We start from the raw sequence: 113,963 nt of genomic DNA on the forward strand, positions 1-113,963 counted from the left end.
GATGTAGGGGCGGTGCAGATCCACCTCGCCCTCGGGATTCCGCGGCAGCGTGCCGAAGTCGCGCTCCAGCTCCTCCAGCGAGCCGTAGGCGTCGACGCGCGGGTACTCCGGGTCGTCGCTCTTCCAGATCGGGATGGGCGAGCCCCAGTAGCGGTTGCGGCTGATCGACCAGTCGCGGGCGCCCTCGAGCCACTTGCCGAACTGTCCCTCCTTCACGTTCTCCGGCACCCAGGTGATCTGCTCGTTGTTCGCGAGGAGGTCGTCCTTGATGTCGGTGACCCGGATGAACCAGCTCGACACGGCCTTGTAGATCAGGGGGTTCCGGCAGCGCCAGCAGTGCGGGTAGGAGTGCTCGTAGCTCTGCAGCCGGACCAGGCGACCGTTGTCGCGGATGATCCGCACGAGCGGGGTGTTCGCGTCCATCCACAACTCGCCCGCCACATCCGTCACGTTCGGGAGGAAGCGGCCGCCGTCGTCGAGGGACAGGATCGTCGGGATGCCCGCGGCGCCGGCGACGCGCTGGTCGTCCTCACCGTAGGCCGGTGCCTGGTGGACGATGCCGGTGCCGTCGGTGGTGGTCACATAGTCGTCGACGAGGATGCGCCAGGCGTTCCCCGTGCCGTAGGTCTCCTCGTCCGCGTAGTAGTCGAACAGGCGGTCGTAGGTGACGTCGGCCAGCTCCGCACCGCGCAGCGTGGCGTCGACCGCAGCGAGCGCGTCCTCCGGGCTCTCGTAACCGAGATCCTTGGCGTACCCGCCGAGCAGATCCTTCGCGAGCAGGTAGCGGTGCGCGGAGGCCTCGACCGCGAGCTGGTCGGCCGAGGGAGCGGCGCGCCCCTGGTGCACGTCGGAGGCGCCGGCGGGACCGGCGGGCAGCACGACATACTCGATGTCCGGCCCCACGGCGAGGGCGAGGTTGGTCGGCAGGGTCCACGGGGTCGTCGTCCAGGCGAGGGCGCGCACGCCGGTGAGCCCGAGCGCCTCGGCCTTCGCGCCGGTGAGCGGGAAGGTGACGGTGACCGACGGGTCCTGTCGCATCTGGTAGACGTCGTCGTCCATGCGCAGCTCGTGGGCGGACAGCGGCGTCTCATCGCGCCAGCAGTACGGGAGGACGCGGTAGCCCTCGTAAGCGAGCCCCTTGTCGTACAGGGTCTTGAAGGCCCAGAGCACGCTCTCCATGTAGCCGAGGTCGAGCGTCTTGTAGCCGCGCTCGAAGTCCACCCACCGGGCCTGGCGGGTGACGTAGTCCTCCCACTCCCGCGTGTACTTCAGGACCGAAGAGCGCGCCTTCTCGTTGAAGACGTCGATCCCCATCTCCTCGATCTCGCTCTTCTCGGTGATCCCGAGCTGCTTCATCGCCTCGAGCTCGGCCGGGAGCCCGTGGGTGTCCCATCCGAAGACGCGGTCGACCTTGTGCCCGATCATGGTCTGGAAGCGCGGGAACACGTCCTTGGCGTAGCCCGTGAGCAGGTGGCCGTAGTGCGGCAGACCGTTCGCGAAGGGAGGGCCGTCGTAGAACACCCACTCGGGGGCACCCTCGCGCTGCTCGATGGAGGCGCGGAAGGTGTCGTCGGTCTTCCAGAAGTCGAGCACCTCCTCCTCGATCTGCGGGAAGCGGGGGCTCGGCGCCACAGTGGCGGCCTGGTCGGCAGCGGGGCCGAAGGAGGAGCGCGGGTAGGTCATGGTCTCTCGCAGTGGTCGTCGTGGCGGATGCTGCTGCGAGGACGATCCTCGCGGACCGCGGTACCACCTCGCGTGCCCCTGCGTCCCTTCGACAAGCTCAGAGACCCACGGACCACTCTCACTGCGGCTGTGACGGGCCTGCCCCGCTCGGTTCTACTGAGTCCGTCGCCGGACCGTTCTTCCGAGAGCTCCCCGGTGATGGCCGGATCGATGCTCGTGTGCCCATTGTACGCGTGCTCCTCCTCCCGCGGATTCTCTTCCACGTCGCAGGTTCTGGAGACATCCCTGCGACGCGGGGCGGAATCTGCGACATCACGCCGTGCGAGCACGATGCAGTCCCTGGGCGACGGCGCGCATGACGAGGTCCTGCACCGCGGGCCACTCGTCCATCACCTGGTGATAGCCCAGACGGATGACGTGGTAGCCGCGCAGCTTCAGCTCCGCATCGTGACGGTTGTCCTGGTCGCGCTGGGCTCCGACATGGGTGCCGCCGTCGATCTGCAGCACGAGCCGCTCGCCGATCAGGGCGTCCACCCGATGCCCGGCGATCCACGTCTGGAAGCGCAGCGGCAGCCGGAGCCAGCGCAGTCGCACGCGCAGGTAGGTCTCGAGCCCCGCATCGGCGAACGGCAGCGCCTCGGCCAGGAGCCGCCGCCCGCGCGGTCCCCAGCGGAGTCGGAGCAGCCTCTCTCGATCGACGAGACCCTTGTTCAATGCCGACTCCCAGGTCGCGAGCGCCTGTTCGTACGGCTCGCACGTGGACACCAGGCTCAGCACATTCTCGATCGGGTCCTCCAGCGCATCGGGGTGTCGCGGGACCAGAGGCCGAGCCCAGTGCACGCGGGCCTCCGGCGGCTTCCCGCCCCGGCTGCCCGGGCTGGCGGCGAGGTGAAGGCGCGGTCTCTCGTCGTGCACCCAGATGCCCAGCCGCCGCGCCTGCGTCACACACGTCAGCAGAACACCGTGCTGCGCCGCGGTCACCCGACGCGGATCGGCACCGGGCAGCGCCACCCACCCGACTCGCACCCGCTGGATCACCCGCTCCGCGACCGCCGTCTCGAGGTCGTACCGGCTGACCCCGCGATCCCGGAGCCTCTCGACCCGTGCGACTCCGTCGACCTCGCGCATCGCCTGCAGCAGCCGTGCCCGCCTCATCCCGTTCATGCTCTCGATGCTGCTCCCCACCCCCTCCCTCGTTACCTGTCTCGGCCAACTCCTCCCACCCTCTGTGCACAACTCCCCCACTCCCTCTCCTGTGCAGCCCGAGTCCTTCTCTTCCGTACCCCACCCGATGTCGCAGATTCACGCGCACGTCGGAGGAACCTGGCGGGGGCCTGCGACGCGGCGCAGATCAGCGAGCTCCCGCAGGCAAGAGTCCCGGAGCCACGGAGCCGGGGTGGGCCGGGGTGAGGACGCAGATCGGGACTCCTGTCGCAGGGACTGCGAGGGAGAGTGCGAGTCAGTGAGGATCTGCGAGCTGGGAGCCGGAGCAGGGAGGAGCGAGGGTGTCGGAGGGAGGACATAGCCTCGGAGGATGCCGAACTCCCCGACCGCGCCCCGTGTGTCCGCGCCCGACCTGCCGCCCGTGCTGGAGCCGCGTGAAGCCGCGCGCCGGGCTGACCTCCTCGCCGCCGCGCTGGAGCTCACCGGCACCGTCGACCTCGCGTACGCCACGCTCGAGCAGTGCGCGGTGCAGGCCGACGCCGACAGCATCGACCTCACCGGGGCCACGCTCCTCGACGTCGACCTGCCCGAGCCGCGCATCGCGTCGCTCCGGCTGCGGAACGCGAGCATCCGTCGACTCCGGATCACGGGCGGCCGCATCGGGACCCTCGACCTCGGCGACGCCCGCGTGGCCGAGCTCGAGCTGCGGGACGTGCGCATCGACTACCTGAACCTGGGCGCCGCCCGCGCCGAAGACGTCGACGTCGTGGGATGCGCCGTCCGCACGATCGACATCCCGCAGGCCGAACTGATGCGTGTCCGGTTCCAGGCCACGCGCAGCGACGAGGTCGACCCCCGGGGCCTGCGCGCGAAGGACGTGGACCTCCGCGGCCTCGACGCGCTCTCCTACCTCGACGTCCAGAGCCTGCGGGGCACCACCCTCTCGTCGGTGCAGGTGCAGCAACTCGCGCCCGTGATGGCGGCCGGGCTCGGGATCACCGTCACGGACTGACGGGGCCGCTCGCCGCGAGCAGCTCCCGGGTGAACGGATGCTGCGGCGCCGCGAACACCGCCGCCGTGGGCCCCTGCTCGACGATCCGGCCGTCCTGCATGACCAGGACGTCGTCCGCGACGGCGCCGACGACGTCGAGGTCGTGGGAGACGAACACCATCGTGAGCCGCCGCTCCTCCTGCACCCGCGCGAGGAGCCGGAGCACCCGCTCCCGTACCGACGGGTCGAGAGCGGAGACGGGCTCGTCCAGCACCAGCACGTCCGGGTCCGCCGCGAGAGCCCGCGCCAGGGCCGCCCGCTGCCGCTGCCCGCCTGACAGCGCCGCCGGACGTCGTTCCACGACGCTCTCGTCGAGCCCGACCTCCGCGAGCAGCGCCGCGACCCGCATCCGACGCGCGCCGCGCGGCACCCCTCCCGCCTCCAGAGCCTCCTCCAGGGACCGCCCGACCGTCCACCGCGGGTCGAAGGCGCCGAGCGGGTTCTGGTGCACGAGCTGCACCCGTGGTGCCCCGGTCCACCGCAGCACTCCGGTGTCCGGCCTCTCGACGCCCACCAGCATCCGGGCGAGGGTCGTCTTGCCCGATCCGGATTCGCCGACGATGCCGAGCGTCCGCCCGGCGGGCACCGTGAACGACGCATCGACGACCGCGGGCACCCCGCCGAACGTCTTGGACACGTCGTCGGCGACCACCACGGCCTCCGAGGACGCCGCACGCTCCTCCCGCGGCTCGTGCATCGTCGCCGCGAGGAGCTGCCGGGTGTACGGGTGGCGAGGGGCGGCCAGCACCTCCGCGACCGGGCCGGACTCCACGATCCGGCCGTCCTTCATCACCAGCACCCGATCCGCCACTCGCCGCACCGCCGCGAAGTCGTGACTGATGAAGACCACGGCGGTGCCATCATCGGCGATCTCCCGCAGGAGCACGAGGATCCGGGCCTGCACGGTCGCGTCCAGGGCCGTGGTGGGCTCATCCGCGACGAGCACCGCGGGGTTCCCGGCCAGCGCCGAGGCGATGAGCGCGCGCTGCCGCAACCCTCCGGAGAGCTCCTGCGGACGCTGCCGTGCACGGCGGTCGGGGTCGGGCATCCACACCCGTCCGAGAAGCTCCCGCACCCGCACAGCGAGGGCCGCGCGCCCGCGCACGAGGCGGTGCAGCCACAGCGGCTCGGCGATCTCGTCCGCGATCCGTCGCAACGGGTCCAGGGATACGAGGGCGTCCTGCGACACGAGGCCGATCCCGGTTCCCCGGAGCCGCCGCCAGCCGCGCTCGGTCAGCGCGGCGGCATCCACCCCGTCAATGCGGAGCCGGTCGACGGCGACGTCGGCCGTCGACGGCGTGAGGCCGAGCAGAGCGCGAGCTGAGAGCGACTTCCCCGCCCCCGACTCCCCCACGATCGCCAGGCACTCGCCGGCATCCACCGCGAACGAGACGTCCTCCACGACGGGAGTCCCCGCGAAGGCGATCCGCAGCCCCTCGACCTCCAGCGCCGCACTCATGCGTCCCTCCCCTCCGCCCGAGCCCGGAGGATCCGACCGATCACCGTCGCGCACACCACCGTCAGCGTGATCGCGAGACCGGGGAAGACCGACACCCACCACGCCTGCCCGAGCACGTTGCGACCGCCGGCGAGCATGAGGCCCCACTCCGGAGTCGGCTCGGACGGCCCCAGGCCCAGGAAGCTCAGTCCGGCGGCGGCGAGGATGCTCGACCCGATGCCGATGGTCGCCAGCACGCTCAGCGATCCCAGCACTCCCGGGATCACGTGCCGGCGGAACGCCCGCAGCGGCGGCACGCCGAGGATGCGGGCGGCCTCGACGTGCTCCGCCACGCGGAGCGTCCGGGTCTGCACGCGGGCGAGCCGCACGTACACGGGTGCGGCCGCCAGCGTCACCGCGATGGCGATGTTCACCGGGCCCGGTCCCAGCACGGCCACCACGACGAGCGCCACCAGGAACTCCGGGAACGCCATGAGCACGTCGTTGACGCGCATGAGCGTGATGTCCACGCCCCGCGGCGACATGCCGGCGAGCGCCCCCACCAGCAGGCCGGCGGCGAGGGCGATGGCGGTGGCGAGAAGTCCGATCCCGACCGAGCGCCCCGCGCCGAACACCACGCGGGAGTACACGTCGCGGCCGCTCTGATCGGTGCCGAAGGGGTGCTCGGCACTCGGCGGCAGCAGAGCGGCCCGCACCTCGGTCTGCAGCGGATCGTGCGTGGCGAGCAGCCCCGGCCAGAGGGCGGCGACGGCGACCACGACCAGCACGACCGCGGCGGAGCCCAGCAGGAACCGCTGCCCCCGACTCATCGGACGACTCCCGGTCGGGAGGAGGCGGCGACGCGGGGGTCGATCAGCGGATGCACGAGCTCCACCACCACGTTGATGACGACGAAGACGAGAGCGCTCAGCAGGATGATCCCGGTGAGGACGGGGAGATCCCGGTCGTTGATGGCGGCGAGAGTGACCCGCCCCAGGCCGGGCCGGGCGAACACGGTCTCGACGAGAACCGCGCCCCCGAGGACCGAGCCGGTGAGATAGGCCGCGAGGGTGACCGCCGACGCGGCGCCGTGCCGCACCCCGTGCCGCAGCGTGAACCAGGTCGGCCCGGCGCCCCGCGCGCGGACCGTCTCCGCGAACGGCATCCGCTCCGCCTGCATCAACCCGTCGCGCAGCACCTGGCTGAGCAGCGCCGCGACCGGGAGGGCGAGCGTGATCGCCGGCAGGACGATGGTCGCCGGATTGCGGGTGCCCGAGACGGGGAACCACCCCAGTCCGAACGCGAAGACGCTGAGCAGCAGCAGCCCGATCCAGAACACCGGCGAGGAGAGCACCACGAGCTCGACGCCGGCGGCGACGGTACGCCCGACACGGCCCCGCACGAAGACCGCGACCGCGAGGGCGAGGACGACGGCGATCCCCAGCGCCAGGGCCGAGAGCTGCACGGTCGCGCCGAGCTGCCGTCCGATGACCTCGGTCACCGGCAGCCGCAGCTGGTACGACTCGCCGAGGTCGCCGCGGGCGAGCTGCCCGATGAAGCCGACGTACTGCTCCAGCGGCGGACGGTCGAGCCCGAGATCGGCGCGGATGCCGTCCTTGACGACCTCGCTCACCTGCGCCTGCGGCCCCAGCATCACCGAGACCGGGTCGCCGGGGATCACCCGGAAGGCCAGGAACGCGACCGTCGCGGCGCCCCACAGCACGATGACCACCGAGGCGACGAGCCCGAGGGCACGGCCGAGCACCGCCTTCACGGTTCGATCACTCCGCCCGCTCCCTCGAAACGACGGCCGCCGGATGTCAGCCGAGGCTCACATCGTAGAAGAGCGGCCGCCCGTAGAGGTCGTAGTCCAGACCCTGCACACGTTCGCCGACCGCCGTGATCGCCGAGGGGCTGTAGAGCGGGACGATGGCCGTGTACTCCGCGTTCCACTGCTGCAGCTGCGTGTAGAGCTCGTTGCGGGCGTCCTGATCACTCGACGCGACGGCCTCTTCCAGGAGCGCGTCGATCTCCGGATCGCTCACCTGCGAGGCGTTCTGGAAGCCGTCGGTGTGCAGGTGCGCACGGAGGAAGTCGGCGTCCACGCCGGAGAAGCCCCAGTCGGTGAGGTCGAACGTCTTCGGCTCGTACTGGGCGTTGTAGGCGCCGGGCTCCAGCTCCTCGCGCTGCACCTCGAAGCCGATGGCCTTGAGGTCCGACTGGATCGCGTTGGCCAGCGCCGCGCGGTCGTCCGGGACCGGGGTCCAGGCGATCCACCGCACGGACAGGCGCTCGCCGTCCTTCATGCGGATGCCGTCGGCGTCGCGCTCCGTCCACCCGGCCTCGTCGAGCAGGGCGTTCGCGGCGTCCTGATCGAACGGCCAGGAGTCCTCCAGCGACGCGTCGTAGCCCGGGGTCGTGCTGCCGAGGATGCTCCATGCCCGCGGGAACTGCCCGAAGTAGATCTCCTCGACCGCCGCGTCGACGTCGATGCCGCGGGCGAACGCCTGCCGCACCTTCTCGTCGGCGAAGACGCCGTACTTCTCGTTCAGGTAGAGCGAGTAGGGCAGTCCGGGGTACTCCACCGAGTCGACCGTAACGTCGGCGTCGTCCAGACCGGCGACCTGGTTCGGCGGGATGTTGCTGGCGAGGTCGGCCTCCCCGCTCTCGATCACTCCGGTACGCACCGACGCCTCCGGCTGGATCTGCACGCGCAGCGTCTCGAACGCCGGCGCCTTCGCCTCGTGCGGACCCCAGGCGTAGTCGTCGTTGCGCGTGTAGACGATCTCCTGGTCTGCGGTGTACTCGGTGAGCACGAAGGGTCCGGTGCCGACCGTGACGTCGGGGCCGCCCGCCTTGAGCTTGTCGGCCGACTCGGCCAGCACTGCCGGCGAGTAGAAGCCGAGCTGCGGGGTGCTGGCCGCCTGCAGGAACGGCGCATACGGCTGCGTGAACGAGACCTTCACCGTGTGGTCGTCGACGACCTCGGTGCCGTCGTAGAAGTCCGCACCGAGCATGTTCGCCGCCTGAGCCGAGGCGGTCTCCGGGTCGACGATCCGGTCGAAGTTCGCCTTGACGGCCTCCGCGTCGAACGGCTCGCCGTCGGTGAAGGTCACATCGTCGCGCAGCGTGAACGTGTACTCCGTGCTGTCCGGCGAGACGTCCCAGCTCTTCGCGAGCCACGGGCTGAACGTGCCGTCGTCCTCCTGGAAGACCAGGGAGTCGAGCACCGCCCGCTGCACCATGCCGGAGACGTCGAGCTGGCTCACCTGCGGGTCCATGTGCCCGGCGGACAGGTTCGCGCCCTCGATCGACCACACGAGCTCACCGCCGTCGCTCTCCGTGGACGGGCCGGCGCACGCGCTCAGCACCAGGGCGGTGGCGGCGGCGAGCGCGGCGAAGGGCAGGAGGCGACGCACAGGGGTGGCGGGCATGAGGATTCCTCAGAATGGACGGGTCGGGATGTCTCCATCCTAGGGCGGTTTTTTGGACCCGGTCGATCTGTGCCGTCCCGGGATCAGGGGGACGGCAGGATGATCCGGTGTCGCTCTGCGGCCCCGGCCCCTTCCCCCGCGACACGTGTCCGCCCTGGCGCGACGACCGCCGCGCTCACCCCCTGCACGCGAGGCTCCGGCAGCCCGACCAGCCGCACGTCGACGAGAAGGTCGCCGCGGTTCCCCGCGATCCGCCAGCGCAGCTCGGCCTCCGTCGCCGCGGCCACCACGCGATCCGGGAACGGGGCCTGCTCTGCGCGGAATCCGCCGATCTCCTGGACGTGTGCCGCCAGCCGGGCATCGCGGACGTCGGCCGGGATGTCGTCGAGCACATGGTCGGCGAGGAACGGGTACGTGGCGGCAGGCCCTCCGGAGCGGATCGCGGTATCGAGAGCCTGCGCGGCGGCGACCGTCTCCGCCCACGGGTGCAGGACCGCGGCGGGGGCGTCCGTCCGTTCGAGCAGCTGCTGGAGCGCGGCGCCTGCGATCCGCCGGGCGCCGAACTCGTCGGAGTTCCCGAAGGCCACGACGCCGACGCCGGTGGCGGCGTGCCAGCGCATGTGCGCCGAGAATCCGGGAAGACCGCCGGAGTGCTGCACGACCCGCCCGAACCGCCGGTCGTCTTCGACGAAGAGGCCGTAGCCGTAGCCGGCCCCCGCGAGATCGCGCCCGTCGAACATCGCCGACGGCACCGGGATGGGGGTGCGGGCCTGCTGCAGCTCCCGTCGCGACGCCGGAGCCAGCACGGCGGGCGCCAGCGGGTCGTCGGTGAAGGCCGAGCCGAGGAACCACATCCATCTCGCGATGTCGTCGACGGTGCTGAACATGCTGCCGATGCAGCCGAGCGCGCCGGAACCCACGAACGGCTCGGGGCGGAACGTGGTGCCGTCGTCGAACGTCCGGAACCCACCGGCCAGCGTCTCGGGCGCGTAGCCGTCCGCCCCGTGCGCCGTCCGGCGCAGTCCGAGGGGCTCGAGCAGGGTCTCCCGGATGACGTCCTCCACGGCCCGCCCCGTCACCGCTTCCACGACGCGGCCGAGCAGCGACTGGCCGAGGTTGGAGTACTGGTAGACGGTTCCCGGCGCGGCCGCGAGCCGCACCCCACCCGCGAAGAGCGCCGCGATCTCCGCGCGGGAGGCGCCGAGATGGCGGTCCACCCAGGCGTTGTCCTCCCCCAGACCGGACCGGTTGGAGAGCAGCAGGTCGCCGGTGACCTCGACGTCGGCGCCCCGATACTGCAGCCGGACCTCCGGCAGGTAGGTGCGGATCGGCGCGTGGAGGTCGAGCAGGCCGCGGTCGCGCAACGAGAGCACGGTGGCGGCCAGGAAGCTCTTGGACATCGACGCGATGCGGAAGACGGTGTCCCGCGTCGTCGGGGCCTCATCGGCGCGGGGATGGCCGTGGGTGAGCACTGCGCGGACGCTTCCCCGTTCGGCCACCGCGGCGATGGCGGCCGGGGCGGCACGACGCGCGCGCTCGTCCAGGCCGTGGCGGAGTGCCTCCGCGGCGGTCTCCTCCGTGACGAGGAGATCCGCATCCTTCCCGGTCATGCGGGGACCCCGGCGCGCACCTCGTCGGCGAAGGCCTCGATGAGCGCGCGGCTGGCCGCGGTGTTGTGATCGTGCACGCGCTCGGCGGCGGCGATGAGGGCGGGAAGCGAGCGTCCCTCTCCCCGCAGTGCCGCGTCGTCCCAACGCGCGAGGTCGGCCGCGGACGCCTCGGGATGGAACTGCACGCCCCGCACCCGAGCCCCCAGCCGGAAGGCCTGGTTCTCGACGGCGGCGCTCGTCGCCAGCAGCACCGCCGCGGATGGCAGCCGCGTGATCATGTCCTGGTGGTTCTCGATCATCGGAGCCTCATCGCCGAGGGCCGCGAACAGGGCGTCGGCACGTCCCGCCGCGGTGGGGCGGATGGGGGTCGCGCCACGTTCGATGGGTCCGGTCTTCTCGGCGACCTCGCCGCCGGCCACGTGGGCGAGCAGCTGACCGCCCAGGCAGATACCGAGGGTGGGGAGGTCACGGTCGATGGCCTCCGCGGCGAGCGCGCGCTCGGCGGCGAGCCACGGCGCGCGGTGATCGTCGTCCGGCATGAGCCCGCCGCCCAGCATGACGAGTCCGGCGTAGCCGTCCAGGGAGGTGGGCAGCGGCTGCTCGGCTCCCACGATCTCATCGACGTCGATTGCCTTCTCCCGCAGCCAGGTGCCGAGGCGGCGCGGGCCGGAGCTCGCGGAGTTCACGATCACGAGGACGCGCGGGGTCACAGCGCCCCCTCCCGGATCGTCGTGTCGACCGCGGGAGCGAGCGCGGCCGCGGCGGGCTCTCCTGCACTGCCCGCGAGAAAGGCCTCGTGGTCGGGGTCCGACGCCTCCAGCACCCGGAGGACGTTCTCGTGCGCCAGGGCCCGGAGGTCGTCCTCCGACCAGCCTCGACGCCGCAGCTCGGCGAACAGCGCCGGGTACCCCGAGACGTCGCCGAGACCGTCCGGCATCGCATCGGAGCCGTCGTAGTCGGCGCCGATCCCGACCGCCTGTGCGCCGGCCACGCGACGCACGTGGTCCAGGTGATCGGCGACGTCCGCGACGCCGACGCGCGGCGCCTCTCCTTCTCCGCCGGCTTCCCACCAGTCGCGGCGGCCCTGCGAGACGAACGTGGGGACGAAGGGCACCATCACGACGCCGCCCTGCGCGCCGATCGCGGCGAGCACGTCGTCCGGCACGTTGCGGGGGTGGTCGCACAGGGCGAAAGCGCCGGAGTGGCTGACCATCACCGGGCGGGTCGTGATCTCCAGAGCATGCCGCATGGTCGTCGGAGCGACGTGCGAGAGGTCGACGAGCACACCGATGCGGTTCATCTCACGCACCACCTCGCGTCCGAAGTCCGTCAGGCCGCCGTGGCGCGCCTCGTCGGTCGCGGAGTCCGCCCAGGCGATCGTCCGCGACCAGGTGAGCGTCAGGTACCGCGCGCCGAGACGCGCGAACTGCCGCAGCACGGCCAGCGATCCGCCGAGCTGGTCGCCGCCCTCGATGCCGATGAGCGAGGCGATCCGCCCCTCCGCCATCGCCGCACGCACGTCGGCCGCCGTCCGAGCGATCGCGAAGCGCTGCGGGTGGGCGTCGACGAGGCGGTGCACGAAGTCGATCTGCTCGAGCGTGGCCACCACCTGCTCCGCCCCCTCCAGCACGGGATCGACCCAGACCGACCAGAACTGGCCGGCGACCCCGCCCGCGGTCAGCCGCGGCAGATCGGTCTGCGTGGCCGTCACCGGGCCGGAGAGCTCCGCGACCCGGTAGCCGAGCAGCGTCCTGCTCGCCCAGGCGAGGTCGTTGTGGCCGTCGATCACCCGATCGATCGGCAGGTCCGCGTCGACCATCTCAGTCCTCTCGTCCATCCAGCACCGCGTTCATCCGCGCGGTGAGCACCGGGTCCACGGCGCGCGCGACACCGTCCAGCTCCCGCACGGGCACCGCACCGCGGGTGCTGGAGCAGAGCCAGAGGGCGTCCGCCCGCTCCAGATCGTCCCGCATCATCGGACCGACGCGGGAGGGCACCTCGGCGAGTCCCGCGAAGACGTCGGCCTGGGTCGTCCCGGGGAGCACCCCGTGCTCGGGCGGTGGCGTGACCAGCGTCCCGTCGAGCCGCGCGATCAGCGTCGACCGCGGCCCTTCGAGGACGAACCCGTCGGCGCTGACGAAGACGACATCGTCCGCACCTCGGCTCCGTGCCTCCCGCAGGGCCGCCTGGTTCACGGCGTACGCGAGGGACTTCGCTCCCTGCAGCAGCCAAGGCGCGGTCTCCATGACGTCGTGCCGGTACCCGCGGTCGAGCACCACCGCGGAGACGCCCCGCGCGCGGACGGCCTCCGGGTCCTCTGCCGCGAAGCCGAGCACCCACCCCGTCGGTCCGGCCGGGTCGATCTCGTCCCCGCGGGTCATCGCGAACTTGATCGAGGCGATCTCCCCGTCGCGGAGCACTCCGGGGCGGGAGACCTCGGCGGCCGCGCGGCGCACCGCCCGTGCCCACAGCTCTCGGCCTGGCGCGGGCAGCCCCAGGAGCTGCGCCGAACGCTCCAGCCGCGCGAGATGCGCCTCCAGCGCCTGCGGCCTGTCCCCGCGCACCACGGCGGTCTCGAACACGCCGTCGCCGCGGGTGACGCCGAGGTCGGTCGCCCGGATGATCGGCTCCCGTGGATCGACGGGGTGGATCTCGTCCTCCGCGGCTTCGACGGCGAGATCGAGCCGGTACAGCAGCAGTGCACGCATGGGATTCCGCTCTCGCAGGTTCGGGGTCGGTCAGCCCGCGGTCAGGACGGCCTCGGGGGCCTCGGCCGCGGAGGAGTCGAAGACGCGGGACGCGTCACGGGCGATGCGCTCGGCGAGCACCTCGTGTCCGATGCCCGGTCCGGTGGGGACCGTCACGCGACCGGCGACGGCGGTCACCGGAGGCGCGATGATGTCGGACTCGTAGTACTTGTCCGATCCCGACACATCCGACGGCAGCAGGAAGCCGGGCAGGGACGACAGCGCGACGTTCGCAGCCCGCCCGACGCCGAACTCGTGCATCCCGCCGCACCACACGGGGATGCCCGCGTCCTGCGCAACGTCGTGCGCGGCGCGGGCGACGGTGAGCCCGCCCATCCGCGACACCTTGATGTTGAGGACCCGCCCTGCACCCAACCGGATCATGGTCCGCAGGTCGCCGAGGTCGACGACCGACTCGTCCAGGCACACGTCCGTGTCGAGCCGCGCCTGCAGATCGGCGTGGGCCACGAGATCCCGCGGCGCGAAGGGCTGCTCGATCATGGTCAGCGCCTCGCGATCCAGGCGCGCGAACACCGCGGCCGCCCGCTCGTCATCGGCGTAGGCGCCGTTCGCGTCCACGTGGAGATCGAGGTCGGGGTAGGCGCCGCGCACCGCACGCACCGGCTCGACATCCCATCCCGGAGCGATCTTGAGCTTGACGCGGGGGTAGCCGGCGGCGCGCTGCACCTCCACCTGCGCGAGCAGCTCGTCGATCGACGGCTCGATGCCCAACGACACCCCCGCGACGACCTCGTCGCGCGTCCCGCCCAGGGCCGCGGCGAGCGCAACCCCCCGCCGCCGGGAGGCCAGGTCCCACACCGCGCCGGAGAACCCGGCCTTCGCGAACTCGTGCCCGCGGACCCGCGCCCACGACGCCTCCAGCTCCGCCGGCTCCTCCCCCTCGGCACGGAGCAGCGCGGGCACGAGGTACCGCGTGGCGATCTCCCACGCGGTGACCGTGGTCTCCGCACCGTAGAACGGATCGCTCGGGGACGCGATCTCCCCCCAGCCCGTCCGGCCGTCGGCATCGGTGACCTCGACGAGCACGTGCTCGATGCCGGATTTGCGGTGCGAGCTCGTCTCGAAGCTGTGACGCAGCGGCTGGCGCAGGGCGAACAGCCGGACGCGGACGACCCTCACGCGTCCTCCTCAGGGCGGGGCCGCGCGGTCTCGGGGCCGTAGAGACCCAGGCGGGCCACCAGCCGGTCGCGTTCGGCCAGCCGCCGACGCGCTCCCTTCGCGCTCGCCGTGGTGAGCGCGCTCAGCAGGTGGCACACCGCCGCGACCGGGGTCGGCGAATCGGCGTACGACGCCGATCCCGTGCGCACCCGGATGAGCGAGGTCGCGATGGATGCGAGCGGCGCGTCCTCGCTGTCGGTGATCACGACGAGCTGACCGCCCGCCTCGCGGAAGAGCCGCCCGAGCCGCACCGTCTCCTCGCGGTAGCGCCGCAGGGAGAACGCGATGAGCACGTCGCTGGCCCGGACGTCGGTGAGCACAGTGAGCGGCTGCAGCGCGTGCCCGTCGACGAGGAACACGTTCGACAGCGTCGCCGAGAGATCCGCGTTGAGCAGCTGCGCGTAGGCCGCCGCCTTGCCCTCGCCGGCGACGTACCGTCGCCGGGCACCGAGCAGCAGCGCCGCGGCCTGCGGCACCTGAGCCGAGCGGCTGAGCTCCTCGAAGGTCTGCGCGAGCGTGCGCTGCTCGGTCTCGATGATCCGCGCCTGGATGCTCTCGGCGGAGAGGTTGGTGCGGATGCGCTCGCCGTAGCGGTCTCGCGGAGAGACGAGGTCGCGATCCTCCTGGTCGTGGTCGTTCATGCCGTGCCCTCCCGAGGTGTCGCGCGGTAGACCGCCGTGTCGTCGTCGAGGCGCGTGGCCCCGACGAGGACGTCCCCGCGGCAGAATGCCGCGGTCATCGTCCGCTCCAGATCCCGCCGGAGCGCCGCGCGCTCCTCGACGTCGAGGTCGCCGGGACGGGTTGGGATCGCGATCCAGGTGCCGCCGTCCGCCGCCGCGGCCCGCCCCCAGTCGTCCGGCCCGAGCACGGGCGGGACGGGAAGGGACCGGCGGGAAGGCCGGTCGGCAGCGTCCAGGTCCCACGAGACCACCAGGCGGTCGGTGTCGGGGCGGGCGTAGTAGTCCCGCTCGTAGGCGATGCCGACGGCCCCGAGGGAACTCAGGTTGAAATGGGCATTGCGCGAGAGCAGCGGATCGAACGTCCACCGCATCGTCCGCTGCCCCCAGCGCAGGGCCACGGCACGCTGCGCGAGCTTGAGCGCCTGGCCGACGCCGCGTCCCTGGTGCGCGGCATCGACGGCGGCCGCCTGCGAGTAGTGGAAGGACGCGCCGGTGGTGTCACAGCCGGCGAACCCGTACGCGAACCCGATCAGCTCTCCGTCGTCGGCGAAGGCGCCGACCGCGGAACCGCCGTTGCGGGCGAGGGCGGTGAGCAGGTTGGCGTTGAGGGCGTACTCGTTCTCCGTGTATGCGAAGACGCGGGCGTACAGCGCGGCGGCCTCACGGAACTCGGTGTACCGGGTGAGTTCGCGGCAGCCGTGGGCGACACCGGCGGCCACCGAAGAATGAGGCACGATACGTTTCCTAAGATCGAAGAGTCCTGCTGCTTTGAGCGATGTTATCGGCGGGTTGCGGGGCGATCAAGGGGCAAGATACGGTTCGTAACCGTGACGACTCTCTCGGCAGTGCGCGACGGGGACCATCCTTCCGACGACATCATCGCACTCGTGCGCGAACTCGTGCTGATCGAGACGCCGAGCCGCGACACAGAGGCGAGCGCCCGCATCGCCGACCTGCTGTCCGCCTGGTTCGCCGGCGTCGGCGGCAGCGTCCAGCGGATCCCGCACGAGCTCGGGACGGATCTCGTCATCGACGTCCCCGGTACCGGAGACCCGGTTCTCCTCATCGGCCACACCGATACCGTGTGGCCGGTCGGCACCCTGGCGGACGACCTGCCGTGGACCGAGGACGGGGATGTCGTGCGCGGCCCCGGCGCCTACGACATGAAGGCCGGCATCGTGGTGATGCTCGGGGCCCTGCGGCACCTGCAGTCCGTGCCGCTCGAACAGCGGCGCGCCGTGCGGATCGTGCTCGTCGCGGACGAGGAGATCGGCTCCCCCGTCTCGGGCCCCCTGCTCGCGGAACGGGCCAGGGGCGCGTCCTGCGCCATCGGATTCGAGTCCCCGCATCCCGACGGCGCCCTCAAGGTCGGCCGCCGCGGCAGTGCCCGGGTGCGCATCGCCGTCACCGGCCGCGCGGCCCACGCCGCACTCGATCCCGAGCACGGCGTCTCGGCGATCGACGAGCTCGTGGACCAGCTCCTCCTGGCCCGCGCGATCGTGGCCGACCCGGAGCTTCCGAGTCCGGTGCTGTGCAACGTCGGCGTCATCGACGGCGGCGCGAGGACCAACGTGGTGCCGGCGCACGCGGCGGCCGAGATCGGCCTCCGCTTCCGAGACCCGGACAGCGAGCAGCGCGTCCTCACCGCCCTCCAGGAACTGGCGCCGGTGCGCCCCGGCGCCCGCCTCGAGGTCGCCGTGCTGAGCGCCCGGCCCGCCTGGCAGGCCTCGGCGGAGGACACCGACCTCCTCGCCCGGATCGCCGCGGCCGGCGCCGCACTCGGCCAGCACGTCGACGGCCGCCCCGCGGCCGGCGCGGGCGACACGAACCTCCTCGGCGGAAAGGGTCTGCCGACCGTCGACGGCTTCGGCCCCCGGGGCGGCGGTGCGCATGCGCTGGACGAGCACTTCCTGCGCTCCTCCCTGCACGAACGCATCGCGCTCCTGCGTGCCGTGCTCACCGTCCCGGCGGAGTGACGATACGATTCCGGTTCGCGCGCCCGACCCGAACCGGCCCGAGATACGTTCCGGATGTCCGCGTCGAGAAGTCATCCTTCGCTCCCGTCATCCCGATGCGCGAATCCTGGCATCCGCGTGTTTCCGCTGTGTTACACCCGCTCGACGGCCCGCGTTCTTTCGGATCCGCGCGATTTTTCTTGCGCGATACGCATCGAATGTCTTGACCACAGGGCCGTCTTCCGCTTGCATGGTCAGCACCGACCCGGCTTCACTGTGGATCCGGGCGGCGCCCGAAGGGACCTTCCATGCGTCTTGCCCCCCGCTCCAGAACCGTGCGAAGTCTGACCGCCGCCGCGATCGCCTCCGCGCTCCTCCTCGCCGCTCCGGTCGGTGCCGCTCAGGCGCAGTCCGTCAGCGCCGCCACCGAATCCCCGGCCTCCGACACGACGCTCCGGATCGCCACCTCCGGGTTCGTGGACACGTTCAACCCGTTCATCTCGATCTACCTGACGCCGACGAACATCATCCGGTACGTCTACGAGTCGCTCGTGCAGAACGACGCCGAGGACGGCTCCCCCACGAAGGGCCTCGCCGACAGCTGGGAGGCGACCGACGGTGGTCAGACGTGGACCTTCACCCTCCAGGACGACCTCGTCTGGTCGGACGGCGAGCCCATCACCTCCGCCGATGTGAAGTACACGTACGACCAGATGATGACGGTGCCCGCCCTCGGCACCGCCAACGGCAACCTCGTCTCCAACTTCGACACCGTCGAGACCCCCGACGACAAGACCGTCGTGATCACCCTGAAGACCCCGCAGGCCCCGAACCCCGGCTCGGAGATCCCGATCGTCCCGAAGCACATCTGGGAGGAGGTCGACGACCCGACGACCTTCACCAACGACGCCGACGTGGTCGGCTCCGGCCCGTTCGTCCTCGACAGCTACTCGGCCAACCAGTCCATCGTGCTGAAGGCGAACGAGAACTTCTGGCGGGGCGCCCCCAAGATCGACGCGATCCAGTACGTGTACTACACGAACTCGGACGCCCAGGTGCAGGCGCTCAAGGCGGGCGACGTCGACCTCGTCACGGGCCTCACCCCCACCCAGTTCTCGGCACTCGAGGGCGTCGACGGCATCACCACGCACTCCGGTGAGGGCCGCCGCTACCACTCGATCAGCATCAACGTCGGTCAGCAGACCCGCGACAACGTGCCCTACGGCACCGGCAACGCCGCGCTGAAGGAGCTCGAGGTGCGCCAGGCCATCCGTCTCGGCACCGACACGGCCACCCTCCTCGACAAGGTCCTGGACGGCGAGGGCACGCTCGCGACGAGCTTCATCCCGGCGTCCTTCCCGAAGTGGCACCTGTCGGACGACGACGACGTGATCGTGGGCTTCGACCCCGAGGCCGCGCAGGCGAAGCTCGACGAGGCGGGCTGGGTCCCCGGCGCGGACGGCATCCGCGAGAAGGACGGCCAGAGCCTGAGCCTGCGCCTGCTGACGGACGCGGACGACGCGAACGAGCAGTCCATCTCCGACTTCTTCGTCCCGTGGATGAAGGACATCGGCATCGAGATCACGGTCGAGTCCACCGACTCCGACACGATCAGCGCGAAGGCCACCTCCGGCGACTACGACCTGTACTTCAGCGGCTGGTCGGTCAACCCCGACCCCGACTACCAGCTGGGCATCAACACCTGCATGAACCTGCCGACCGCGACCGACGGCACCGGCGGCACCACGCAGGACGGGTACTGCAACCCGGAGTTCGACGAGATGTACGCCGCGCAGCGCTCCGAGATCGACGCGGAGAAGCGCCAGGAGATCGTGCACGACATGCTCGCGCTGAACTACACCGACACCGCGCAGGTCGCCACCTGGTACGCCAACTCGCTGGAGGCCTACCGCTCCGACCGCTTCACGGGCTTCACGCTGCAGCCGAAGGACGGCGGCATCATCGCCAACCAGGCCGGCTACTGGGGCTACCTCACCGTCGAGCCCGTCGAGGGCGCGACCGCCGGCGGCACCGGCACGAACACCGGACTCCTCATCGGAGGCATCGTCGTGGGGGTGGTCATCATCGGAGGGCTCATCTTCTTCCTGATCCGTCGCCGCAACATCGCCGACGTCGAATGAGTCCGGCGAGACGCCGCGGGTGGCGGGCCTCCGCCCCCGCGGCGTCTCCCGGTCCGCTGTAAGGAGACCCCCATGTCCAACGCGGTACCCCCGTCCACCTCCGCCATCGCGACGAGCGCCGCGGCCGAGGAGCAGCCGAAGGGCGTCGGCGCCCTCCGCTACTTCCTGGTCAAGCTCGGCGGCGCGGCCATCAGCCTGGCGATGGTGATCCTCCTCGGATTCTTCGCCTTCAAGATCCTGCCGGGCGATCCGGTCGCCTCGATCGCCCGCGAGCGCGGGATGAGCGCCGAGCAGGCAGACCAGCTGCGCGAGCAGCTCGGTCTGAACAAGCCCCTGTGGCAGCAGTTCATCGACTACCTCGGCAACGTCTTCACCCTGAACTTCGGCACGAGCTACGTCTACCGCACGTCGGTGTCCGACCTCATCGGCCAGTACTTCTGGAACACGATCCTCCTCACCGGCACGGCGGCGATCATCGCGATCGCCCTCGGCCTCTGGCTCGGGCAGAAGGCGGCCTGGAAGCACGGCTCCACCTTCGACCGCATCGTCTCCGGCACGTCGCTCGTGTTCTGGTCGGTGCCGACCTTCTGGCTGGCCCTGCTGCTCCTGATGGTCTTCGGCGGCACGCTGCACTGGTTCCCGACCGGAGGCATGGTCTCCCCCAACCCGTCTACCGATCCGGTCGGCGCGGTCCTGGACGTGATCTCGCACATGGTGCTCCCGGTGATCACGATGGTCGCGGTCGTGTACGCGCAGTACCTCATGGTGATGCGCAGCTCGCTCCTCGAGGAGATGGGCGCCGACTACCTCACCACCGCTCGGGCCAAGGGCCTCCGAGAGGACCTCGTCCGCCGTCGGCACGCCGTTCCCAACGCCCTGCTGCCGACCGTCACCCTCGTCTTCATGCACATCGGCGGTCTCATCGCCGGGGCCGTCACGGTGGAGACGGTGTTCTCCTGGCCCGGGCTCGGGAAGCTCACCTTCGAGGCCATCTCCGGCCCCGACCTCCCGCTCCTGCAGGGCACCTTCGTGGTGTTCTCCACGATCATCATCGCGATGAACCTCATCGCGGACCTCATCTACCGGCAGCTCGACCCGAGGGTGAGGCGCGCATGACCACGGCAACCCCGACTATCCGTTCCCCCCGCGCCCTGGCGTGGCACCGCCGCGGCACCGCCTTCGTCGACTTCTGCCGGCAGTTCGCCCAGCACCGGGCGGGCATGGTGGGCCTCGTCTTCCTCGTGATCGTGGCCCTCATCGCGATCTTCGCCCCCGTGATCGCCCCCGCCAGCATGCTCGACGTCACGAAGCTCGTCGACGTGCAGCGCTTCGCCCCGCCGTCCTGGGAGCATCCCCTCGGCACCGACCATCAGGGTCGCGAGATCTGGGTCCGCATGGTGTGGGGCGCCCGGGTGTCCCTGCTCGTCGGCCTCGCCGCCACGGCGATGTCGATGATCATCGGCACCCTCGTCGGCCTCTCGGCGGGCCACTTCACCGGCTTCTTCGGGGGGCTGATGATGCGCATCATCGACTTCTTCCTCGTGCTGCCGTCGCTGATCCTCGCGATCGTGCTCTCGTCGGTGCTGAGCCGTGGCGTCTGGACGATCATCATCGCGATCGGCCTGACCTCCTGGGCCGGCACCGCCCGCGTCGTCCGCGCGCAGACCCTGTCCGTCGAATCGCGCGACTACATCGAACGCTCACGGGCCCTCGGCGCCGGGCACTGGCACATCATCATGAAGCACCTCCTCCCCGGGGTGCTGCCGCTCGTGCTCGCCAACACGACGCTCACCGTCGGCTCGGCGATCATCTCCGAATCCACCCTGGCGTTCCTCGGCCTCGGCGACACCACCCTGCAGTCGTGGGGCTCGATCCTGAAGAACGCGATGGACGTCTCCGCGGCGACAAGCGGCTACTGGTGGTACGTGCTCGTGCCGGGCATCGCCATCGTCCTCGTCGTGCTGTCGTTCACCTTGATGGGCCGCGCCGTCGAGAACATCACCAACCCGACGCTGAGGAGCCGCTGAGATGCCCGACCTGATCTTCGACGACGTCTCCATCACGTACCGCACCTCGGGGCGGTCGGGTCGGGACGAGGTGGCGGCCGTACGCAACGTCTCGCTCACCCTTCCCGCCGGGCAGACCCTCGGCATCGCCGGCGAGTCCGGCTCCGGCAAGTCCACTCTCGCCATGAGCGTGCTCCGGCTCCTGCCGCGCAACGCCCGGCTCAGCGGCCGCGTGCTGCTCGGCGACGAGGACGTCGCCACGTTGTCCTTCGGGCAGCTGCGCGCCGTGCGCTGGGCGCAGACGTCCATCGTGTTCCAGGGCGCGATGCACTCGCTCAACCCGGTCCGCACGGTGGGCTGGCAACTCCTGGAGGCGCTGGAGCTGCACGCCTCCGATCGATGGAAGGGCGAGAAGGCGCGCAAGGAGCGGGTGCGGGAGCTGCTCGACATCGTCGACCTGCCGCAGCAGAAGAGCGAGTCGTATCCGCACGAGCTCTCCGGCGGCCAGAAGCAGCGCGTCATGATCGCGATGGCCCTCGCCTGCGATCCCGAGGTCATCATCGCGGACGAGCCGACCACCGCGCTCGACGTGATCGTGCAGAAGCAGATCCTCGACATGATCTCCCGTCTCGTGGCGGAGCGCGGCATCTCGATGCTCATGATCAGCCACGACCTCTCGGTGCTCGCCACGGCGTGCGACCGGATCGCCATCATGCGCGACGGGGAGCTCGTCGAGGTCGGCGAGAGCTACGCGGTCTGCACCACCCCGCAGGAGGCGTACACCCGCCAGCTCGCCGACGCCTTCCCCACGATCGGCGACCCGGCCTCCCGGATGGCCCCGGTGACCCGGCACGGCCGCGATGCGGACGACGTGCCGGAGATCACCCACGGCGACGAGGTGCTGCTGGAGGCCCGCGGAGTCAACGTCACCTACCGCTCCGGCGGGCGCCCCGTGCATGCGGTCCGCGACGTCGACCTCTCGGTGCGCAAAGGCGAGATCGTCGCGCTCGTCGGCCAGTCCGGCTCCGGCAAGTCGACCCTCGCCCGCGCACTCATGGGACTCCAGCCAGCCGACCCCGGGTCGCAGATCCTCTTCGACGGCGCACCGATCCCGTCGAAAGGACGCGACCTCGCGCGGTTCCGCTCGCAGGTGCAGCTCGTGCTGCAGGATCCGTGGGCGGCTTTGAACCCGAAGCACAGCGTGTACGAGTCCGTCGCCGAGGGGCTGCGTGTGCAGCGCTTCCCCGGCGACGAGCGCGAGCGGGTGACGCAGAGCCTCGCCGATGCGGAGCTCACCCCGCCGGAGCGCTATTTCGGCGCCATCCCGCAGGAGCTCAGCGGCGGGCAGCGGCAGCGCGTCGTGATCGCCGGAGCGCTCGCCGTGCAGCCGCAGCTGCTCATCGCCGACGAACCCGTCGCCTCGCTCGACGCGTCAGTGCGCGGAGAGATCCTCGGCCTCCTGCTGGAGCTGCGTCGCCGCCTCGGGCTCTCGGCCCTCGTCATCACGCATGACCTCGGCCTGGCCTGGAACATCGCCCACACGGTCGCGGTGATGTACCACGGGCAGATCGTCGAGCACGGACCCACCGAAGAGGTGCTGCTGAACCCGCAGCACGAGTACACCCGGCACCTGCTGTCCGCGGCGCCGCGCATCGAGGAGAAGACGGCATGAGCACCCTGACGGAGGCGGCGGTGTCGCCGTATCTCGACACGGCTCCCCTGCAGCCCGGCGACACGGTGGCGATCGTCTCGCCATCCGGTCCCGGCAACGAGGAGAACACGCAGCGCGCCGTCGGCTACTACGAGTCCTGGGGCCTGAAGGTCCGCGTGGGGGCGCACGTCCTCACGCCCCACCCGCGCGCGTCGTACCTCGCGGGGCCTGACGACCTCCGCCGCGCCGACCTCGTCGACGCCTGGCTCGATCCGGACGTGGACGCCGTCGTCACGGCACGCGGCGGCTACGGGGCCCTGCGCCTCCTCGACGGCATCGACTGGGCCGACATGCGCCGAGGGGCGCTGCGCAAGGACGGACGGCCGAAGCTGCTCACGGGCTCGTCCGACGTGACGGCGCTGCACGAGACGTGGCGTGCGCATCTCGACGTCGCGACGCTCTTCTGCCCGATGGCGGGCAACAACGTCTTCCGCGACTCGGAGCAGGTGCGCGACGACGTACAGCGCTGGCTCTTCGAACCCTGGCGCGGGCGGGAGCTCATCGGTCCGAAGACCGAGATCATGACGCCGGGTCGCGCCGAGGGACGCTTCACGGGCGGCAACCTCAGTCTGCTCGCCGCCGGACTCGGCGCCCCGGAGGCGGACGTCCCCGCCCCCGGCATCCTTTTCCTGGAGGACATCACGGAGGAGCCGTACCGCCTCGACAGCTTCGTCACGCAGCTCCGGCGCGCGGGCCGTCTCGCGCAGGCGACGGGCATCGTGCTCGGCTCCTGGCACGAGTGCGGCGACCTCGACCTCGTCCACGCGCTCATGCGGGACGAATTCCAGGACGCCGGCGTCCCCGTGCTGTGGGAGCAGGGCTTCGGCCACGACCCGCACGCCCTCACCATCCCGCTCGGTGTGGATGGGGTGCTGGACGCGACCGGCGACGAGCCCCGCCTCACGGTGGGACGGCCATGATCGCCCTTCCGCCCCTCGACCCCCGCGTCACCTGGTCGATCCGGCTCGTCGACGCCGGCAGCGGCGAGACCCTGGCCGAGCACGAGCCGCACACCCAGTGCGAGACCGCGAGCATCGGCAAGATCTTCCTGCTCCTCGAGGTCGCTCGGCGGCTGGAAACGGGCGCGCTCGCCGAGGACGACCGGATCGCGGTCCCGGACGAGCACCGCGTCGAGGACTCCGGGCTGCTGTACCGCATGCACGATCAGCGCATCACGGTCCACGACGCGGCGCTCCTCGTCGGTGCGGTGAGCGACAACCTCGCCACGAACGCGCTGATCCATCTCTGCGGCCTGGAGGAGGTGCGGGCCGTCGCCCCGGCCCTCGGGTACCGCGACACGGCGCTGCACGACTACATCCGCAACGAGCGCACCCCCGACCTGCCCTGGACCCCGTCGTTCGGCACGGCGGCCGAGCTGTCCGACGTGATGCGCCGGCTCGGCGCCGGCGAGGCGTTCTCCCCCGCGGTGAGCGCCCGGGTGCTGGACTGGCTCGCCGCCGACACCGACACGTCGATGACCGCCGACGCCTTCCTGCTCGACCCCCTCGCCCACGTCGAGGCCGAGTATCAGGGCATGGTGCTGCGTCACAAGACCGGCAGCGTGAGCTTCGCCCGCGTCGACGTCGGACTGCTGCGGGGCCCGAGGGCCGCCGTCGCGTATGCGGTGGCGGCGAACTGGAAGGACTCCGCGGCCGACCTCCGCGCGCCCGTGCTCGACGGCATGCGCGCCGTCGGCGAGCTCATCCGTGCGCATGTCACCGGACGCGCACGAGACGAGGAGGACGCATGAGCGCGATCGACCTGGAGCTCCCCGACGAGAACGGCACCGCCTGGTCTGTCCTCGTCCAGGACATCGACTCGGGCGAGGTGTTGCTGCGCCATGAACCTGAGACGGTGTTGGACACGGCGAGCGTCGGCAAGATCTTCCTCCTGCACCGCCTCCTCGCCGAGGTGGACGCCGGTACGCGGACTCTCGACGAGCGTGTGACCCGCCGGCCGGTCGAGGCCATCGAGGACTCCGGTCTCTGGTACCTGCTGCAGGCGTCCGAGCTGTCGCTGTACGACGTGGCCGCTCTCATCGGGGCCGTGAGCGACAACGCCGCGACCAACACGCTGGGTCGCGTCATCGGCATCCCGACCGTGCAGGAGCATACCCGCGCGCTCGGCTACACCGCCTCGGCCCTCGACGATATCGTGCGGTGGCCGATCCCGCCCGGCGCCCCGAAGACGTTGTCGCACGCGAACGCCGCGGAACTCGTGCTCTTCATGTCGCGGCTCGCCGATGGGACCGATCTCTCCCCCGCCTCGGCCGACACGCTGCGCCGCTGGCTGGGCGCGGGCATGGACCTGTCGATGGTCGCGTCGGCGTTCGACCTCGACCCGCTCGCGCACTGGGGCTTCGATCGCGGCGTCTGGCTGCTGAACAAGACCGGCACGATCTCCCGCGTCCGCGCCGACACCGGGATCGTCATGTCCCCCACCCGCCGGATCGCCTACGCCGTCCTGGCGAACTGGGACCGGGGCGCCGACGGACGCGGACCGGTGCTGGCCGCCATGCGCCTTATCGGCGAGGGCATCCACGCCGCGCTCGCCGACTGACCTCGGTTCACAACTCAGGACATCCGGCGGCGGTCGGTACGACGCGCCGCTCCCGCGGCGCCGCCGACCCGGTTTCTCCTGAGTTGTGAACGCGGGTCAGACGACCCCGGCGCGAGCCAGGCGTTCCCGCACCCGATCGATCGGTACCGCGTGCGCCGTCCGCCCCTCGGGGCCCACCGTCGTCTCCGCCGCAAGCACCGAGTTGACCAGGGCCTCCTCGACCGCGTCCATCGTCGCGGCGAAGAGCGGCGAGAGCTCGTCGTCCGCGGCCGGACCGCCGTCCGCCTGGTCGTGCACCGAGAAGGCGATCGCGTAGTCGCCGCTGCCCTGCGCATAGTCGGCGCCGACACCGCGCATCGCGAACACGGCCCGGTTGGCCACGCGGCCGAGCTGCCGCCCGTCGACGGGCGCGTCCGTCGCGACGACGATCATGCAGGAATTGCCGACGGGCTGTGCCGGAGCATCGGCGAGGAGCTCCTCCGCGGGCAGCGGGACGCCGGCGATCCGCAGCGTGCCGCTGAAGTTCGTCTGCACGAGGACGCCGACCGTGGCCGAGCGCCCCGCGACCTCGACCAGCCGCGATGCCGTGCCGATGCCGCCCTTGTACCCGAGGGCGACGGTACCGGCACCGGCGCCCACGCCTCCCTCCGCGACCGCTCCCGGAGCGGCCGCGGCCAGGGCCGCCGCCACCTGCTCCTCCCCCACGGCGCGCCGGCGGATGTCGGAGAGGAACCCATCGTTCGTCTCGCCCACCACCGGGTTCAGCGTGGTCGTCCGTGCGTGCGCCGGCGTCGCCAGCAGATGCCCGAGCAGCGCGTCCGCGACGCGGAACACGGACAGCGTCGAGGTCAGCAGGATCGGCGTCTCCAGCGCCCCGAGCTCCCGGAGCTGCGTGGCGCCGACGAGTTTGCCGTAGCCGTTGCCCACGGAGAGGTTCGCGGGAAGGCTGCGGCGCTCGGCGGTGAGGGCGTCGGGGACGATCGCCGTCACGCCCGTGTGCAGACCGTCGCCGTGCAGCGTGGCGTGCCCCACCCGCACACCGGAGACGTCGGTGATCGCGTTCTCCGCGCCGCGCGGGAAGGCTCCGGACGGCACGCCGAGGTCGGCGAGACGGGGACGGGAGGACGAGGACGACGGCGGTGTCATGCTCCGATCCTTCCAGCGTCGAGGGGGCCGGCCGCAGCGCCGCGCCGGACGCTCCCCCGGGTCGAGCGCCGCGCCCGTGCGCTCGGTAGACTGGGCGGCACCACCCACACTCAGGCACGCTCACACAGTGCCGCATACATCGCTCGAGGAGACCTCCATGTCCGCCATTCCCGACAAGCCCGCACTCGAAGGTCTCGAAGCGAAGTGGGACGCCGCCTGGGCGGAGCAGGGCACATACCTGTTCGACCGTCTGCGCGCCGCCGAGCTCGGTCGTGAGGGCGTCTACTCGATCGACACCCCGCCGCCCACCGCCTCCGGGAGCCTCCACATCGGTCACGTGTTCTCCTACACGCACACCGACGTCAAGGCCCGGTACGAGCGCATGCGCGGCAAGACCGTGTTCTACCCGATGGGCTGGGACGACAACGGTCTGCCCACCGAGCGCCGCGTGCAGAACTACTACGGCGTGCGCTGCGACCCCTCGCTCCCCTACGACGCCGACTTCACCCCGCCGTTCGAGGGCGGCGACAACAAGTCGAGCCGGGCGGCCGACCAGCAGCCGATCAGCCGTCGCAACTTCATCGAGCTGTGCGAGCGCCTCACGATCGAGGACGAGAAGCAGTTCGAGGCGCTGTTCCGTCAGCTCGGACTGAGCGTGGACTGGACGCAGACGTACCGCACCATCTCCGACGACACGATCCGGCAGAGCCAGCTCGCCTTCCTCCGCAACATCGAGCGCGGCGAGGCGTACCAGGCTCTCGCGCCGACGCTGTGGGACATCGACTTCCGTTCCGCGATCGCGCAGGCCGAGCTCGAGGACCGCGACCAGCAGGCCGCGTACCACACGATCGAGTTCCCCTTCGCGGACGGCTCCGGCTCCATCGCGATCGACACCACCCGCCCGGAGCTCCTCCCCGCGTGCATCGCGATCGTGACCCACCCCGAGGGGCCGCACAAGCACCTCATCGGCACCAAGGTCCGCACGCCCTACTTCGGCGCCGAGATCGAGATCCACGGTCACCACCTCGCCCAGCCCGACAAGGGCACGGGCGCGGCGATGGTCTGCACCTTCGGCGACGTGACGGACATCATCTGGTGGCGCGAGCTGCGCACCGCCGCCGGCGAATCCCTGCCGAACATGACGACGATCGGCCTCGACGGCCGTTTCCTCGCCGAGGCCCCTTCGATCGTGGCCGACGCCGACGCCCGCGCCTGGTACGCGGAGAACGTGGCGGGCAAGACCGTCTTCAGCGCCCGCAAGGCGATCGTGGAGAAGCTGCAGGAGACCGGCGACATGACCGCCGTCGGCAAGCCCTTCCAGCACGCCGTGAAGTTCTTCGAGAAGGGTGACCGCCCGCTCGAGATCGTCTCGACCCGGCAGTGGTACATCCGCAACGGCGCCCGCGACGGCGAGCTGCGCGATCAGCTCCTCGCGCATGGTACCGAGCTGGCGTGGCACCCCGACTTCATGCGGGTCCGCTACGAGAACTGGGTCGGCGGCCTCACCGGCGACTGGCTCGTGTCCCGGCAGCGGTTCTTCGGCGTGCCGATCCCGCTCTGGTATGCGCTGGACGAGAACGGCGAGCGCGACTACGACCGCGTGCTCACCCCGGACGCGGCCGCGCTGCCCATCGACCCGACCACGGATGTGCCGGCCGGCTACACCGAGGCCCAGCGCGGCGTGCCGGGCGGGTTCGACGCCGAGGCCGACATCCTCGACACGTGGGCGACCTCGTCGCTGACCCCGCAGCTCGCGGGCGGCTGGCAGCGGGACGAGGAGCTGTGGCAGCTCACCGCTCCGTTCGATCTGCGCCCGCAGGGACAGGACATCATCCGCACCTGGCTCTTCTCGACCATGCTGCGCTCCACGCTCGAAGACGGCCGCGCCCCGTGGAAGAACGCCGCCATCTCGGGCTTCATCGTCGACCCCGACCGCAAGAAGATGTCGAAGTCGAAGGGCAACGTGGTCACCCCGGCCGACGTGCTCGACGCCCACGGCTCGGACGCGGTGCGGTACTGGGCGGCGTCGAGCCGCCTCGGCATGGACGCGGCCTTCGACCCGCAGAACCCGACCCAGGTGAAGATCGGCCGGCGTCTCGCGATCAAGGTGCTCAACGCCGCCAAGTTCGTGCTGTCGTTCCCGGTGCCCGAGGGAGCCCAGGTGACGCACGCGCTCGACGCCTCGATGCTCACGGCACTCGACGGCGTGGTGGCCGAGGCGACCGCGGCCTTCGACCGGTATGACGCGGCGCGGGCGCTGGAGCTGACCGAGGCGTTCTTCTGGACGTTCTGCGACGACTACCTGGAGCTCGTGAAGGAGCGCGCCTACAACCAGAACGACGTGGGCCAGGCCTCGGCCGCCCTCGCGCTGCGTCTGGCGCTGTCCACGCTGCTCCGGCTGCTCGCACCGGTGCTCTCCTTCACCACCGAGGAGGCCTGGTCGTGGTTCGAGGAAGGCTCCGTGCACACCGCAGCGTGGCCCGAGAAGCTCGGCATCGAGGGCGACCCGGCCGTGCTGGCCGCCGCGAGCGAGGCGCTCATCGGCATCCGGCGCGCGAAGACCGAGGCGAAGGCATCGCAGAAGACCCCGGTCTCCCGTGCCGCCATCGCCGCTCCCGCCGCGAAGGTCGAGGCCCTGCGCGCCGCAGCGGACGACCTCCGCGCGGTCGGCCGCATCGCCGAGCTCGAGATCACCGAGGCGGAGGAGTTCGCGGTCACCGCGATCGAGCTCGCCCCGGTCGAGGCCTCCTGATGCAGCTCGGCACGCGCTGGGCCACGGGTGCACAGCCGCCCGCGTCGGTCCCCGAGGCGCTGCGTCCCGCCATCGCCGAGGTCGAGTCCCAGGGCCTCACCGGCCACTGGACCCTCACCTGGCTCGAGGGCCGCGCGATCGCGGAGCTCGACGCCGGCTGGGAGGTCCTCCAGACCCCCTCCGGCGAGGTCATCGCCCGTCCCTTCTGATCGCGAGACCCCGCTTCATCGTCGAGACCCCCTCCTTCCCGCGCGGGAAGGAGGGGGTCTCGCCGCGTACCCGGGGTCTCGGGTCAGCGGCGCGACGCTCCGAGCTGCGCGAGGAGATGATCCACGGCATGCGGGTCGTGGCGGCGGGCTTGCTGTTCGCGGACGAGGTCGAGGGCGAGGGTCCGACGCTGCGCGCGCCGCTCGATCCGCTGCTCGACCCCGGCGGTGACCCGGTCGGCGAGGCGCAGCAGGCCGCGCTCCGTCCGTGTGGGACTGACGAGGTGCAGGGTCGCGGCGGTCATGATGCCTCCGTCGTCTCGCCCGCACCGGCGAGGGCCTCCCGCGGCGACGTCGGCAGGTCGAACAGCTCGGCCCGCACGGAGACCCGTCGGACGTCGGGCCCGGTCTGACCCCGATAGCGTTCGATGGCCTGCTCGATGAGATCCTCGATCTCCTGCCGCAGCGCCATGGCCTGCGCCGGCGTGACGTCGAGGTGCGTCGTGATGGTGATGCCGACGTCGCGCCACCCCTCGGGAACGTCCGACTCCGGGCGGTTGAGGTACTGCATCAAGGTCTCGTGCCGGAGCCGGAAGAACTCCGACGTGACGATCTGCGCCGCGGCACGGTTGGCCGGCGACATCTGCTCGTCCGGGCCCGGCATATCGATGCGTCCCTTCGGACGCTCCCACCATCGCTCCCGTGCCGTACCCCGGCCTTCCACCTCGCGGATGAGGTCGTGGGCCGCGAGAGCGCGGAGGTGATAGCTGGTGGATCCCGAGGTCTCCCCCACGAGGGCTGCGAGAGAGCTGGCCGTCTGGGGACCACGAGAGGCGAGCAGATCGAAGATCTTGACCCGCAGCGGATGCGCGAGCGCTTTCAGCGCCCCTGCATCCAGCGTCCGTACCTGCGTCTCGTTCGTCATGATGCAAAGATACGCTTGCAAACAACTCTTTGCAAGTGTTTCTTTGCATCCAGTCAACCCACGGTATCCCGGGCCGCGACGAAGGCCGCCACGCAGCGCTCCACCTGGTCGGGCGTGTGCGCTGCGGAGAGCTGCACCCGGATACGCGCCTTGCCCCGCGGCACGACCGGGAAGCTGAACGCCGTCACGTAGACACCCTGATCCTGCATCGCCGCGGCGATCCGGGCGGTGAGGGCGGCGTCGCCGAACATGACCGGGACGATCGGATGCTCGCCCGGAAGCAGGTCGAAGCCCTCCTCCGCCATCCGAGCGCGGAACAGGGCCGCGTTGTCGCGGAGCCGCGCCCGGAGGTCGGCCGACCCCTCGACCAGGTCGAGCGCGGTCAGCGTTCCGGCCACGATGGCCGGAGCGAGGGTGTTCGAGAACAGGTACGGACGGGAGCGCTGACGCAACAGCGCGACGATCTCCGCGTGGGAGGCGACGTACCCGCCGGAGGCGCCGCCCAGTGCCTTGCCGAACGTGCCGGTGTAGATGTCCACGCGATCCGCGACGCCGCACAGCTCGGGGGTTCCGCGCCCGTTGTCGCCGACGAAGCCGACCGCGTGCGAGTCGTCAACGAAGACGAGCGCGTCGTAGCGTTCCGCCAGGTCGCAGATCTCGGCCAGCGGGGCGATGTAGCCGTCCATCGAGAAGACACCGTCGGTCACGATCACGCGGAACCGGGCATCGGCGGCCGCCCGCAGCTGCTCCTCCAGATCCGCCATGTCGCGATTGCGGTAGCGGAGCCGGCGCGCCTTGGACAGCCGGATCCCGTCGATGATGGACGCGTGGTTCAACTCGTCCGAGATGATCGCGTCCTCGGCGGAGAACAGCGTCTCGAAGACACCGCCGTTCGCGTCGAAGCAGGAGGAGTAGAGGATCGCGTCATCGGTGCCGAGGAAGTCCGCGAGCCGACGCTCCAGTTCGAGGTGCTGCTCCTGCGTGCCGCAGATGAAGCGGACGCTCGCGAGCCCGTACCCCCACTCGTCCAGGGCCGTCCGGGCCGCAGCGAGGATGCGCGGGTCGTCGGCCAGCCCCAGGTAGTTGTTGGCGCAGAAGTTGAGCACCTCGGCGCCGTCGGCCGTGATCTCCGCCCGCTGCGGTCCGTGGATGCCGCGCTCGTGCTTGGTGAGCCCCGCCTCCTCGATTCCCGCCAGCTCCTGCGCCACATGGTCCTTGAAGGTCGCGTACATCACAGCTCCGTCCAGTCGAGGATGATCTTGCCCGTGCCGGCGGACTCCGCCGCCGCGAATCCGCGCTCCCAGTCGCGCGCCGGTACGACCTCGGCGATCACCCGACCGATCGCTTCGCGCAACGTCGCACTGGTCTGCAGCATCGCCCCCATGGCGTTCCATGTCTCGAACATCTCCCGGCCGTAGATCCCGGTGATCGTGAGCATGTGCGTGACGAGCTTGCCCCAGTCGATGTCGAATCCGGTCGACGGCAGCCCGAGCATGGCGATGCGTCCTCCGTGGTTCATGTTGTCGATCATCGCCGGGAGCGCCGACGCCGCGCCGCTCATCTCGAAGCCGATGTCGAAACCCTCGCGCATGCCGAGCGCCCGCTGCGCGTCGCGGATCTCCTGGCGGGAGACGTCGACGACCTCGTCGGCTCCCATCCCGCGCGCCATCTCCAGGCGCGGCGCGCTCACATCGGTCCCGACGATGAAGCGGGCGCCCGCATGCCGGGCGACGGCGATCGCCATCAGGCCGATCGGACCGCACCCGGTGACGAGCACGTCCTCACCGACGAGCGGGAAGCGGAGGGCGGTGTGCACGGCGTTGCCGAGCGGGTCGAAGATCGCGCCGAGCTCCGGGGTGACCTCGGCGTGGTGGACCCACACGTTCGTCGCCGGCAGCGAGAGGTACTCGGCGAAGGCGCCGTCGCGCTGCAGCCCGAGTCCGATCGTGCGGATGCACATCTGCCGCCGTCCGGCACGGCAGTTCCGGCAGGTGCCGCAGACGATGTGTCCCTCGCCGGAGACCCGGTCGCCGACCGCGATGTCGTGGACGAGCGGCCCGACCTCGACGACTTCCCCGTAGAACTCGTGTCCCGGGATGAGGGGAGCGGCGATCGCGGAGGCCGCCCAGTCGTCCCAGCGCCGGATGTGCAGATCGGTTCCGCAGATGCCGGTGCGGAGGACGCGGATGACGACCTCGCCGGGGCCTGCCACCGGGTCGGGGCGTTCCACGAGCGCGAGGCCGGCGCCGGGTTCCTCCTTGAACAGAGCTCTCATGCTCTGATCTCATCGCATCCTTTGCTGTAGAACAATCGGCATCTTCTGCATCCACTCTGTAGCAAGAACTAAACTGTTGTCGTGGAACTCCACCAGCTCCAGATCCTCCGCGAACTCGGAGCGCTGGGAAGCGCGACCGCCGTCGCCGAAGCGCTCCGGGTCACCCCCTCCGCGGTCTCGCAGCAGCTCGCCGCGCTGCAGCGCTCCTTCCCGGCCCCGCTCACCCGTCGCCAGGGCCGCACGCTCGTGCTGACCGCCGCCGGCGAGGTGCTGGCAGCAGCCGGAGCCGAGGCCATCGACGCGATGGCGGCGGCGCGCCACGCCCTGGACGACTTCGAGGGCGCGGCGACGGGAGAGGTGAGCATCAGCGGCTTCCACAGCGTCGGCCAGGCGCTCTTCGGCCCACTCGTGCGGGAGCTGTCCGGGAAGGAGCACGCCCCGACCGTGCGTCTCACGGACGAGGACGTCGCGCAGAGCGAGTTCCCCGGACTCACCGCGCGGTACGACCTCGTCCTCGCCCATCGGATGGAGCATTCCGCGCCGTGGCCGACCGAGGGTGTCCGCGCCGTGGGTCTCGTCCGCGAGCCTCTGGACGTCGCCGTCTCCGCCGACCACCCTCTCGCCGATCGCCGCACCCTCTCGCCGGACGAGATCGCCGAAGAGCAGTGGGTGACGAGCCGTGTGGGGTACTCCCCCGACGACGTGCTCCGCGCCGTCGCCGCCGTCGCCCGCCGCCCGGTCGAAGTCCGGCACCGCATCAACGACTACGGTGCGGTGTCGGCGGTGGTCGCGGCCGGCGGCGTTCTGGGCATGCTCCCCCGGTTCACCTCGCGCAGCGTGGACGATCGCGCCATCGTGCGCATCCCGCTCCGAGGCGTGAGCACGCACCGCATGATCGACGTCCTCGCACGGCCGGAGAACCTGCGCCGCCGCTCGGTCCGCGTCGTCGTCGACGCCCTGCGGGAGGTGATGACCCGTCTGAGCGCGGAGCGTTCCGGAGACGGCGGTGGCTAGGCTCGGAGGATGAGCGACGCCACGAACCCGCTGCTGCAGCCGTCGACCCTCCCCTTCGGGCTCCCGGACTATCGGGCCATCCGTCCGGAACACTACCTCCCCGCCTTCCGCGCCGGGTTCGCGGAGCAGCTCGCCGAGGTCGCGAACATCACCCGCGTACGGTCGATGCCGACGTTCGAGAACACCCTCGAGGCGCTGGAGAGGTCCGGCGCGCTCCTCGACCGGGTGGCGCACGCGTTCTACACGGTGAGCTCCGCCGATGCCACGCCGGAGATCCAGGCGATCGACGAGGAGCTCGCGCCGCTCATGGCCGCCCACCAGGATGCGATCACGCTCGATGCGGCGCTCTACGCGCGCGTGGCCCACGTGTACGAGCAACGCGACACCCTCGACCTCGATCCTGAGCAGCGCTACCTCGTGGAGCGCTACCACCGCGAGATGACGCATGCCGGCGCCGGGCTCGACGACGAGGCGAAGGCGCAGCTCACGGCTCTGAACCAGAAGCTGTCCGTGCTCACGAACACCTTCGAGCGGAATCTGCTGAGCGATACGAACGACCTCGCCGTGGTCTTCGACTCCGCCGCCGAACTGGAGGGCCTCAGCGCCGGCGAGCTGTCCGCGGCCGCACGCGCCGCGGCCGACCGCGGGCTCAACGGCCGCTACCTCCTCACCCTGCCGCTGTTCACCGGCCATCCGGCCCTCGCACGGCTCGCGGTGCGGGAATCCCGTCGCCGGATCATGGCGGCGTCGCGCGCGCGGGGATCGCGGGACAACGGCAACGACAACCGTCCGGTGCTGCGCGAGATCGTGCGCCTCCGCGCCCAGCGCGCGCGCCTCCTCGGGTACCCGTCGCATGCCGCCTACGTCACCGCCGACGAGACGGCGGGCTCCCCCGAGGCCGTCGAGCGGATGCTGCGCCGATTGTCCGCGCCGTCCGCGCGTAACGCCCGCACCGAACGGGACGCGCTCCAGGCGATCGTCGACGAGACCGAACCGGACCCCTTCCCCGTGGAAGCCCACGACTGGGCGTTCTACACCGAGCGCGTGCGCACCGCCCGCTACGCCATCGACACCGCCGCCCTGCGCCCCTGGTTCGAGGCGGAGCGCGTGCTGCAGGACGGCGTGTTCTTCGCGGCGACCCGCCTGTACGGGGTGACCTTCCACGAACGGCACGACCTCGCTGCCTACCACCCGCAGGCCCGCGTCTTCGAGGTGCGCAACGCCGACGACTCCCCACTCGGGCTCTACGTGCTCGACCTCTACACCCGCGACTCCAAGCGCGGCGGCGCCTGGATGAACGCGATCGTCAGCCAGTCCCGTCTGCGCGGCAGCGCCCCGGTCGTGGTCAACAACCTCAACGTCCCGCAGCCCGGGGACGGCGAGCCCACGTTGCTGACGCTCGACGAGGTGACGACGCTGTTCCACGAGTTCGGGCACGCTCTGCACGGCCTGTTCGCCACGGTGACCTACCCGCACTTCGCCGGGACCAACGTGTTCCGCGACTTCGTCGAGTTCCCGAGCCAGGTGAACGAGATGTGGATCCTCTGGCCCGAGGTCCTCGACCACTACGCCCGGCACCATGAGACCGGCGAGCCGCTGGATCCCGCCATCGTGGCGCGGCTGCGGGACACCGCGACCTTCGACCAGGGCCACGCGACCAGCGAGTACCTCGCCGCGGCGTGGCTGGATCAGGCGTGGCACCGGCTCTCCGTCGACGACGCAGTGGACGATGTCGCCGACTTCGAGGCGGCCGCACTGGCGGACATCGGCCTCGACGATCCCGCCGTTCCGACCCGGTACTCCTCCACCTACTTCGCCCACGTCTTCTCCGGCGGCTACAGCGCCGGGTACTACTCGTACATCTGGAGTGAGGTGCTCGACGCCGACACCGTGGAGTGGTTCCGGGAGAACGGCGGCCTCACCCGGGCCAATGGGGACCGTTTCCGCGACCGGCTGCTCGGGGTCGGCGGTTCGAAGGACCCGCTGGCCGCCTACCGCGACTTCCGGGGACGGGACGCCGAGATCGAGCCGCTCCTGAAACGCCGTGGACTGGATTCCTGAGTCGTGAGACCCTGAGCGCATGGACGCATTCCCTGACGCTCCGTTCGGCCCCGCAGACAGCCTGGAGCTGGAGGCCGTTCCCCTGGCCGTCATCCGCCACGAGGGCATCCGGATCGCCGACCTCCGCGATGCCTTCGACTCCGGATACGCGGCGATCGGTGCCGCCTTCTCTGCGGGCACCCTTATTCCGGCCGGCCCGGCGCTCGCGATCTACCACGGCGATCCGATGGGCGTGTTCGACCTGGAGCTCGGCTTCCCGGTCCAGGCTCCACCCTCCGACCCGATCGCCACGGGCGACGGGGCCGTCATCATCGCCTCGGCCCTGCCGACGGGGAAGGCCGTCGCGACCACCGTCCTCGGTTCCTACGACGGCCTCGGCGCCGGATGGGCGGCGCTGGTCGCGCGTGCGGCGGAGGCGGGGCTGCACCCGCGCGGCGTCTGGATCGAGGTCTACGTCTCGGACCCCGGTGTCGATCCCGACGAGCTCCGCACGGACCTGCTCATGCCCGTGGCCTGAGCAGGCGTTCAGGTCCTATCGCCGGAGTCGGTCCATCGCCTTGTACCAGGTGAGCTGGTGGTAGCTCTGGGTGAGTTGCTCCCCCGCCAGGTCCAGCGGCAGGGACCGCACGACGACGGCCTCGTGCTCATCCAGGGACTGCTCAGTGACGCGTATGCAACCGAGAGCGAGGAAGTGATGGACCTTGTTCGTGTGCGTTCCGAAGTTCGCCCAGGTCGCGCCGAGGGCCACCAACTCGTCGGCGACGCACCCGGTCTCCTCCCGGAGTTCGCGCGTAGCCGCGTCTTCCGGACGCTCGCCGGGCTCCGCTCCCCCGCCGATCGTGCCCAACGCGAGGACTCCCGCTCCGTGGCGGTACTCCTCGACCACGATCGCAGCGCCATCGCGATCGACGGCGAGGACGGAGACCCAGTCACCGTACTCGAGGACGTAGTACGGCGCTATCCGGCGGGCGTGCTCGTCGAGACACTCATCCGCATGCACCCTGATCCACCGATCGGCGACGAGCGTCGTCCGCGCGACGGTCGTCCACGGAACGGGGTCAGCGCCCATGGCTCAGGCGCTCTTGCGCTTGCGCTCCATCACGATGGTGGGCGGGGCGCCCTCGTCGACGGCGGCACGGGTGATGATCACCTTCGCGACGTCTTCGGCAGAGGGGATCTCGAACATCACCGGACCAAGCACGTCCTCGAGGATGGCACGGAGTCCGCGGGCACCGGTCTTGCGCTCGACGGCGAGGTCGGCGATCGACCGCAGCGCGTCCTCCTCGAACTCCAGCTGGACGCCGTCGAGCTCGAACATGCGCTGGTACTGCTTGACGAGGGCGTTGCGCGGACCGGTGAGGATGTCGATGAGGGCGGCCTGGTCGAGCGGTGACACGTTCGTCACGACGGGCAGACGACCGATGAACTCCGGGATGAGACCGAACTTGTGGAGGTCTTCCGGGAGCACCTCGCTGAACAGGTCGAGGTCCTTGCCCTTGTCGTGCAGCGGAGCACCGAAGCCGACACCGTGCTTGCCGACGCGCGCCGAGACGATGTCCTCCAGACCGGCGAAGGCGCCGGCCACGATGAAGAGCACGTTCGAGGTGTCGATCTGCAGGAACTCCTGGTGCGGGTGCTTGCGACCACCCTGCGGCGGCACCGAGGCGACCGTGCCCTCGATGATCTTCAGCAGCGCCTGCTGCACGCCCTCGCCCGACACGTCGCGGGTGATCGACGGGTTCTCGGCCTTGCGGGCGATCTTGTCGACCTCGTCGATGTAGATGATGCCCTGCTCGGCGCGCTTCACGTCGTAGTCGGCGGCCTGGATGAGCTTGAGGAGGATGTTCTCGACGTCTTCGCCGACGTAGCCCGCCTCGGTCAGTGCCGTCGCGTCGGCGACGGCGAACGGCACGTTGAGGCGCTTGGCGAGCGTCTGCGCCAGGTAGGTCTTGCCGCAGCCTGTGGGCCCGATCAGCAGGATGTTGCTCTTGGCGATCTCGACCTCTTCGGCCTTCTGCTCAGCAGGCTGCAGGGTGCCGTGAGCGCGCACGCGCTTGTAGTGGTTGTAGACGGCGACGGACAGCGCACGCTTCGCGGGCTCCTGTCCGACGACGTATTCCTCGAGGAACGTGAAGATCTCGCGGGGCTTCGGCAGCTCGAACTCGGCGACCCCCTCGGCGGACGACTCCGCCATGCGCTCTTCGATGATCTCGTTGCAGAGCTCGACGCACTCGTCGCAGATGTACACGCCGGGTCCGGCGATGAGCTGCTGCACCTGCTTCTGGCTCTTTCCGCAGAAAGAGCACTTGAACAGGTCAGCGCTTTCACCGATGCGGGCCATGCGCGTCCTCCTCGGGGGGATCAGGATCGTTCTTCGAGCCTAACCGCTGCATGCGACACCGGGCCGCATTGGCGACGAGTCGTTCGGCGGGTCCGACGGACGACGGTGCCTCCACCGTCATTCCGCGGGGAGGCAGCCGCCGTCCATGATGTATCCCCCGACCTCGACGCGGACCTCGTCGGGACGCAGTTCCCCGAAGACGCAGCCGCCCTCCGGACCGTCGGCCCCGAACGCCACCGCGCGCGCATCTCCCCGGGCGACGTGATGGACGAGGCCGACCTCGCGCAAGGCGTCCTCGACGGCGATCACGGAGATCATGCCCTCCGTGCGCAGCGCTTCGAGACGCACGCGGAGGTCCGCCACCGGCTGCTCGGCGGCCGCCCCCGCCTCGGCCGACGTCTCCATCCGCTCACGATGCCGGTCGTTCTGCTCCATCGCGTGTTCCGGGTCGTACGGCGCACACTCCGGCGGAAGCTCGGCGCCGTCCACCTGCGGGCAGGCGGCGGTGGGCGTCACGGTCGGCGTCGGCTCTCCGGCGGCGACGCCGGCCGGCGCGGCAGCGCATCCGCCGAGCACGAGGATCGCCGCGAGCACGAGCGTCACACGCCCGGGGCGGGCGCGAACGCCGGAGGTCGCCATCATGCCGTCATGAAACCACAGCACCGGCGTCGCCCGCACGCTGGTCGCACGACGAGGGCCCCGCCGCGCGATGCGCGACGGGGCCCTCGGTCATCGTGACGTGTCGTCAGACCATGCTCTTGGTGTGCCAGACCGTCTTGACCTCGGTGAACGCGGCGATCCGCTCCGGCGAGGCGACCACGTCGCCGGGGGCGAGCACGCGCTTCAGCGTCTCCGCCGCGGCGATCTGCATGTCGACCCACTCCAGCGCACCGGCGCCGGCGAGGTCGAGGGCGTTCACATCCTGGTGCGAGGCGAGCCACGGCGCGATCTCCGCCGGCGAGCCGGTGAGCACGTTCACCACGCCGCCGGGGACGTCACTGGTCGCGAGCACTTCGGCGAGACTGATCGCGGAGAGCGGGAACTGCTCGCTCGCGACCACGACGACGGTGTTCCCGGCGACGAGGGCCGGGGCGACGACCGAGACCAGGCCGAGCAGCGCCGAGTCCTGCGGCGCCACGATGGCGACCACACCGGTGGGCTCGGGCACCGAGATGTTGAAGTACGGACCGGAGACGGGGTTCGCGTTGCCCGCCACCTGGGCGTACTTGTCGCACCAGCCGGCGTACCAGACCCAGAGATCGATCGCCTCGTCGACCTGCGCCGTGGCCGCCGAGGACGGGATGCCCTCCTGCGCCACGATCTCGTCGACGAACTGTGCCCGACGTCCCTCGAGCACCTCGGCGACCCGGTAGAGCACCTGGCCGCGGTTGTAGGCCGTCGCCCCCGACCAGCCCTTGGCGGCGGCGCGCGCGGCGACGACCGCGTCGCGAGCGTCCTTGCGGGAGGCCTTGGCGGCGTTGGCGAGGAAGGCGCCCTTGCGGGAGACGACCTCGTACGTGCGTCCGGACTCGCTCCGGGGGAAGGCCCCGCCGATCGCGAGCTTGTAGGTCTTCGGAACGGTCAGTCGCTTGCTCATGCTGCGGCTCCCTTGAGATAGGCGGTGAGCCCCTGGCGACCGCCCTCGCGGCCGAACCCGGACTCCTTGTAGCCGCCGAACGGGCTCGACGGGTCGAAACGGTTGAACGTGTTCGCCCACACGACGCCCGCACGCAGCCGATCCGCGACCGCGAGGATGCGCGAGCCCTTGTCGGACCAGATGCCGGCGGAGAGACCGTACGGGGTGTTGTTGGCCTTCGCGATCGCCTCGGCGGGTGTCCGGAAGGTGAGGACCGACAGCACCGGCCCGAATACCTCGTCTCGGGCGATGCGGTGCGAGGCCTCGACGCCGGTGAAGATCGTCGGAGCGAACCAGAAGCCCTGCTCCGGGATCGCGCAGTCGGCGGTCCAGCGCTCAGCGCCCTCGGCCTCGCCGACGTCGCTGAGCTCACGGATACGGGCGAGCTGCGCGGCGGAGTTGATCGCGCCGATGTCGGTGTTCTTGTCGAGCGGGTCGCCGAGACGCAGCGTCGACAGCCGGTTCTTCAGCCGGTCGACGACCTCGTCATGGATCGACTCCTGCACCAGCAGGCGGCTGCCCGCACAGCACACGTGGCCCTGGTTGAAGAAGATGCCGTTGACGATGCCCTCGACGGCCTGATCGATCGGCGCGTCGTCGAACACGATGTTCGCGGCCTTGCCGCCCAGCTCCAGCGTCAGCTTCTTGTTCGTCCCCGCCACGGCGCGGGCGATGTCGCGACCCACACCCGTCGAGCCGGTGAAGGCGACCTTGTCGACGTCCGGGTGACGCACCAGGGCGGCACCGGTCGCCCCGGCTCCGGTGACGATGTTCACGACACCGGCGGGGAGATCGGCCTGCTGCAGGATCTCGGCGAAGATCAGTGCCGTCAACGGCGTGGTCTCGGCCGGCTTGAGCACGACCGTGTTCCCGGCCGCCAGCGCGGGCGCCAGCTTCCACGCGAGCATCAACAGCGGGAAGTTCCACGGGATGACCTGCCCGGCGACGCCCAGCGCACGCGGGTTCGCACCCAGACCGGCGTAGTCGAGCTTGTCTGCCCAGCCCGCGTAGTAGAAGAACCAGGACGCGACGAGGGGCACGTCCACGTCGCGGCTCTCCTTGATCGGCTTGCCGTTGTCGAGGCTCTCGGCGACGGCGAGCTCGCGGGCGCGCTCCTGCACGAGGCGGGCGATGCGGAACAGGTACTTGCCCCGGTCGCGGCCGACCATGCGCGACCAGACCTTGTCGTAGGCGCGACGGGCCGCGGCGACGGCGCGGTCGATGTCCGCGTCGTCGGCGGAGGCGATCTCGGCGATCTCCTTCTCGGTCGCCGGGGAGATGGTGCGGAAGGGGGTGCCGGAGCCGTCGACGAACTCGCCGTCGATGAACAGCCCGTAGCTGTCCTTGAGGTTCAGCACCGCCGTGGACTCCGGAGCCGGAGCGTATTCCAGGAAGTTCATTTCAATCCCTTGGGTTGCTGCCCTTCGACCGGCTCAGGGACCGGCCGAAGAAGTCAGTCGATCGTGACGTAGTCGGGGCCGGAGTAGTGGCCTGTGGTGAGCTTCTGGCGCTGCAGGAGCACGTCGTTGAGCAGGCTCGAGGCGCCGAAGCGGAACAGGTGCGGCTGGAGCCACTCCTCCCCCACGGTCTCGGCGACGGTGACGAGGTACTTGACCGCGTCCTTGGACGAGCGGATGCCGCCGGCGGGCTTCACGCCGATGCGCTCCCCCGTCCCGCGATACCAGTCGCGCACCGTCTCCAGCATGAGCAGCGTGGTCGGCAGCGTCGCCGCCGGCTGCACCTTGCCCGTCGAGGTCTTGATGAAGTCGCCGCCGGCGAGGATGCCGAGCCAGGAGGCGCGCTTGATGTTGTCGTACGTGTTCAGCTCGCCGGTCTCGAGGATCACCTTGAGCGAGGCGTACGAACCGTCCTCACGGCGGCACGCCTCCTTGACCTGAGCGATCTGATCGAACACCAGTCCGTAGCGGCCGGACAGGAACGCACCGCGGTCGATGACCATGTCGATCTCGTCCGCACCCGCGGCGACCGCTTCCGCGGTGTCGGCGAGCTTGATCGCGAGGGAGGACCGGCCGCTCGGGAAGGCGGTGGCCACCGCGGCGACCGAGATGAGGCCGTCGTCGGGGTCGCCGTGCAGGCTGCCGAGAGCCTCGACCGCTCCGGCGACCATGTCGCCGTAGACGCACACGGCCGCCACCCGAGGCGTGGACGGATCCGCCGCATCCGGGTTCTTCGCCTTGGCGACGAGCGAACGGACCTTGCCAGGGGTGTCCGCACCCTCCAGGGTGGTCAGGTCGATCAGCTTGATGATCGTGTCCAGCGCCCACGCCTTCGACGTCGTCTTGATGGAGCGGGTGCCGAGGCCGGCAGCGCGCTGCTCCAGCCCGACGGCGTCCACGCCGGGGAGGCCGTGCAGGAAACGACGGAGGGTCGCGTCATCCGGCTCACCGCCGAGGACGTCCACCGCCGTCCTGCGGCTGAGTTCTGTCGTCGTCACTGTTCCTCCAACAATGCTCGTGCTGTGGTCTCATCGGTCACCAGGACCCCGCACAGGCCGCTGGTCACGACCGTGCGCGCGATGTCGTGCTTGGCGGGGCCCGCCGTCACGAAGATGGCCCGCGCGGCGCCGCGCAGGCGGTCGAGCGAGACGCCGACCGTGCGGGCGTCCAGCTGCGGGTCGACGATGTTGCCCTCGGCGTCGACGTAGCGCCCGAGGACGTCGCCGACGGCACCGCGGCGCGCCAGCTCCTCCACATCGGCGGCCGTGAGATAGCCGTTCTCGACGTGGGCGGAGGTCGCATCGCACGGTCCGGCGGTGAACAGGAACGCCTGAGCGTCCGCAGCCTCCTCCAGCACGGCCGCGACGGTGCGGTCGCCTTCGATGGCCTGCTTCGTCTCGACGTGCTCCAGGATCGCGGGGCTCGGCAGCAGCGAGACCTGGCCGGACGCTCGCTGGGCGATGGTCACCGCGAGTCCCGCGGCCCCTCCTGAGCGCCGATTGAGGCTGACACCGCCGTTGAGCTGCACGACGGTGACGCCGTTCGCCCAGCCGTCGGGCAGGGCCTCGGCCACGGCGCGGAGGGTCTTGCCCCAGCTCACCCCGAGCGTGCGCGGAACCGGACGAAGGGCGGTCAGGAAGTCGGCGGCTGCTTGAGCGACGCGCTCCAGCGTGCCCTCGTCGCCCTCCGGCGAGGGGACGACCACGGCGTCGGTGAGCCCGAACCGCTCCACGAGCTCGCGCTCGAGGCCGAGCCGACGGGCGCGCGGGTGGACGATCTCGATGCGGACGATGCCGCGCTGCCGCGCCTGCGTGAGGAGGCGCCCGACCTTCCACCGGGAGATCTTCAGGAGGCCACCGATCTCGTCCTGCGTCTTGTCCTCGTCGTAGTACAGCTCGGCGACCCGGACCATGAGCAGATCTTCTTCCACGGTGTCCTCCTTCCTCCTCCAGGGTAGGCCGGATTCAGCGTTCGCGCACCCATCTGCTCATATGCGCAGGCGCGCCGTCTTCCCGCGCACATCCGCCGGAGACGCGAAGAGGACGCCCGTCGATCGACGGGCGTCCTCTTCTACGGATGCGGACTACGCGCGCTTGCGCGACGTGAGCACCTGATCGACGATGCCGTACTCCAGCGCCTCGTTGGCCGAGAGGATCTTGTCGCGATCGATGTCGCGGTTGACCTGCTCGACCGGCTTGCCGGTGTGACGGGCCATGGTCTCCTCGAGCCAGGTACGCATGCGGAGGATCTCCGCCGCCTGGATCTCGATGTCGGAGGCCTGACCGTGTCCGGCCTCCCCCATCGCGGGCTGGTGCATCAGCACGCGGGCATTCGGCAGCGCGAGACGCTTCCCGGGGGCACCCGCCGCGAGCAGCACGGAGGCGGCCGAGGCCGCCTGGCCGAGCACGACGGTCTGGATCTGCGGCGCGACGTACTGCATCGTGTCGTAGATCGCCGTCATCGCGGTGAAGGAGCCACCGGGCGAATTGATGTACATGGTGATGTCGCGCTCGGAGTCCTGGCTCTCCAGGACGAGGAGCTGCGCCATGACGTCGTCGGCCGACGCGTCGTCGACCTGCACGCCGAGGAAGATCACGCGGTCTTCGAACAGCTTGTTGTACGGGTCCTGGCGCTTGAAGCCGTAGGCGGTGCGCTCCTCGAACTGCGGCAGCACATACCGGCTGGAGGGCAGGTTTCCGGCGGACTGGAACGTGGGTGTGTACATGGTGTCCTCTCGAATCCTTACTCGACGCCCGTGCCGCCGCCGCCGGTGACGTCGCTGGCGTGCTCGCGGATGTGGTCGACGAAGCCGTACTCGAGGGCTTCCTCCGCCGTGAACCAGCGGTCGCGGTCGCCGTCGGCGTTGATCTGCTCGACGGGCTTGCCGGTCTGCGACGCGGTGATCTCGGCGAGGCGCTTCTTCATCGACAGGATGAGCTGCGCCTGGGTCTGGATGTCGCTCGCGGTGCCGCCGAAGCCGCCGTGCGGCTGGTGCAGCAGCACGCGGGCGTTCGGCGTGATGTAGCGCTTGCCCTTGGTGCCGCTCGTCAGCAGCAGCTGGCCCATGGACGCGGCCATGCCGATGCCGACGGTGACGATGTCGTTCGGCACGAACTGCATCGTGTCGTAGATCGCCATGCCCGCGGTGATCGAGCCGCCCGGCGAGTTGATGTAGAGGTAGATGTCCTTCTCGGAGTCTTCGGCGGCGAGAAGGAGGATCTTCGCGCAGATCTCGTTGGCGTTGTCGTCTCGCACCTCCGAGCCGAGCCAGATGATGCGGTCCTTCAGCAACCTGTCGAAGACGCTTGTCGCGACGAGGGGTTCAGCCATGTCAGCTCCTGCTTCCGTGTTTCAGTGATTCGAATCTACCGGCGCGCGCACAGCCCCTAGGTCGTGTTCGCCGTCGGCATATCAGGTGTCGCTGCCGGCGATCTCGTGCGCGTACGCCGTCATCGACCGGTGGTAGCGCGGCAGGTGCGGGACGAGGGCGAGGATGGCCACCGACAGGCCCTGCGCGGGCCGGCCGGCACTCGCGAGGATGAGGGCGTGCACCACTGCGACCGCGTCGCGATACGGCCCGTCCGCCGCGATCTCCTCCTCGGCGCGGATCACCCTCAGCGCCTCGTCGTAGTCACCGAGGTTGCGCAGCGAGCTCGCGAGCTGGATCACGCACTGCGGGCGGTGCTCCTCGTCGAGGCCGAGCGCCAGGGCGCGGCGGTACAGCTCCACGGCCTCCGCCGGGCGCCCGGCGGAATCGCGAGCACCGGCGCGCTCGAACTCGGCCCTCGCGTCGTCCGCACCCCGTTCGGCGGCGAGGGCGTCGATGCGCGCGATCGTCTCGTCGCCGACCTCCTCTCCGGAGGCCTCCGCCCACACCTGCTCGATGCGGTCGTCCCAGCTCGTCATCCCGTCGCCCTTCCCTCGATGAGAAAGAGGGCGGATGCCGCAGCACCCGCCCTCTTCACTCGACCGCGCCGATCACTCGGCGGTGTCGGCGTCCTTCTTGGCCGGAGCCTTCTTCGCCGCCGGCTTCTTGGCGGCGGGCTTCTTCTCCGCAGCGGGCTTCTCGTCCGCGTCGGCGTCCTTCTTGGCGGCCGCCTTCTTGGCGGGAGCCTTCTTCTTCGCGGCCGGCTTCTCCTCGGCCTCGGCGGGCTTCTCGTCCTCGGACTCGGCCTCGTCGTCGGTCACGACGAAGTCGGAGAGGTCGACGGCCTTGCCGTTGGTGTCCACGACCTTGACCTTGCCCAGCGCGATCGCGAGCGCCTTGTTCCGGGCGACCTCGCCGACCAGAGCGGGGAGCTGGTTCGAGGACTGCAGCGCCTCGACGAACTCCTGCGGCGCCATGCCGTACTGCGCGGCGGACTGGATGAGGTACTGCGAGAGCTCCTCCTGCGAGACCTGCACGTCGGCCTGCTCGGCGATCGTGTCGAGCAGCACCTGCGTGCGGAACTGCTTCTCGCTGGCCTCGGTCACCTCGGCGCGGTGCACGTCGTCCTCGAGACGACCCTCGCCCTCGAGGTGGTTGTGCACCTCGTCCTCGATGAGCTGCGGCGGGACCGGGATCTCGATCTGCGCGAGAAGCGTCTCGACGAGCTTGTCGCGGGCGGCGGAGCCCTGCGTGAAGACGCCCTGCTGCTCGACGCGCTCACGCAGGCTGTCGCGCAGCTCGGCGATGGTGTCGAACTCGCTCGCGATCTGCGCGAACTCGTCGTCGGCCTCGGGAAGCTCGCGCTCCTTGACGGCCTTGACGCTGACGGAGACCTCCGCCTCCTTGCCGGCGTGGTCGCCGCCGACGAGGGCGGAGCGGAAGGTGGTGTCCTCACCGGCGGTGAGCGACTCGATCGCGTCGTCGATGCCCTCGAGGAGCTCGCCGGAGCCGATCTCGTACGAGACACCCTCGGCGCGGTCGATCTCGGCGCCGTCGATGGTGGCGACGAGGTCCAGCTCGACGAAGTCGCCCTTGGCCGCGGGGCGGTCGACGGGGATGAGCGTGCCGAAGCGGGCGCGCATGTTCTCCAGCTCGGCGTCGAGGGCGGCCTCGTCGGCCTCCACGGCGTCGACCTCGAGGGTGATGCCCGCGTAGTCGGGGAGCTCGATCTCCGGGCGCACGTCGACCTCGACGTCGACGAGGAGGTCGCCCGAGAAGTCCTTCTCGCTCGGCCACTGCGTGATCTCGGCCGACGGACGGCCGACGATGCGGAGCTTGTGCTCGGCGGTCGCCTCGCGGAAGAACTTGTCCAGGCCCTCGTTGACGGCGTGCTCGATGACGGCGCCGCGGCCGATGCGCTGGTCGATGATCGGAGCGGGCACCTTGCCCTTGCGGAAGCCGGGGATCTGGACGTCCTGCGCGATGTGCTCGTAGGCGTGCGCGATGCTGGGCTTGAGGTCGTCCGGGGTGACCGTGATGGTGAGCTTGACCCGGGTCGGGGTCAGCTTCTCGACGGTGCTGTTCGCCATGCTGGTGTGTTCTCCTTGTGGTTTCCGCGCAGAACGCGGCTGGAAGGTCGTGGGGTCGAGTCGGGGCGACAGGAGTTGAACCTGCGACCTCCCGCTCCCAAAGCGGGCGCTCTACCAAGCTGAGCTACGCCCCGGGGAATCCGCACGCAGATTCAGCCCCATCGAGTCTAACGGACAGGAGCACGCCCGACCGTCCGCTATGATCGATGGAGTCCGGACTCCGGTTCCGGGGGTGTAGCTCAATGGTAGAGTCTCAGTCTTCCAAACTGATTGCGCGGGTTCGATTCCCGTCACCCCCTCCACTCTCCTCGCTCCTTCCGCACGTCAGTGCGTGTGCGGGCGTCCGCCGTCGCCTACGCTGACAGGACCACCTCCCGACCGGAAGGCCCTGCCGAGATGAGCGCCCCGTGACCGCCCTCCCCCCGCTGGACGCCGCGGTCGTCACGGAGCTCCCCTCGTCCGGCGGGCATCGACTGCCGTCCGCCTTCTCCTCCGGCCCCGCGATCCCTGCACGACCGCGGAACCGCCGGCCGCTCGGAGTCCTGCTCGCCGTCATCGTCGCGGTGGGGGCAGCGGGAACGGGATTCGCCGTCACCCAGCTCACCGCGAATCAGGGGTACGACGAGGCCGCCGCGCGCGTGGCCGACGCGGCCCGATCGGTCACGAACCACCAGAGCGAGCTCCGGCACCGCACGACGGAGCTCATCGCAGCGACGGACGCGGGACACGTCATCATCGACACCGGAACCGCGGGCATCTCCGTGGGCGCGGACGTCTGGGATGCCCTGGACGCCGCCGTGGCCGACGGCGAAGGTATCGGTGCGGAAGCCGAGGAGGTCCTCGCTGCGGAGCGCCCGCAGCCCGACGCCAAACCCGCGTGGTTCTGGGAGCTCTTCCCCGCCACGGCCCGGCTGGAAGAGGATCAGTCCCTCCTCGAGGAGATCGAGCAGCGCACGACGACGGCGTCCGTGCAGGCCTCCGACGGTCTGGGCGCCGTGCGCGAGAGCGGCGTGGCCGTGATCTCCGCGACCGGACAGGCGGCCGGCGCTTTCGAGAAGGCGCACCCCTCGACCCGCAACGCCGCCGTCATCGCCCTGCGCGACGCCGCCGCGGACGCGCTCGCGGTCACGGAGATCGACGACGCGGCCGCGACCACCTACGCGGCCCTGCAGACGGCCGCCGTCCAGGTGATCTCCGCCGAGAACGCGGAACTGGCGGAGAAGGCGGGCCCTCTCCGCGGCGCGCGGCTCGAGATCGAGGCCTTCGCCCGCTCACTCGCTCCCGGGGTCCTGCTGGAGTTCGACTGGGCCCCCGTCGTCAACGGCGCCGGATACAACGGCAGTATGGGCGGCTACACGACCTGGTGGTGGGACACACCGGGACGCGCAGTCATCGAGCTGTCCGACTCGGTCGCGGAGCAGTGGCCCGCGGAACGCAGCAAGGCGCTCGTCGCCCACGAGGTGGGCCACGCCATCAGCGTCAAATGTCAGGACATGTACGACTCATCCACCCAGGACAGCATCGAGAAGTGGGCGACGGCCTGGGCCATCAGCATGGGCTTCACGGACGACGCCAACGGCGTATGGGCCTACGGGTATCCCCCGCAGAACTACATCGACGCCGCGGCCGGCTGCCGCTGAGACGGAAGAAGCCGCCGTGATCATCACGGCGGCTTCTCCTCTCGCTCAGTCGGCGGTCACTGACCCCGACGCTCGCGGAGCTGGGTGAGGGCGTCCTCCAGGAGCTGGACGGCCTCCTCGTCCGTGCGACGCTCCTTCACGTATGCCAGGTGCGTCTTGTACGGCTCAGCCTTGGCGACGGCAGGAGGGTTCTCCTTGTCGCGCCCGGCCGGAAGACCGGACTGCGGGTGGTCGATGATCTCCGGGATCTCCTCCTCGGGGAGACCGGCGGCGAAGTAGCGGACAGTCTCGTTGCCGAGACCGTCCCAGTACGACACCGCGATGCGGTCGGCGTGGTAGCCGTGGTCCTGCTCCCCCATGGGACCGGAACCGACACGGGTACCGCGGATCGCGTTTCCACCGGTAGCCATCAGATCACCTCGAACTTCGTGATGAGGCCGAGCGCCACGATGGCGATGAACCACGAGAGCGCCAGGACGACGGTGAAGCGGTTCAGGTTCCGCTCCGCGAGACCGGAGGAGCCGACCGCAGTGGTCATGCCGCCGCCGAACATGTCGGACAGGCCGCCGCCGCGACCCTTGTGCAAGAGGATGAGGAGAGTCAGCAGGACGCTGGTGATGCCCAGCACGACCTGCAGGACGAACTCGAGAATTGCCACGGAAAGAGCCTTTCGCTGGGGCCGGAGCGCCCCCGTAACGGTCAAGTATACGGTGCAGCGGGGCCGGAGCCCCGCCGCACTCACACGCCGACGTGCTTCTCGAAGCGGATGATCGCCGCGAACTCGTCGACGACGAGGCTCGCGCCGCCGACCAGAGCGCCGTCCACGTCGGGCTCGCGCATGAAGCTGGCGATGTTGGCCGCCTTGACCGAGCCGCCGTAGAGGATGCGGGTGCGGGCCGCCGCCTCGTCACCGAGGACCTTCGCGATCACACCGCGGAGCGCCGCGCAGACGTCCTGCGCCTGCTGCGGAGTGGCCGCCTGGCCCGACCCGATGGCCCAGACGGGCTCATACGCCACGACGATGTCAGCCGACGGGGAGACGCCCTGGAGGGCGGCCTCGAGCTGTCCGGCCGGAACCGCGCTGGCACCGAACTTCTCCAGGTCCTCCGCCGTCTCGCCGACGCAGATCACCGGGGAGAGGCCGTGCTTGAGCGCAGCCTTCACCTTGCCGGCCACGATCTCGTCGGACTCCGCGTGGTACTCGCGACGCTCGGAGTGTCCGATGATGACGTACTTCGCGTCGAGCTTCGCCAGGAACGCCCCGGAGATCTCGCCCGTGTACGCACCGGAGTCGTGCGCCGAGACATCCTGTGCACCGAACGCGAACGGGATCTTGTCAGCATCGATCAGCGTCTGCACGCTGCGGATGTCCGTGAAGGGCGGGAAGACCGCCACCTCCACGGATCCGTCCTCGTGCTTGGCGTCCTTCAGCGTCCAGTGCAGCTTCTGCACGAACGCCACCGCCTGCAGGTGGTCCAGGTTCATCTTCCAGTTGCCCGCGATCAGCGGGGTACGGGAGCTCACGCCCATCCGAGGACCTCCAGCCCAGGTAGTTTCTTGCCCTCGAGGAATTCGAGGGATGCGCCGCCGCCGGTCGAGATGTGCCCGAACTGGTCGTCGGTGAATCCCAGCTGGCGGACGGCTGCGGCGGAGTCGCCGCCGCCGACGACGCTCAGGCCGTCGACCTCGGTCAGCGCCTGCGCGACCGCCTTGGTACCCGCGGCGAAGGCGGGGAACTCGAACACACCCATCGGGCCGTTCCAGAACACCGTCTTCGATCCGCGGATGACCTCGGCGAAGCGCGCCGCGGTCTCCGGCCCGATGTCCAGGCCGATGCCCGACGAGCCGAACGCCGTCTCCTCGATCGCGTCCGCGGCGGCCACCTCGTGGTCCGCGTCGGCGCCGAAGGACGCGGCGACGACCACGTCGGTGGGGAGCACGAGCTCCACGCCGCGCTCGGCCGCCTCGGCGATGTAGCCCCGGACGGTATCGAGCTGGTCCTCCTCGAGGAGGCTCGACGCGACGGCATGACCCTGCGCCTTCAGGAAGGTGAAGAGCATGCCACCGCCGACGAGGATGCGGTCCACCCGCGGCAGCAGGTGGGAGATGACTCCGAGCTTGTCGCTGACCTTGGACCCACCGAGCACCACCGCGTACGGACGCTCCGGGTTCTCCGTCAGGCGGTCGAGCACGTCGAGCTCGGTCGCGATCAGGAGGCCGGCCGCCGAGGGCAGCAGCTTCGCGAGGTGGTAGACGCTCGCCTGCTTGCGGTGCACGACGCCGAAGCCGTCGGAGACGAGCACGTCGCCCAGCTCCGCGAGCTGCGCCGCGAAGGCACCACGCTCGGCGTCGTCCTTCGAGGTCTCCCCGGGGTTGAACCGGAGGTTCTCGATCACGACGACCTGGCCGTTCTCGAGGGACGCCACGGCATCCTTCGCGGCCTCGCCGACCGTGTCGCCCGCGAAGGCGACCGGCGCGCCGAGCAGCTCGGACAGTCGCTGGGCGACCGGCTCGAGGCTGTACTGCGGGTCGGGGGCGCCGTCGGGACGGCCGAGGTGCGAGCAGACGACGACGCGGGCGCCCGCGTCGATGAGGGTCTTCAGGGTCGGCAGCGAGGCGCGGACACGGCCATCGTCCGTGATGATCCCGTCCCGCAGGGGGACGTTCAGATCACAACGGACGATGACGCGCTTGCCCTCGAGCGAACCCAGTGAGTCCAGGGTGCGCAGAGTCATGTGTCGGAGCTCAGATGCGCTCGGCGACGTACTCGGTCAGGTCGACGAGACGGTTGGAGTAGCCCCACTCGTTGTCGTACCAGCTCGAGACCTTGATCAGGTTGCCGCTGACGTTGGTGAGCGTGGAGTCGAAGATCGACGAGTGCGGGTTGTGCACGATGTCGCTCGACACGATCGGGTCCTCGTTGTACTGCAGGTACCCGGCCAGACGACCCTCGGCCGCAGCCTTCTTGTAGGCCTCGTTGACCTCGTCCACCGTGAGGTTCTCGCGGTCCGTGATGAGCGTCAGGTCGACGATCGAGCCCGTGGGAACCGGCACGCGGTAGGAGGAGCCGCTGAGCTTGCCGTTCAGCTCCGGGAGGACGAGGCCGATGGCCTTCGCGGCACCCGTCGAGGCCGGCGTGATGTTGATCGCGGCGGCGCGGGCGCGGCGGAGGTCCTTGTGCGGACCGTCCTGCAGGTTCTGGTCGGCGGTGTAGGCGTGGGCCGTCATCATGAAGCCACGGTCGATGCCGAAGGCGTCGTTGAACACCTTGGCCAGCGGCGCGAGGCAGTTCGTCGTGCAGGAGGCGTTGGAGATGATGTGGTCCGTCTCGGGGTTGTACGTCTCCTCGTTCACGCCCATGACGATGGTGCGGTCGTCACCCGTGGCCGGAGCCGAGATGAGGACCTTCTTCGCACCGGCGTCGATGTGCTTGCGCGCGGCGTCGGCGTTGGTGAAGAAGCCGGTGGACTCGATGACGATGTCCACGCCCAGCTCGCCCCACGGGAGGTTGGCGGGGTCACGCTCTGCGAAGGCCTTGATCTCCTTGCCGTCGACGGTGATGCTGTCGTCGTCGTACGTGATCTCGGCGTCGAGGACGCCGCTGACCGAGTCGTACTTCAGCAGGTGTGCCAGGGTCTTGTTGTCGGTGAGGTCGTTGACCGCGACGATCTCAAGGTCTGCTCCCTGCGCGAGAGCTGCGCGGAAGTAGTTGCGTCCGATGCGGCCGAAGCCGTTGATACCGATCTTGACAGACACTCAGGTCTCCCTGTTTCTCATGCGCCGAGCGCCGCCGTCGAGCGTGCGCCATGCGCGGGTTTTTTGGCTGAGATGGCGCCCCGACGAGCCGTGGGCCCGCCGGGACGCGACCCGATTACGACAGTACCAGCAGGCCGTTCGTCTGCTGACGGGCGACCTCGAGGCGCTGGGCGACGTTCTCCCAGTTGGCGATGTTCCACGCGGCCTTGACGTAGTCGGCCTTCACGTTGAGGTAGTCGAGGTAGAAGGCGTGCTCCCACATGTCCAGCTGGAACAGCGGGATGGTGCCCTGCGCGGTGTTCGACTGCTGGTCGAAGAGCTGCTGGATGATGAGGCGCGAGCCGATCGAGTCCCAGCTCAGGACGGCCCAGCCGGAACCCTGGATCCCGGTGGCGGCGGCGGTGAAGTGCGCCTGGAACTTCTCGAAGGAGCCGAAGTACTCGTCGATGGCCGCCTTGAGCTCGCCCTCGGGCTGGCCGCCACCGTTCGGCGAGAGGTTGGTCCAGAAGATCGAGTGGTTGACGTGCCCGCCGAGGTTGAACGCGAGGTCCTTCTCGAGCTTGTTCACGTTCGCGAGGTTGCCGCTCTCGCGGGCCTCGGCCAGCTGCTCCAGCGCGGTGTTGGCGCCCGCGACGTAAGTCGCGTGGTGCTTGTCGTGGTGCAGCTCCATGATCTTGCCGCTGATGTGCGGCTCGAGAGCGGCGAAGTCGTAGGGAAGGTCGGGGAGCGTGTAGGTTGCCATATCGCATTCATCCAATCCGCGCCGCGCCGCGGCGCTTGCCGATGCTCCGCGTCGCCGATGTGCGACGGAGAGCGGACGACTTTCATCCTACTGACGACAACGCCTCGGGTGTCCGGATCCTTCCGGGGGTTGACACGCCGTCCAGGGCGGCGTCACCCGGGTCAGACGTCGAGCCCGGCGGGGACGGCGGCCTCGGTCCCCGGGATGCCCTCCTGCTGGGCACGCTTATCCGCCATCGCCAGTAGGCGGCGGATGCGGCCGGCCACGGCGTCCTTGGTGAGCGGAGGGTCGGCGTGGTGTCCCAGCTCGTCGAGGCTGGCGTCGCGGTGCGCGAGGCGGAGCTCGCCGGCGACACGGAGGTGGTCGGGCACCTCGTCGGCCAGGATCTCGAGAGCGCGCTCGACACGGGCGCACGCCGCCACAGCGGCCTGCGCGGAACGGCGGAGGTTCGCGTCGTCGAAGTTGACGAGACGGTTGACGCCGGCGCGCACCTCGCGGCGCTGCCGCAGCTCCTCCCAGGCGAGAGCGGTGCGCTGGGCGCCCATCTCGCTGAGGATGGTGCGGATCGCCTCGCCCTCGCGGACGACGACGCGGGGAAGCCCGCGGACCTCGCGGGCCTTCGCGGCGACGCCGAGACGGTGAGCGGCACCCACGAGCGCCATGGCCGCCTCGGACGACGGGCAGGCGACCTCGAGCATGGCGGAGCGGCCCGGCTCGCTGAGCGTCCCCGCGGCGAGGAACGCCCCGCGCCAGAGACCGGCGACCTCCGCACGGGAACCCGTTGTGAGGCGGTTCGGGAGTCCGCGGACCGGGCGGCGACGCTGGTCGAGCAGTCCGGTCTGGCGGGCCAGGGTCTCCCCCTGCGCGATGACCCGAACGGCCCAGCGGGCACCGTCGTTGGCGGTGCTCGACTGCACCTGGGCGATCTCCGGACGGACGCCGTAGATCTCGGCGAGGTCACGGGCCACACGGCGGGCGAGGGTCTCGGCATCGACCTCCGCTTCCACCGCCACACGGCCGGCGATGGAGTGCAGACCACCGGCGAACCGGAGGATGGCCGTCACCTCAGCGACGCGCACCGTGGGGGGTGCATTGCGGATGCTGACGAGCTCAGCCTTGACGTCGGTGGTTAGTGCCACGAGACTCCTTCACGTTCACGCGCCGGGTCGCGACGCAAACCTCCAGCTTACTCGCTCGGGGGCCTATTCCCTGCCGAGGTCGCGGTGGCGGACGTTGACCGCGACGCCCGGGATTCCCGCCAGTCGACGGGCGAGCTCCTCGGACATGGCGACCGAACGGTGCTTGCCGCCCGTGCACCCGATGGCGATCGTGGAGTGGCTCTTGTTCTCGCGCTGGTACCCCTCGAGGACGGGGACGAGAGCCTTCGCGTAGGCGTCGAGGAACTCCTCCGCGCCGTCGCGGGAGAGCACGTACTCGCGTACCGTCTCGTCCTGCCCCGTGAGTCCGCGGAGGTCTTCGTTCCAGTACGGGTTCGGCAGGAAGCGCATGTCGGCGACGACGTCGACGTCGGTGGGGAGCCCGTATTTGAATCCGAAGCTGAGCAGCGTGACCCGGTGCCGCGCCTCCCCCTCCTCGGAGAAGATGTCGGACACCTTCGTCGCCAGCTGATGGATGTTCAACGCCGTGGTGTCGATCACGAGGTCTGCGGCCTCGCGGATCGGCGCCAGCCGGGTGCGCTCGGTGCGGATGCCGTCGAGAAGCGTCCCATCGCCCTGGAGCGGGTGGGGGCGACGCACCGCCTCGAACCGACGGACGAGGACGTCGTCGGACGCATCGAGGAACAGCACGCGGATCGATCCCCGGGTGCGCAGCACACGCGCCACCTCGGGGAAGTCGTCGAAGAGGTTGCGACCGCGGACGTCGACCACCGCGGCGACCTTCGGCAGCGAATCCCCGCCCATGCCGGTGAGGTCGAGCAGCGGACGAAGAATCTGCGGCGGCAGGTTGTCCACGACGTACCAGCCGAGATCCTCGAGCGCATTGGCCACCGTGGTGCGCCCCGCGCCGGACATCCCGGTGACGATGAGGAACTCGCCCTTCTCCCCGTCAGACATCGCTACTCACTGCTCCTTCTCCCCCTCGGCCTCCCAGCCTAGCGAGTGGACAGGTGCGTATGGATGTTCTGGGCCAGCACCGGTCCGATCCCCTGGACCTCCTGGATCTGGTGGGGTTCGGCGGAGCGCAGCGCCGTGACCGAGCCGAAGTGCTTCAGCAGGACCTTGATCCGCGACGCACCCAGACCGGGCACCTCGGCGAGCACCGTCGTGATGTCCTTCTTGCGCTTCTTCCGCTGGTGCGTGATGGCGAATCGATGCGCCTCATCGCGGAGCCGCTGGAGCAGGTAGAGGGATTCGCTGGTCCGCGGGAGGATGACGGGGAAATCATCTCCCGGAAGCCAGATCTCCTCCAGGCGCTTGGCGATGCCGCAGACGGCGATCTCGGTGTGTCCGGAGTCGCGGAGGGCTCGGGCAGCGGCCTCGACCTGGGGCTGCCCTCCGTCCACGAGCAGCAGCTGCGGTGGGTAGGCGAACCGGGGCTTCCGGCGCACACCCGCCTCGCCGACGTCTTCCGCGACCACCTCGTCGGTGGTCGGGTCGACGGTCTCCTGCTCCTCCGGGCGGTCGAGGTAGGCCAGCCGACGCCGCAGCACCTGGTACATGGAGTCGGTGTCGTCCGTGGTCTCCGCGATGTTGAAGGTGCGGTACTGGTCCTTGCGCGGCAGCCCGTCCTCGAACACGACCATGGAAGCGACCACGTTCGTTCCCCCGAGGTGCGAGATGTCGAAGCACTCGATCCGGAGCGGCGCCTCCTCCATGCCCAGCGCTTCCTGCAGGTCGGTCAGCGCCTGCGTGCGCGCGACGTAGTCGCTCGTCCGACGGGTCTTGTGCCTGATCAGCGCCTGCTGGGCGTTCAGGGTGGCCGTGCGCATGAGGTCGGCCCGCTGGCCGCGGTGCGCCACCGCGATCTCGACCTTCCGGCCTCGACGTTCACGCAGCCACACCTCCAGCTCGGAGGCGTCGTCGGGAAGCACCGGGACGAGGATGCGGCGCGGCACGTCCTGCGCCTCCCCGTAAGCCTGCTGGAGGACCTGCTCCACGAGCTCCCCGCCGGAGATGTCGATCTCCTTCTCGATCGTCAGGGCCCGGACCCCTCGAACACGACCGCCGCGGATGACGAAGTGCTGCACCGCGGCCGCGAGCTCGTCCTCGGCGATGCCGAACAGGTCGGCGTCCTCGTCCGCCGGCAGCACGAGGGCGCTCTTGCCGAGCACGGCCTCGATCGCGGAGAGCTTGTCCCGGAACTTCGCGGCCGCCTCGTAGTCCATCGCCGCCGACGCGGCGAGCATGCGTTGCGTGAGCTCGCGCGTGAAGCGTTCGTCACCGCCCGCCATGAACGCGACGAAATCGTCGACCATGGCGCGATGCTCCTCGATCGACACCGTCATCGAGCACGGCCCGCCGCACTTGCCGATCTGCCCGGGGAAGCACGGGCGGCCCGTCTGCATCGCACGCTTGTAGCTCGCGTCGCTGCAGGTGCGGATGGGGAAGGCCTTGATCATCAGGTCGATGGTCTCGTGCACCGCCCAGACCTTCGGATAGGGACCGAAGTAGCGGGCCCCCGGGATCTTCCGGTTCCGAGTCACGAGCACGCGCGGCGCCTCGTCGCCCAGCGTCACGGCCATGAACGGGTACGACTTGTCGTCCCGGTACTTGACGTTGAACGGCGGATCGAACTCCTTGATCCACATGTACTCGAGCTGGAGGGAGTCGACGTCGGTGGGCACGACCGTCCACTCCACCGACGCCGCCGTCGTCACCATCCGACGCGTGCGCTCATGCAGCGTCCGCAGCGGAGCGAAGTAGTTCGACAGCCGCTGACGGAGGTTCTTCGCCTTCCCGACGTACAGCACCCGGCCGTTGGCGTCGCGGAACCGGTACACCCCCGGGTCGGTCGGGATCTCGCCCGCCCGGGGCTTGTACGGCAGCACGTCGGCCATCAGCTGGCCTTCCGCGCAGAGCGCCCCTCACCCAGGATCTCGGCGAGGAACTGGCCGGTGTGGCTCTCCTCGACCCGCGCGATCTGCTCCGGCGTGCCGGTGGCGAGGATCGTGCCGCCGCCGGAACCGCCCTCCGGACCCAGGTCGATCACCCAGTCGGCCGACTTGATCACGTCGAGGTTGTGCTCGATCACGATCACCGTGTTGCCCTTGTCGACCAGACCGTTCAGCACCTCGAGGAGCTTGCGCACGTCTTCGAAGTGCAGACCCGTCGTCGGCTCGTCGAGCACGTAGATGCTCCGACCGTTGCTGCGGCGCTGGAGCTCGGTCGCGAGCTTCACGCGCTGCGCCTCACCACCGGAGAGCGTGGTCGCGGACTGCCCGAGGCGGACGTACCCCAGCCCCACGTCGACGAGGGTCTTCATGTAGCGGTGGATGGCCTGGATCGGCTCGAAGAACTCGGCCGCCTCCTCGATGGGCATCTCCAGCACCTCGGCGATGTTCTTGCCCTTGTAGTGCACGGCGAGGGTGTCGCGGTTGTACCGCTTGCCGTGGCACACCTCGCAGTCCACGTACACGTCCGGGAGGAAGTTCATCTCGATCTTGATCGTGCCGTCACCCGAGCAGGCCTCGCAGCGTCCGCCCTTGACGTTGAAGCTGAACCGCCCCGGCTGGTAGCCGCGGACCTTCGCCTCGGGCGTCTCGCTGAAGAGCGTGCGGATGCGGTCGAAGACGCCGGTGTAGGTCGCCGGGTTCGATCGCGGGGTGCGGCCGATCGGCGCCTGGTCGACGTGCACGACCTTGTCGAGGTTGTCGAGGCCGGTCACGCGGGTGTGCTTGCCCGGCACCGTTCGCGCGCCGTTGAGCCGCGACGCGAGCACCTGGTACAGGATGTCGTTCACGAGGGACGACTTCCCGGATCCGCTGACGCCGGTGACCGCGGTGAGGACGCCGAGCGGGAAGTCCGCCGTGACGTTGCGGAGGTTGTTGGCGCGCGCGCCCACGACGCTCAGCATGCGCTTCTTGTCGATCTTCCGGCGCTTCGCCGGCATCGGGATCTCTCGACGGCCCGAGAGGTAGTCGCCGGTCATGGAGTCGGTGTCGGCGAGAAGCGCGGAGTACGGCCCGGAGTGGACCACCGCTCCGCCGTTCACACCCGCGCCGGGACCGATGTCGACCACCCAGTCCGCGGCCTCGATCGTCTCTTCGTCGTGCTCGACGACGATCAGGGTGTTCCCGAGATCGCGCAGCGTGAGCAGCGTCTCGATGAGACGCCGGTTGTCGCGCTGGTGCAGTCCGATCGACGGCTCGTCGAGGACGTAGAGCACGCCGGTCAGCCCGGAGCCGATCTGCGTGGCGAGGCGGATGCGCTGGGCCTCGCCACCCGACAGCGAGCCGGCCGAACGGCTGAGGTTGAGGTAGGACAGACCGACCTGGAGGAGGAAGTCGAGGCGCAGCCGGATCTCACGGAGCACCTGGGCGGCGATCTTGGCCTCGCGGTCGGTGAGGTGCAGCTTCTCCATGAAGGCCCGGGCGTCGGCCAGGCTCAGGTGCGAGACCTCGGCGATGGAGTGACCGTGCACCTGCACGGCCAGCACCTCGGGCTTGAGACGGTCGCCGTTGCAGACCGGGCACGGGACCTCGCGGAGGTACTCGCCCCACCGGCTGCGCTGGGTGTCTGACTCGGCCTGCAGGTACTGCCGCTCGATGTACGGCACCACGCCCTCGAAACCGGAGGCATAGCGCATCTCACGGCCGTAGCGGTTCTTCCACTTGACGGTGACCTTGTAGTTCTCTCCGCGCAGGACTGCTTCCTTGACGTCGGAGTGCAGTTCGCGCCACGGGGTGTCGAGGGAGAAGTCGAGGTCGCGGGAGAGTCCTTCGAGCAGGCGCTCGTAGTACTGGAAGAGCCCCTTGCCCTGCGTGGTCCACGGGATGATGACGCCCTCGCGGATCGAGAGGTCTTCGTCGCCGAGCATCAGATCGACGTCCACCGACATGCGGGTGCCGAGGCCCGAGCAGGCGGGGCAGGCGCCGAACGGCGCGTTGAAGGAGAACGTGCGCGGCTCGATCTCGGTGAGGGTGAGCGCGTGGCCGTTGGGGCACGCGAGCTTCTCCGAGAAGGTCTGCCAGGCGTCGTCTCCCTCGCCGTCGACGTAGTTGATCTGCACCACACCGCCGGCGAGTCCGAGAGCGGTCTCCACCGAGTCGGTCACACGTCCGAGGATGTCCGGCGAGGCGACGAGGCGGTCGACGACCACGGCGATGTCGTGCTTGTAGCTCTTCTTGAGCGTCGGCGGCTCGGCCAGCTGGATGAGCTCGCCGTCGACGATCGCCCGCGAGTACCCCTTCGCCCCGAGCTCCCGGAACAGGTCGACGAACTCGCCCTTCTTCTGCGAGACGATCGGCGCGACGACCTGGTAGCGGGTGCGCTCCGGGAGCTCCATGAGCTGGTCGGCGATCTGCTGGACGGTCTGACGCTGGATCTTCTCCCCGCACACCGGACAGTGCGGAACGCCGATGCGCGCCCAGAGCAGACGCATGTAGTCGTAGATCTCGGTGATCGTGCCGACCGTCGACCGAGGGTTGCGGTTCGTCGACTTCTGATCGATCGAGACCGCCGGGCTCAGCCCCTCGATGAAATCGACGTCCGGCCGGTCGACCTGGCCGAGGAACTGTCGCGCGTAGGCGCTCAGCGACTCGACGTACCGACGCTGCCCCTCGGCGAAGATCGTGTCGAAGGCGAGGCTCGACTTCCCCGATCCGGAGAGGCCGGTGAAGACCACCAGCGAGTCACGGGGGATGTCGATGTCGACGTTCTTGAGATTGTGCACGCGGGCGCCGCGGACACTGAGTTTTCCTGGGGAAGCAACGGGGACGATGGGCACCGAACAAGTCTACGAGGGGCCACGGACATCGGCTCCGAGAACGCCCAACGCTTGGGCTCCCGGCGAGGTGGCTTCCTCGAGTCGTCACGGCGAGCGGCCCGCTCTACGCCGGACGCGGAACCGATCAGCTCTGGTCCGAGCGCCGCCCCGCGAAGGCCCCGAGCCCGTCCCGGAGAGCGGCGATCTCACCGATGCCCATCCCGACGGCGGCCATCACCTGCCGCGGCACGTCCACGGCCCTCGCGCGCAGAGCCGCGCCGGCGTTGGTGAGCGTGATCTCCAGCCGACGCTCGTCCTCACTGCTGCGCTGGCGCGTCACCAGGCCGTCGGCCTCGAGTCTCTTGACGAGGGGCGACGCAGTCGCGGGCTCCAGCGCGAGGTCGGCCGCGAGGTCGTTCAGGGTCCGCGGCGACCGCTCCCATAGGGCGAGCATCACCAGGTACTGCGGGTGCGTCAACCCGAGCGGCTCGAGGATCGGCCGATAGATCGCGACGACGTTCCGCGCCGCCGTGACCACGGCGAAGCAGAGCTGGTTCTCGAGCCGGAGCAGATCATCGGTGTCAGTCACGATCCCGACTATACATCTGCACGAATCATTAGTACACTAATGAACATGTCACGCGACTCCAGCCGCCCTCCTCTTCGCACCCGCATCCGCGAGGCGGGGGGCCTTTACACCTGGGTGAACACCAACCTCGTGCGTCTCGCCGGTCCGGCCTCGGTCGGACCCTACGAGAAGACGCCCCCGCCCAGCGCCGCAGAGCGCGCGGAACGGGCCTGTCCGCTGTGCGGGGCGCCGATGACCGAGCACGAGATCGATCGCTCGGGCCCGAAGACGCTGGTGCACTGCCCGTAAGCTCGCTCGGCGTCAGTCGTCGTCATCGGTGAGCGCGGCACCGACCGACTCCCGGGCCATGTCGATCCACGTCATGAGCGCGGCGTCGTCGGCGATCGCCGAGGCTGCGACATCGATCCAGCCGGACCCCATGGTGCGTGATCCCATCACGGCACGCGCGGCCCCTGGCAGCGTCACGGCGACAGCCCCGTTCTCCTCATCCACGCGGACGAGAAGCGTCCCGTCCTTCCGGGCGCCCACGAGGATGCGCCCCTCGTCGAGGAACGCCCTGGTCCCGAACATCCGGCGCTCCTCGATGGAAGGGTCGGCCCCGAGCAGCGCGCGGACGCGGTCGGCGAGTTCCTCTCCTGCGGCGTCCATATCGTCTCCGTCTACGCGTGCCCGGCCCGCTCCATCGACCGGAGCTCCTTCTTCAGATCCTGCACTTCGTCGCGCAGACGCCCGGCGAGCTCGAACTTCAGCTCGGCGGCCGCCGCGAGCATCTGATCGGTGAGGTCCTGGATCGTCGCCTCCAGCTGCTGTGCGCCCTCGGCTGCGATCCCGGTGCGCCGCAGGTTCGGTGTCGGCGACTTGCCCTTGCCCGACGCGCGGCCCCGGCCGGACATCAGCTCCGCCGTGTCCTGCCCCTCGCGCGCCAGCACCTCGGTGATGTCGGCGATGCGCTTGCGCAGCGGCTGCGGATCGATGCCGTGCTCCTTGTTGTACGCGATCTGCTTCTCACGCCGGCGGTCGGTCTCCTCGATGGCCTTCGCCATGGAGTCCGTCATGTTGTCCGCGTACATGTGCACTTCACCGGAGACGTTTCGCGCGGCGCGACCGATGGTCTGGATGAGCGACGTCCCGGAGCGGAGGAAGCCCTCCTTGTCCGCGTCGAGGATCGCGACGAGCGACACCTCCGGGAGGTCGAGTCCCTCTCGCAGCAGGTTGATACCCACCAGGACGTCGTACACACCGGCGCGCAGTTCGCTGAGAAGCTCGACGCGACGCAGGGTGTCGACGTCGGAGTGCAGGTAACGCACCCGGACGCCGTGCTCGCCGAGGAAGTCGGTCAGCTCCTCCGCCATCTTCTTCGTGAGGGTCGTGACGAGGACGCGCTCGTCCCGCTCCACGCGAAGCCTGATCTCCTCGAGCAGATCGTCGATCTGTCCCTTCGACGGTTTGACGATGATCTCCGGGTCGACCAGTCCCGTCGGGCGGATGATCTGCTCCACCACACCGTCGGCGATGCCCATCTCGTACTTGCCCGGGGTCGCCGACAGGTAGACGGTCTGCCCCACGCGGTTCTTGAACTCGTCCCAGCGCAGTGGTCGGTTGTCCATCGCGCTCGGCAGGCGGAAGCCGTGGTCGACGAGCGTGCGCTTGCGGGAGGCGTCGCCTTCGTACATCGCGCCGATCTGCGGCACCGTCACGTGGGACTCGTCGATGACGAGCAGGAAGTCGTCCGGGAAGAAGTCGAGGAGCGTGTGCGGGGGCTCCCCCGGCATGCGCCCGTCCATGTGACGCGAGTAGTTCTCGATACCGGAGCAGAAACCGAGCTGCTGCAGCATCTCCAGGTCGAACGTCGTCCGCATCCGGAGGCGCTGCGCCTCGAGGAGCTTGCCCTGACGTTCGAACTCCTTCAGCCGCTCCTCCAGCTCGTGCTCGATCGTGCCGATGGAGCGCTGGATGACGTCGGTGCCCGCGACGTAGTGCGAGGCGGGGAAGATCGGCACGGCGTCGAGCTTCTCGATGACCTCGCCCGTGAGCGGGTGCAGCGAGTAGAGCGCCTCGATCTCGTCACCGAAGAGCTCGATGCGGATGGCGTGCTCCTCGTACACCGGGATGATCTCGATCGTGTCGCCGCGGACACGGAAGTTGCCCCGCGAGAAGTCGACGTCGTTGCGGTTGTACTGCATCGCGATGAACTGACGGATCAGGGCGTCGCGGTCGTACCGCTCACCCACCTGGAGCGCGACCATGGCGCGCAGGTACTCCTCCGGAGCACCCAGGCCGTAGATACAGGAGACGGTCGATACCACGACCACATCCCGACGGCTGAGCAGGGAGTTCGTCGTCGAGTGGCGGAGACGCTCGACCTCCGCGTTGATCGAGGAGTCCTTCTCGATGAAGGTGTCCGTCTGCGGGACGTAGGCCTCGGGCTGGTAGTAGTCGTAGTACGAGACGAAGTACTCGACGGCGTTGTTCGGCATGAGCTCGCGGAACTCGTTGGCGAGCTGTGCCGCGAGGGTCTTGTTGTGCGCGAGCACGAGCGTGGGACGCTGCACCTGTTCGACGAGCCACGCCGTGGTCGCCGATTTGCCTGTTCCGGTCGCACCGAGCAGCACGATGTCCGTCTCTCCCGCATTGATGCGGGAAGCCAGCTCGGCGATGGCCTGCGGCTGGTCACCGGCGGGGGCGTACTCGCTGATGACCTCGAAGGGGCGGACACTGCGGGTGGGCTGCATACATCAAGCGTATGCCGCCCCTCCGACATCGGGGCCGCGTCCGTGCGCTCGGAGCCGGCCCCAGAGCGCGTCCGTCTGGGCCAGCGTGTCCGCGATCGATCCTGCGGTGTCGATGACGACGTCGGCGATCGCGAGCCGCCGCTCGTCCGGGACCTGGGCGGCGATCCGGCGGCGCGCCTCCTCCGGCGTCATCCCGCGCAGCCCGACGAGCCTCTCGAGACGGACCTCCTCGGGCGCGTGCGCGACGACGATCGCATCCCACGGGTCATCGACACGCGCCTCCACGAGAAGCGGCACGTCGTAGACGACGACAGCATCCGGATCGGCACGGAACGCGGCGTCGAAACGGCGCTGGGACTCGGCGCGCACGGCAGGGTGCACGATGGCGTTCAGCTGCGCGAGACGGTCCGGATCGGCGAACACGGTCGCCCCGAGAGCGGCCCGGTCGAGCGAACCGTCTCCGGCGATGACCTCGTCGCCGAACGTCCGCGCGATCGCGCCGAGCACCTCGGATCCCGGCGCCTGGACCTCGCGCACGATCCGATCAGCGTCGACGATCACCGCGCCGAGCTCGGCGAGCCGGTTCGCGATGGTGGACTTCCCCGACGCGATGCCTCCGGTGAGAGCGATGAGCGGCATCCGACCATCCTGCCACGCCTGTCCGAGGGCGGCGCTCGACGCTGCCGCGGAACAATCGGGAAAGCTTCGGTCCCTCTTGAGGAAGACTTGACGGTCCCCTGAGGTGCGCTGCGTAACGTCGAAGCCATGACGAACACGGATGCCCCCGCACGCCCTGACCGCACCGAGCGACGCTCCCGGCGGCGCCCGATCATGGCGTTCGCGCTGGCCGTGCTCGCTACCGGAGGAATCGGTGCCGCGCTCACGAGCGCCGCGTGGACCGACAACACCTTCTTCAGCGCTCCGGCCGCAGGAGCCACCTTCAACCTCCAGGGTTCCACCGACGGAACCACCTGGAAGGAGTCAGCCGCGAAGAACAGCATCGAGCTCGTCGTGCCCGCGGAGAAGCTGGCCAACCTGCTCCCCGGCGAGACCCGCACCATCAAGCTCTGGGTCAAGAACGCCAGTTCCGTCAACGCCGCACTCACCTCGACCGTCGAGTACGCCCCCGGTAACACGGCGACGGACTTCACGGTCAAGCCGACGGCGACGATCACCGGGCTCGCGGCGTCGCTGACCTCCTCCGGCTCCACGGCGACCGATGAGTTCGACCTCGTCGTCACCACCCCGGCCGACTGGCCGACGAGCAACCAGGGCAAGACCGGCACGATCCTGGTCACGGTCTCTGCCACCGCCACCAACTGACCCCCCAACCCCGCAGCAGAGACGAAGGACGAACCGTGGTGCAGCTCCTCCGCCGGCTCGCCCTGCCCGTGCTCTGGGCGCTGGCTGCCATGGGCGTGGGCTGCGGCGTCGTCTGGGGCGCCACGGCGATCGGGCTCATCCAGCCGCTCGTCGTGATCTCGGGCTCCATGGAACCCGAGATCATGACGGGCGACCTCCTCATCGCCACGAAGGTCCCCGCCGAATCCTTGGAGGTCGGTGACGTCGTCAGCCTGCCGAGCGCGCTGACCGACTCCCTGGTGACCCACCGCATCACCGCCATCGCGGACTCCGACGGCACGCGCACGGTCACCATGAAGGGCGACCACAACGAGTTCTCCGACGCGCTCGACTATCCGGTGACCGGCGACGTGTGGAAGCCGGCGGTACAGCTTCCCGGATGGGGAACCGCCATCATGCGGATGACCACGCCGGCGGTCGCCGTCCCGATGTTCCTCGGTCTCCTGGGGCTGCTCGGCCTCAGCATGATGAGCCCGGCCGAGCGACCGGCACGAAAGCCCCTGGCTACGTGACACCCGCACGAAGGTTCTCCCCGGTGGCCGGCCTCGTTGTCGCGATGGCTCTCGTCTTCCTGGCCGTCGCTCAGGGAATCGTCTCGACCACCAGCGCGGCGTGGACGGATCGGACCGTGGTCACGGCGACGATGACGTCCGCCTCGGCATGGTTGTCGCCGTTCGCGGGGAACACGTGCAAGGCCTACAGCAGCCCGTCGGCCGCCCCCACGACCTGCGCGATCACGGCGATCCGCTACGAGGAGATCAGCGACACCTCCGGCCACTTCTACATCAGCACCAACGCACCGGGCGGGTCGCACCACGTCGAGGTCGACGTGGATCTGAAGAGGGCGACGGGCCTTCCCCGGACATGGACTTCCTGGACCGAAGCGGGGGTGCTCCCGGGCAGCCACGTCACGCCCGACCGCGCATGGACGTGCTCCTCGTTGCCCCGGCTCACCGGCCGCAGTCTCGACTGGCACCTCACCGACCTCCAGGTTCCGGTGACGCTGCAGCGCGGCATGGCGAACACGATCTGCGCCTGAGCCTCCTGGGCACGGCGCGGCACCCCTCAGCGCGCGAGCAGCTGCCGCCGGGAGCTGATCACGCCGGTGTCGAAGCCGGCGAGATGCAGGCCGCCGTGGAAACGGGCGTGCTCGATCTTGATGCAGCGGTCCATGACCACCGAGAGCCCGGCCGCCTCCGCGATCGCGGCCGCCTCCTCGTTCCAGGAGCCGAGCTGGAGCCACAGCGTCTTGGCCCCGCTGTCGACCGCCTCCTGCGCGACCCCTGGCAGGTCGTCATGACGACGGAAGACGTCGACGATGTCGGGCTGCACTGGCAGGGCACTCAACGACGGATACACCGGCTGCCCGAGGATCTCGGTCTCCCTCGGGTTCACGAGATAGACGTCGTAGGGCGTGCTGGAGAGCAGGTACGTCGCGACGAAGTAGGAGGCCCGCGCGGGGTTGCCCGACGCCCCGACGATGGCGATCGATCGCGCCCGCCGCAGCAGTCCGAACCGCTGCGGCTGCGTGGGGCCGGTCCAGGTGCGGCCCGGTTCGACGACCGCGGGGAGCGCGCAGCTGGCGGCATCCGTGGTCGGAGGAAGGGCGCAGGCGTCGCCCGCGGAGGTCGTGCTCATTGGTGGGCTCCCGTCGCGAGGGTGAGGGCCTGGTCGAGGTCCCAGATGATGTCCTCCGCGTCCTCCAGGCCGACGGAGATGCGGATCAGGTCGGGACGCACGCCCGCGGCGACGAGCTGCTCCTCGGTGAGCTGGCGGTGCGTGGTGGAGGCCGGGTGGATCACCAGGGTGCGGGCGTCGCCGATGTTGGCGAGGTGGGACGCGAGCTGCAGGTTCTCGATGAACGCCTCCCCCGCGGCGCGGCCGTCCTCGGCGGCGACCCCGAACGCGAACACGGATCCCGGTCCCAGCGGCAGGTACCGCGCGGCACGCTCGTGATGCGGATGACCTTCCAGCCCCGCCCAGGTGACGTAGGACACGCGGGGGTCGGCGGCCAGCCACTCGGCGACGACCCGGGCGTTGGCGATGTGAGCGTCGATGCGCTGGGGCAGCGTCTCCACGCCCTGCAGGAGCGTGAAGGCCGATTGCGGGCTCAGGGCGGGTCCGATGTCGCGCAGCTGTTCGGAGCGCAGCTTGGTGAGGAATCCGTACTCGCCGAAGTTGCCCCACCAGGAGATGCCGCCGTAGGAGGCCACGGGTTCGGTCATCTGCGGGAACTTGCCGTTGCCCCAGTCGAACGTGCCCTTCTCGATGACCACACCGCCGAGGGTCGTGCCGTGGCCGCCGAGGAACTTCGTGACCGAGTGGATGACGATGTCCGCCCCGTGCTCCAGCGGGCGCGCGAGGTAGGGGGTGGCCAGGGTGGCGTCGACGACGAGCGGCACCCCCGCCTCATGCGCGACGGCGGCGAGACCCGCGATGTCGGCGATCTCGCCCGACGGGTTCCCGATCATCTCGACGTAGACGACCTTGGTCTCCGGACGGATGGCCGCGGCGAAGTCAGCCGGGTCGGAGGAGCTGACGAACGTCGTCTCCACGCCGAACCGTCGCAGGGTGACGTCGAGCTGCGTCACCGTGCCGCCGTAGAGCTGCGCGGCGGCGACGACATGATCGCCCGCGCCCACGAGCGCGGCGAACGTGATGAACTCGGCGCTCATCCCGGAGGCCGTCGCCACGGCCCCGATACCGCCTTCCAGCGAGGCCAGCCGCTCCTCCAGGGCGGCGACGGTGGGGTTGCCGATGCGCGAGTAGATGTTGCCGTACTTCTGCAGCGCGAACAGGTTCCCGGCGTCGGCCGCATCGTCGAAGACGAACGACGTCGTCTGGTAGATCGGCACCGCCCTCGCTCCGGTGGCGGCGTCCGGTGTGCCGCCGGCGTGCAGAGCGCGGGTGCGGAACCCGAAGCGGTGGTCGTCTGTCATGATGTCCTCGATTCTGCGGCGAGAGCGCCGGCGATGTCGTCGACGGCCCAGGGGTTCTGCAGTGACGTCGTGTCGCCGAGGGGCTGCGGAGTGCGTCCCGCGCGCCGATCCTGTTCGGCATCCCAGAGCTGCGCGAGCAGGCGACGCATGATCTTCCCCGAGCGTGTCTTGGGCAGGTCCGGCACCACGATGACGTGCTTCGGCTTCGCGACCGGACCGATCGCGCGGGCGACCTCAGCGCGAAGCGCGTGCGCGTCGATCTCCGCCCGGCCGGACGGGGTGACGAACGCCACGACCGCCTGCCCGGTGACGGGGTCCGCCACACCGGCGGACCCGGCTTCGCCGACCGTCTCGTGCGCCACGAGCGCCGACTCGATCTCGATCGTCGAGAGGCGATGTCCGGACACGTTCACGACATCGTCGAGCCGGCCCAGGATCCAGATGAATCCGTCGGCGTCCCGGGTCGCCCCGTCTCCGGCGACGTAATAGCCGCCGTGCGCGCCCACGCCTGCGTACGCGGACCAGTACGCGTCGCGGTAGCGCTCCGGATTGCCCCAGACGGTCCGTGCCATCCCCGGCCACGGACGCCGGACGACCAGCGTCCCGGACCGGCCCGGCGCCACCTCGTCACCGTTCCCGTCGACCACCGCGACGTCGATGCCCGGAAGCGGGACCGACGCGGAGCCGGGCTTCAGGGGTGTGATGCCGGGCAAGGGGGCGATCATCGCGGCACCGGTCTCCGACTGCCACCACGTGTCGATGACGGGGAGCTCATCCCGGCCGAAGTTCCGGCGGAACCACACCCAGGCCTCCGGATTGATCGCCTCGCCCACCGTGCCGAGCAGTCGCAGGGTCGACAGGTCGTGGCCGCTCGGCAACTCGTCACCGAACCAGGTCATGAACGTCCGGATGAGGGTCGGGGCCGTGTAATAGACCGTGACGCCGTAGCGCTCGATGATCTCCAGGTGCCGCTCGCGGTGCGGAGTGTCCGGCGTGCCCTCGTAGATGACCTGGGTGAGCCCGTTCGACAGCGGCCCGTAGATCTCGTAGGTGTGGGCGGTGACCCAGGCGAGATCGGCCGTGCACCAATGGACGTCGTCGGGTTTGGCGTCGAAGTGCGCCCAGTGCGCCCAGCTCGCGTGCGTCAGATAGCCGCCGGAGGTGTGCACGAGGCCCTTGGGCTTCCCCGTCGTGCCGGAGGTGTAGATGATGAAGAGCGGGTGCTCGGCGTCGAAGGCCTTCGCCTGATGCGCGGTGGGGGCCGTGTCGACGACGTCGTGCCACCACACGTCCCGGCCTTCGGTCCACGGGACGCTCCGTCCGGTGCGACGGAGCACGAGGACGTGTTCGAGCTCCGGCAGTCCGGCCGCGGCGGCATCGGCGGCGGATTTGACCTCGGTCGCCGTCCCCCGCCGGAACTGGCCGTCGCTGGTGACGAGCAGCTTCGCCCCGGTGTCCTCGAGCCGGAAACGCACGGCCTCTGCGGAGAACCCTCCGAAGACGAGGGAGTGGACGGCTCCGATCCGCGCGCAGGCGAGCGTGATGACCACCGTCTCCACGAGCACGGGGAGGTAGATCACCACACGGTCGCCGGGTCGGATCCCGAGGCCTTCCAGCGCGTGCGCTGCCTGGGCCACCCGGCGCTGGAGGTCGGCGTAGGTCACCGAGACCCGGTCACCGGGCTCCCCTTCGAAGTGCAGCGCCACCTTGTCTCCGCGCCCGGCGTCGACATGACGGTCCACGCAGTTCACCGCGACGTTCAGCCGGCCGCCGAGGAACCATCGCGCCGCCGGGACCGCACCGTCGACGGGCGGGTCCCACTCGTGCACGGCCGTCCACGGCTCCGCCCAGTCCAGCCGGCGGGCCGCATCCTCCCAGAAGGCCAGAGGATCAGCGGCCGCGCGCTCGTAGGCGTCCGCGGTCACGTTGGCGTCGAGGAACGCGGGCGACGGAGGATAGATCCGTTCCTCCCGCAGCCGAGCCTCGGTCGTCGTCACGTCCATCGCCGCAGCAGGTACTTCTCCAACAGCGCGAGCACGCCGTTGGTGATCGTGCCGAGAAGCGCGAGCAGCACGATGGAGAGCAGGATGCGGTCGACGCGACCCGTGCTCTGCGAGTCCGTCAGCAGGAAGCCGAGCCCCATGGACGACGCGATCAGTTCGGCGGCAACCAGGAACAGCCACGCCTGGGCGAGCGCGAGGCGGAGGCCGGAGACGACGGACGGCACGACAGCCGGGAGCTGGACCGTGCGGAACAGCGACCATCCGTGCAGGCTGAACGAGCGTCCCGCCTCGACGAGCTGCGGATCCACATGCCGGAGCGCCGAGGCGACCGTCGTGTAGACCGGGAAGAACGCGCCGATCGCGATGAGGGTCACCTTGGACTCCTCGCCGATCTGCATCCACAGGATCAGCAGCGGCACCCAGGCGAGCGACGGCACCGCGCGAACCGCGGCGAGCGTCGGGCTGAGCAGCACGTCACCCCAGCGCGACAGCCCGACGATGCCGGCCGCGGCGAGGCCGACGACGGAGCCGATCGCGAACCCGAGCAGCACCCGCTGGACCGAGATGGCGATGTGGGTCCAGAGCTGACCGGACTCGGCGAGTTCCACCCCGGCCTGGAAGACCGACGCCGGCGCCGGGAGTCGGTACGGCTCGATGAGACCGGCCGTCGTGACCACCTGCCAGGCGATGAGGATCACGGCCGGGAGCAGGAAGCCCCCGAAGACCCGCACGACGGGCGGCAGACCACGCCGTGCTCCTCCCGCCCCCCGCCGGGGAGCACCTTTCGCGAACTCGAGCGTGTCCCGCGATTCCGCCGGGACGACCACCCGATCCTCGAAACCGGTCACTCGCCTGCGCCCGCCTTCGTCGCGAAGGTGTCGTTGATGATGCTGGACAGCGCCTTGTCGACGGATTCCTGCCCGCCCTGGACGTCGCCGGACTCGACGAGCACCGGGGCGATCTTCTCGAGCACGGCGAGCTGATCGTCACCGGGGACGCCGTTCACGTCGAGGTTCGACCGCTCCTGGATGACCGTGGTCGCGACCTCGAGGTCGATGCCGGCGACCTCGGCCAGCAGGGCGGCCGTCTCTTCCGGGTTCTCGAGCGCCCACGCACGCGCCTCCTCGTAGGCGTCGACGACGGCCTGAGCGAGGTCGGGGTGGTTGTCGATGAAGTCCTCGGTCGCGTTGAGGAAGCCGTAGGTGTTGAAGTCGACGTTGCGGTAGATGAGCTTGTCGCCCGACTCCTGCTCCGCGGCGGCCATGATGGGGTCGAGTCCCGCCCACGCGTCGACGGAACCGCCGTCGAGCGCCGCGCGCCCGTCGGCGTGCTGGAGGTTCTGCACCTCGACGTCGGCCAGCGACAGCCCGCCCTCCTCCAGGGCCTGGAGGAGGAAGAAGTAGGGGTCGGTGCCCTTGGTGGCCGCGACGGAGGCGCCCTTGAGGTCCTCGACCGAGGTGATGTCGCTGTCGGGACCGACGACGATGGCCGACCACTCGGGCTGGGAGAAGATGTCGATCACCTGGATGGGCGAACCGTTCGCGCGGGCGAGCAGCGCAGCCGAGCCCGCCGTCGATCCCACGTCGACCGAACCCGAGCGGAGGAGCTCGTTGGCCTTGTTCGACCCGGCGGACTGCACCCATTCGACGGTGACGTCGTCACCGAGGATGTCCTCCAGGATGCCCTGGTCGCGGATCACCAGGCTGAGGGGGTTGTAGGTCGCGAAGTCGATGGACAGCGTGTCCGCCGACCACTCGCCGTTCCCGGCGGGGGTGGACTCGGCCTCGGCGGACGCGTTCTCGCCGGCGACGCAGCCGGTGGCGACGAGCATCATCGTCCCGGCGACGGCGATCGCAGGGATGATACGGCGGGTGATGTTGCTCATCGGGTCTCCTCGGGGGTGTGGTGGTGCGTGTCGACGCCGAGCCCTTCGAGGAGCTCGGCGCGCAGGTCGGCGAGGCCGCGGTCGGCGCGGTCTCGGGGGCGGATACCGGGGACGCGGATCGTCCGCGCGACGGACGACGCCGTGTCATCCGCGTCGCCGACAGTGCGCAGCAGCAGCACGCGGTCGGCGAGATAGAGGGCCTCCTCCACGTCGTGGGTCACGAGCAGCACCGTGGTGGGCTCGGCCGCGTGGATCTTCAGGAGCAGGTCGTGCATGCGAAGGCGCGTGAGGGCGTCGAGCGCACCGAAAGGCTCGTCGAGCAGCAGGACTCCGGGGTTCCTGGCAAGAGCCCGGGCGAGGGACGCGCGCTGCGCCATGCCTCCGGACACTTCACGGGGGCGCTGGTAGGCGGCGTGCTCGAGACCGACGAGCTGCAGCAGCTCGCGGACCCGAGTGCGTCCGACGCCGCGGGAGACGCCGCGGGGAAGACCGAGCTCGACGTTCTGCGCGAGGGTACGCCACGGGAGCAGCCGCGGCTCCTGGAACGCGATCGCCGTGCGCTCGTCGACATCGGCGACACCGGAGCCGTCCAGGCGGATCGTCCCCCGGGTGGGGGTGTCCAGCCCGCCGATGAGGCGCAGCAGTGTCGACTTCCCACACCCGGACGGACCGACGACGGCGACGATCTCCCCGGCGGCGATGTCCAGGTCGAGATCGCGGAGCACCTCGCGTCGCCCCTGCGCGAGCGGGAACGACCGCGCGATGCCGTCGAGGCGCACAGGCTGTGCGGAGCCCGTTGTCTTCGGGGCCTCAGCGGTGCGCGACGCAGGGGGCAGGAGGGCGGTCATGTCCCCATGCTGTCGGAGGCTCCGGAATGTTACGAATGCGGCCGTAATGTTGCGTCACGCAGCTGTTCCGCTGGTTTCCGGGCATGCGAAAAGGGCCGCCACGCCCGCCGTGAGGCGGGGTGACGACCCTTTTCGGAGTGTTGCTTAGGAGTTGCCGCCCGAGAGCTTCTCGCGCAGGGCCGCGAGAGCCTCGTCATCGGCGAGCGTGCCGGCGCCAGCCGACTCGCTCGAGAAGGACTGGCCGCCGAAGTCGTCGCCGGCCGCAGCCTCGGCCTCGGCCGCCTTCGCGACCTGAGCCTTGTGCGCCTCCCAGCGAGCCTGGGCCGCAGCGTACTCCTGCTCCCATGCCTCGCGCTGGGCGTCGAAGCCTTCCTTCCACGCACCGGTCTCGGCGTCGAAGCCCTCCGGGTACTTGTACTCGCCGTTCTCGTCGTACTCGGCGAGCATGCCGTACAGGGCCGGGTCGAACTCGGTGCCGTTGGGGTCGACCGACTCGTTGGCCTGCTTCAGCGACAGCGAGATGCGACGACGCTCGAGGTCGATGTCGATGACCTTGACGAAGACCTCTTCGCCGACCGACACGACCTGCTCGGCCAGCTCGACGTGCTTGCTGGAGAGCTCGGAGATGTGGACGAGGCCCTCGATGCCGTCGGCGACGCGGACGAACGCACCGAACGGGACGAGCTTGGTGACCTTACCCGGCGTGACCTGACCGATCGCGTGGGTGCGGGCGAAGACCTGCCACGGGTCCTCCTGCGTCGCCTTCAGCGACAGGGAGACGCGCTCGCGGTCGAGGTCGACCTCGAGGATCTCGACGGTGACCTCCTGGCCCACCTCGACGACCTCGGAGGCGTGCTCGATGTGCTTCCAGGACAGCTCGGAGACGTGCACGAGGCCGTCCACGCCACCCAGGTCCACGAACGCACCGAAGTTGACGATCGAGGAGACGACACCCTTGCGGACCTGACCCTTGTGCAGGTTGTTCAGGAACGTGGTGCGCGACTCCGACTGCGTCTGCTCGAGCAGCGCGCGGCGGCTCAGGACGACGTTGTTGCGGTTCTTGTCGAGCTCGAGGATCTTCGCCTCGATCTCCTGGCCGAGGTACGGCGTGAGGTCGCGGACGCGACGGAGCTCGATGAGCGAGGCCGGGAGGAAGCCACGGAGGCCGATGTCGACGATGAGTCCACCCTTGACGACCTCGATGACCGTACCGGTGACGACGCCGTCGTTCTCCTTGATCTTCTCGACGTCTCCCCAGGCGCGCTCGTACTGCGCACGCTTCTTGGAGAGGATCAGGCGGCCTTCCTTGTCCTCCTTCTGGAGCACCAGGGCCTCGACCTCGTCGCCGACCTTGACGACCTCGTTGGGGTCGACGTCGTGCTTGATCGAGAGCTCGCGCGAGGGGATGACACCCTCGGTCTTGTAGCCGACATCGAGCAGGACCTCATCGCGGTCGATCTTCACGATCGTGCCTTCGATGATGTCGCCGTCGTTGAAGAACTTCAGGGTCTTCTCGACCGCGGCCAGGAAGTCCTCAGCAGATCCGATGTCGTTGATGGCGACCTGCTTGGTGGCCGGGGCGGTCGTTGCGGTAGTCATGTAGTGGGTTGTCCTTGTGAATGGATACTCGGGCTGCGGAGCATGGCCGCGCACGGCCGGGATGTGCTTCGCAGCAGGTGGATTGTGGTGTGTTCGTCACCTGGGCATGCGTGTACACGCCACGAGTGACAGTTCAGGCTACCAGAAGTTGTCGCCCGATGAAGGGGCGGATCTCCCGCAGCCGCTCTGTGGATAACGCCCGCGGCGACCTGCGCATTCCGCATACGGTGGCTCGGTGATGTCGCCCACTCCTCTCCGTCTCCTGGCCGTGCTGGCATTCGGCGTCTCGCTGCTCTCCGGATGCACCCCCGCTCCGGAGTCCACGCCGACCCCCTCCCCCGCGTTCACCTCCGACGAAGAAGCCTTCGCCGCCGCCGAGGCCACCTATCGCGCCTACGTCGAGGCGTCGAACGACACCGACCTCAGCGATCCCGCCTCTTTCGAGGACTTGTTTGCATGGCTACGTGATGACGCCCTGACTTCTGCCCAGGAGAACTTCTCCCGCTTTCACGCCGAAGGTTGGAAGCGTGCGGGCGACACGTCATTCGATCGGTTCACGCCCGTGTCCTTCGATGGCGAGTCAGTCACGGCGCTCCTCTGTGTCGACGCGTCGGCAGTGACGCTTTGGGACGGCGACGGAAACGTGGTGAGTTCGGATCGACCCGACCGTCAGCCTGTCGAAGTTCAACTGGTCGCGGCGCCCACCACCGCCACCAGACTCGCAATTTCGTCTGCCGCCGCAACTAGGGATCTCGCTTGCTAAGTGTCCGCCTCCTCTCCCTAGCCGTCTTGGTACTTATCGCTCTGGCCACCGACAGCGACCCAGGCGGATCCCAAGCAGGACTGGAGGATGTCTGGGCCACTAACACTGGAGCTTCGCTAGTGATTGGCGTCACTGACTCAAAACGGCAGCATGTTGATGAAAACAATCGACATGCGCCCATTCCGTCCGCACCAGAACAAGAGCACGAACCGTGCCGTACAGATGACACGCCGCTGAGCCGCTCGTGCGGCATGTACGGGGTGCGGGTGACGAAGGAGGCGGGGCGAGCGCTCACGATCGAGGATCTCGCACAGTTCGCCCCCGCGCCGGTGACGACCGCCGCCGAACCGGGGAACGCGGGCGTCGCAGGTATGCCGACCAACTTCGTGGCGAAGGTCGCCACACACACGGCGACCGGTACCCTGCTCGACCGGCCGGTGACGGTGCGCTTCACCCCGGTCCGCGTCGTCTTCGACCACGGGGACGGCACGACGGCCACGACGCCCGACGGCGGCCGTACCTGGGAAGAGCTCGGCCAGGCGCCGTTCACGGCGACACCGACCAGCCATGCCTTCGCGCATCGGGGTACGTACTCCACGAGCACCGTGGTCGTCTACACCGCGGAGGTCGACATCGGCGGAGGGTGGTTCCCCGTGTCCGGTGAGCTGTCCGTCGACGGACCGTCCCGGAGCGTCCGCATCTACGAGGCGACCACCGCACTCGTGGCACGGACGTGCGAAGAACGACCCGCGGCGCCGGGCTGCTGAGCACCTGATCTGGCACGCTCTACCCTGAACCCATGACCCGCGCCGAACGCCTCATGCTGCTCGACACCGCCAGCCTCTACTTCCGTGCGTTCTACGGCGTGCCCGACAAGGTGACGGCCCCCGATGGCTCCCCCATCAACGCTGCACGCGGATTGCTGGACATGATCGCCAAGCTGGTCACCACTTATCAGCCGACCCACGTCGTGGCCTGCTGGGATGACGACTGGCGTCCGCAGTGGAGGGTCGACCTCATCCCCAGCTACAAGACCCACCGGGTGGTGGAGGTCGTGACTGGCGCCCCGGACGTCGAAGAGGTCCCCGACCCGTTGGAGGCGCAGATCCCCCTGATCAGGGAGACGCTCGGGGCCATCGGCATTCCGATCGTCGGCGTCGCCGAGCACGAGGCGGACGACGTGATCGGCACGCTCGCAACGAACGCGACGATGCCCGTGGACATCGTCACCGGCGACCGCGACCTGTTCCAGCTCATCGACGACGAGCGCGACGTGCGCGTGATCTACACGGCCCGCGGCATGAGCAACCTCGAAGTCGTCACGGACGCGACGGTCGTCGCGAAGTACGGTGTCCTGCCGACGCAGTACGCGGACTTCGCGACGATGCGCGGGGACGCGTCGGATGGTCTTCCCGGCGTCGCCGGCATCGGCGAGAAGACGGCGGCCACTCTGCTGCAGAAGCACGGCGACCTGCTCGGCATCCGGGAGGCCGCGGAAGCCGGTGAAGGTATGAGTGCCGGCATCCGCGCGAAGATCCTCGACGCGCAGGCCTACCTCGACGTCGCTCCGACCGTCGTCGCCGTCGCCACGTCGCTTCCGATCGCTGCCCCGGAAGTCGCCCTGCACGCCCTCACGTCGGAGGAAGCCGCAGAAGCAACGGCCCTCGCCGAGCGCTGGAACCTCGGAAGCTCGATGACACGCGCCGTCACCGCGGTCACCGCGGCCGCGAACCAGATCACCGAGGGCTGATCCGGCCGGACGTCACTCCGCCCAGGCGAGGAGACGCGAAAGCCCCCACGTGGTGACGATGCGTGACGCTGGAACGCCGGCACGCTCCGCCCGTTCGGCACCGTGGTCCAGCAGGGAGAGCTGTCCGGGGGCGTGTGCGTCGGAGTCGATGGAGAAGAGGCATCCCGCCTCCAGCGCGATCGCGATGAGCTCGTCCGGCGGGTCCTGACGCTCAGGACGGGAGTTGATCTCGACCGCCACCCCGTTCTCCGCGCACGCCGCGAACACCGCGGCGGCATCGAAGGCCGAGGGCGGGCGCGTGCCCCGGTCGCCCTGCACGAGCCGGCCGGTGCAGTGTCCGAGGACGTTCACCCGAGGATGCGAGACGGCCGCGATCATCCGCGCGGTCATCGCCCGTCCGTCCATGCGGAGCTTGGAGTGCACCGAGGCGACGACGATGTCCAGGTCCGCGAGGAGCGCATCGTCCTGATCGAGGGCTCCGTCTTCCAGGATGTCCACCTCGATACCGGCGAGCAGTGTGAAGCCGTCCCCCGACTGCGCCCGCACCTGCGGGATCTGCTCGCGGAGCCGCTCCGCCGACAGTCCACGCGCGACACGGAGGCGCGGGGAGTGGTCGGTGATGGCCTGGTACTCGTGGCCCTGCGCGCGGGCGGCAGCAGCCATCACCTCGATGGAGGTCGTCCCGTCCGACCACTCGGTGTGGGCGTGCAGGTCTCCGCGCAGCTTTCCGCGGAGCACCGACACCTTCTCCGGTTCGACGTCGCCGCGGAGCTCCACGAGGTACTCCGGCACCTCTCCGGCCTGAGCCTGCCGGATGACGGCGAACGTCGACTCGCCGATGCCCTTGGCCGCCCGGAGACGCGTCGGGTCGCCCTGCACGTCGGACGGAAGCTCCTGGAACGTGGCCGCGGCCTGGCGGAACGCCTTGGCCCGGTACCGCGACGCCCGCTCGCGCTCCAGCAGCGAAGCGATCTCGAGCAGCGCGTCGACCGGGTCCATGGTCACTCCTTCGGGGCAGCCAGCTCGCGGCTCACGCCGATCCACTGGTCGAGCTTCGCCAGCGCACTCCCGTCATCCACCGCCGCGGACGCCCGGGCGAGCCCGTCGCGGAGGCGCTCGAGGATCGGCCGCTGCACCTGGGTCGCGTCCTGGGACAGCTCGAAGGCGACGATTCCGGCGGCGGCGTTGAGGAGCACGATGTCCCGTACCGGCCCCTGCTCCCCCGCGAGGGTCCGGCGGAGGATCTCGGCGTTGTGGGCGGGAGAGCCGCCGATGAGATCGGAGAGGTCGGCGAGGGGGATCCCCAGGTCGCGCGGGTCGAGGTCGTGCTCGTGGATGTCCCCGCGGGTGACCTCCCAGATGCGGCTGTGGCCGGTGGTCGTGAGCTCGTCGAGGCCGTCGTCGCCGCGGAAGACCAGCGCCGTCGCTCCCCGCGTGCGGAAGACGCCGGTGATGAGCGGCACCCGCTCCATCTGCGCCACGCCGACCGCGTTCGCCTCGGCGCGCGCCGGATTGCAGAGAGGTCCGAGCATGTTGAACACCGTGGGCACGCCGAGCTGCGAACGGACCGCGCCGGCGTGCTTGAAACCGGGGTGGAAGGCCCCCGCCCAGGCGAAGGTGATACCCGTCCGGTCGAGGATCGAGGCGACGGCGTCAGGATCGAGCGAGAGTTCCAGGCCGAGGGCACCGAGGACATCGGAGGAGCCGGACGCGGAGCTCGCGGCCCGATTCCCATGCTTGACGACCGGGATCCCGGTGGCGCCGATGATGACGGCCGCTGTCGTCGAGACGTTCACCGTACCCACGCGGTCCCCGCCCGTGCCGACGATGTCCAGCACGTCCGGAGAGACCGGAAGCGGCACGGCGGCTTCGAGGATGGCATCCCGGAAACCGACGATCTCGTCGATCGTCTCGCCCTTTGCGCGCAGAGCGACGAGGAACCCGGCGAGCTGCGCTTCGGAGACCTCGCCCTGCATGATCCGCCGCATGGCCCAGGTGGACTCCCAGACGCTGAGGTCGCGACGCTCCAGGAGAGAGGTGAGCACGTCGGACCAGGTCAGGGAATCAGCCATGTGTGCGATCCTATCGGCGCAGAGAAAACGTGCAGTGCGATCCGGGCGGGCGCCCACGCGACGAAGGAACGGCGTTTCCCGCGTATTCACCGGGTATTCGCAGTGTTTTCTTAGGGTCCCCTAAGTCCTCGAAGGGCGAATCGAGGGTCGGGGGTGCAAGAATCACGCTCGCGGATCGGCCATAATGGAGGGGTGACGACCTCAGCGACGTATGCCCCGGCGGCGAGAACCATCAAGCGGCCCAACCCGGTAGCTGTCGGCACCATTGTGTGGCTCGGCAGCGAGGTGATGTTCTTCGCGGGACTCTTCGCGATCTACTTCACCCTCCGCAGCACCTCACCCGAGCTGTGGGCCGACCGTACCGAGCTCCTGAACGTTCCGTTCGCGGCAGTGAACACGGCGATCCTCGTGCTCTCCTCCTTCACGTGCCAGATGGGCGTGTTCGCGGCGGAGGACCTGCAGCCGTACAAGATCGGCAAGGGACAGAAGAACGGTGCCGGCCGCCGTCGTCTGTTCGGCTGGGGCATGGTCGAGTGGTTCTTCCTCACCTTCGCCCTCGGCGCGATCTTCGTCTCGGGTCAGGTCTGGGAGTACGCCCAGCTGGTCGCCGAGGGAATGCCGATCCAGGCTGACGCCTACGCCTCGGCCTTCTACATCACCACCGGCTTCCACGCCCTCCACGTCACCGGCGGACTCGTCGCGTTCCTCCTGGTGATCGGCCGCGCGTACGCCGTCAAGAACTTCCGGCACAAGGAGGCGACCTCCTCGATCGTGGTGTCCTACTACTGGCACTTCGTCGACGTCGTCTGGATCGTGCTGTTCTTCGTTATCTACTTCCTGAAATAAGAGCGGAGCTGATCCCCGAGATGGCACGAGAGAAGAAGCGCCGTTCGAGCGGTCGTCGCAGCCCACTGGCGGCGGCCGCACTCATCGGAGCAGGCCTCATGATCACCGGTGCGGTGTACGCGGGCGCGACGGCGGCCTTCGCCGCCAACGACGCCCCCACGGCGTCGACGCAGCTGACGGTCGAAGACGGCGAGAAGCTGTTCACGGCCAACTGCGCCACCTGCCACGGCCTCGACCTGGAGGGCACCCCCAACGGCCCGAGCCTCTACGGCGTCGGCGAGCTGGCGGTGGAGTTCCAGGTGTCGACCGGTCGTATGCCGCTGCAGATGCAGGGACCGCAGGCTCCGCAGAAGGAGCCGCAGTTCACCGAGGAGCAGATCCTCGCGATGGCGGCCTACGTGCAGTCCGAGGCCCCCGGCCCGACGTACCCCGCTGACGAGATCATCGACGGCGAGGGCGACGTGGCGCACGGCGCCGAGCTCTTCCGCGTCAACTGCGCGATGTGCCACAACGTGGCCGCCGCCGGTGGCGCTCTCACCGAGGGCAAGTACGCTCCGGCCATCACGGAGACCAGCGCGCTGCACATCTACGCGGCCATGGTCACCGGCCCGCAGAACATGCCGGTCTTCGGCGACATGAACCTGTCCGACGAGGACAAGCGCGACATCATCTCGGCACTGCTCTTCCAGCAGCAGTCCGTCCAGATCGGCGGCTTCTCCCTCGGCTCGCTCGGACCGGTCTCCGAGGGCCTGTTCGTGTGGATCTTCGGTATCGGCGCTCTGGTCGCCATCACCGTGTGGATCACGGCGAAGTCCAACTGACGCTTATTCATCGAAGAGGAACGTACGAGGAGCACCATGGCACACGACGACGACTCGCAGGCTCTTGACAGGGCCTACCAGCCCTCTCCGGGGCTGGGTGTCGCAGTCAGCGATCCCGTGCAGAACCCCGGTCTTCCGCCGCACCGCGAGCGGATGACCGACAAGGACCCGCGCGCTGAGAAGGCCGCCGTCCGCACCGTCTACACGCTGTTCTACCTGTCGCTCGCCGGCAGCATCTGGGCGGTCGCCGCCTACATGCTGTTCCCGATCGAGAGCGGCGCTCTCATCGACATCCGTCAGAACAACCTCTTCATCGGTCTCGGCATCGCGCTCGCGCTGCTGGCTCTGGGCATCGGCGCGATCCACTGGTCGAAGGCCCTCATGTCCGACAAGGAGCACGTCGAGCTCCGCCACCCCACCCGGGGCAAGGACTCGACGCGTGAGGCAGCCATCAAGGCCTTCGCAGACGCCAACGAGGAGTCCGGCTTCGGTCGCCGCACGATGATCCGCAACTCGCTGTTCGCGGCGATCGTCGCGTCGATCATCCCCGGTGTGACGCTGTTCCGTGGCCTCGCCCCGCACTCCACGCCGGACGACCCCACCGCGGGCGACCCGGTCGCGCTGCTGAAGCACACGATGTGGGATGAGGGCATGCGCCTCGTCCGCGACCCCGACGGCACCCCCATCCGTGCCGCCGACGTCACGCTCGGCTCCGCTTTCCACGTGATCCCGGAGGATCTCGCGGAGCTCGGTCACGATGAGGGCTACCTCGAGGAGAAGGCCAAGGCCATCGTGCTGATGATGCGCCTCCGCCCGGAGCAGCTCATCGAGGCCGAGGACCGCAAGGACTGGTCCTACGACGGCATCGTCGCGTACTCCAAGGTCTGCACGCACGTCGGCTGCCCCGTCGCGCTGTACGAGCAGCAGACCCACCACCTGCTGTGCCCGTGCCACCAGTCGCAGTTCGACGTCACGGACCACGCGAAGGTCATCTTCGGCCCGGCCGCTCGGCCGCTGCCTCAGCTGCCCATCACCGTGGACGACGAGGGCTACCTCATCGCACGCAGCGACTTCACCGAACCCGTCGGCCCGAGCTTCTGGGAGCGCCATTGAGCACCGCAACGCTGTCCAAGGACGAGAAGGACACCAAGGCGCCTCTCGGCGGCCGCTTCGTCGGCGCCGCGTCGAACTACATCGATGAGCGCACGAGCCTCTCCGGCTTCGTCAAGGAGCTGGGTCGCAAGATCTTCCCTGACCACTGGTCGTTCATGCTCGGTGAGATCGCGCTCTGGAGCTTCGTCGTCGTGTTCCTCTCCGGAACCTTCCTGACGTTCTTCTTCCAGGCGTCGATGGTGGAGACCCACTACACCGGCGCCTACGCCCCCATGCGCGGAATCGCGATGTCGTCGGCCCTCGAGTCGACCCTGCACATCTCGTTCGACCTCCGCGGTGGCCTCCTGGTCCGCCAGATCCACCACTGGGCCGCGCTCGTCTTCATCGCCGGCATCGGCGTGCACATGCTGCGCGTGTTCTTCACGGGCGCGTTCCGCAAGCCGCGCGAGCTGAACTGGGTGATCGGCTTCGTGCTGTTCATCCTCGCGATGGCCGAGGGCTTCACCGGTTACTCGCTCCCCGACGACCTGCTGTCGGGTAACGGTCTGCGCATCATCGACGGCATGATCAAGGGTCTCCCGCTGATCGGCACCTGGACCTCGTTCCTCCTCTTCGGCGGCGAGTTCCCCGGCACCGACATCGTGGGTCGCCTGTACACGCTGCACATCCTGCTGCTCCCGATGCTGGTCATCGCCTTCATCGCGGTGCACCTGATGCTCATGATCATCAACAAGCACACGCAGTTCGCCGGCCCCGGCCGCACGAACGACAACGTCGTGGGCTACCCGATGATGCCGGTCTACATGTCCAAGATGGGTGGCTACCTGTTCATCGTCTTCGGCACCATCGTGCTGATCGCGACGTTCTTCCAGATCAACCCGATCTGGAACTACGGCCCCTACGACCCCTCCCCCGTCTCGGCCGGTACGCAGCCGGACTGGTACATCGGGTTCGCGGACGGCGCGCTGCGCCTGGCACCGTCGAACTGGGACATCGTGTTCCTCGACCACACCTGGTCGTTCGGAATCCTGGCCCCGGTCGCCATGCTCGGCCTGTTCATCGTCATCGTCGCGATCTACCCGTTCATCGAGGCGTGGGTCACCGGCGACAAGCGTGAGCACCACATCGCCCAGCGTCCGCGCAATGCGGCCACCCGCACCGCGATCGGCGTCGCCGGCGTCATCTTCTACGCGGTCCTGTGGGCGGCGGCCTCGTCCGACCTCATCGCCACGCACTTCATGCTCACCATGGAGGGCGTGATCCACACGCTGCAGGCGCTGCTGATCCTCGGCCCGATCATCGGCTACTTCGTCACGAAGCGCATCTGCATCGCGCTCCAGAAGAAGGACCGCGAGATCGTCCTGCACGGCTTCGAGTCGGGCCGCATCGTGCGTCTCCCCGGCGGCGAGTTCATCGAGGTGCACCAGCCGGTCGACGTCTACGACCGCTGGAAGCTCATCGACGTCGACGGCTACGAGCCGCTGGTCGTCCGCCCGAACGCCAAGGGCCGCATCCCCTGGACGGAGAACCTCCGTTCGGCGATGTCGCGCTGGTTCTTCGAGGACCGTCTCGCCCCGCTCACGCAGGCCGAGATCGACGCGGCTGACGCGCACCAGCATCACGTCACTGCGGGGAACGAGGAGGCGGAGGCCGCCGAGATCCAGGGAGCTCACGAGCGCGCCGGGTTCCCGGACGCGCCGCTCACCGTCGACGAGACGCACGTCGACGAGACGCCGAACACGCCCAGCACGGTGATCTCGACCGAGCCCGTCAAGAAGCCTCGGAAGAAGAAGTCGGAGGACGACGAGTAAGTCGTCACTCCCCTTCGATGAAGGCCTCGTCCGATCGGACGGGGCCTTCATCGTTCTCCCCCGATGAGAGGATCGTCTCATGTCTTCGGCCGTCCGCCTGCTCCGTGCTCCCCTCCTCGCCGACGCGCTCAAGGCTGCCGGCGCCGCTCCGACGGATGTCATCAGCACGCGCGTCCTGGTGGCCTCCTCCGCGCAGCGGGACCTCGTCACGGCCTGGGACGTCATCCACGCCGCTTTCGGCGCTCACGGCGTCCCCAGCACCCTCCTCGGCGTGACCGTCCTCGGCTACGACGACCAGCTCGTCGAGGTCGAGGCGATCGCCGCTCTGCCCGCGGACCGTGCATGACCGCCCTTGTCCGACACGCGACGGATCAGGACCATGCCGTCCTCGAGGAGATCGAGCGCGCCGCTGACATCCTTCTGACCGATCGCTTCGGTGCCGAGGACTGGCCCCCGCCGTCGACAGCCGACGACCGCCGGCGCGCCGAGGGGTTCGTCCTGGTGGCCACCTGCTCCCCTACGGCGGAGCCTGCCGGCGGACTCGAGGTGCCGGTCGGGTTCGTGCAGGTGCTCGAGGGACCCGGGTGCGCCCATCTGGAGCAGCTGTCCGTCCACCCCGCCTCCGGTCGCCGCGGGATCGGTCGCGCCCTCGTCCTGGCGGCCCAGGACGAGTCCCGCCGTCGGGGCCGCTCGCAGCTCACGCTGCGCACCTACGCGGACGTACCCTGGAACGCCCCGTTCTACTCCCGCTGCGGCTTCACCGAGTCGACGCCGGACACCGACTTCCTCCGCGAGCTCGTCGCCGTCGAAGAGCGTCTCGGCCTGACCCGGTACGGACGGCGGATCCAGATGACTGCGGCACTCTGACCGGCTACGACGGCAGGATTCGCGCGACGCGCGACGGTATCCCTCGGTCGTCGGCGCCCGCACATCCCTAGTCTGGGCTCATGATCGATCGCCTCGACTACTTCGCCGCCCGACTCGCCTTCGAGACCGACCCCAGCGACGTGCACGCCGACCGTGCCGCCGGCCGCGCACTGGTCGTGGTCGACGTCCGCTCGACCGAGGCATTCGCCCAGGGGCGCGTGTCCGGCGCGCTCCACATGCCTCACAGCGAGATCGCCCACCGTGCCCCGGAGGAGATCCCGGCGGACGCCGAGGTCGTGGTCTACTGCTGGAGCCCCGGATGCAACGGCGGTGTCCGCGGCGCGCTCGAGTTCGCTCGTCTCGGCTATCGCGTGCGCGAGATGATCGGCGGCTTCGAGTACTGGGCCCGCGAGGGATATCCCATCGAAGACGCCGAGGGTGTGCACCACCGTCCCGTCGACCCGCTGACCGGAATCCCCCGCGTCCGCACCCACGTGTGAACTGTTCGCAGGAACGACGAAGGCCCCCGGAGTAATCCGGGGGCCCTTCGTGGTGCGAGGAGACTCAGCGGGCGAAGTTGCCGCGGTAGTACTCGTAGACCCAGCCGACGATCGCGACCACGAAGATCGCGAGGCCGATCGGGAGCAGGAAGTGACCGACCGCAAGACCCACGACGAAGACACCCGCCGAAGCCGCGAGGACGAGCGGCCACCAGGACCACGGGCTGAACTCGCCGAGCTCGGGGTCACCGTCGTCGATGTCCGACGTGAGGATGTCCTCGGGCAGCTCACCGTTCTGCGCCTTGTGCGTCCGGTCGAGGTAGAAAGCGACCATCGCACCCATGAAGGCCGAGAAGAACAGGGCGACCGTGCCGACCCACTCGATCTGGTTCACCAGCGGAAGGCCCGGGTGAGCCAGGATGTTCCAGCCCGTGTAGACGACGCCGACGAGGGCGAAGAACGCGGTGAGGACCCACCAGATGATGACGTTGTCGCGCATGGCTCAGTGGCCCTCTCGCTCGCCGGGTGCGGTGGTCGCGAACTCCGCGGCCTCCGGGTGGTTCAGGTCGAAGGCCGGACGCTCGCTGCGGATGCGCGGGATCGACGTGAAGTTGTGCCGCGGCGGCGGGCACGACGTGGCCCACTCGAGCGAGGCACCGTAGCCCCAGGGGTCGTTCACCGTGACCTTCGGCGCCTTGCGCGCCGTGATCCAGACGTTCAGGAAGAACGGCAGCATCGAGGCGCCGAGGATGATCGCGCCGATCGTCGAGACCTGGTTCTGCCACGTCCAGCCGTCCGCTGCGGAGTAGTCCGCGTAGCGACGCACCATGCCGTCGACACCGAGCCAGTGCTGGATGAGGAAGGTCATGTGGAAGCCGACGAACAGCATCCAGAAGTGCACGTAGCCGAGGCGCTCGTTCAGCATGCGACCCGTCCACTTCGGCCACCAGAAGTAGAAGCCGGCGAACATCGCGAACACGACCGTACCGAACACCACGTAATGGAAGTGCGCCACGACGAAGTAGCTGTCGCTGAGGTGGAAGTCCAGCGGCGGGGCCGCGAGGATCACACCGGTGAGGCCACCGAAGACGAACGACACGAGGAAGCCGAGCGAGAACACCATCGGGGTCTCGAACGTCACCGAACCGCGCCAGAGCGTTCCGATCCAGTTGAAGATCTTCACACCGGTGGGCACCGCGATGAGCATCGTCATCAGGGCGAAGAACGGCAGCAGCACGGAGCCGGTGACGTACATGTGGTGCGCCCACACGGCGACGGACAGGGCCGCGATCGCGATCGTCGCGTAGACCAGGGTCTTGTACCCGAAGATCGGCTTCCGGCTGAACACCGGGAAGATCTCCGAGACGATGCCGAAGAACGGCAGCGCGATGATGTAGACCTCGGGGTGGCCGAAGAACCAGAAGAGGTGCTGCCAGAGCAGGACACCGCCGTTGGCCGGGTCGTAGATGTGCGCACCGAGCACGCGGTCGGCGGCGGCGGCGAAGATCGCCGCGGCCAGGACCGGGAAGGCCATCAGGATCAGCAGGCTGGTGATGAGCGTGTTCCAGCTGAAGATCGGCATGCGCCACATCGTCATGCCGGGAGCACGCATCGTGATGATCGTCGTGATGAAGTTCACCGCACCGAGGATGGTACCGAAGCCCGAGATGCCGAGACCGAGCATCCAGAGGTTTCCGCCCGCTCCTGGCGAGAACGACGCGTTGGCCAAGGGCTGATACGCGAACCAGCCGAACGAGGCCGCACCCTGCGGGGTGAGGAAGCCGGCGACCGCGATGGTCGAGCCGAACAGGAACAGCCAGAAGGCGAAGGCGTTCAGACGCGGGAACGCGACGTCCGGAGCGCCGATCTGCAGCGGCAGGATCGCGTTGGCGAATCCCGCGAACAGCGGCGTCGCGAACATCAGCAGCATGATCGTGCCGTGCATCGTGAACAGCTGGTTGTACTGCTCCTTGGTCGGGACGATCTGCATCCCCGGAGCGAACAGCTCGGCGCGGATCACCAGCGCCATCACGCCACCCAGGAGGAAGAACATCACCGAGGCGATGAGGTACATGTACCCGATCGTCTTGTGGTCCGTGGAGGTGATCCACTTGACGACGATGTTGCCCTTCTGCTCGACGCGCGAGGAGCTCATCAGAGCAGCCTGGCGCGCGGGCAGGGTGGTGGGACGGGAGCGAGGTGCCTCGTCGGTGCGAGGAGCTTCAGTGGTCGACATGGCTTACTCCTCTCCTTCCTCGGTGTCGGTCTTCCCGGAGGTGCCGGGGAGGTTCGAGAGACGGTCGTACGCGTCGGTGATGTCCCCGGTGTTGCCCTCTTCCTCGAGGGTCTCGAGGTAGGCGTTGTACTCGTCCTGCGAGACGACCTTCACGTTGAAGAGCATCATCGAGTGGTACTCGCCGCAGAGCTCGGCGCACTTGCCGGCGTACTCGCCCTCACGGGTGGGGATGAAGGACCAGGAGTTGTCCTTCCCGATGAACATGTCCTTCTTGTAGAGGAAGTCGATGATCCAGAAGGAGTGGATGACGTCGCGCGACTGCAGGTTGATGGTGACCTTCTGGTCGACCGGCAGCACCAGGGTCGGCAGCTCCGCCTGGTCGATGTTGCCTTCCGCGTCGGGCTGGGCCTGGATGCCCATGGTCCACACGGTGTCTTCCTCGGTCTCACCGTTGTACTGGAAGTCCCACGCCCACTGCTTGGCGATCGCGGTGATCTCGACGTCGGGATCGTCCCACTTCGTCTCGATCTCGGTCTGGTCGCGAGCCGTGAAGAAGAACATGCCCAGCACGAGGATGAGCGGCACGATCGTGTAGAAGATCTCGATCGGCATGTTGTAGCGCATCTGCACCGGGAGGCCGGTCTGGCCCTTGCGGCGGCGGTACGCGATCGCAGCCCAGGCCATGAGGCTCCAGGTGACGACACCGACCGCGAGGAGCACGATCCAGGAGTTCACCCAGAGGGACGACACGCGCTCCGTCTGGTTGGTTGCTGCCGGACCACCATCCACGAAGCCCGGAAGAAAGCCGTTCAGCTCGGTGGGAGTACATCCCGCCAGAGCCACAGCTGCCACAACTCCCACAGGGAGTGCGGCCCAACGAAGGCGGCGTTTCGAGGGCACGATGCACCTTTCAGATCGCGGACAAGGCATGTCCAAGTCTAGAGCAACCTCACACCTGATTCATGCCAACCATGCAGGTTGAGAAGCGGAACGGCCGCCGTCACGCGAGGTGACGACGGCCGTTCGCGGGAAGAACGTGTCAGTGGAAGCTGTCGCCGCAGGCGCAGCTGCCCGCCGCGTTCGGGTTGTCGATGGTGAAGCCCTGCTCCGAGATGGTGTCCTTGAAGTCGATCGAGGCACCGTCGAGGTAGGGAACGCTCATGTTGTCGACGATGACCTCGACACCGTCGAAGTCGACGGTCTCGTCGCCTTCGAGGTACCGCTCGTCGAAGTAGAGCTGGTAGATCAGGCCCGAGCAGCCGCCGGGCTGCACGGCGACGCGCAGACGGAGGTCATCGCGGCCCTCCTGCTCCAGGAGGTTCTTCACCTTCGTGGCGGCGGCGTCCGTCAGCTTGACGCCGTGTGCGCTTGTGGTCTCTGCGGACAGGGTGGTGTCGCTCATGTCGCTCCTCATGACGGGCCGGGTACGGGCTCTCCGACGATTCTACCGCCGGTGGGGACGGAAGGCTCAGATCTCCCGCGCGTTCATACGGGCGAGCAGCAGGGCCTCGGTCGCCACGGCGTGCCGGAACGTGTCCAGATGCAGCGACTCGTTGGGGCTGTGTGCGCGGGAGTGCGGATCCTCCACGCCGGTGACGAGGATCTGGGCCTCCGGGAACTCCCGCACGAGATCCGCGATGAACGGGATGGACCCGCCGACGCCCAGGTCCACCGGAGCGACGCCGTACCCGTCGCGCATCGCGTCGCGGGTGAGGGAGACCGCCCACCCGCTCGTGTCCACGAGGAAGGGGTTGCCGAGGTCCACATCGGAGAAGGTCAGCTCGGCACCGAAGGGCGCGTGTGCACGGAGGTGGCGCTCCAGAGCCTCGTAGGCATCCTGACCGGACTGCCCGGGGGCGACACGGGCGCTGATCACCACGGTCACCTCCGGGAGCAGGGTGTTCGAGGCTGAGGCGACGCTCGTCGCATCGATGCCGATGACCGTGACGGAGGGCTTGTTCCAGATACGGCTGAGGATCGTGCCGTCGCCGATGGGCGTCGTCCCCGGGAGGAGCCCGGCCTCGTCGCGCAGTGTCTCCTCGGTGTACTCGGGCGTCTCGGCATCCCGAGCGGTCATCCCCTCGACCGCGACGGAGCCGTCCTCGTTCCACAGCGTGGCGAGGAGTCGCACGGTCGCCATCATCGCGTCGGGAACCGCGCCACCGAACATCCCGGAATGGGACGCGTGGTCGAGCGTGCGCACCTTCAGGGTGAAGCGTGCGTTGCCGCGGAGGGACACGGTCAGGCCCGGCGTGACGGAATCCCAGTTGCCCGAGTCAGCGACGACGATCGCATCGGCGCGGAGGGCCTCCTTGTTGTCGGAGAGGAACTGTGCGAACGAACGCGAGCCGTACTCCTCCTCCCCCTCGACGAACATCGCGATCCCGAGGTCGAGGTCGTCTCCGAGCACCTCGGCGACCGCGCGGATCGCGCCGATGTGGGCCATGATGCCGGCCTTGTCGTCCGCGGCACCGCGTCCGTACAGGCGGCCGTCACGCACCGTCGGCTCGAACGGCGGCGTCTCCCACAGGGCGTCATCCCCCGGAGGCTGCACGTCGTGGTGGGCGTAGAGGAGGATCGTCGGCTTCCCGTTCCGCGCCGCGCGCGTCGCGAGGACGGCGGGCTGGCCCTGCTCGTCGGTACCGGGGATGTCGGCACGGAGTACCTTCACCTCGTCGAACACCCCGGTGCCGCGCGCGAGCGTGGCGACGGCGTCGGCGCTGCGCTCGAGCTGCGTCTGGTCGAAGGCGGGCCAGGCCATGCCGGGAATGCGCACGAGGCTCCCGAGGTCCGACAGCGCGGAGGGGATGCCGGTGGCGACCGCTTCGAGGACGGCGGCGTCGGACTCGCTGGGAAGTGCAGGTGAGGTCATGCGAGTAATCTTAAGGCGACCCACCCCAGCGAACCGAGGAACCTCGTGGCCACTACCCCCGCCTCCCCTTCGACGAACGACGACGCCCCCCAGACGCCTGCCGTCGGCAAGGGACGCGCGACGCCGACCCGCGCCGAGCAGGAGGCTGCGCGCCGGCGCCCCCTCGTGGCGAACACCAAGGAGGCGAAGGCCGCGGCTCGCGCCGAGCTCAACGAGCGCCGCGCGAAGGCGCAGGCCGGCATGGCCGCCGGCGAGGAGAAGTACCTCCCCGCGCGTGACAAGGGCCCGCAGCGCCGGTGGGTGCGCGACTACGTCGACGCCGGCTGGCACCCCGCCGAGTTCGTGATGGGCGTCATGGTGCTCGTCATCCTGGCCTCGCTGCTGCCGACGAACATGATGATCTCGTTCTACGCGTACCTGTTCATGATGGCCTACCTCGTGATCGCGATCGGCGGCATGATCCTCCTCGGCATGCGGGTCAAGCGCAAGGCGGCCGCGAAGTTCGGCAAGGACCGCGTCGAGAAGGGCCTCGGCTGGTATGCGGGCATGCGAGCCCTGCAGATGCGCTTCATGCGCCTGCCCAAGCCGCAGGTCAAGCGCGGGCAGTACCCCGACTGACCAGTCCTCGGTTGATCTCGCGGCCCCAGAACGGGCCGCGATAGAGGAACGCCGTGTAGCCCTGGACCAGGGTGGCCCCGGCATCCAGACGCTCCTGCACATCGGCGGCCGTCTCGACACCGCCCACCGCGATCACGCAGAAGTCCTCGGGGACCGCGGCACGGACGACCCGGAGCACCTCCAGCGATCGTTTCTTGAGCGGAGCACCGGAGAGACCGCCCGCACCGGCCGCCTCGACGACGGCCGCATCGGTGCGCAGTCCGTCACGGCTGATCGTCGTGTTGTGGGCGATGATGCCCGCGAGCCCTTCCTCGACGGCGAGCCGCGCGATCGCGGTGATCTCGTCATCCGGCAGATCGGGGGCGATCTTCACGAGCAGCGGAGTGGACCCGGCCGCGTCACGGACGGCGCGCAGCAGCGGCGCCAGGGTCTCCACCGCCTGCAGACCCCGCAGCCCGGGAGTGTTCGGCGATGAGACGTTGACCGCGAGATAGTCGGCCAGCGGAGCCAGGCGGGTGGCGGAGGCGACGTAGTCGGCGACGGCGTCCTCGACGTCCACCACGCGGCTCTTGCCGATGTTCACGCCGATCACCGTGTCGGGGGCGCCCCGGCGGAGGCGGGCGAGACGACGGGCTGCGGCATCCGCGCCCCGGTTGTTGAAGCCCATGCGGTTGATGACCGCCCGGTCCTCGACCAGCCGGAACAGGCGCGGCTTCGGGTTGCCCTCCTGCGGGACAGCCGTGATCGTGCCGACTTCAACGTGGCCGAAGCCGAGCGCCGCGAGTCCGCGAACCCCGACGGCGTTCTTGTCGAACCCGGCCGCGATGCCGAACGGCGACGGGAACGTCAGCCCCAGGGCCTCGACGCGAAGCGAAGGGTCAGGGCGGGTCATCGCGCGGGTGGCCCACGACAGCGGCGGCACACCGAGTACGCGGATCACCGCCATGCCGGCGTGGTGGGCGAACTCGGGGTCGAAGCGCGACAGGACGGCGCGGAAGAGCAGCGGATACATCCCTGCCAGATTACCGGTCCGCCGCCTCCGCCTTCGCGTGGTCGGCCCGGAGGTCGCTGATCGCGGATTCGAAGTCCTCGAGCGAGTCGAACGCCTGGTAGACGCTCGCGAAGCGGAGGAAGGCGACCTCGTCGAGCTCACGAAGCGGCCCCAGGATGGCGAGGCCGATCTCGTTCGTGTCGAGCTGGGAGACGCCGGTCTGTCGGACCGCCTCCTCCACCCGCTGCGCGAGGATCGCGAGGTCCGCCTCCGTCACGGGACGCCCCTGGCAGGCCTTGCGCACGCCGGAGATGACCTTCTCCCGGCTGAAGGGCTCCATGACGCCCGAGCGCTTGATGACGTTGAGGCTCGCCGTCTCCGTCGTGGAGAACCGTCCCCCGCATTCCGGACACTGACGGCGCCGACGGATCGAGAGTCCGTCGTCGCTGGTGCGGGAATCGATGACCCGGGAGTCGGGGTGACGGCAGAAGGGGCAGTGCATCTGACAGATCCTACGCGGTGAAGCGGGCCTCGATCGCCTCGCCGTGGGCCGGGAGCACCTCGGTTTCAGCGAGCGCGACCACGCCCTCCCGAACAGCGGCCAGGGCCGAGCGGTCGTAGGAAACGACCTGCTGTGGGCGGAGGAACGTGTAGGCGCCCAGGCCCGGTGCATAGCGGGCCTGACCGCCGGTGGGCAGCACGTGGTTGCTTCCGGCCATGTAGTCACCGAGGCTGACGGGGGTCTGGTCGCCGACGAACACGGCACCGGCGCTCGTGAAGGCGGCTGCCGCCTCCTCCGCATCCGCGAGGTGCAGCTCCAGGTGCTCCGGGGCGTAGGCGTTGCTGAACGCGGCCGCCGTCGCTCGATCGTCCACCAGCACGATCGCCGACTGCGGGCCGGACAGCGCAGCCCTGACGCGTTCGCTGTGCCGCGTACGCGCAGCCTGCTGCTCGACCTCTGCGCGGACCTGCTCCGCGATCTCCAGGGCATCCGTCACGAGGACGGCCGAGGCCTGCTCATCGTGCTCGGCCTGGCTGACGAGGTCGGCGGCGATGAGACGAGCGTCGGCGTCGGCGTCGGCGACGACGAGGATCTCGGTCGCGCCGGCCTCGGAGTCGGTGCCGACCACCCCTGCGACGGCCCGCTTCGCCGAAGCGACGTAGTTGTTTCCCGGTCCCGACACGACGTCGACGGGATCGAGCCCCAGGCTCGCGACGCCGTGGGCGAGCGCACCGATGGCTCCGGCTCCGCCCATCGCGTAGACCTCGGAGACACCGAGCAGCGCCGCGGCGGCCAGGATGGTCGGGTGGACGCGACCGTCCTGGTCCGCCTGCGGCGGCGAGGCGAGGGCGATCTGCTGCACCCCCGCGACCTGCGCGGGGACGACGTTCATGACGACGCTCGACGGGTAGACGGCCTTGCCCCCGGGGATGTAGACCCCGACACGGGCCACCGGCTGCCAGCGCTGCGTGATGGTCGCTCCCTCGCCGATCCTCGTCACCTGCGGTGCGGGGACCTGCGCGGCCGAGGCCAGGCGCACACGTCGGATGGCCTCTTCGAGGGAAGCGCGGACCGTCGGAGCCAGGTTCGACAGCGCATCCGCGAGGTGTGCTTCCGGCACCCGCACAGCGTGCCCGGTGACCCGGTCGAACCGCTCCGCCTGCTCCCGCAGCGCGTCCTCGCCGCGATCCCGCACGTCGTCGACGAGACGCGCGGCGGTGTCGAGCGCCTCGGCTCGTGCCTGGGTCGCGCGCGGAACGGCCGCGAGCATGTCAGCGGGCGAGAGCTCGCGCCCCCGCAGATCGATCGTGCGCATGTCAGCCCTTCGTGATGCCGGCGATGTCGTGGAGATAGCCGATGCGGCCGTCATCGTGGCGGACGACGAACGCCCCGCCCCGATCCTCGATGACGAGCGCCCAGGCGGTCGGACCGATGCGGAAGATCGGCTCTCCGCGTTCGTCGTGCACGTCGCGCTCCGTCGGGGCGAGGATCCAGAAGGGCTGCGCCTCGGGCGTGTTCTGACGCGGGGCGGCTGCCTGGTGATCGTCGATGACGGAATGCACCGCCGTCGCATCATCCGATGCCGGTTCCTGCGCGGCCGCGAGTTCCTCCTCGGAGAGCGCCTTGGCGCCCAACAGCGACTCGATGCTGCCGGTGTCGGAAACGATCTCCGGCTGCTCCCCGCGGGACCGCCGCGAGTAGACCGGGGTGTACTCGTCCTCGGCGGACACCGGCACGGTTCCGGTTCCCCCGCCCGAGGCATGCGCGGTGAGAGGGACGCGATCCGCGCCGTTCGCCGACACGTCGCGCGTGTCGGTGTCGGTGTCGCGGAGATCGGCGGCGGCGTCCGCGTCACCGGTGCTCTGCTCGGCATCGGCGTCTGAGATCACGGCTGTCTCGCCCTCGGCCTCCGCGGCGGGAGACTCGGCGGCGGCAGGGGCCTCAGCGGCGGATCCGCTCGACGTCGCCTCGGGACGCGGCCGTGCGATCACCGGGCGCACCGGATTGGCGTTGCGGTGCGCGAGAGTGACGAGCCGCCCCTGGAAGTCCTCCTTGAGGCCCGGGATGAGCGGGGCGAAGACGGTGAGCACGACGAGCGCGGTCGAGGTGATGACCTGCACGACGGCGTTCCAGGGCAGACCCCAGTTGCCGGTGGAGATGACGGCCGACAGGGCGAGCCACAGGTTGCCGGCCCACACGCACGCCGAGACCGAGAAGGCCACGGAGGCGAACTGATCGATGCCGAGCGACCCCACCCGGCGGATGCCGTCGGGTGAGAACCGCCGGAGGACGAGGAGGAACACGGCGACCGTCGGCACGCCGATCGGCAGGATCCACTGGATGCCGATGCCCCAGAGCGAGATCCCCCCGCTGAGCGGGAAGAAGGACACGAGGAAGGAGACCAGCCAGACTCCGACGATCAGGAGCTCGCGCAGCGTGAATCCGAGGATGCCGTACTCCGGCGTGACCTCGTCGTCGTAGAGGACGCCGTCCTCATCGCTGAACACCGCTTCGGCGTCCGGCTCGGGAAGATCCGTGCTCATAGTCGTCCTTTCCTCATCGGCGCACCACGTCTTTCCGGTGCTCTCGACGGCTCCCGATCCTACCCGCTCACCCCAGACAGGTTGGTCCGAGCAGTGACTTGAGGTCACCGAAGAGGTCGGCGGAGACCTTCACCGGCATAGGCACCTCGAACACCTTCGCCGTGCCAGCGCGATGCACGCGCAGCAGCACCTCGGTGTCCCCGCTGTGCCGCCGGAGCACCTCGGCCAGTTCCGTCATGACCCGTTCCGTCGCGCGCTGCTCGGCGAGGACGAGAGACAGGGGCCCTGCTGCATCGAAGGAGCCGACGTCGGGGGCGAAGGCAGACTGGGCATGCAGGTTCAGGCCGTCATCACGGCGGGAGACGCGCCCGCGCACGGCGAGGATCGCATCCTGCTGCAGAGTGTGCTGGAACTCGAGGTACGTCTTGCCCATGAACATCACGGTGACCTCGCCGTTGAAGTCCTCCACGGTGATCATTCCGTACGGGTTTCCGCTCGCCTTCGCCACACGATGCTGGACACTCGTGACGAGGCCGGCCACGGTGACCTGATCGCCGTCCTGCAGGTCCTCGGAGTTGTTGAGGTCGTGGATGGAGATCGAGGCATGCTTCGCGAGCGGGACCTCCAGACCAGCCAACGGGTGGTCAGAGACATAGAGGCCGAGCATCTCCCGCTCGAAGGCGAGCTTGTCCTTCTTGATCCACTCGGGACGAGGGGGCACTTTCGCGGGTGCCGCCTCCTCCATGCCGTCGTAGAGACTGTCGAAGTCGAAGCCGATGGCGCCCTGAGCCTCGTTGCGCTTCCGGTCCACCGCCGCCTCCACGGCGTCTTCATGGATCTCGAGGAGGGCCCGACGGGTGTCACCCATCGAGTCGAAGGCCCCGGCTTTGATCAGCGACTCGACCGTGCGTTTGTTGGCGACGTGCAGCGGCACCTTGTCGAGGAAGTGATGGAACGAGGTGAACCGCTCGTCCTTGCGCGACTGCACGATGCCGTCGACGACGTTCGTGCCGACGTTGCGGACGGCGCCGAGGCCGAAGCGGATGTCATCGCCGACAGCCGCGAAGAAGTTGATCGACTCGGAGACGTCCGGCGGCAGCACCTTGATGCCCATTCGGCGGCACTCGTTGAGGTAGAGCGCCATCTTGTCTTTCGAGTCGCCGACGCTCGTGAGGAGTGCGGCCATGTACTCGGCCGGGTAGTGCGCCTTGAGGTAGGCGGTCCAATAGGAAACGAGACCGTACGCGGCGGAGTGCGCTTTGTTGAAGGCGTAGTCCGAGAACGGCAGGAGGATGTCCCACAGCGCCTTGACCGCTCCTTCCCCGAAGCCGCGCTCGGTCATTCCCGCCGCGAACCCCGCATACTGCTTGTCCAGCTCGGACTTCTTCTTCTTTCCCATCGCGCGGCGCAGGATGTCGGCCTGACCGAGGCTGAACCCGGCCACCTTCTGCGCGATGGCCATGACCTGCTCCTGGTAGATGATGAGTCCATAGGACTCCTCCAGGATCTCGGCGAGCGGTTCCGCGAGTTCGGGATGGATCGGGGTGATCTCCTGCTGCCCGTTCTTGCGCAGCGCGTAGTTGGTGTGGGAGTTCGCACCCATCGGCCCCGGACGGTACAGCGCGATGAGGGCCGAGATGTCGCCGAAGTTGTCCGGCTTCATGAGCCGCATGAGTGAACGCAGCGGCGGACTGTCGAGCTGGAAGACGCCGAGCGTGTCGCCGCGGGCCAGCAGCTCGTAGACGGCGGGGTCATCGAGACCGAGGTGCTCGAGATCGAGCTCCTCACCGCGGTTCATCCGGATGTTGTCGAGCGCGTCCGAGATGATCGTGAGGTTCCGGAGGCCGAGGAAGTCCATCTTGATGAGGCCGAGGGACTCGCACGACGGATAGTCGAACTGCGTGACGATCTGGCCGTCCTGCTCGCGGCGCATGATCGGGATGATGTCGAGCAGGGGCTCCGACGACATGATGACGCCGGCGGCATGCACGCCCCACTGTCGCTTCAGCCCCTCGAGGCCGAGGGCCCGATCGAAGACCGTCTTCGCTTCGGGGTCGGTCTCGATGAGGGCGCGGAACTCGCTCGCCTCCTTGTAGCGCGGGTGCGCAGAGTCGAACATGCCGTCGAGGGGCATGTCCTTCCCCATGACGGCCGGGGGCATGGCCTTGGTGAGTCGCTCGCCCATGCTGAACGGGAAGCCGAGGACGCGACCGGCGTCCTTGAGCGCCTGCTTCGACTTGATCGTGCCGTACGTGACGATCTGCGCGACGCGCTCGGACCCGTACTTCCGGGTCACGTACTCGATGACCTCGCCGCGACGACGGTCGTCGAAGTCGACGTCGAAGTCGGGCATCGAGACGCGGTCCGGGTTGAGGAACCGCTCGAAGATCAGACCGTGCTCGAGAGGGTCGAGGTCGGTGATCTTCATCGCATAGGCGACCATCGAACCCGCACCGGAGCCACGTCCCGGACCGACCCGGATGCCGTTGTCCTTGGCCCAGTTGATGAAGTCGGCGACGACGAGGAAGTACCCGGGGAAGCCCATCTGGAGGATGATGCCGGTCTCGTACTCGGCCTGCTTGCGCACCTTGTCCGGGATGCCGTTCGGGTACCGGTAGTGGAGGCCCTTCTCGACCTCCTTGATGAGCCAGCTGTCCTCGGTCTCGCCGTCGGGGACCGGGAACCGCGGCATGTAGTTCGCCGAGGTGTTGAACTCCACCTCGCAGCGCTCGGCGATCAGGAGCGTGTTGTCACAGGCCTCCGGGTGGTCCCGGAAGAGCTGCCGCATCTCGGCCGCGGTCTTGATGTAGTACCCGTCGCCGTCGAACTTGAAGCGGTTCGGGTCGTCGAGCGTGGAGCCGGACTGCACGCACAGCAGGGCTGCGTGCGCGTCGGCCTCGTGCTGGTGGGTGTAGTGCGAGTCGTTGGTGGCCACGAGCGGGATGCCGAGGTCTTTCGCGAGCCGCAGCAGATCCGTCATGACCCGGCGCTCGATCGACAGGCCGTGGTCCATGATCTCGGCGAAGTAGTTCTCCTTGCCGAAGATGTCCTGGAACTCCGCCGCGGCCGCGCGGGCGGCGTCGTACTGCCCGAGCCGCAGCCGCGTCTGCACCTCTCCCGACGGGCACCCCGTCGTGGCGATGAGCCCCTTGCCGTATGTCTGGAGCAGCTCGCGGTCCATACGCGGCTTGAAGTAGTAACCCTCCATGCTCGACAGCGAGCTCAGCCGGAAGAGGTTGTGCATGCCCTCCGTGCTCTGGCTCCACATGGTCATGTGGGTGTACGCGCCCGAACCCGACACGTCGTCGCTGCGCTGGTCCGCCGAGCCCCACTGCACGCGGGTCTTGTCGCTGCGGTGCGTGCCCGGAGTGACGTAGGCCTCGAGACCCACGATGGGCTTGATGCCGGCGTTGCGGGCCGCGTTGTAGAACTCGAACGCCGCGAAGGTGTTCCCGTGGTCCGTCACCGCGATCGCCGGCATGCCGTAATCGGCGGCCGCCTGCGTCATCGCGTTGATCTTCGCAGCCCCGTCGAGCATCGAGTACTCGCTGTGCACGTGCAGGTGGACGAAGGAGTCGGATGCCATGCTTCGAGTCTACGTTCGGCCCCGGACACGAGGAGGCGCCGGCTCCCGGTTCACGCTTTCTCGCGGAGGTCCAGCCGCATGAGCACGCGGGGGAAGCCGTCGAGGACGGAGCCCGTGTCCGCCGCCTTCGCGAACCCCGCGCTCTCGAAGAGACGCCGCGTCCCGACGTACGCCATCGTGAGGTTCACCTTCGCGCCGGCGTTGTCGACCGGATACCCCTCGATCGCGGGTGCGCCCCGATCGCGCGCGTAGGCGACCGCGCCCTCGATGAGGGCGTGGGAGACACCCTGTTTGCGATGCCCTGGGCGGACCCGGAAGCACCACAGTGACCACACGTCGAGGTCGTCGACATGCGGGATGAGGCGATTGCGCGCGAAGCTCGTGTCGCGTCGAGGGTGCAACGCCGCCCAGCCGACCGGCTCGTCGTCGAGGTAGGCGAGGACGCCGGGGGGAGGATCCTGGTGGCAGAGCTCACGCACCCGCTCGGCCCGTGCGGGACCGCGAAGGGAGACGTTCTCCTTGTTGCCGATCCGATAGCTCAGGCAGAAGCAGACGTTCGACGTCGGCTTCTTCGGCCCCACGACCGCGGCGACGTCATCGAAGACCGTCGCCGGGCGCACCACGATGCTCATGTGGTCAGTGTGGCGGATACCCCGGACACCGGCGCGCTGACGCCCCGGCGGATGAGCTATTCCCCGCGCAGCACGTCCAACGCGTGCTGGAAGTCCTCCGGATAGGGCGAGGCGAACTGCACCCACTCCCCCGTCGTCGGATGGGCGAATGCCAGCTGATGCGCGTGCAGCCACTGCCGCGTGAGTCCGAGGCGGGCGGAGAGCGTCGGATCGGCGCCGTAGAGCGGGTCCCCGACGCACGGGTGCCGGTGCGCCGCCATGTGCACGCGGATCTGGTGCGTACGACCCGTCTCCAGATGGATCTCGAGCAGAGAGGCACCGGGAAACGCCTCGAGCGTCTCGTAGTGCGTCACGGAGGGCTTCCCGTCCGGGACGACGGCGAACTTCCAGGAGTGGTTCGGGTGCCGACCGATCGGCGCATCGATCGTGCCCACGAGCGGGTCCGGATGCCCCTGCACCACCGCGTGATAGATCTTCTCGACCGTGCGCTCCTTGAACGCGCGCTTGAGGGCCGTGTACGCGGACTCGCTCTTGGCCACGACCATGAGCCCGCTCGTCCCGACGTCCAGCCGGTGCACGACGCCTTGACGCTCCGGCGCGCCGCTGGTGGCGACGCGGAACCCGGCGGCGGCGAGAGCGCCGACGACCGTGGGTCCCTCCCACCCGAGCGAGGGGTGGGCAGCGACCCCGGTCGGCTTGTCCACCACGACGATGTCATCGTCGTCGTAGACGATCCCGAGTTCGGGCACCGCGATGGGCACGATCTTCGGCCCCTCCTTCGGCTCCCACTCGACGTCCAGCCACGCACCGCCGCGCAGGCGGTCCGACTTGTCGAGGGTGACGCCGTCCAGGCGGACGCCGCCGGATGCGGCCACCTCCGCCGCGAAGGTCCGCGAGAACCCGAGGAGCTTGGCGAGGGCGGCATCGACCCGCGTACCGTCGAGCCCGTCCGGGACGGGCAGCGAACGCGACTCCACGGTCAGCGCTCCTCGGACGCCGCAGCCGCCTCGGCGTCCTCGTCCGTCTCGATCGGGGCGTGGTCCCGCTCTCGCGTGCCGTCGAACCGGAGGCCGAAGACGACGAGCAGAGCCACCGAGATCATCCCGGTGACGATGAAGATGTCGGCGACGTTGAAGATCGCCGGCATCATCCACGGCATGGAGATCATGTCCACCACTTCCCCGACCGGGAAGCCGGGGGCCCGGAAGAGACGGTCCGACAGGTTGCCGAGCACGCCTCCGAGCAGGCACCCGAGGACGACAGCCCAGAGACGCGACCGCAGTCCGAACGCCTTCCAGACGATGACGCCTGCGACGACCGCGAGGGCGATGGTGAAGATCCAGGTCACGCCCGAGCCGAGGGAGAACGCCGCACCGGGGTTGCGCACGTAGTAGAGCTGCAGGAACTCTCCGAGGACCGGGACCGCCTCGTGGAGCGGCAGATTCTCGATGGTGAGGTACTTCACAAACTGATCGGCGGCCAGCACGACCGCTGCGAGAATCGCAACGATCGCACCGGCCGCCGACCGACGAAGGGGACGACGTCCTGACAAGAGGGCGCCTTACAGGCCGATCGCGGAGACCGGCGTGGAGTCCGTGGAGGCCGACTTCTCGTCGAGCTCGCGGAGCTGACCCTCGATGTAGCCGCGGAGCTGCGAGCGGTAGTCGCGCTCGAAGTTGCGCAGCTCCGTGATGCGCGCCTCCAACGTGTTGCGCTCGCGCTCCAGGCGTGCGGTCTCCTCGCGCTGCTTCGCCTCGGCCTCCGTGCGGATACGGGCGACCTCGGCCTCGGCCTCGGAGATGAGCTGGTTGCGCTTGGCCTCACCCTCGGCCACGTGCTCGTCGTGCAGACGCTGCGCGAGCTCGATGATGCCGGCGGTCGCGGTCGCGGAGCCGGTCGGTGCGGCGTCGGCGGCGGGAGCCTCGGCGGCGGCCGGGGCGGGAGCAGCGGCTTCCGGCTCGGCGGCAGCGGCGGGAGCAGGCGTGGAGCCCGACTCATAAGCGGCGAGCTTCGCCTTCAGCTCGGCGTTCTCCTCGAGGGCCTTGCGCCACTCGATGACGATCTCGTCGAGGAAGTCGTCGACCTCGTCCGGGTCGAAGCCGTCCTTGAAGCGGACATGCTGGAACTGCTTGGTGACGACGTCATCCGGGGTAAGTGCCATGGGTGGCTCCTCTTTCGATGAGTTCGATTGCCAGTACCGATGTATGGCGTGTTCGTGATGTGGCGCGAACCCGGGGCGCGCACCTGGGTGCCAGCATAGCCCCCGAGCCTTGGGGTCGCGATGCCACGACACCCAGGCTCGGCGAACTCGCCGCCGTCACCGGGCGCGACACGCGGGGTGGTCAGCGGATGAACAACCGGACGATGTTCATCAGGATCAGGACGACCAGAAGGGTCAGCGCGAAGCCGAAGTCCAGCGAGAGCTGACCGATACGCAGCGGCGGGATGATCCGCCGGAAGAACCGGATGGGCGGATCGGTGACGGTGTACACCGCCTCGGCGGCCACGAGACCGAAGCCCTTGGGACGCCATTCCCGATTGAACATCGGGATGTAGTCCAGGATGAGCCTCGCGAAGAGCACGAGGATGTAGACCAGCAGCACCAGATGGACGATGCTGGCGAGGACCGAGACCAGCTGCACGGTCTACGAGTGGTCGAAGCCCGCAGACTCGGCGTCTGCGTGCGCGATACCCCCGTGGCCGGACACCGCGATGTTCTCCGGCGAGAGCAGGAATACCTTGGAGGTCACCCGCTCGATCCGGCCGTAGAGGCCGAGGGAGAGACCGCTCGCGAAGTCGATGAGGCGGCGCGCGTCGGCGTCGCTCATCTGGGAGAGGTTGATGATGACCGGGACGCCCTCGCGGAAGCTCTCCGCGATCAGCTGGGCGTCGCGGTACTGCTTCGGGTGGACGGTGAGGATCTCGTTCACGGCTCCTGCTGCGGGCTGGCGGACGGCGACGGGACGACGGAGGGGCGTGACGGGAGCCGGAGCCGGCTCTTCGCGCTCACGCTCACGCTCACGCTGGGCGCGGGCGGGCGCCGGCGTCTCCTCTTCGTAGACCTCTTCCTCGTCGGCGAGGCCGAGATACACCATGGTCTTCTTCAGCGGGTTACCCATCGTGTCCTCCGGTTCGAACGTTTCGGGCTGGTCTTGTCACAGGTTAACCCCGGGCGGGGCGCGGTCCCGTGATTGCGGAACCGATCCGCAGGTGTGTCGCGCCGGCGGCGATGGCCTCGGCAAAGTCGCCGGTCATCCCGGCGGAGATCCACGTCGCGTCGGGAGCGACGGTCCGCACGTCGGCGGCGATGTGGTGCAGACGGGCGAAGGCGTTCGCGGGATCCTCGTCGAGGGGCGCGACGGCCATCACACCACGGAGCCGCAGCGAGGACAGGCCGAGCACGTGCTCGGCCAGCGCCACGGCTGACGCCGGCGCCACGCCTCCCCTGCCCTCATCCTCGGTGAGATTCACCTGGACGAGTACGTCGAGCACCTCGTCGGTCTCGGCCGCACGGTGCAGGGCGTCCGCGAACCGGTCACGGTCCACGGAATGCACGACGTCGGCGCTCCGCCTGATCGCCGCGGCCTTGTTCGTCTGCCCCTGCCCGATGAAATGCCACTCGAGGTCGAGGCCGGAGAGTTCACCCGCCTTGGCGGTGAGCTCCTGCTGCCGGTTCTCCCCCACCGCGTGCACTCCGAGAGCGTGCAGATCGCGTACCAGGGAGGCGGGGTGGAACTTCGTGACGACGATCCGGGTGATCCCCTCGGGGGACCGCCCGGCGGCACGCGCGGCGTCGGCGATCTTCTCGTCGATCGCCGACAGCCGCGCGGCCAGGTCCGATGGCGCCGAAGCGCCGACCGGTGTCGTCACTTCAGGAATTCGGGGATGTCGATGTCGTCGTCGGCGAAGGCCGGCTCGATGCTCGTCGTCGGCGTGCGCGGTGCCGTCGGCGCCGGGGCGGGCTCGGGCGTGCTCTTCTCGGCCGCAGGCTCGGAGGTCTCCGACAGCGCCACCTCGGGAAGGGACGCGGTGGAGGGACGCGAGACGACCATCGGGTCCAGCCGCAGCGAGGGCTCGCCGCCGTCGAAGCCGGCGGCGATCACGGTCACCCGCACCTCGTCGCCGAGCGTGTCGTCGATGACCGTGCCGAAGATGATGTTGGCCTCCGGGTGCGCGGCCTCCTTGACGAGGTCCGCGGCGTCGTGGATCTCGAAGATGCCGAGGTTCGAGCCACCCTGGATCGACAGCAGCACACCGTGCGCGCCTTCGATCGATGCCTCGAGCAGCGGCGACTCGACGGCGAGCTCCGCCGCCTTGATCGCGCGGTCGGCACCGCGGGCCGAGCCGATGCCCATCAGGGCGGATCCCGCTCCCTGCATGACCGACTTCACGTCGGCGAAGTCCAGGTTGATGAGACCGGGGGTCGTGATGAGGTCGGTGATGCCCTGCACACCGGCGAGGAGGACCTGGTCGGCAGTCGCGAACGCCTCGATCATCGAGATGCCGCGGTCGCTGATCTCGAGCAGACGGTCGTTCGGGACGACGATGAGGGTGTCGACCTCTTCCTTCAGCTTCGCGACGCCCGCCTCGGCCTGGCTCTGGCGACGACGCCCCTCGAAGGAGAACGGCTTCGTCACGACACCGATGGTCAGCGCACCGATCGACTTGGCGATGCGGGCGACGACGGGAGCACCACCGGTTCCGGTGCCACCACCCTCTCCGGCGGTGACGAAGACCATGTCGGCACCGGTCAGGGCCTGCTCGATCTCCTCCGCGTGGTCCTCTGCGGCGCGACGACCCACCTCGGGGTCGGCACCGGCGCCGAGACCGCGGGTGAGCTCGCGGCCCACGTCCAGCTTGACGTCGGCGTCGCTCATGAGCAGCGCCTGGGCGTCGGTGTTGACGGCGATGAACTCGACTCCGCGGAGACCGAGCTCGATCATGCGGTTGACGGCGTTGACGCCGCCACCGCCGACGCCGACGACCTTGATCACGGCGAGGTAGTTCTGGTTCTGGCTCATGGCCGGCCTCCGATTAGTAGAGCCTGGAAGGGGTGAACCTTAAACCTCAACTAGAGGTGTAAAGTATTTCCCGGTATTGCGTTCTCTCAGATCGAAGGTATGCGCCGCCTGGCCGCGCACGCGCAGCGACATGGGCGTGTCGCGCCATTCCCGCCGAAAGAGATCAGCCGACGACCGCCACGTCGGGAGACGTGACGTCGATCGACGAGGCATCGGGGTTCTTCACGAGCGCGGCGGAGAGTGCGAGCGCCTTCAGCCCCGAGTCCTCCTGACTCCCCCACACGACCGTGAGGCCGGAGTCGAGGGTCAAGGTCACGTCGTCCGCCGTCGAGGCCCGCACGCCGGTGAGTGTCTTGCGGATGTCCGCCGGGAGCGCTCGGACGACGAGCCCGGCGCTGCGGAAGGCGGCCGAGTCGACCCCGCCCTCCACCTCCACCAACGGCTGCCCCGCCGGGCGCTGGGCTGTCGTCGAGAGAGCGACGCCCGCTGCGTCCACGAGGGTGAAGCCGGCACCCGACTCGACCACCCCGATCGGCGTACGCTCGACGATGCGCACGGTCAGGTCGTGCGGTGGACGTGCTTCCAGGGCATACGTCTCGATGAGCGGGAACGTCATCAACGCCGCCTTGACCTCGCTCGTATCGACCAGGGCGAGCGGCGTCCCGAGCTGGTCCGCGAGGGCGCCTTCGATCACCGCGGGATCGATCGTCGTGGTGCCGGTGACCGTGATGCGCTGCACAGCGAAGAGCGGGCTGTAGGCGGCGGCGACACTCCCCCCGATCAGCAGCGCCACGGCCCCGAGGGCGCTCAGCCAGACGATACGACGCCGGCGGGATCGCTGGGTGAACCGACGGATCTCCGCCCGGAGCGCCCTGCGACGGGCGCGCGCGGCGCGCCAGACATCCATGGACGAACGCGGGACCGGCCGTTCCTCGGGCATCACTGCGGCGGACCCGACCGGCGAGGCGTCTCCCCCCTCGTCCGGCGACGGCAGCGGGGCGGGACGCCGGCGGAGGGTCCGTTCGGACGCGTCGTCCGTCTCCCCCGGAGTATCCGGAGCGCTCGGGAGTGGGGGCGGCCGGCGCATGGGCTACGCCCCGTCGGTCCGGCGAAGTGACTCCAGCACCTGCGGGATGATCTGGTAGACGTTGCCGCAACCGAGGGTCACGACGAAGTCGCCCTCCTCCGCGACCGATGCCGTGTAGTCGGCCGCCTCCTGCCAGTCGGCGACGAAGTGCACGCGGGAAGCGTCCTGGAACGCGCCGCTCACCAGCTCACCGGTGACGCCGGGCACCGGGTCTTCCCTGGCGCCGTAGACGTCCAGCATCACGGTGTGGTCGGCGAGCTCCTCCAGGACGTCCGCGAACTCCTGGTACATGTGCTGCGTCCGGGAGTACGTGTGCGGCTGCTGGATCGCGATCAGCCGGCCGGAACCCGCCAGGCTGCGCATGGCCTCCAACGCGGCGCGGACCTCGGTGGGGTGATGGGAGTAGTCGTCGTAGACCGTGACCCCGCGCTCCTCACCGTGGCGCTCGAGACGACGGACGGTTCCCGCGAAGCCCTCGATGGCGCGCACGGCGTCGCGGAGCGGGTGGCCGAGCGCGAGGAGGACGGCGACCGCTCCCGTCGCATTGATCGCGTTGTGCACGCCGGGGACCGCGAGCTGCATGCGCTCGGTCTCCCCTCCGTGCGAGACGACCGCCGCGACGGGGCCCGCGGTGACGATCTCGCTGACGCGGACATCCGCGTGCTCGGCCTGACCGAACGTCAGGACCCGCGGGTGGGACAGCCCTGCCAGGACCCTGAGCGCGCCGGGGTCGTCGCTGGAGATGACGACCGCCTCCGACGCGGCATCCGCGAACCGCACGAAGGCGTCGTGGAAGGCCTCGTCGGAGCCGTAGTGGTCGAGGTGATCGGGGTCGACGTTCGTGATGAGCGCCACAGCCGTGTCGTAGAGGAGGAAGGTGCCGTCGGACTCGTCCGCCTCGATGACGAAGAGGTCGCCGCTCCCGGTCGCGCTGGACGTGCCGAGCTGCTCGATGACGCCGCCGTTGACGAAGTGCGGATCGGCGCCGAGGTCACGCAACGCGGTGACGATCATCCCCGTCGAGGTCGTCTTGCCGTGCGCACCCGCCACCGAGACGAGGCGCCGCGTGCCGATCAGCCAGTGCAGCGCCTGAGACCGGTGGATGACGTGCAGGCCCCGCTCCTTGGCGGTGACGAACTCGGGGTTCTCCGGCCAGATGGCGCCGGTGTGCACGACCGTGTCGGCGTCGCCGAGGTGGGCGGCATCATGACCGACGTGGACCGTCGCACCCGCCGCGGCCAGCGCCCGCAGGTTGTCGCTGTCGGCGCGGTCGCTGCCGGAGACGCGGATGCCCGCGTCGAGGAACATCTTGGCGAGTCCGCTCATCCCGGATCCACCGATGCCGATGAAGTGCGCGGCGGTGATCGTCTCGGGGATGGGGAGGGAGAGGTCGGGTCTGATCATGTCCGCTTCAGTCTACTTTTCGTTCTCGTCCGGGCGGCGGCGTCACGCCGCACCGAGGGCACGATCGATCATCGCCACGACGTTCTCGGTGCCGGTGCGGGTGCCCGCGGTCTCCGCCGCCTCCGCCATCCGACGGATGCGGTCGGGATCGCCGAGCAGCGGCACGACGATCCGCCGGACGGCGTCGCCGTCGAAGGTCGCGTCGTCGAGGAGCTGCGCGGCACCGGCGGCCACGGCCGATCCGGCGTTCAGACGCTGCTCTCCGTTGCCCACCGAGTACGGCACGTACAGCGCGGGGATGCCGAGCGCGCTGATCTCGCTCACCGTGGCCGATCCCGAACGCGACACGATGAGGTCGGCCAGTGCGAACGCGAGATCCATGCGGTCGACGTACCGGCGGAGGGCGTAGCCGGGCACTCCCGGGTCGGCGAGGTCGCTGCGCTCCCCGGTGACGTGCAGCAGCTGCCAACCGGCAGCGAGGATGTCGCGCCAGGAGTCCGCGAGGGCGTCGTTCAACCGCTGCGCTCCGAGCGAGCCGCCGAAGACGAGAAGGACAGGACGATCGGCGTCGAGTCCGAAGTACTCGGCCGCCTCGGCCCGCTGTGCCGCCCGGTCGAGCGTGATGACCTCGCGCCGCAGCGGCATGCCGACCACCTCGCTCCCGCGGAGCGGCGTCCCGGCGAACGCGACGCCCACGCCCGCGGCCGCACGGGCACCGAGCACGTTCGCCAGCCCGGGCTTCGCGTTGGCCTCGTGGACGACGAAGGGCACGCGCTCGCGACGCGCGGCGACGTAGGCGGGTGCGGAGGCGTAGCCGCCGAAGCCGACGACGACGTCGATGTCGTGCTGACGGATGTGCGCGCGCACCTGCGCGATCGCCCGACGGAACCGCGCGGGGAACGCCGCGGCCTGCGCGTTCGGACGCCGCGGGAACGGCACCTTGTCGACGATGAGCAGCTCGTAGCCGCGCTCGGGGACGAGGCGGGACTCCAGGCCTTCGGCCGTGCCGAGCACGAGGATCGTCGCGGCGGGGTCGCGCTCGCGCAGCGCGTCGGCGACAGCGAGCAGCGGATTGACATGGCCGGCGGTGCCACCGCCGGCGAGGAGGTACGAAGTCACCTCGCGACCCTACCCCGCTCGGCTGACTGCTTCTCGGCGACCGGGATGGTCCGCGCGAAAGCCAGCAGGACACCGCAGGCGATGAGCACGGCCAAGAGCGCCGTCCCCCCCTGGGACATGAAGGGAAGGGGCACGCCCATCACGGGGAAGACCCCGATGACCACACCGACGTTCAGCACGGCCTGACCCACGATCCACACCGTGATCCCCCCGGCCGCGACGCGGATGAACGGGTCTGACGTCTTGCGGATGACATGGAAGACACCCACGGTGAAGAACGTGAAGAGGGCGAGCACGACGATGCAGCCGATCAGCCCCAGCTCCTCGCCGACGATCGCGAAGATGAAGTCGTTGCCGGCGGCGGGGAGCCACCCGTACTTCTCCTGGGAGTTGCCGAGGCCGAGTCCGAAGACACCGCCGGAGGCCATGCCCCAGATGCCGTGGATCGACTGGTAGCAATCGTTGTAGTAGAGCGTCATGTCGTCGCAGGTGGCGGTGATGCGCCGCATGCGGTCCTTGCTGGAGAGCGCATAAGCGAGGACAGCAGCCACCCCCAGGATCATCGGGATGATGAACAGCCGCAGCTTCACCCCGGAGAAGAAGAGGCAGCCGAGGAGGATGAGGACCAGCACCATCGCGGTGCCGAGGTCCTTACCCGCGAGCACGGTGCCGATCGCCAGCGCGCCCACGGGGACGACGGGGATGAAGACGTGGTGCCAGGTGCCGAGCATGGTCTGTTTGCGCAGCAGGACCGCGGCGATCCACAGGGCGAGGGCCAGCTTGAGGAACTCGGACGGCTGCATCTGGAAGCCCGCCACCTGGATCCAGTTCCGGTTTCCGCCGTCGGCGACGCCGAGTGGAGTGAACACCAGGAGCTGCAGGGCCACGGCGCCGAACAGCGCCGGCCACGCCATGCGCTTGAGGAACGCCACGGGGAAGCGGCTGATGAGGAACATCATCGGGATGCCGAGCAGGGCGAACACACCTTGCCGGAGAGCACCGTCCAACGGGTTCTGGGCTTTCGCCACCGCTGTCGCGCTCGTCGCCGACAGCACCATCACGAGACCGAAGATCGTCAGGAGCAGGGCGGTCGACGCGATCAGCAGGAACTCGGTCGACACCGGGGTGAACCGGCGTCCGAGCGAGACCCGCGCCGCGAGGCCTCCCGACTCAGACCGCGGAGGGCGAGCCACCTGCGTCATCGGCGCTCCCCCGATCGATCCATTCCCGCACCGCCTCGGCGAAGCGGTGGCCCCGATCCGCGTAGCTGGAGAACTGGTCGAAGGATGCAGCGGCGGGAGCGAGGAGCACGGTGCCCTCCCCGTCGACGATCCCCGCCGCGATCTCCACGACGCGGTTCATGACCTGTCCAGTGTCACCAGCTTCGACCTCGAAGACCGGCACCGTCGGCGCGTGTCGCTCGAATGCCGCGACGACCGCCGCGCGGTCCACGCCGATGACGACCGCCGCGCGCGCGGTCGCGCCCGCGTCGGCGACGAGATCGCCGATGTCGACGCCCTTGAGATCGCCGCCCACGACCCACACCGCTCCGGGGTACGCGCGCAGCGACGACGCCGCCGCGTGCGGGTTCGTCGCCTTGGAGTCGTCGACCCAGGTGATGCCGGCATGCCGGGCGACCACCTCGATGCGGTGCGCGTCCAGGCGGAAGGTCTGCAGTGCGCCGTGGATCGCCTCGGGCTCGACTCCGAGGGAGCGGGCGAGAGCACTGGCGGCGAGGATGTTCTGCACGATGTGCGGTGCCGACAGGCCTGCGGCCTCCAGGTCGGCGACCGTCGTCAGCTCCAGGGCGCTGCGCGCGCGGTCGTCGAGGAAGGCCCGATCGACGAGCAGCCCCTCCACGACGCCGAGGTCGCTCGGCCCGGGGATGCCGAGGTCGAAGCCGATGGCACGAGCACCCTCGACGACCTCGGCCTCCTCCACCATCCGACGCGTGGCCTCGTCGGCCTTGTTGTAGACGCAGGCGACGCGGGTGTTCCGATAGACCAGGGCCTTCGCGTCGCGGTAGGCCTGGGCGCTGCCATGCCAGACCAGATGATCGTCGGCGAGGTTCAGGCAGACCGCGGCGTGCGGGAAGAGCTCCCCCTCCGGGCGCGACAGGCCGAGATACCAGAGCTGGTGGCTGGAGAGTTCGACGACGAGCACGTCGAAGCCGGCGGGGTCCCGCACCGCGTCGAGCACGGGGACGCCGATGTTGCCGCACGGTGCGGCCCGGAGCCCGCCGGCGACGAGCAGCGTCGCCGTGAGCTGGGTCGTGGTCGTCTTGCCGTTGGTGCCGGTGATGAGCACCCAGTCCGCCGGCGTGCCGTCCGCGCGGGGGACCTTGTCGCGCACCCGCCAGGCGAGCTCGACGTCACCCCACAGGGCGATGCCCTCGTCCTGGACCCAGCGGATGACCGGGTGCGCCGGAGCGAACCCCGGGGACGCGATGACGACCTCGGGTGCGAACGCCGTCAGCGCCTCGGGCACGGCGTCGAGCGGTCCGAGTTCCAGCCGTGCGCCGATGACGGGCAGGAGGCGGGCGTACTCCTCCTCCGCGGACTCGCTGAGCACGAGGACGTCGGCACCGAGCTCCGCGAGGGTGTCGGCCACGGAGAAGCCGGTCATGGAGAGGCCGAGGACGGCGACGCGCAGGCCGCTCCAGTCGGCGTGCCAGCTCGTCAGCCCGGCCAGACGCTCAGCCGACACGGGTCAGCCATTCGACGTAGAAGAGCCCGACGGCCGACACAGCGAGAAGACCCGCGATGATCCACATGCGCACCACGATGGTGACCTCCGACCAGCCCCGCATCTCGAGGTGGTGGTGGAACGGGCTCATGAGGAACAGCCGCTTGCCGCGGGTGATCTTGAAGTAGGCGCGCTGCAGGATCACGGATCCGGAGGCGAGCACGAAGACGCCGGCGATGATGAGGAGCAGCAGTTCGGTGCGGGTCATGACCGCCATCGCGGTGATGACGCCGCCGATGGCCATCGAGCCCACGTCGCCCATGAAGACCTTCGCCTTCGGGGCGTTCCACCACAGGAACCCGATGAGGCTGGCGGCGAACGAGGCCGAGATGATCGCGAGGTTGAACGGGTCGCGCACCTCGTAGCAACCGCCGAGGGAACCGGGGTCTCCCCCGATGCAGGGCTGCTTGAACTGCCAGAACGCGATGAGGCTGTAGGCGCCGACGACGATCACGCCCGCGCCGGCGGCGAGGCCGTCGAGGCCGTCGGTGAGGTTGACGCTGTTGGAGGTCGCGACCCCGATGATCGAGATCCAGGCGAGGTAGAGGATCCAGCCCAGGATGACGCCGAACGCGAAGAGGTTCAGCCAGGTGATGTCCCGGAAGAGGGAGATCGACGCGCTGGCCGGCGTCTGCCCCCACTTGTTCGGGAAGTTCAGCGCCACGATGCCGAAGGGGATCACGACGATGAGCTGACCGATCACCTTGCGCCACCCCGACAGCCCGAGGCTGCGCTGGCTGCGCACCTTCATGTAGTCGTCGATGAACCCGACCACGCCGAAGCCCACCATGAGCCAGATGACGAGGATCGCGGACAGCGCCGGCGTCTCCCCGCTGACGAGGACGCCGGTGAAGTAGCCCACGATCGAGCCGAGGATGAAGATGACCCCGCCCATCGTGGGCGTGCCGCGCTTGGCCTCGTGGCTCGGGTTGCCGGCGGCTTCCGGGGTGCGGATGACCTGCCCCCAGCCCCACTTCCGGAAGAGCCGGAGGAAGACGGGAGTCAGGAAGAGAGTGAAGGCGAGCGAGATGGCCGCCGCCATGATGAGGGACCTCACGAGAACAATTCTCCCAGACGATCGCCGAGATGCCGGAGGCCCACGGAGTTGGACGACTTCACGAGGACCCGGTCACCGTCGCGCAGCTCGGTGCGGAGGTACTCGAACGCGGCGTCCTGGTCCGGCAGATGCACGGCCTCGCTGTCCCACGACCCCTCGCCGACGGCGGCGAGGTAGAGCCGACGGGCCTCAGGCCCGACGACGACGATGCGCCGGATGTTGAGGCGCACGGCGAGCAGACCGATGCGGTCGTGCTCTTCCCCGGCGCTCTCGCCGAGCTCGCTCATGGCACCGAGCACGGCGACGGTGCGCTCGTCCGGTCCGGTGATCTGCGCGAGCGTCCGCAGCGCGGCCGCCATCGAATCGGGGCTGGCGTTGTACGCGTCGTTGATGATGCGGACGCGGTCGTTGCCCAGCGGCTGCATGCGCCAGCGCTCGGCGATCTCGACGGTCTCCAACCGGGACACGGCCTCCGATGGAGCCACGCCGAGCTCCACGGCGGCGGTGATCGCGGCGAGGGCGTTCGTGACGTGGTGGGCCCCGAGGACGCGCAGCCGCAGCGGCAGCTCCTCTCCCGCGGCCTCGATCACGCACTGCGTTCCGGAGGCCGACACCTCGATGTCCCGCGCGTGCACGGCGGCCGCGGCGGACTGGCCGAAGCCGACGACCCGGAGGCCGCGGCTCTCCGCGAGCTCCCGCATCGCCCAGACGCGGGGGTCGTCGGCGTTGAGCACGGCGGTGCCGGGCACGCGGGCCGCGGCGACGAGCTCGGACTTGGCCTTCGCGGTGGCCTCGATGCCGCCGAAGCCCCCGGCGTGCGCCATGCCGACCATGAGCACGACGACGTGGTCGGGCTCGACGAGGCCGGCGAGCCGCGCGATGCTGCCTGGGGCGGCGGCGCCGAACTCGCTCACGAGGAAGCGGGTGTCATGCGTGACGCGGAGCATCGTCACCGGGGCGCCGACCTCATTGTTGAAGGACTTCACCGGAGCGACGGTCTCACCCTCGTCCTCGAGGATGCGGGCGAGGAAGTTCTTGGTCGTCGTCTTGCCGTTGGAGCCGGTGATGCCGACGATGCGGAGGTTCCCGCCGGCGCGCACGCGCGCCACGACCTCGCGGGCGAGGTCGCCGAGCGCGGCGACGGCATCGGGCACGACGATCTGCGAGACATCGACGTCGACCGGGTGCTCGACGATCGCCAGCACGGCACCGGCTTCGACGGCGGCGCCGACGAAACGGTGCCCGTCCGTCTCGGCACCGGGCTTGGCGACGAAGATCGAACCCGCCTCCATGGTGCGGGAATCGGTGTCGACGATGCCGTCGACCACCGTCTCCGGCGTGTGCTCTCCGGCCACGCGCAGTTCACCACCGATGGCGGCAGCGATCTCAGCGAGCGTCAGGGCGATCATGTCATCTCCATGCGCGGCTCTCGCCGGCTATCCGAACTTGGGGAGGAGCGCGTCCATCGGGACAGAGGACGGCATCACGCGATAGGTCTTCATCACCTGCGTCATCGCCTTCTGGAAGGCGGAAGCGGTGGCCGCGGACGATACAACCTTAGTCGGCTCGTCGAGGGTCACCACGACGACGTACTGGGGGTCGTCGACGGGAGCGAAGCCCACCATGCTGGTGTAGTACACGCCGGCCTTGTAGCCGCCCTTGCCGTCCGACACCTGCGCGGTACCGGTCTTGCTGGTCACCCGGTAGCCGGGGACCTGGATGCGATCGGCGTTGCCGCCCTGCACTGCGACGTTCTCCAGCATCCGGGTCAGGTCGGCCGCGGTCTGCTCCTTCACGATCTGCTCGTGCTTCGGCTTCGGGGTCTCCGTGACGGTCCCGTCGGGGGCCGTGCAGGACTCGACCATCGACAGGTCGATCTTCTCCCCGTCGTTGGCGATGGCCTGGTACGCGCCGGCGAGCTGGGGGGCCGTCACCGTGAAGTACTGCCCGAACGTCGTCGTGTAGAGCGACTGACTGTCCCAGTCGCTCACCGGGTGGAGGATGCCATTCACCTCGGAGGGGAAGTCCAGCGTCTTCTGCCCGACGCCGAAGCGCTGCAGGTAGTCGTAGCGGACCTCGGGGGCGACCATCGTGCCGAACTTCGACAGCGCGGTGTTGGACGAGTCGATCAGTCCACCGGCCAGCGTGTAGTTGTAGGCGGGGTGGCTGAATGCGTCGTTGACCACGGCACCGTTGGGGAAGGTCTCACGCGACGACGCCGTGACCGTGCTGAGCGGAGTGAGGCCGGCACCCTCCATCGCCGCGGCCGCGGTGATCGCCTTGAAGGTGGAGCCCGGCTCGAAGTCGCGGTGGAAGATCTGGCTGTAACGCGTCTCCGGCGTGGAGGAGTCCAGGTCGTTCGGGTCCATGGCCGGCCACTCGGCGGCGGCGCGGATCTTCCCGGTGCCCACCTCGACGACCGTCACGGTCCCGCCCTTGGCGCCCTGCTTCTGGGCCTCTTCGCCGATCATCTGCTGGAGGTACCACTGCAGGTCGCTGTTGATGGTGAGCTGCACCGTGCCGCCGTCGACGGCGTCGGTGACGGATTCGCTGCCCGGGATCACGACCCCGTCCTTGCCCTTGCGGTAGGTCTTCTCACCGTCCACGGGCGCCAGGCATGCCTGCTCGAGCTGCTCGACACCGGCTTTGGCCTCGCCCGTGTTGTCGAGGAAGCCCAGCACGTTGCCGGCGACGGCCCCGTTGGGGTAGACCCGGGTCTCGCGCGGCTTCAGCGCCAGGTAAGACCCGAGGCCGAGGTCGCGGAGCGCGATGTACTGCTCGGTGTTCAACCCGGTTTTCAAGGGCGCGTACTGGCTGTTCGGGTTCTCGGCGAGGGCGTCGGAGACACGCTTGCGGATCTCGTCTCCCGACACCCCCGTGATCGCGGCGATCTTCTCGGAGGCCTCGGCCCACGGCAGAGCCGGATCCTTCTCCTCCGTGAGCCTGATGACCTGCGGGCTGAGCTGCGCGTCGTAGACCATGACGCTCGACGCGAGGACCGTGCCCTCGGAGTCGACGATGGATCCCCGCTGGCCGGGGATCTTCGAGCCGTCGCCGATGTGCTCGAGGGATTGGCTGACGTGCTCGTCGGCGCTCACCACCTGGATGTCGATGAGGCGGACGACGAACGCCACCAGGATGGAAAGGATGACCGCCAGGGCGACGACGGTGCGTCGCCGCGGTCCGCGCGTGGCTCGTGTCGTCATGGGATCTCTCCGTCGCTCGGGATGGTCAGTGCGTCGTGGGGCTGGGCAGGCCGTCGGTGATGGCCGGTGGCAGGTCTTGCGCCGGCGATGTGCCGCCGGTCTCCTCGTCCGCCGTGTCCGTCGCCGGCGGCGTCTCCTCCGTGACGAGGACGTTGCCGACGGCCGCCTTCCCGTTGGGATCGATCGTGGACAC

General features: G+C 69.5%; 108 protein-coding genes, 2 tRNA genes and 1 pseudogene (2 of these 111 cut by a window edge). 31 read left to right on the forward strand and 80 right to left on the reverse strand.

Features of this window, described 5'->3' with window-relative positions; translation table 11 throughout:
* Positions 1-1,683, reverse strand: partial view of an isoleucine--tRNA ligase gene (ileS, locus tag C6C15_RS10030; protein ID WP_105949987.1) — the start only. Its footprint begins 1,770 nt before the window's first position; only the first 1,683 of its 3,453 coding nucleotides appear in the window; its start codon is at positions 1,681-1,683; its stop codon lies beyond the left edge, outside the window.
* Between the two features lie 312 nt (positions 1,684-1,995).
* Positions 1,996-2,847, reverse strand: a complete 852-nt coding sequence (locus C6C15_RS10040; protein WP_234024121.1) for an endonuclease domain-containing protein — start codon at positions 2,845-2,847, stop codon at positions 1,996-1,998.
* 370 nt (positions 2,848-3,217) lie between these two features.
* Here C6C15_RS10040 and C6C15_RS10045 point away from each other — a divergent pair, with 370 nt between their 5' ends.
* Positions 3,218-3,859: a pentapeptide repeat-containing protein gene (locus C6C15_RS10045; RefSeq protein ID WP_060921673.1), complete on the forward strand. Its 642-nt coding sequence runs from the start codon at positions 3,218-3,220 to the stop codon at positions 3,857-3,859.
* On the opposite strand, the gene C6C15_RS10050 is transcribed toward C6C15_RS10045, so the two are convergent.
* From C6C15_RS10050 to C6C15_RS17085, 11 genes are all read right to left on the reverse strand, one after another.
* Entirely contained in the window at positions 3,849-5,357 is a 1,509-nt protein-coding gene (locus tag C6C15_RS10050) for an ATP-binding cassette domain-containing protein (RefSeq protein WP_105949988.1), read from the reverse strand. The genes C6C15_RS10045 and C6C15_RS10050 overlap by 11 nt on opposite strands.
* Positions 5,354-6,166, reverse strand: a complete 813-nt coding sequence (locus C6C15_RS10055; protein WP_105949989.1) for an ABC transporter permease — start codon at positions 6,164-6,166, stop codon at positions 5,354-5,356. The genes C6C15_RS10050 and C6C15_RS10055 overlap by 4 nt, the downstream gene beginning before the upstream one ends.
* A complete protein-coding gene (locus tag C6C15_RS10060; RefSeq protein WP_105949990.1) occupies positions 6,163-7,110 on the reverse strand; it encodes an ABC transporter permease in 948 nt (315 codons plus the stop codon). The genes C6C15_RS10055 and C6C15_RS10060 overlap by 4 nt, the downstream gene beginning before the upstream one ends.
* A gap of 46 nt (positions 7,111-7,156) precedes the next feature.
* The gene (locus C6C15_RS10065) at positions 7,157-8,770 is read right to left on the reverse strand and encodes an ABC transporter substrate-binding protein (RefSeq protein ID WP_105949991.1); all 1,614 of its coding nucleotides are present in this window, start codon (positions 8,768-8,770) and stop codon (positions 7,157-7,159) included.
* Between the two features lie 83 nt (positions 8,771-8,853).
* Positions 8,854-10,380, reverse strand: a complete 1,527-nt coding sequence (locus C6C15_RS10070; RefSeq protein ID WP_105949992.1) for a serine hydrolase domain-containing protein — start codon at positions 10,378-10,380, stop codon at positions 8,854-8,856.
* Positions 10,377-11,090, reverse strand: coding sequence for a type 1 glutamine amidotransferase (locus tag C6C15_RS10075; RefSeq protein WP_105949993.1), 714 nt, complete (start codon positions 11,088-11,090; stop codon positions 10,377-10,379). Before C6C15_RS10075 ends, C6C15_RS10070 begins: the two co-directional genes overlap by 4 nt.
* Positions 11,087-12,217: a dipeptidase gene (locus C6C15_RS10080; RefSeq protein ID WP_082749994.1), complete on the reverse strand. Its 1,131-nt coding sequence runs from the start codon at positions 12,215-12,217 to the stop codon at positions 11,087-11,089. Before C6C15_RS10080 ends, C6C15_RS10075 begins: the two co-directional genes overlap by 4 nt.
* Positions 12,201-13,088 (reverse strand): aminotransferase class IV, encoded by an 888-nt coding sequence (locus tag C6C15_RS10085; protein ID WP_105949994.1) that lies wholly within the window; start codon positions 13,086-13,088, stop codon positions 12,201-12,203. The genes C6C15_RS10080 and C6C15_RS10085 overlap by 17 nt, the downstream gene beginning before the upstream one ends.
* A 30-nt stretch (positions 13,089-13,118) precedes the next feature.
* The gene (gene menC / locus C6C15_RS10090; protein ID WP_105949995.1) at positions 13,119-14,267 is read right to left on the reverse strand and encodes an o-succinylbenzoate synthase; all 1,149 of its coding nucleotides are present in this window, start codon (positions 14,265-14,267) and stop codon (positions 13,119-13,121) included.
* A complete protein-coding gene (locus C6C15_RS10095) occupies positions 14,264-14,947 on the reverse strand; it encodes a MurR/RpiR family transcriptional regulator (protein ID WP_105949996.1) in 684 nt (227 codons plus the stop codon). Before C6C15_RS10095 ends, menC begins: the two co-directional genes overlap by 4 nt.
* Positions 14,944-15,720 carry a GNAT family N-acetyltransferase gene (locus C6C15_RS17085; protein WP_158698541.1) on the reverse strand — a complete coding sequence of 259 codons (777 nt, stop codon included), beginning with the start codon at positions 15,718-15,720 and terminating at the stop codon, positions 14,944-14,946. The genes C6C15_RS10095 and C6C15_RS17085 overlap by 4 nt, the downstream gene beginning before the upstream one ends.
* A 93-nt stretch (positions 15,721-15,813) precedes the next feature.
* Between C6C15_RS17085 and C6C15_RS10105 the strand changes: the two genes are divergently transcribed.
* The 8 genes from C6C15_RS10105 (at position 15,814) to C6C15_RS10140 (ending at position 25,358) form a co-directional block, all read left to right on the forward strand.
* On the forward strand, positions 15,814-16,962 hold the full coding sequence (locus tag C6C15_RS10105) for a M20/M25/M40 family metallo-hydrolase (RefSeq protein ID WP_105949998.1): 1,149 nt from the start codon (positions 15,814-15,816) through the stop codon (positions 16,960-16,962).
* Between the two features lie 314 nt (positions 16,963-17,276).
* Entirely contained in the window at positions 17,277-19,082 is a 1,806-nt protein-coding gene (locus C6C15_RS10110) for an ABC transporter substrate-binding protein (protein WP_234024122.1), read from the forward strand.
* A 72-nt stretch (positions 19,083-19,154) separates the two neighbouring features.
* Positions 19,155-20,198 (forward strand): ABC transporter permease, encoded by a 1,044-nt coding sequence (locus tag C6C15_RS10115; protein ID WP_105950000.1) that lies wholly within the window; start codon positions 19,155-19,157, stop codon positions 20,196-20,198.
* Positions 20,195-21,109 (forward strand): ABC transporter permease, encoded by a 915-nt coding sequence (locus C6C15_RS10120; RefSeq protein WP_082749928.1) that lies wholly within the window; start codon positions 20,195-20,197, stop codon positions 21,107-21,109. Before C6C15_RS10115 ends, C6C15_RS10120 begins: the two co-directional genes overlap by 4 nt.
* Before the next feature lies 1 nt (position 21,110).
* On the forward strand, positions 21,111-22,760 hold the full coding sequence (locus tag C6C15_RS10125) for an ATP-binding cassette domain-containing protein (RefSeq protein ID WP_105950001.1): 1,650 nt from the start codon (positions 21,111-21,113) through the stop codon (positions 22,758-22,760).
* Positions 22,757-23,719 carry a S66 peptidase family protein gene (locus C6C15_RS10130; protein ID WP_105950002.1) on the forward strand — a complete coding sequence of 321 codons (963 nt, stop codon included), beginning with the start codon at positions 22,757-22,759 and terminating at the stop codon, positions 23,717-23,719. Before C6C15_RS10125 ends, C6C15_RS10130 begins: the two co-directional genes overlap by 4 nt.
* Complete coding sequence (locus C6C15_RS10135; protein ID WP_105950003.1) at positions 23,716-24,549, forward strand: serine hydrolase; 834 nt, start codon at positions 23,716-23,718, stop codon at positions 24,547-24,549. Before C6C15_RS10130 ends, C6C15_RS10135 begins: the two co-directional genes overlap by 4 nt.
* On the forward strand, positions 24,546-25,358 hold the full coding sequence (locus tag C6C15_RS10140) for a serine hydrolase (RefSeq protein ID WP_060921170.1): 813 nt from the start codon (positions 24,546-24,548) through the stop codon (positions 25,356-25,358). Before C6C15_RS10135 ends, C6C15_RS10140 begins: the two co-directional genes overlap by 4 nt.
* A 96-nt stretch (positions 25,359-25,454) precedes the next feature.
* Here C6C15_RS10140 and C6C15_RS10145 read toward each other — a convergent pair whose 3' ends face one another.
* On the reverse strand, positions 25,455-26,504 hold the full coding sequence (locus C6C15_RS10145; protein WP_105950004.1) for a P1 family peptidase: 1,050 nt from the start codon (positions 26,502-26,504) through the stop codon (positions 25,455-25,457).
* 157 nt (positions 26,505-26,661) lie between these two features.
* Between C6C15_RS10145 and valS the strand changes: the two genes are divergently transcribed.
* Together valS and C6C15_RS10155 are read left to right on the forward strand one after the other, a co-directional pair.
* On the forward strand, positions 26,662-29,256 hold the full coding sequence (gene valS / locus C6C15_RS10150; RefSeq protein WP_105950005.1) for a valine--tRNA ligase: 2,595 nt from the start codon (positions 26,662-26,664) through the stop codon (positions 29,254-29,256).
* Positions 29,256-29,465 (forward strand): hypothetical protein, encoded by a 210-nt coding sequence (locus C6C15_RS10155; protein ID WP_025105004.1) that lies wholly within the window; start codon positions 29,256-29,258, stop codon positions 29,463-29,465. Before valS ends, C6C15_RS10155 begins: the two co-directional genes overlap by 1 nt.
* Positions 29,466-29,548: 83 nt before the next feature.
* Here the strand turns inward: C6C15_RS10155 and C6C15_RS10160 are convergent, their stop codons facing one another.
* The 4 genes from C6C15_RS10160 to tdh are packed head-to-tail and all read right to left on the reverse strand — an operon-like array spanning position 29,549 to position 32,662.
* Positions 29,549-29,767, reverse strand: coding sequence for a hypothetical protein (locus C6C15_RS10160; RefSeq protein ID WP_105950006.1), 219 nt, complete (start codon positions 29,765-29,767; stop codon positions 29,549-29,551).
* Complete coding sequence (locus C6C15_RS10165) at positions 29,764-30,387, reverse strand: ArsR/SmtB family transcription factor (protein WP_105950007.1); 624 nt, start codon at positions 30,385-30,387, stop codon at positions 29,764-29,766. Before C6C15_RS10165 ends, C6C15_RS10160 begins: the two co-directional genes overlap by 4 nt.
* Positions 30,388-30,440: 53 nt before the next feature.
* Positions 30,441-31,619 carry a glycine C-acetyltransferase gene (locus C6C15_RS10170; protein ID WP_105950008.1) on the reverse strand — a complete coding sequence of 393 codons (1,179 nt, stop codon included), beginning with the start codon at positions 31,617-31,619 and terminating at the stop codon, positions 30,441-30,443.
* Positions 31,619-32,662: an L-threonine 3-dehydrogenase gene (gene tdh / locus C6C15_RS10175; protein WP_062634086.1), complete on the reverse strand. Its 1,044-nt coding sequence runs from the start codon at positions 32,660-32,662 to the stop codon at positions 31,619-31,621. Before tdh ends, C6C15_RS10170 begins: the two co-directional genes overlap by 1 nt.
* An 81-nt stretch (positions 32,663-32,743) precedes the next feature.
* Here tdh and C6C15_RS10180 point away from each other — a divergent pair, with 81 nt between their 5' ends.
* From C6C15_RS10180 to C6C15_RS10190, 3 genes are read left to right on the forward strand one after another with little or no spacing between them, the layout of a single operon-like run.
* Complete coding sequence (locus C6C15_RS10180; RefSeq protein WP_105950009.1) at positions 32,744-33,676, forward strand: LysR family transcriptional regulator; 933 nt, start codon at positions 32,744-32,746, stop codon at positions 33,674-33,676.
* Positions 33,677-33,685: 9 nt separating this feature from the next.
* Entirely contained in the window at positions 33,686-35,737 is a 2,052-nt protein-coding gene (locus C6C15_RS10185) for a M3 family metallopeptidase (RefSeq protein ID WP_105950010.1), read from the forward strand.
* Between the two features lie 19 nt (positions 35,738-35,756).
* A complete protein-coding gene (locus tag C6C15_RS10190) occupies positions 35,757-36,254 on the forward strand; it encodes a GyrI-like domain-containing protein (RefSeq protein WP_105950011.1) in 498 nt (165 codons plus the stop codon).
* A gap of 15 nt (positions 36,255-36,269) precedes the next feature.
* Here C6C15_RS10190 and C6C15_RS10195 read toward each other — a convergent pair whose 3' ends face one another.
* From C6C15_RS10195 to C6C15_RS10250, 12 genes are all read right to left on the reverse strand, one after another.
* Positions 36,270-36,806 (reverse strand): NUDIX hydrolase, encoded by a 537-nt coding sequence (locus C6C15_RS10195; protein WP_105950012.1) that lies wholly within the window; start codon positions 36,804-36,806, stop codon positions 36,270-36,272.
* A gap of 3 nt (positions 36,807-36,809) precedes the next feature.
* Complete coding sequence (clpX, locus tag C6C15_RS10200) at positions 36,810-38,078, reverse strand: ATP-dependent Clp protease ATP-binding subunit ClpX (protein WP_025105011.1); 1,269 nt, start codon at positions 38,076-38,078, stop codon at positions 36,810-36,812.
* Positions 38,079-38,195: 117 nt separating this feature from the next.
* Positions 38,196-38,720: a hypothetical protein gene (locus C6C15_RS10205; RefSeq protein WP_158698542.1), complete on the reverse strand. Its 525-nt coding sequence runs from the start codon at positions 38,718-38,720 to the stop codon at positions 38,196-38,198.
* Positions 38,721-38,823: 103 nt separating this feature from the next.
* Positions 38,824-39,675, reverse strand: a complete 852-nt coding sequence (locus tag C6C15_RS10210; RefSeq protein WP_105950014.1) for an aldehyde dehydrogenase family protein — start codon at positions 39,673-39,675, stop codon at positions 38,824-38,826.
* Positions 39,672-41,114: an aldehyde dehydrogenase family protein gene (locus C6C15_RS10215; protein WP_105950015.1), complete on the reverse strand. Its 1,443-nt coding sequence runs from the start codon at positions 41,112-41,114 to the stop codon at positions 39,672-39,674. The genes C6C15_RS10210 and C6C15_RS10215 overlap by 4 nt, the downstream gene beginning before the upstream one ends.
* Positions 41,115-41,167: 53 nt before the next feature.
* The gene (gene deoC, locus C6C15_RS10220) at positions 41,168-42,169 is read right to left on the reverse strand and encodes a deoxyribose-phosphate aldolase (RefSeq protein ID WP_025105015.1); all 1,002 of its coding nucleotides are present in this window, start codon (positions 42,167-42,169) and stop codon (positions 41,168-41,170) included.
* Positions 42,166-43,101 carry a sugar-binding transcriptional regulator gene (locus C6C15_RS10225; RefSeq protein ID WP_060921184.1) on the reverse strand — a complete coding sequence of 312 codons (936 nt, stop codon included), beginning with the start codon at positions 43,099-43,101 and terminating at the stop codon, positions 42,166-42,168. Before C6C15_RS10225 ends, deoC begins: the two co-directional genes overlap by 4 nt.
* 153 nt (positions 43,102-43,254) lie before the next feature.
* A complete protein-coding gene (locus C6C15_RS10230) occupies positions 43,255-43,896 on the reverse strand; it encodes an ATP-dependent Clp protease proteolytic subunit (protein ID WP_025105017.1) in 642 nt (213 codons plus the stop codon).
* A 17-nt stretch (positions 43,897-43,913) separates the two neighbouring features.
* The gene (locus C6C15_RS10235) at positions 43,914-44,501 is read right to left on the reverse strand and encodes an ATP-dependent Clp protease proteolytic subunit (RefSeq protein WP_025105018.1); all 588 of its coding nucleotides are present in this window, start codon (positions 44,499-44,501) and stop codon (positions 43,914-43,916) included.
* Between the two features lie 81 nt (positions 44,502-44,582).
* Positions 44,583-45,077 carry a tetratricopeptide repeat protein gene (locus C6C15_RS10240; protein WP_025105019.1) on the reverse strand — a complete coding sequence of 165 codons (495 nt, stop codon included), beginning with the start codon at positions 45,075-45,077 and terminating at the stop codon, positions 44,583-44,585.
* A 72-nt stretch (positions 45,078-45,149) separates the two neighbouring features.
* Positions 45,150-46,628 (reverse strand): trigger factor, encoded by a 1,479-nt coding sequence (tig, locus tag C6C15_RS10245; protein WP_060921185.1) that lies wholly within the window; start codon positions 46,626-46,628, stop codon positions 45,150-45,152.
* Positions 46,629-46,688: 60 nt separating this feature from the next.
* Positions 46,689-46,762, reverse strand: a tRNA-Pro gene (locus C6C15_RS10250).
* Between the two features lie 94 nt (positions 46,763-46,856).
* On the opposite strand from C6C15_RS10250, the gene C6C15_RS10255 reads away from it, so the two are divergent.
* Positions 46,857-46,930 (forward strand) — tRNA-Gly (locus C6C15_RS10255).
* Between the two features lie 105 nt (positions 46,931-47,035).
* The gene (locus C6C15_RS10260; RefSeq protein ID WP_105950016.1) at positions 47,036-48,268 is read left to right on the forward strand and encodes a hypothetical protein; all 1,233 of its coding nucleotides are present in this window, start codon (positions 47,036-47,038) and stop codon (positions 48,266-48,268) included.
* A 56-nt stretch (positions 48,269-48,324) separates the two neighbouring features.
* On the opposite strand, the gene C6C15_RS10265 is transcribed toward C6C15_RS10260, so the two are convergent.
* The 11 genes from C6C15_RS10265 to C6C15_RS10315 form a co-directional block, all read right to left on the reverse strand.
* A complete protein-coding gene (locus tag C6C15_RS10265; RefSeq protein ID WP_025105022.1) occupies positions 48,325-48,678 on the reverse strand; it encodes an RNA polymerase-binding protein RbpA in 354 nt (117 codons plus the stop codon).
* Positions 48,678-48,926 carry a preprotein translocase subunit SecG gene (secG, locus tag C6C15_RS10270; RefSeq protein WP_105950017.1) on the reverse strand — a complete coding sequence of 83 codons (249 nt, stop codon included), beginning with the start codon at positions 48,924-48,926 and terminating at the stop codon, positions 48,678-48,680. The genes C6C15_RS10265 and secG overlap by 1 nt, the downstream gene beginning before the upstream one ends.
* Before the next feature lie 80 nt (positions 48,927-49,006).
* Positions 49,007-49,798: a triose-phosphate isomerase gene (gene tpiA / locus C6C15_RS10275; RefSeq protein ID WP_025105024.1), complete on the reverse strand. Its 792-nt coding sequence runs from the start codon at positions 49,796-49,798 to the stop codon at positions 49,007-49,009.
* Positions 49,789-51,003 (reverse strand): phosphoglycerate kinase, encoded by a 1,215-nt coding sequence (locus C6C15_RS10280; protein ID WP_105950018.1) that lies wholly within the window; start codon positions 51,001-51,003, stop codon positions 49,789-49,791. Before C6C15_RS10280 ends, tpiA begins: the two co-directional genes overlap by 10 nt.
* 10 nt (positions 51,004-51,013) lie before the next feature.
* Complete coding sequence (gene gap, locus C6C15_RS10285; RefSeq protein WP_025105026.1) at positions 51,014-52,024, reverse strand: type I glyceraldehyde-3-phosphate dehydrogenase; 1,011 nt, start codon at positions 52,022-52,024, stop codon at positions 51,014-51,016.
* Positions 52,025-52,139: 115 nt separating this feature from the next.
* Complete coding sequence (locus C6C15_RS10290) at positions 52,140-52,766, reverse strand: superoxide dismutase (protein ID WP_025105027.1); 627 nt, start codon at positions 52,764-52,766, stop codon at positions 52,140-52,142.
* A 161-nt stretch (positions 52,767-52,927) separates the two neighbouring features.
* Positions 52,928-53,905 (reverse strand): DNA-binding protein WhiA, encoded by a 978-nt coding sequence (gene whiA / locus C6C15_RS10295; protein WP_060921191.1) that lies wholly within the window; start codon positions 53,903-53,905, stop codon positions 52,928-52,930.
* 63 nt (positions 53,906-53,968) lie between these two features.
* A complete protein-coding gene (rapZ, locus tag C6C15_RS10300) occupies positions 53,969-54,841 on the reverse strand; it encodes an RNase adapter RapZ (protein WP_060921192.1) in 873 nt (290 codons plus the stop codon).
* A gap of 38 nt (positions 54,842-54,879) precedes the next feature.
* Positions 54,880-56,784 (reverse strand): excinuclease ABC subunit UvrC, encoded by a 1,905-nt coding sequence (uvrC, locus tag C6C15_RS10305; protein ID WP_060921193.1) that lies wholly within the window; start codon positions 56,782-56,784, stop codon positions 54,880-54,882.
* Positions 56,784-59,672 carry an excinuclease ABC subunit UvrA gene (uvrA, locus tag C6C15_RS10310; RefSeq protein ID WP_060921194.1) on the reverse strand — a complete coding sequence of 963 codons (2,889 nt, stop codon included), beginning with the start codon at positions 59,670-59,672 and terminating at the stop codon, positions 56,784-56,786. Before uvrA ends, uvrC begins: the two co-directional genes overlap by 1 nt.
* Positions 59,673-59,796: 124 nt before the next feature.
* Positions 59,797-60,240, reverse strand: coding sequence for a MarR family winged helix-turn-helix transcriptional regulator (locus C6C15_RS10315; RefSeq protein WP_060921195.1), 444 nt, complete (start codon positions 60,238-60,240; stop codon positions 59,797-59,799).
* Between the two features lie 39 nt (positions 60,241-60,279).
* Between C6C15_RS10315 and C6C15_RS10320 the strand changes: the two genes are divergently transcribed.
* Positions 60,280-60,528, forward strand: coding sequence for a hypothetical protein (locus C6C15_RS10320; RefSeq protein ID WP_060921196.1), 249 nt, complete (start codon positions 60,280-60,282; stop codon positions 60,526-60,528).
* Positions 60,529-60,540: 12 nt separating this feature from the next.
* On the opposite strand, the gene C6C15_RS10325 is transcribed toward C6C15_RS10320, so the two are convergent.
* From C6C15_RS10325 to coaE, 3 genes are read right to left on the reverse strand one after another with little or no spacing between them, the layout of a single operon-like run.
* Positions 60,541-60,888, reverse strand: a complete 348-nt coding sequence (locus tag C6C15_RS10325) for a TfoX/Sxy family protein (RefSeq protein ID WP_105950019.1) — start codon at positions 60,886-60,888, stop codon at positions 60,541-60,543.
* 11 nt (positions 60,889-60,899) lie between these two features.
* Positions 60,900-62,972 carry an excinuclease ABC subunit UvrB gene (uvrB, locus tag C6C15_RS10330; RefSeq protein ID WP_025105040.1) on the reverse strand — a complete coding sequence of 691 codons (2,073 nt, stop codon included), beginning with the start codon at positions 62,970-62,972 and terminating at the stop codon, positions 60,900-60,902.
* Positions 62,973-62,975: 3 nt separating this feature from the next.
* The gene (coaE, locus tag C6C15_RS10335; protein WP_105950020.1) at positions 62,976-63,611 is read right to left on the reverse strand and encodes a dephospho-CoA kinase; all 636 of its coding nucleotides are present in this window, start codon (positions 63,609-63,611) and stop codon (positions 62,976-62,978) included.
* A gap of 126 nt (positions 63,612-63,737) precedes the next feature.
* Between coaE and C6C15_RS10340 the strand changes: the two genes are divergently transcribed.
* The 3 genes from C6C15_RS10340 to C6C15_RS10350 are packed head-to-tail and all read left to right on the forward strand — an operon-like array spanning position 63,738 to position 65,373.
* A complete protein-coding gene (locus C6C15_RS10340) occupies positions 63,738-64,295 on the forward strand; it encodes a hypothetical protein (RefSeq protein ID WP_062634042.1) in 558 nt (185 codons plus the stop codon).
* 35 nt (positions 64,296-64,330) lie between these two features.
* Positions 64,331-64,846: a signal peptidase I gene (locus C6C15_RS10345; protein ID WP_105950021.1), complete on the forward strand. Its 516-nt coding sequence runs from the start codon at positions 64,331-64,333 to the stop codon at positions 64,844-64,846.
* Between the two features lie 23 nt (positions 64,847-64,869).
* Complete coding sequence (locus tag C6C15_RS10350; RefSeq protein ID WP_105950022.1) at positions 64,870-65,373, forward strand: hypothetical protein; 504 nt, start codon at positions 64,870-64,872, stop codon at positions 65,371-65,373.
* A 26-nt stretch (positions 65,374-65,399) separates the two neighbouring features.
* Here C6C15_RS10350 and C6C15_RS10355 read toward each other — a convergent pair whose 3' ends face one another.
* From C6C15_RS10355 to rpsA, 7 genes are all read right to left on the reverse strand, one after another.
* The gene (locus C6C15_RS10355) at positions 65,400-65,972 is read right to left on the reverse strand and encodes a CoA-binding protein (RefSeq protein WP_105950023.1); all 573 of its coding nucleotides are present in this window, start codon (positions 65,970-65,972) and stop codon (positions 65,400-65,402) included.
* Positions 65,969-67,273, reverse strand: coding sequence for an O-acetylhomoserine aminocarboxypropyltransferase/cysteine synthase family protein (locus tag C6C15_RS10360; RefSeq protein WP_105950024.1), 1,305 nt, complete (start codon positions 67,271-67,273; stop codon positions 65,969-65,971). Before C6C15_RS10360 ends, C6C15_RS10355 begins: the two co-directional genes overlap by 4 nt.
* Positions 67,270-69,276, reverse strand: a complete 2,007-nt coding sequence (acs, locus tag C6C15_RS10365) for an acetate--CoA ligase (RefSeq protein WP_105950025.1) — start codon at positions 69,274-69,276, stop codon at positions 67,270-67,272. The genes C6C15_RS10360 and acs overlap by 4 nt, the downstream gene beginning before the upstream one ends.
* Positions 69,267-70,124, reverse strand: coding sequence for an ABC transporter permease (locus C6C15_RS10370; RefSeq protein WP_105950026.1), 858 nt, complete (start codon positions 70,122-70,124; stop codon positions 69,267-69,269). The genes acs and C6C15_RS10370 overlap by 10 nt, the downstream gene beginning before the upstream one ends.
* Entirely contained in the window at positions 70,121-71,161 is a 1,041-nt protein-coding gene (locus C6C15_RS10375; RefSeq protein ID WP_105950027.1) for an aliphatic sulfonate ABC transporter substrate-binding protein, read from the reverse strand. The genes C6C15_RS10370 and C6C15_RS10375 overlap by 4 nt, the downstream gene beginning before the upstream one ends.
* The gene (locus tag C6C15_RS10380; RefSeq protein WP_105950028.1) at positions 71,158-72,009 is read right to left on the reverse strand and encodes an ABC transporter ATP-binding protein; all 852 of its coding nucleotides are present in this window, start codon (positions 72,007-72,009) and stop codon (positions 71,158-71,160) included. The genes C6C15_RS10375 and C6C15_RS10380 overlap by 4 nt, the downstream gene beginning before the upstream one ends.
* Positions 72,010-72,153: 144 nt before the next feature.
* Positions 72,154-73,608 (reverse strand): 30S ribosomal protein S1, encoded by a 1,455-nt coding sequence (gene rpsA, locus C6C15_RS10385; RefSeq protein ID WP_060921208.1) that lies wholly within the window; start codon positions 73,606-73,608, stop codon positions 72,154-72,156.
* Between the two features lie 235 nt (positions 73,609-73,843).
* On the opposite strand from rpsA, the gene C6C15_RS10390 reads away from it, so the two are divergent.
* From C6C15_RS10390 to C6C15_RS10400, 3 genes are all read left to right on the forward strand, one after another.
* Positions 73,844-74,371 (forward strand): hypothetical protein, encoded by a 528-nt coding sequence (locus tag C6C15_RS10390; protein ID WP_158698543.1) that lies wholly within the window; start codon positions 73,844-73,846, stop codon positions 74,369-74,371.
* A 266-nt stretch (positions 74,372-74,637) separates the two neighbouring features.
* Positions 74,638-75,138, forward strand: coding sequence for a hypothetical protein (locus tag C6C15_RS10395; RefSeq protein ID WP_158698544.1), 501 nt, complete (start codon positions 74,638-74,640; stop codon positions 75,136-75,138).
* A 32-nt stretch (positions 75,139-75,170) separates the two neighbouring features.
* The gene (locus C6C15_RS10400) at positions 75,171-76,121 is read left to right on the forward strand and encodes a 5'-3' exonuclease (RefSeq protein WP_105950031.1); all 951 of its coding nucleotides are present in this window, start codon (positions 75,171-75,173) and stop codon (positions 76,119-76,121) included.
* A 12-nt stretch (positions 76,122-76,133) separates the two neighbouring features.
* Here C6C15_RS10400 and C6C15_RS10405 read toward each other — a convergent pair whose 3' ends face one another.
* Together C6C15_RS10405 and trpD are read right to left on the reverse strand one after the other, a co-directional pair.
* A complete protein-coding gene (locus C6C15_RS10405; RefSeq protein ID WP_174521415.1) occupies positions 76,134-77,120 on the reverse strand; it encodes a PHP domain-containing protein in 987 nt (328 codons plus the stop codon).
* Positions 77,121-77,122: 2 nt separating this feature from the next.
* Positions 77,123-78,193 (reverse strand): anthranilate phosphoribosyltransferase, encoded by a 1,071-nt coding sequence (gene trpD / locus C6C15_RS10410; RefSeq protein ID WP_060921212.1) that lies wholly within the window; start codon positions 78,191-78,193, stop codon positions 77,123-77,125.
* 192 nt (positions 78,194-78,385) lie between these two features.
* Between trpD and ctaE the strand changes: the two genes are divergently transcribed.
* From ctaE to C6C15_RS10445, 7 genes and pseudogenes are all read left to right on the forward strand, one after another.
* Positions 78,386-79,039, forward strand: coding sequence for an aa3-type cytochrome oxidase subunit III (ctaE, locus tag C6C15_RS10415; RefSeq protein ID WP_105950032.1), 654 nt, complete (start codon positions 78,386-78,388; stop codon positions 79,037-79,039).
* Between the two features lie 20 nt (positions 79,040-79,059).
* Complete coding sequence (qcrC, locus tag C6C15_RS10420; protein WP_025105058.1) at positions 79,060-79,860, forward strand: cytochrome bc1 complex diheme cytochrome c subunit; 801 nt, start codon at positions 79,060-79,062, stop codon at positions 79,858-79,860.
* A 36-nt stretch (positions 79,861-79,896) separates the two neighbouring features.
* A complete protein-coding gene (gene qcrA / locus C6C15_RS10425; RefSeq protein ID WP_025105059.1) occupies positions 79,897-80,973 on the forward strand; it encodes a cytochrome bc1 complex Rieske iron-sulfur subunit in 1,077 nt (358 codons plus the stop codon).
* Positions 80,970-82,784, forward strand: a complete 1,815-nt coding sequence (qcrB, locus tag C6C15_RS10430) for a cytochrome bc1 complex cytochrome b subunit (RefSeq protein WP_105950033.1) — start codon at positions 80,970-80,972, stop codon at positions 82,782-82,784. The genes qcrA and qcrB overlap by 4 nt, the downstream gene beginning before the upstream one ends.
* A 124-nt stretch (positions 82,785-82,908) precedes the next feature.
* A pseudogene (locus tag C6C15_RS10435) lies at positions 82,909-83,130 on the forward strand (RidA family protein); the annotation flags it as partial.
* Positions 83,127-83,651, forward strand: a complete 525-nt coding sequence (locus C6C15_RS10440; protein WP_105950035.1) for a GNAT family N-acetyltransferase — start codon at positions 83,127-83,129, stop codon at positions 83,649-83,651. The pseudogene C6C15_RS10435 and the gene C6C15_RS10440, both read left to right, overlap by 4 nt.
* Positions 83,652-83,731: 80 nt before the next feature.
* A complete protein-coding gene (locus tag C6C15_RS10445) occupies positions 83,732-84,151 on the forward strand; it encodes a rhodanese-like domain-containing protein (RefSeq protein ID WP_060921214.1) in 420 nt (139 codons plus the stop codon).
* Positions 84,152-84,215: 64 nt separating this feature from the next.
* Here the strand turns inward: C6C15_RS10445 and C6C15_RS10450 are convergent, their stop codons facing one another.
* The 5 genes from C6C15_RS10450 to C6C15_RS10470 all read right to left on the reverse strand — a co-directional run bounded on the left by C6C15_RS10450 (position 84,216) and on the right by C6C15_RS10470 (position 89,259).
* Entirely contained in the window at positions 84,216-84,650 is a 435-nt protein-coding gene (locus C6C15_RS10450) for a cytochrome c oxidase subunit 4 (protein WP_025105064.1), read from the reverse strand.
* Between the two features lie 3 nt (positions 84,651-84,653).
* Entirely contained in the window at positions 84,654-86,387 is a 1,734-nt protein-coding gene (ctaD, locus tag C6C15_RS10455; protein ID WP_025105065.1) for an aa3-type cytochrome oxidase subunit I, read from the reverse strand.
* 3 nt (positions 86,388-86,390) lie between these two features.
* A complete protein-coding gene (gene ctaC, locus C6C15_RS10460) occupies positions 86,391-87,317 on the reverse strand; it encodes an aa3-type cytochrome oxidase subunit II (protein ID WP_060921215.1) in 927 nt (308 codons plus the stop codon).
* Positions 87,318-87,426: 109 nt separating this feature from the next.
* Positions 87,427-87,789 carry an iron-sulfur cluster insertion protein ErpA gene (erpA, locus tag C6C15_RS10465; protein ID WP_060921216.1) on the reverse strand — a complete coding sequence of 121 codons (363 nt, stop codon included), beginning with the start codon at positions 87,787-87,789 and terminating at the stop codon, positions 87,427-87,429.
* Positions 87,790-87,855: 66 nt separating this feature from the next.
* Positions 87,856-89,259 (reverse strand): dipeptidase, encoded by a 1,404-nt coding sequence (locus C6C15_RS10470; protein ID WP_105950037.1) that lies wholly within the window; start codon positions 89,257-89,259, stop codon positions 87,856-87,858.
* 45 nt (positions 89,260-89,304) lie between these two features.
* On the opposite strand from C6C15_RS10470, the gene C6C15_RS10475 reads away from it, so the two are divergent.
* Entirely contained in the window at positions 89,305-89,877 is a 573-nt protein-coding gene (locus tag C6C15_RS10475; RefSeq protein WP_060921218.1) for a DUF3043 domain-containing protein, read from the forward strand.
* Here the strand turns inward: C6C15_RS10475 and C6C15_RS10480 are convergent.
* From C6C15_RS10480 to C6C15_RS10585, 22 genes are all read right to left on the reverse strand, one after another.
* Positions 89,852-90,889: a quinone-dependent dihydroorotate dehydrogenase gene (locus tag C6C15_RS10480; protein WP_105950038.1), complete on the reverse strand. Its 1,038-nt coding sequence runs from the start codon at positions 90,887-90,889 to the stop codon at positions 89,852-89,854. The genes C6C15_RS10475 and C6C15_RS10480 overlap by 26 nt on opposite strands.
* Before the next feature lie 10 nt (positions 90,890-90,899).
* Positions 90,900-91,370 carry a transcriptional regulator NrdR gene (gene nrdR, locus C6C15_RS10485; protein ID WP_025105071.1) on the reverse strand — a complete coding sequence of 157 codons (471 nt, stop codon included), beginning with the start codon at positions 91,368-91,370 and terminating at the stop codon, positions 90,900-90,902.
* 10 nt (positions 91,371-91,380) lie between these two features.
* The gene (gene hisD, locus C6C15_RS10490) at positions 91,381-92,685 is read right to left on the reverse strand and encodes a histidinol dehydrogenase (RefSeq protein ID WP_105950039.1); all 1,305 of its coding nucleotides are present in this window, start codon (positions 92,683-92,685) and stop codon (positions 91,381-91,383) included.
* 1 nt (position 92,686) lies between these two features.
* Positions 92,687-93,913 carry a hypothetical protein gene (locus C6C15_RS10495; RefSeq protein ID WP_105950040.1) on the reverse strand — a complete coding sequence of 409 codons (1,227 nt, stop codon included), beginning with the start codon at positions 93,911-93,913 and terminating at the stop codon, positions 92,687-92,689.
* Between the two features lie 67 nt (positions 93,914-93,980).
* A complete protein-coding gene (gene dnaE / locus C6C15_RS10500) occupies positions 93,981-97,499 on the reverse strand; it encodes a DNA polymerase III subunit alpha (RefSeq protein WP_060921222.1) in 3,519 nt (1,172 codons plus the stop codon).
* Positions 97,500-97,549: 50 nt separating this feature from the next.
* Positions 97,550-98,131 carry a GNAT family N-acetyltransferase gene (locus C6C15_RS10505; RefSeq protein ID WP_105950041.1) on the reverse strand — a complete coding sequence of 194 codons (582 nt, stop codon included), beginning with the start codon at positions 98,129-98,131 and terminating at the stop codon, positions 97,550-97,552.
* 56 nt (positions 98,132-98,187) lie between these two features.
* Entirely contained in the window at positions 98,188-99,108 is a 921-nt protein-coding gene (locus C6C15_RS10510; protein WP_060921224.1) for an RluA family pseudouridine synthase, read from the reverse strand.
* 2 nt (positions 99,109-99,110) lie between these two features.
* On the reverse strand, positions 99,111-99,683 hold the full coding sequence (lspA, locus tag C6C15_RS10515; protein WP_254635588.1) for a signal peptidase II: 573 nt from the start codon (positions 99,681-99,683) through the stop codon (positions 99,111-99,113).
* A 9-nt stretch (positions 99,684-99,692) separates the two neighbouring features.
* The gene (locus C6C15_RS10520; RefSeq protein ID WP_083370877.1) at positions 99,693-100,292 is read right to left on the reverse strand and encodes a DivIVA domain-containing protein; all 600 of its coding nucleotides are present in this window, start codon (positions 100,290-100,292) and stop codon (positions 99,693-99,695) included.
* A 181-nt stretch (positions 100,293-100,473) separates the two neighbouring features.
* The gene (locus C6C15_RS10525; RefSeq protein WP_025105081.1) at positions 100,474-100,773 is read right to left on the reverse strand and encodes a YggT family protein; all 300 of its coding nucleotides are present in this window, start codon (positions 100,771-100,773) and stop codon (positions 100,474-100,476) included.
* 3 nt (positions 100,774-100,776) lie between these two features.
* A complete protein-coding gene (locus C6C15_RS10530) occupies positions 100,777-101,250 on the reverse strand; it encodes a cell division protein SepF (RefSeq protein WP_025105082.1) in 474 nt (157 codons plus the stop codon).
* A gap of 43 nt (positions 101,251-101,293) precedes the next feature.
* Complete coding sequence (locus C6C15_RS10535; protein ID WP_105950042.1) at positions 101,294-102,001, reverse strand: YggS family pyridoxal phosphate-dependent enzyme; 708 nt, start codon at positions 101,999-102,001, stop codon at positions 101,294-101,296.
* On the reverse strand, positions 101,998-103,152 hold the full coding sequence (gene ftsZ / locus C6C15_RS10540; protein WP_060922670.1) for a cell division protein FtsZ: 1,155 nt from the start codon (positions 103,150-103,152) through the stop codon (positions 101,998-102,000). The genes C6C15_RS10535 and ftsZ overlap by 4 nt, the downstream gene beginning before the upstream one ends.
* Positions 103,153-103,315: 163 nt before the next feature.
* The gene (locus tag C6C15_RS10545) at positions 103,316-104,059 is read right to left on the reverse strand and encodes an FtsQ-type POTRA domain-containing protein (protein ID WP_234024123.1); all 744 of its coding nucleotides are present in this window, start codon (positions 104,057-104,059) and stop codon (positions 103,316-103,318) included.
* A 183-nt stretch (positions 104,060-104,242) separates the two neighbouring features.
* Positions 104,243-105,643 carry a UDP-N-acetylmuramate--L-alanine ligase gene (gene murC / locus C6C15_RS10550; protein WP_060922671.1) on the reverse strand — a complete coding sequence of 467 codons (1,401 nt, stop codon included), beginning with the start codon at positions 105,641-105,643 and terminating at the stop codon, positions 104,243-104,245.
* A gap of 42 nt (positions 105,644-105,685) precedes the next feature.
* The gene (locus C6C15_RS10555) at positions 105,686-106,762 is read right to left on the reverse strand and encodes a UDP-N-acetylglucosamine--N-acetylmuramyl-(pentapeptide) pyrophosphoryl-undecaprenol N-acetylglucosamine transferase (protein ID WP_105950044.1); all 1,077 of its coding nucleotides are present in this window, start codon (positions 106,760-106,762) and stop codon (positions 105,686-105,688) included.
* A complete protein-coding gene (ftsW, locus tag C6C15_RS10560; protein WP_060922673.1) occupies positions 106,759-107,964 on the reverse strand; it encodes a putative lipid II flippase FtsW in 1,206 nt (401 codons plus the stop codon). Before ftsW ends, C6C15_RS10555 begins: the two co-directional genes overlap by 4 nt.
* Positions 107,933-109,468, reverse strand: coding sequence for a UDP-N-acetylmuramoyl-L-alanine--D-glutamate ligase (gene murD / locus C6C15_RS10565; RefSeq protein WP_105950045.1), 1,536 nt, complete (start codon positions 109,466-109,468; stop codon positions 107,933-107,935). The genes ftsW and murD overlap by 32 nt, the downstream gene beginning before the upstream one ends.
* Entirely contained in the window at positions 109,458-110,564 is a 1,107-nt protein-coding gene (gene mraY / locus C6C15_RS10570) for a phospho-N-acetylmuramoyl-pentapeptide-transferase (RefSeq protein ID WP_025105090.1), read from the reverse strand. The genes murD and mraY overlap by 11 nt, the downstream gene beginning before the upstream one ends.
* Positions 110,561-111,973 (reverse strand): UDP-N-acetylmuramoyl-tripeptide--D-alanyl-D-alanine ligase, encoded by a 1,413-nt coding sequence (locus C6C15_RS10575; protein ID WP_105950046.1) that lies wholly within the window; start codon positions 111,971-111,973, stop codon positions 110,561-110,563. The genes mraY and C6C15_RS10575 overlap by 4 nt, the downstream gene beginning before the upstream one ends.
* Positions 111,974-112,000: 27 nt before the next feature.
* Positions 112,001-113,770 (reverse strand): peptidoglycan D,D-transpeptidase FtsI family protein, encoded by a 1,770-nt coding sequence (locus C6C15_RS10580; RefSeq protein WP_105950047.1) that lies wholly within the window; start codon positions 113,768-113,770, stop codon positions 112,001-112,003.
* A gap of 25 nt (positions 113,771-113,795) precedes the next feature.
* On the reverse strand, positions 113,796-113,963 hold the 3' portion of the coding sequence (locus C6C15_RS10585) for a hypothetical protein (protein WP_105950048.1). It continues 405 nt past the right edge of the window; the window shows 168 of its 573 coding nt (coding positions 406-573); the start codon falls outside the window, past its right edge; its stop codon occupies positions 113,796-113,798.

This window comes from Microbacterium sp. str. 'China' (genome assembly GCF_002993305.1).
GTDB classification, from domain to species: domain Bacteria; phylum Actinomycetota; class Actinomycetes; order Actinomycetales; family Microbacteriaceae; genus Microbacterium; species Microbacterium paraoxydans.

Excerpts from the sequence above, each read along its gene's own strand:
- C6C15_RS10040 (WP_234024121.1), bottom strand. The coding sequence starts at position 2,847 with ATGAACGGGATGAGGCGGGCACGGCTGCTGCAGGCGATGCGCGAGGTC.
- C6C15_RS10045 (WP_060921673.1), top strand. The coding sequence starts at position 3,218 with ATGCCGAACTCCCCGACCGCGCCCCGTGTGTCCGCGCCCGACCTGCCG.
- C6C15_RS10050 (WP_105949988.1), bottom strand. The coding sequence starts at position 5,357 with ATGAGTGCGGCGCTGGAGGTCGAGGGGCTGCGGATCGCCTTCGCGGGG.
- C6C15_RS10055 (WP_105949989.1), bottom strand. The coding sequence starts at position 6,166 with ATGAGTCGGGGGCAGCGGTTCCTGCTGGGCTCCGCCGCGGTCGTGCTG.
- C6C15_RS10065 (WP_105949991.1), bottom strand. The coding sequence starts at position 8,770 with ATGCCCGCCACCCCTGTGCGTCGCCTCCTGCCCTTCGCCGCGCTCGCC.
- C6C15_RS10070 (WP_105949992.1), bottom strand. The coding sequence starts at position 10,380 with ATGACCGGGAAGGATGCGGATCTCCTCGTCACGGAGGAGACCGCCGCG.
- C6C15_RS10080 (WP_082749994.1), bottom strand. The coding sequence starts at position 12,217 with ATGGACGAGAGGACTGAGATGGTCGACGCGGACCTGCCGATCGATCGG.
- C6C15_RS10085 (WP_105949994.1), bottom strand. The coding sequence starts at position 13,088 with ATGCGTGCACTGCTGCTGTACCGGCTCGATCTCGCCGTCGAAGCCGCG.
- C6C15_RS10095 (WP_105949996.1), bottom strand. The coding sequence starts at position 14,947 with ATGAACGACCACGACCAGGAGGATCGCGACCTCGTCTCTCCGCGAGAC.
- C6C15_RS10115 (WP_105950000.1), top strand. The coding sequence starts at position 19,155 with ATGTCCAACGCGGTACCCCCGTCCACCTCCGCCATCGCGACGAGCGCC.
- C6C15_RS10120 (WP_082749928.1), top strand. The coding sequence starts at position 20,195 with ATGACCACGGCAACCCCGACTATCCGTTCCCCCCGCGCCCTGGCGTGG.
- C6C15_RS10125 (WP_105950001.1), top strand. The coding sequence starts at position 21,111 with ATGCCCGACCTGATCTTCGACGACGTCTCCATCACGTACCGCACCTCG.
- C6C15_RS10130 (WP_105950002.1), top strand. The coding sequence starts at position 22,757 with ATGAGCACCCTGACGGAGGCGGCGGTGTCGCCGTATCTCGACACGGCT.
- C6C15_RS10135 (WP_105950003.1), top strand. The coding sequence starts at position 23,716 with ATGATCGCCCTTCCGCCCCTCGACCCCCGCGTCACCTGGTCGATCCGG.
- C6C15_RS10140 (WP_060921170.1), top strand. The coding sequence starts at position 24,546 with ATGAGCGCGATCGACCTGGAGCTCCCCGACGAGAACGGCACCGCCTGG.
- C6C15_RS10145 (WP_105950004.1), bottom strand. The coding sequence starts at position 26,504 with ATGACACCGCCGTCGTCCTCGTCCTCCCGTCCCCGTCTCGCCGACCTC.
- valS (WP_105950005.1), top strand. The coding sequence starts at position 26,662 with ATGTCCGCCATTCCCGACAAGCCCGCACTCGAAGGTCTCGAAGCGAAG.
- C6C15_RS10155 (WP_025105004.1), top strand. The coding sequence starts at position 29,256 with ATGCAGCTCGGCACGCGCTGGGCCACGGGTGCACAGCCGCCCGCGTCG.
- C6C15_RS10160 (WP_105950006.1), bottom strand. The coding sequence starts at position 29,767 with ATGACCGCCGCGACCCTGCACCTCGTCAGTCCCACACGGACGGAGCGC.
- C6C15_RS10165 (WP_105950007.1), bottom strand. The coding sequence starts at position 30,387 with ATGACGAACGAGACGCAGGTACGGACGCTGGATGCAGGGGCGCTGAAA.
- C6C15_RS10170 (WP_105950008.1), bottom strand. The coding sequence starts at position 31,619 with ATGTACGCGACCTTCAAGGACCATGTGGCGCAGGAGCTGGCGGGAATC.
- tdh (WP_062634086.1), bottom strand. The coding sequence starts at position 32,662 with ATGAGAGCTCTGTTCAAGGAGGAACCCGGCGCCGGCCTCGCGCTCGTG.
- C6C15_RS10185 (WP_105950010.1), top strand. The coding sequence starts at position 33,686 with ATGAGCGACGCCACGAACCCGCTGCTGCAGCCGTCGACCCTCCCCTTC.
- C6C15_RS10190 (WP_105950011.1), top strand. The coding sequence starts at position 35,757 with ATGGACGCATTCCCTGACGCTCCGTTCGGCCCCGCAGACAGCCTGGAG.
- C6C15_RS10195 (WP_105950012.1), bottom strand. The coding sequence starts at position 36,806 with ATGGGCGCTGACCCCGTTCCGTGGACGACCGTCGCGCGGACGACGCTC.
- clpX (WP_025105011.1), bottom strand. The coding sequence starts at position 38,078 with ATGGCCCGCATCGGTGAAAGCGCTGACCTGTTCAAGTGCTCTTTCTGC.
- C6C15_RS10205 (WP_158698542.1), bottom strand. The coding sequence starts at position 38,720 with ATGATGGCGACCTCCGGCGTTCGCGCCCGCCCCGGGCGTGTGACGCTC.
- C6C15_RS10210 (WP_105950014.1), bottom strand. The coding sequence starts at position 39,675 with ATGAGCAAGCGACTGACCGTTCCGAAGACCTACAAGCTCGCGATCGGC.
- C6C15_RS10215 (WP_105950015.1), bottom strand. The coding sequence starts at position 41,114 with ATGAACTTCCTGGAATACGCTCCGGCTCCGGAGTCCACGGCGGTGCTG.
- C6C15_RS10230 (WP_025105017.1), bottom strand. The coding sequence starts at position 43,896 with ATGTACACACCCACGTTCCAGTCCGCCGGAAACCTGCCCTCCAGCCGG.
- C6C15_RS10235 (WP_025105018.1), bottom strand. The coding sequence starts at position 44,501 with ATGGCTGAACCCCTCGTCGCGACAAGCGTCTTCGACAGGTTGCTGAAG.
- C6C15_RS10240 (WP_025105019.1), bottom strand. The coding sequence starts at position 45,077 with ATGACGAGCTGGGACGACCGCATCGAGCAGGTGTGGGCGGAGGCCTCC.
- tig (WP_060921185.1), bottom strand. The coding sequence starts at position 46,628 with ATGGCGAACAGCACCGTCGAGAAGCTGACCCCGACCCGGGTCAAGCTC.
- C6C15_RS10265 (WP_025105022.1), bottom strand. The coding sequence starts at position 48,678 with ATGGCTACCGGTGGAAACGCGATCCGCGGTACCCGTGTCGGTTCCGGT.
- tpiA (WP_025105024.1), bottom strand. The coding sequence starts at position 49,798 with ATGGGCGTGAGCTCCCGTACCCCGCTGATCGCGGGCAACTGGAAGATG.
- C6C15_RS10280 (WP_105950018.1), bottom strand. The coding sequence starts at position 51,003 with ATGACTCTGCGCACCCTGGACTCACTGGGTTCGCTCGAGGGCAAGCGC.
- C6C15_RS10290 (WP_025105027.1), bottom strand. The coding sequence starts at position 52,766 with ATGGCAACCTACACGCTCCCCGACCTTCCCTACGACTTCGCCGCTCTC.
- rapZ (WP_060921192.1), bottom strand. The coding sequence starts at position 54,841 with ATGTCTGACGGGGAGAAGGGCGAGTTCCTCATCGTCACCGGGATGTCC.
- uvrC (WP_060921193.1), bottom strand. The coding sequence starts at position 56,784 with ATGGCCGACGTGCTGCCGTACAAGCCCCGGGCGGGCGAGATCCCGACC.
- C6C15_RS10320 (WP_060921196.1), top strand. The coding sequence starts at position 60,280 with ATGAACATGTCACGCGACTCCAGCCGCCCTCCTCTTCGCACCCGCATC.
- C6C15_RS10325 (WP_105950019.1), bottom strand. The coding sequence starts at position 60,888 with ATGGACGCCGCAGGAGAGGAACTCGCCGACCGCGTCCGCGCGCTGCTC.
- uvrB (WP_025105040.1), bottom strand. The coding sequence starts at position 62,972 with ATGCAGCCCACCCGCAGTGTCCGCCCCTTCGAGGTCATCAGCGAGTAC.
- coaE (WP_105950020.1), bottom strand. The coding sequence starts at position 63,611 with ATGCCGCTCATCGCTCTCACCGGAGGCATCGCGTCGGGGAAGTCCACC.
- C6C15_RS10340 (WP_062634042.1), top strand. The coding sequence starts at position 63,738 with ATGACGAACACGGATGCCCCCGCACGCCCTGACCGCACCGAGCGACGC.
- C6C15_RS10355 (WP_105950023.1), bottom strand. The coding sequence starts at position 65,972 with ATGAGCACGACCTCCGCGGGCGACGCCTGCGCCCTTCCTCCGACCACG.
- C6C15_RS10360 (WP_105950024.1), bottom strand. The coding sequence starts at position 67,273 with ATGACAGACGACCACCGCTTCGGGTTCCGCACCCGCGCTCTGCACGCC.
- acs (WP_105950025.1), bottom strand. The coding sequence starts at position 69,276 with ATGGACGTGACGACGACCGAGGCTCGGCTGCGGGAGGAACGGATCTAT.
- C6C15_RS10375 (WP_105950027.1), bottom strand. The coding sequence starts at position 71,161 with ATGAGCAACATCACCCGCCGTATCATCCCTGCGATCGCCGTCGCCGGG.
- C6C15_RS10380 (WP_105950028.1), bottom strand. The coding sequence starts at position 72,009 with ATGACCGCCCTCCTGCCCCCTGCGTCGCGCACCGCTGAGGCCCCGAAG.
- rpsA (WP_060921208.1), bottom strand. The coding sequence starts at position 73,608 with ATGACTACCGCAACGACCGCCCCGGCCACCAAGCAGGTCGCCATCAAC.
- C6C15_RS10400 (WP_105950031.1), top strand. The coding sequence starts at position 75,171 with ATGACCCGCGCCGAACGCCTCATGCTGCTCGACACCGCCAGCCTCTAC.
- C6C15_RS10405 (WP_174521415.1), bottom strand. The coding sequence starts at position 77,120 with ATGGACCCGGTCGACGCGCTGCTCGAGATCGCTTCGCTGCTGGAGCGC.
- trpD (WP_060921212.1), bottom strand. The coding sequence starts at position 78,193 with ATGGCTGATTCCCTGACCTGGTCCGACGTGCTCACCTCTCTCCTGGAG.
- qcrC (WP_025105058.1), top strand. The coding sequence starts at position 79,060 with ATGGCACGAGAGAAGAAGCGCCGTTCGAGCGGTCGTCGCAGCCCACTG.
- qcrA (WP_025105059.1), top strand. The coding sequence starts at position 79,897 with ATGGCACACGACGACGACTCGCAGGCTCTTGACAGGGCCTACCAGCCC.
- C6C15_RS10440 (WP_105950035.1), top strand. The coding sequence starts at position 83,127 with ATGACCGCCCTTGTCCGACACGCGACGGATCAGGACCATGCCGTCCTC.
- C6C15_RS10445 (WP_060921214.1), top strand. The coding sequence starts at position 83,732 with ATGATCGATCGCCTCGACTACTTCGCCGCCCGACTCGCCTTCGAGACC.
- C6C15_RS10450 (WP_025105064.1), bottom strand. The coding sequence starts at position 84,650 with ATGCGCGACAACGTCATCATCTGGTGGGTCCTCACCGCGTTCTTCGCC.
- ctaD (WP_025105065.1), bottom strand. The coding sequence starts at position 86,387 with ATGTCGACCACTGAAGCTCCTCGCACCGACGAGGCACCTCGCTCCCGT.
- ctaC (WP_060921215.1), bottom strand. The coding sequence starts at position 87,317 with ATGCCTTGTCCGCGATCTGAAAGGTGCATCGTGCCCTCGAAACGCCGC.
- erpA (WP_060921216.1), bottom strand. The coding sequence starts at position 87,789 with ATGAGCGACACCACCCTGTCCGCAGAGACCACAAGCGCACACGGCGTC.
- C6C15_RS10470 (WP_105950037.1), bottom strand. The coding sequence starts at position 89,259 with ATGACCTCACCTGCACTTCCCAGCGAGTCCGACGCCGCCGTCCTCGAA.
- C6C15_RS10480 (WP_105950038.1), bottom strand. The coding sequence starts at position 90,889 with ATGTATCCGCTGCTCTTCCGCGCCGTCCTGTCGCGCTTCGACCCCGAG.
- nrdR (WP_025105071.1), bottom strand. The coding sequence starts at position 91,370 with ATGCACTGCCCCTTCTGCCGTCACCCCGACTCCCGGGTCATCGATTCC.
- hisD (WP_105950039.1), bottom strand. The coding sequence starts at position 92,685 with ATGCGCACGATCGATCTGCGGGGGCGCGAGCTCTCGCCCGCTGACATG.
- C6C15_RS10495 (WP_105950040.1), bottom strand. The coding sequence starts at position 93,913 with ATGAGCACGGATCTTCCCGAGCCGGACGCCGAAGCGGTGTTCAGCGAT.
- dnaE (WP_060921222.1), bottom strand. The coding sequence starts at position 97,499 with ATGGCATCCGACTCCTTCGTCCACCTGCACGTGCACAGCGAGTACTCG.
- C6C15_RS10505 (WP_105950041.1), bottom strand. The coding sequence starts at position 98,131 with ATGAGCATCGTGGTGCGCCCGGCGACGGTCTTCGATGACGTCGCCGCG.
- C6C15_RS10520 (WP_083370877.1), bottom strand. The coding sequence starts at position 100,292 with ATGGCACTTACCCCGGATGACGTCGTCACCAAGCAGTTCCAGCATGTC.
- C6C15_RS10530 (WP_025105082.1), bottom strand. The coding sequence starts at position 101,250 with ATGGGTAACCCGCTGAAGAAGACCATGGTGTATCTCGGCCTCGCCGAC.
- ftsZ (WP_060922670.1), bottom strand. The coding sequence starts at position 103,152 with ATGAGCCAGAACCAGAACTACCTCGCCGTGATCAAGGTCGTCGGCGTC.
- C6C15_RS10545 (WP_234024123.1), bottom strand. The coding sequence starts at position 104,059 with ATGGATGTCTGGCGCGCCGCGCGCGCCCGTCGCAGGGCGCTCCGGGCG.
- murC (WP_060922671.1), bottom strand. The coding sequence starts at position 105,643 with ATGATCAGACCCGACCTCTCCCTCCCCATCCCCGAGACGATCACCGCC.
- ftsW (WP_060922673.1), bottom strand. The coding sequence starts at position 107,964 with ATGACGCAGGTGGCTCGCCCTCCGCGGTCTGAGTCGGGAGGCCTCGCG.
- C6C15_RS10575 (WP_105950046.1), bottom strand. The coding sequence starts at position 111,973 with ATGATCGCCCTGACGCTCGCTGAGATCGCTGCCGCCATCGGTGGTGAA.
- C6C15_RS10580 (WP_105950047.1), bottom strand. The coding sequence starts at position 113,770 with ATGACGACACGAGCCACGCGCGGACCGCGGCGACGCACCGTCGTCGCC.